Source organism: Bacillus sp. WMMC1349, from assembly GCF_013155385.1.
In the GTDB taxonomy this organism is placed as follows: Bacteria; Bacillota; Bacilli; order Bacillales; family Bacillaceae; genus Bacillus.
Window position 1 is genome coordinate 2,822,501 of the sequence record NZ_JABJUQ010000007.1, and the last position, 115,343, is coordinate 2,937,843.

Consider the following 115,343-nt stretch of genomic DNA (forward strand, 5'->3'; position numbering starts at 1 on the left):
CCTTCCGATACGGCTACCTTGTTACGACTTCACCCCAATCATCTGTCCCACCTTCGGCGGCTGGCTCCAAAAGGTTACCTCACCGACTTCGGGTGTTACAAACTCTCGTGGTGTGACGGGCGGTGTGTACAAGGCCCGGGAACGTATTCACCGCGGCATGCTGATCCGCGATTACTAGCGATTCCAGCTTCACGCAGTCGAGTTGCAGACTGCGATCCGAACTGAGAACAGATTTGTGGGATTGGCTTAGCCTTGCGGCTTCGCAGCCCTTTGTTCTGCCCATTGTAGCACGTGTGTAGCCCAGGTCATAAGGGGCATGATGATTTGACGTCATCCCCACCTTCCTCCGGTTTGTCACCGGCAGTCACCTTAGAGTGCCCAACTGAATGCTGGCAACTAAGATCAAGGGTTGCGCTCGTTGCGGGACTTAACCCAACATCTCACGACACGAGCTGACGACAACCATGCACCACCTGTCACTCTGCCCCCGAAGGGGACGCCCTATCTCTAGGGTTGTCAGAGGATGTCAAGACCTGGTAAGGTTCTTCGCGTTGCTTCGAATTAAACCACATGCTCCACCGCTTGTGCGGGCCCCCGTCAATTCCTTTGAGTTTCAGTCTTGCGACCGTACTCCCCAGGCGGAGTGCTTAATGCGTTTGCTGCAGCACTAAAGGGCGGAAACCCTCTAACACTTAGCACTCATCGTTTACGGCGTGGACTACCAGGGTATCTAATCCTGTTCGCTCCCCACGCTTTCGCGCCTCAGCGTCAGTTACAGACCAGAGAGTCGCCTTCGCCACTGGTGTTCCTCCACATCTCTACGCATTTCACCGCTACACGTGGAATTCCACTCTCCTCTTCTGCACTCAAGTTCCCCAGTTTCCAATGACCCTCCCCGGTTGAGCCGGGGGCTTTCACATCAGACTTAAAGAACCGCCTGCGCGCGCTTTACGCCCAATAATTCCGGACAACGCTTGCCACCTACGTATTACCGCGGCTGCTGGCACGTAGTTAGCCGTGGCTTTCTGGTTAGGTACCGTCAAGGTACCGCCCTATTCGAACGGTACTTGTTCTTCCCTAACAACAGAGTTTTACGATCCGAAAACCTTCATCACTCACGCGGCGTTGCTCCGTCAGACTTTCGTCCATTGCGGAAGATTCCCTACTGCTGCCTCCCGTAGGAGTCTGGGCCGTGTCTCAGTCCCAGTGTGGCCGATCACCCTCTCAGGTCGGCTACGCATCGTTGCCTTGGTGAGCCGTTACCTCACCAACTAGCTAATGCGCCGCGGGTCCATCTGTAAGTGGTAGCCGAAGCCACCTTTTATGATTGAACCATGCGGTTCAATCAAGCATCCGGTATTAGCCCCGGTTTCCCGGAGTTATCCCAGTCTTACAGGCAGGTTACCCACGTGTTACTCACCCGTCCGCCGCTAACCTTTCGGGAGCAAGCTCCCTATGGTCCGCTCGACTTGCATGTATTAGGCACGCCGCCAGCGTTCGTCCTGAGCCAGGATCAAACTCTCCATAAAATGGAGTGCAGATTAAGTTCGTCACTTGTGACGATATCTGCCCTGACTTGCACTAAATGTGCTTTGTATTTCTTATTTCTTGAATTAACAGGTACGTTTTGTCTTGTTTAGTTTTCAAAGATCATTTTCACCTCTCGAAGAGGCGACTTTATTAGTATAACATTCTATTAGATTCAATGTCAATACTTTTTTAATTGTTTTTTGTGAATCTTATTTATAAAGCCGTCTTGTTAAGGACGAATATTAATATACCACCTATTTTTGATTTGTACAATAGTTTTTTAAAAAAAATAATAATCAAAGTAAAAGAAACTTTTTCCTAATAAAAAAAGGCTGTTTTGAACTTGGCTAATGTACATATTGTACAAGTCCTTTACTACAAGAAAGTCTCTCCAAATTTAATCCAAGTCAAATGTTTTTTCTTAGTTCTACGACAAAATGGCTCATTTATTATACCTTTAAAGCATTCTTTAAAATCGCCCTCTCGATTAATAAACTTTGGAATGTTTAGTTGATCTACAATCCATCCACTTATCTATATCAATCCCCAATTACAGATGCGTCGTAGATTCAAACACTTAAATTTTAACTAAATTCGTATTCCCCCCTTAATATCTTCTCATCCTTTCTTCTCTATTAAAAATAAGGAACAATGCAAAGATTAGGTATCTTTTGCTTGATCAAATTGCTCATCAATAAATAGCGAATAATTTGAATAAATGGTATAGGTCAAACAATTTTCCTTTCACATTGAATCCAGATATCAACTATTACAAGATTGCTGAATCCCTGTTACATAAAAATACCTGACGAAATAGAAATCGCGGAGTTTCATTATCAGATGATAGACGAAGTGAATGTAAACTTGCAAATTTTCATATCATCAAAACGTATTCCACAAAGAATTTTATGTTTTTTAAAAAAATAGGAAAATATTACTATTTTTTATTGTGTTCCAAATCCTCTTGAATTTGTCTTATTTCGTTTTACAATTATTATAAATTCAGTTAAAAGCGAGGAGGTTAGGGAAATTTGTTAGGATCCCTCAGTTCTACATAAAAGTTGCTTTTATCATAAGGTTTGAATTGTTGTTCTCCTTTTACTTTTTTCGTTTGTACTGTTTAGAATCAAATCTCCCAGGAGGGTTCTCGTGAAGTCAGCCTCTAGGTTATAAGTTCTGTTGTTCTCACTGCTGGTAGTGGGACTGCTTATATTGGCTTAATTACAGTAAGGGACAAGCACCTGTCCAGCGATACTTGCCAAACATCAAGGCCTCGCGAGGAGATCAAAATGGTGAAAAGCATTTTGCGGTCGAAGTGAGCAAGTCGTGTTCATGGTCAAGCCAAAAAAATTATCAATGGTATAAAAAGGAATTGAGACTCATGAAAGAAAAGCTAGAATGCCATGGTACCACTAACAATGGCAAGAATAAAACCTTCCCGCATTGACATGGTAGGTGGACAGTGACAAATTTGCTTATAGAGTAAAAGAGGAGGAATGAAATAATGAAAAATCTTTCATATAAGAAAAATAGAAAACCCTTAACTCGAAAAGTCAAAGCTACGTTCGCTGTGTTGGGGATGTCTATCGCTTTGATAGGGGCTGCCACGTTGCCCGCATATGCCTGGGTGAATCCGGGTTACCACTACCAGTATCCATCTGAAGGGGGAACTTGGAAGTACGGATTCGTGAACGCTGGGCTCCGTTCCGAGTACAACCATCCAACGAAGATCCACGGCTCAACAGTGCAAAAGCTTATCGACGGCAAAGTGGAAAAAACCAACAGGAGCATAGACACGGCTCCGGGGCGCTACTCTAATGCCTATGTCGGAACCATAAATTCGCCTGGTCTGAAGGGCCGTTACTATTACCGTACCAACTAATTAAGGAGATACCGATTGTTGCCATTGTCTGATAGGGCGAGTTCAGATAGCTCTTGGAGTCCCGCTTTTGTATAAGCATATTATAGTGGGTTGCGTGGGGCGTTTTTTCACTCTACTTACGCTGTTAGCATGCGATCATCACTGACCTATATAAGTGAGACTTTCCGCAGGCCATTTGTCAAGAGAGTTAAATCTATATTCTTTACTTTAATTTAAAGATAAAAACATACAGATCAAATGAGCTTGCTCTTACTGCCCACCTGCCATGTCGGTGCGAGAATATTTTTTCCCAGAAGCATTTACTATCTGGTCGTTTTTATCGGAATCACAGTTTCATGAGTTAATACCCTATTTTGATTTCTCCTTCCTATATATCGCATGGGAAGGAGATACTTTTTGCTACCCTACGAAAGAACATTATTTATAAAAAGGTGACTAAATGTGACCTCAGGAACATTCCTTTTTGAGGAGGAATTCTTTCGCAAGATCTAGTTCGTAGTTTATGTGACTCAATGCATGTACTCTGTGGGCTTCGACTTTGGTTAAAATACCCCCTTCTTTAAGATAAATAACAGGGACGACTAGGATGTAAAAGTCTGAACAAGAGGGAAGAAAAAAACAACACACCGCGTCCAGCTTATAATTGGTACTTTTAATCAATCGGTTCGACAAGGAGCAAAGTTCCCCTTGCGCCCCATTTCCTTATAAGAACAACTGAAAAGGGGTAAGGATATATTGTATTGATAAATAAAGGATTTGATGCTTGTGACAAGGAAGAAATAAGATGTCACGGCACTACCAACAAGGACAAGAAAAAACCGCTTATGTACTAATATGGAAGGTGGCGGTGATAAATTAGCGAAAAGAGTAAAAATAGTCAAATCAATTAAGGAGGAATCAAATAAATGACCCCCGTTTTTTATAGGCAAATGAGGAAAAACTTAAGCCAAACAATAAAGGCGACATTTGCTGTGTTGGCGATGTCCTCAGTAGACATCAAATTTGATTGGAGGTGCAGATGTGATTGAAGCCCAAGGCATTTCAGTAGCAATTGGTGGGCGGTCCGTGCTTGACAATGAGACCGTTCGTTGTACGCCCGGAATCATGACAGCCCTTGTTGGTCCAAGCGGATGTGGGAAGACCACCCTCTTGCACTGCCTCGGGCTGTTGTTGCCTGTGGATCAGGGACGCATTTTGATCAACGGAGACGATGTCACAAGCTACGGCACTGCGGCACGGCGCAGATTCTGGCGTGATCACGCGGCGTTCATACTTCAGGATTACGGCATCATGGATGAGGAGACAGTTGCCTTCAATGTGACCATGCAGGCGAGCGTCCTAGGACGACGTGTCACGGGAAACCAGGAACGGTTGGCACAGGTACTCGAGCAGACAGGTCTCCAGGGTCGAGAAGGTGAGTTGGCCAGTCACCTGAGTGGGGGTGAGAAGCAGCGACTCGCACTGGCTCGTGCCATCTATAAGGACGCTGCATTCCTATTCGTCGATGAGCCCACCGCCTCACTCGACACAGCTAATAGGCGTATGGTCATCGATTTATTTGCGAATTTCGCTGCGCGTGGCCGTACCGTCATTGTATCGACGCACGATTCTGAAATGATCAATGCGTGTGGAGCCGAGCATAAGGTCGGTTCCAACAGTGCGTCACACCATTCATCGACTAGCGATCCTACTAGTTTAGGAGGATCCTCATGAAATCATCCTCTAAAATCATGATCGGTGTCGTTGTTGGCTTACTGCTGATAGTAGGGGCAGCTGCGCTCCTAAACGGTTGGATCCCATTATCAAGAGACACGCATCCATCGTGTGACAAGCTGCCGACTGTAGCAGAGGCCAATGCGGCACTCACCAGACATCAAGACCTTGCCGAGGAGATCAAATCGCTTGGTGATAGCATTGATATCGAAGTAGGCAAGCCGTGTCCTGATGACCAGAATCGAGGGCTGATCATGGTCAGATATGGTTCGAAATCCGAGCGTGACACCATCTCCGACCTACTCAGCCGCCGCAACGGCTTTGGGGTTCCTGTGCATCTGGTGAAGCGCTAGTGCGGATTTCTGCACAGCTAGTTCGTTGCAGCGCTGTCTACCGCTTGTGCGCAAGGCTAGTTCACTTATATCGTCAAGCGAACCTGACGCTGATCACGTTGGCCGGCTGTACATCATGGAGCCTTTGTAATGGTAGATAGCGGTGACATATTAGTTGAAGATTAAAAATGTTGACCGAAAATCGTCGCATGAATGAGGAGGAACAAAATGGGAAAACATGATTCTCTAATGAAGGAAATTACGCTAGGCCCCGGCGATACCCGTCGCGATACCTGGGGTCTAGTATGGCGAGTTTCAAATAGTTCTGGAGGACCTAGTCGTGTATAAACGTATTGTAGCAGCTGTCGCGGGCGCGTTGTTTGCTTTACTCGCGCTACTGGCGGCGATCATCACCGACCTATATGATCGAGACTATCCGCAGGCCATTGGTGTCGAGAACAGGGTTAGCCTCAACTTCAGCGAATCAGGGTTTTCTATCACTGAAGCGTTTGAGAAGCTGGAGAAGCTTGATGCACGCTGGGATCTTGGTCTGGTAAAAGTCGCGCCGGACCTGGCCAACGACGGCGATGGTCAGATATTCGTAGCACTTAACGATGGAAATCTTCCCGCCGAATTTACTTGGTTTGGTGGCGAAGGTGTAGGGAAAATTGTCGGCAAAGAACGACTAACCACCTCCTATCCAGATGGATTCTATCTCGTAACCGGCAAAAGTGCTCACTTGAGTGAATTCGAAGACACGCTAAAAAGGGCAGGCGTAAAGGTTGACCGCGGGGAAGCTTCAATTTTTAACAGCCTTGAATTCGTGGTGCGGGAAAGAGGATTTACTGCCGCCATTCTTGCTGCGTTTGCGCTGATTGCAACGCTGGCGTTGTTCTGGTTGTCACTGAAGGCGAGAGGGCGAGCCCTCCGGGTTCTTGGCGGATGCCCGACCGTGCGTATCCAGATGCAGGATCTGGCTGGGTTCGGGGGTGCGCTGCTGTTTTCAGCGGGTGTCGTAGCATTGGCTGCAGCGGGGTATGTAGGTTTGTTTCATGGCTGGGTGTACGTTGGTACCTTTCTCAAGGTGTTGGTAAGCCTGCAGGTCGCCGTCATCGCTGTATCCCTGCTCGCTGCGCTTATCATGTCAGCCTCTGCTTGGCCGAGCGCTACTATGCTTGCTACCAGACAACCGGCAATAAAGAGCCTGCGTTCGGCGGCGATCGTGATCCAGGCGCTAACGTTCCTTCTGGTGGTGGCTGCGGCTGGGCCTGCTTGGTCCGCATACAAACACTCATCCGCTATGGCTGCTGAGATGGCTCAGTGGAAGAAACTCTCAGATCAGGTCGCCATTGTGTTCGCGACAGACGTTAACGAGATGGACCACATGGAGCCTCGGATTGGCAAACTGGTGAAGGATGCTGAATCGCTTGATAAGGTTGCTCTTTCCTACACATACACTAAAGAAATGCAAATGCCGGTCGATTTTGGAGAGTACTCGGCTATCTCTTTCGTAAATCAGCGTTGGCTTGATCTAGTAACCACAGGTGCACCACAAAAAGCTGTTACATCTGTACCTAACCACAGCATTTCAGATGAGCTTGTCAAAATGATTCGAGAAGAGGCTGAGCTTTTGTCGAGGAAAAAGCTTTCCGATGATCGGTTCGCAAAGTTCAAGTTCTTGCGGCCGACCGGCGGGTTCCAGCTGCCGGTGGCCCAAGGAGGAGGGGGCGAAAGGCTTCACTTTGCGGACGATGTTCTGGTCGTTGTCGTGCCCTCGCTCTACGATACCTATAACGATTCTACCTTGACATCCATGGTCTCGGGTAGCAATATCATGTTCACCGGTGTGACTCCTACACAACAATTGCTAAAGAAACATGGTCTCGACGTGAAGGCGTTGCGCGATCGTGGTATTAAAGGTGAACTAAATGTTGTCTATGTTGCCGAAGATGGGATTCTTCAGGCGCAATTCGCAGCATACATTGTGTGGTTGCTGAATCTTGCGCTAATTGCATTGGTTATTGCTTTCACTGTCGCTGCTGCGATCAGTGCGATGATTACCGCAATGCTACAGGCTAAGCGTGACTTCCCGCTACGGGTGGCAGGCCAATCATGGGTGCAGATTCTCCAAAGCCGCGTTGCCAAGGAATTGCTTGCTGGGGTTGGTCTCGTGGGCGTCGTTGTCTTGCTCCAAAGGCCTGATGAGATTTGGGCTGTAGTTGTGGCGGCGGTGTATGGGTTACTTGTTGTGCCACTGAGCCATCTGTTTGCCACACGTTGGTGTTTCAATAGCGTCAGTAGACGCCGAATTTGATTGGTGGATAGAGATGATGATTCAAGCCTAAGGCGTTTCAATTGGCGAGCGGTCCGTGTTTGACGGTGGGCCGTTCGTTTCATGCCCAGAATTATGATATCCCTTAATAGTCTGAGCGGATGTGGAAAACTACACTCTTGTACTGCCTTGAGCTGTTTCTCCTAGTAGATTAGTGTATTCTGTTCGACGCCGACAAACAAATTGATTGCAGAAAAACTCACAAAACTAAGTTCAACGTTTTGGACAAGCTATAGATATAATTTTTAAGGATATCCTCTCGTTCGTTAAATCAGACCCTGAATAGAGGCAGTAAATTTAATTCTCTTTTCGTGTCGACTTTCTCCCCTGTTCGAATACCGGTAAAACAGCCAGATGGTGTCGAAAATGGAAACAGATTTATCATGACTTTCTCAAGCATAACAACACACTAAAACCAACTTCTAAATTATATGTTTTTGTAAGCTTTTAAAACTTTGCAAAATGACTTGTCGGCTGTATTTTTTTCTAGTATAGTAAAATATAATTAAATATTCTGATGACCACAAGGGGAGCCTTCAGGCTGAGAGTGAACATTGTTCTGACCCTTTGAACCTGTTAGTTAACGCTAGCGTAGGGATGTGGCAAAGTGATATATACCTCTGCATAAAAAGCAGTGCGTGGAAACTTCTGCACCTTCCCCCGCACTGCTTTTTGTTTTCCCTTGTTGTTCATCAAAAGTGAGGGGAACTATGAATCATTCAAAACAACTTGTACAGCTGATTGAAATTGCAATGATGACAGGAATCGCCATTATTTTGGATACGATTTCTGGAATGTTTTTAAAAATGCCCCAAGGCGGCTCGATTGCAATCATGATGATTCCAATTTTTTTGATTTCTTTTAGACGAGGAGTGAAGGCCGGCTTGACAACCGGATTTTTAACTGGGATTATGCAGTTTGTTACTGCAAACCTGCATGTTTACCAACCTATTCAAGTTTTTCTTGATTATTTTATCGCCTGCACTGTCATAGGAATTAGCGGGCTGTTCGCAGGACTCATTCGAAAAGCTTCATTGGAAAAACGGACAAAAAAAGTGATGACTTATGTAGCAATTGGGGTCTTTTGCGGGAGCTTTTTAAAGTTTCTTGCCCACCTGATTAGTGGTGTCGTCTTTTTTGGAGAGTATGCACCTAAAGGGACACCTGTATGGCTTTATTCATTTATTTATAATGGAACATATATGCTTCCATCTTTTGTTGTTTGCGCAGTTGTCTTGGGCTTATTGCTACTGACAGCGCCGAGACTTTTGCAACACCGATAACGCAAAAGGAGCTGTCTAAAAAGTCCTTTTTCAACATAAATCAGGGGGAATTGCGAGACTCCTGCGGAAACAGCGAGCCAGGCGAGACCCAAGAGGAGCAAGGAACGAGCTCCGAGGAGGCTCGCGGATCGCCCGCGGAAAGCGAGCAAATTCCCCAATTTTTATTCATCCACACGACTTTCAGGATAACCCCTTTTTATGATTCTATTAAGTCAGCTACCAATACATAACGTTTTGGTGCTGAACCGATGAAATCAAACGGATAACAGGTTGAAACAGTTAACGTTGCTCTCGGCTTTGGAACAATAACTGTTCGATCATCCGCCTCAACAATCCGAACTTTTTTTACTTTGTACGTGAAAGTTCCGTAAGCCGCCTTCACAATTAACCGATCCCCCTTCCCCACTTGACCAAGCTTTCTGAAAATGGTATCGCGGTGACCTGATAACACGGAATTATCAGCCTCACCAGGTAGAACAGAACCCGCAAAATGCCCGACTCCTTTTTGCAGTTCATTTTCATCAGTTCCATGATAAATGGGAAGCTTTGCCTTCATTTTTGGAATCACAAGCTCACCGATCATTTCACCTTTTTTAAACGTCTGGTCAATTGTTGGCTGCACTTTATGTTTAGTTTGAACGGAGGTCTTTTCATCTTTCATTTGTGAAAAAAGGACATAACCATGTAACAGCTTAAATAAATTGGTAGTGGTAAAATACAGTCCAACCATAATCATTGCAACAGCTACAAACAATATGATGCTTTTTCGAGATGCTCTAATTTCATTTCACTCCTCATCCATACTATGCTGCTTTGCGAAGTCTCCTGATGAGAAAATATCCGCCAATGATCAATAATAAGCCAATGATTGACCATTCTGCATAATGTCCCGCCGTTTTAGGCAGCTTTGCACCTTTTACCGTCTTTTTCACATTTGCATGATGTTTGACAGCAGTCTTCGCTTGTTTTATTTTTTTTCCTGTATCATGAATAAAATCTGACCCAATCATTTGAGGTGTAAGCAGAACATCCGCAAGGAATTTCCCTTGAACGTTATACACCTTAACAAGCAGACTGCTCCCCTTCAAATCGCGTGGATGAACTAAAGTGGTCAAAGACACTTCTTTTTTCTTACCGTTTTTGACTAAATAATATTTTGTTTTCACTTCAAGTGTTTTCTGAAGATCGTTCAAAACAGACAGCATTTCAGCAATATCATGTGCTGACAGTTCTGATACGGATTCAAAATCAGCAACTGCTTCAAGCCGCTCTCCAAGTGCCATGAGGTCATGTTCAAGATTCGGATTTTTATCGCGAACATTGCGAAGATGGTTGACGAGTCTCCCCCATTCTTGGTCATCAACCCCAATTTCTTGAAAAAGATTGTCGATATCAAGATCATCATCTCCGTGTGTTACAGCTAAAAGAGCATGATCTAGTTCACTCTCAAAAATAAACACATCAAGTATCTGTTGTTCCCGTTCCATCATTCCATTTTCAACGAAAAGTTCAATCGCTTCTTTTTCACTTAACCCATATTCTTCTAAATATGAAGCAAGTCGTTTTTTAGTCAGTCTTTCACCCAAAAAACTTCTTAAATCTTCAGTTGATTTAAAACTTTTTATGCTTTCATCATATGTGTCTTGCAGATAGTCATTAAGTTCTTTTTCTGTCATTCCAATTTCTTCAAGATATTGATTAAGATCTGTCTGTTTGGGTGCAGCTAAAGCTTGTCCAGCTGGTACTAACAATAATACACACATCAATATTGATATTAGTTTTTTCATTTTATATCCCCCTAAGTTAACCTTATCTTTTGATTATAATGGAATTATTTCAAAAAACATGTATTGTATTTGAAATTTTTTTCATCTATAATATTTCATTCTCTTTTTGTTAAAAGTCATAATCTTTATCTCTATTGAATGTAATATAGTAAAGCTTTAAAAGAGGAGGTATAAAAGTGAACCCTTACTATATGATGCTCTTATGTTATCTTTTATCTATCTTCCATTTTTTAATAGGGTACAGGGAAGCTTTGAAAATCAGTGAAGCTGACGGAATGGTTAACGGGACAACAATGATCTCCTCTATTCCGCTCGGTGTCATTTTTGCTTTTTTCTCTCATTATTTTTGGAAGATGACAATATAGGAATTGTTAATAGATGTGGCGAATTCAATAATGAAAGGAGTGGTCTTATGAAAAAGAAAGTATTACTAACAGGTTTTGATCCTTTTGGCGGAGAATCGATCAATCCATCATGGGAAACCATTAAACAACTTCACGGAGAGACAATAAATGAGATTTTCATTATTGCTGAACAAGTTCCGACCGTTTTTCACCAATCAGCCATTGTCTTGGAAAAAGCGATCCAAAAGCATTGTCCTGACGTTGTGATTTGTGTGGGACAAGCTGGCGGAAGACCACATATCACACCGGAGCGTATCGCGATTAATATTGATGATGCCCGTATCCCTGATAATGAAGGCCAGAAGCCAGTTGATGAACAAATTTCTGATCATGCGCCAAATGCTTACTGGTCATCCCTTCCCATTAAACGAATTGTAAAACAGATGAGAGAACACGGTATTCCGGCATCGATCTCTCATTCTGCCGGAACTTTTGTATGCAACCATTTATTTTATCAGTTAATGCATTTCATTGATCGATCTCAATCAATGATTAAGGGCGGATTTATCCATATTCCATTCCTACCTGAACAAACGACTGATAAAAAAGAACCAAGCCTCAGTCTCGACATGATGATCAATGGATTGCGAATTGCTGCAGTCACGGCGGCCAGTCATGACATAGACATACGTGAATCAGGCGGCTCACTTTGCTGACTCCCCGCCTTTCCTTCTTTTTTCCCCACCTCAAAATAAATCCATACGTGTTTTTCAGAAAAAAATGTCTACACTAACAAAAAAACACCTAAAGGATGAGCAGGATGCAGAAATCATATGCCGTTTTCGGACTCGGTCAGTTCGGCGGCAGTCTTGTAAAAGCATTTCATGAAAAAGGAACAGAAGTTATTGGAATCGATAAATCAGAAGAGAAAGTAAACGAGTATTCAGCCTATGCTACATATACTGTTTGTGCCAATGCTGTTGATGAAAACACGTTAAAACAAATCGGAATTCGAAACATTGACCATGCGTTTGTTTCGTTAGGAGATGATATTGAGGCGAGCATTTTAACCTCACTGCTACTAATTGAAATGGGGGTCTCACAAGTGTGGACAAAAGCACAAAATGATTATCATCAAAAAGTCCTTCATAAAATTGGTGTCAACAGAATCATCCATCCTGAAAAAGATATGGCGAAACGAATTGCCAGTCATATTACTTCAGAAAAAATGATCGATTATGTTGAGCTTTCACCAAATTACGGTATTGTTGAGATTGTTGCTACAGACAAACTAGATGGGAAAAGCCTCGGCGAAATAGATGTACGTGCCAATTATGGGTGCAATATCGTGGGGATTAAACGACAGGATCACTTTACTGTTGCACCAAGTGCAGAAGACATCATTTATAAAAACGATATTTTAATTGTTATTGGGCGAAATAAGGACATTGAAATGTTTGAAAAAAAGGGAGATTAAAGATGAAGTTTAAATTGATTCAATTAAACCCATCTCAATTACTTGTACTTGTGTTCTTATTTTTCATTTTGTTAGGAACTCTCTTGTTGAAAGTGCCGATTGCAACACCAGAAAGCGTAAGTTGGGTAGATGCATTATTCACGGCAACTTCAGCCATGACCGTAACAGGTTTAACTGTTATTGATACAGCAACAGATTATACTTTATTTGGTCAGATCATCATTCTCTTTCTGATCCAGATCGGCGGCTTAGGAATTATGTCTTTTGCTGTACTTATTTTTATGATGCTCGGGAAAAAAATTGGCTTGAAAGAAAGAATCCTTATCCAACAATCGCTTAATCAGACATCTTTAGGCGGTGTCATTAAATTAATCAAAAATTTATTTATATATTCTTTTACAATTGAAATGATCGCCATGATGATTTTAGCCTTCAAATGGGTTCCTGAATACGGCTTTAGAGCTGGTCTATTTCATAGCATATTCCATTCTATATCAGCTTTTAATAATGCTGGTTTTTCTTTATGGCGCGATAATCTTATGCGCTATCAAAGTGACCCGCTTGTCAATATTGTGATTACTGGATTGTTTATCATCGGTGGACTGGGGTTTACGGTATTATCTGATTTATGGCATAAGCGACGTTTCAAAAGCTTAAGCCTTCATTCAAAATTAATGATCATCGGAACGGTGGTCATTAATATAATAGCGATGATGATCATCTTTTCGCTTGAATACCATAATCAAAAGACGATTGGGTCACTTCCATTAAGCGGTAAGTTGTGGGGGTCTTATTTTCAAGCTGTAACACCAAGAACAGCTGGATTTAACACTTTAGATATTGGAAGCTTACATGATAGTACACTTACACTCATGTTATTATTAATGTTTGTCGGGGCTGGAAGCGGTTCAACTGGTGGAGGAATCAAACTGACAACATTTTTAGTCATTCTTCTCTCCGTTCGCTCGTTCTTAAAAGGGCAAAGTCATATTTCAATCGCCCGTAGAACGATTAAAGATAAATTGATCATCCGCTCTTTGGCGATCTCGACCATTAGTATTTTATTTATTTTATTAACAGTTTTCATTTTAAACATAACCGAACCAGAACGATTTTTAAAAATTTTATTTGAAGTGATTTCTGCATTCGGTACAGTTGGATTATCAATGGGAATGACCGCCGATCTTTCGACAATCGGAAAGATTTTGATTGTTTTTATTATGTTTTTAGGTAAGTTAGGACCTTTAACATTGGCCTTTTCACTAGCAAAACCGCAGCAGGACAAGCTTCGCTATTCAAGCGAAGACATTCTGACCGGATAATGCTATTCCCTTACCCTTCTCTGCTTTATGATAAAATGAAAACAGGAGGGGATATTGATGAGCAGCATTTTTCATGAAGCAAGAAAAGAACTTTGGAGCGAAGTTCAAGGTCTGTCAGATCATGATTTGACTAAAAGACCAGCACTGGAAGAATGGAGTATTCAAGAAGTGCTTGATCACTTGAAAAAAATCGATTTAGTAGCGCTTCAACTGTTTAAAGAGCAAGTTCCTGATGCACCGGTCAAACCAATTGAAGAAAAACCAGTTAAAGACTCGGAAGATAGACGCTCTAAACGAAAAGCACCTTCTTTCGTTGAGCCTGAAAGAAAAACGATTGATGCACAGGCAATCAAAAATGAGTTGGATTATGTCAGAACACAGCTAAACTCAGTGATCTCAACATTCGATAAAAAAGATGTCCAAAAGGTACTGCCTCATCCCATTTTTGAAGAACTAACCGTCAGCCAGTGGATTGATTTTATCGGCCACCATGAAATACGCCATCTTCATCAGATCCGGGAAATTAAAGAAAAGTTATCTTAAAGAAGACATTTGGGAATTGGCTCGCTTTCCGCGGGCGATCCGCGAGTCTCCTCAGAGCACGTTCCTTGCTCCTGCGGGGTCTTGCCATTTCCCCTGATCGTAATAAGGACTTTTTTTAGACAGCCCCGAACTTAGTATCTTTCACAACATTTGGTGTATATGACCAGACCTCTACCTGATCTCCTTGAGAAATAAAACCCGGTCGTTCAACAACACAAACGATTCCCCTTTTACCGAAAGCATGGCGAACAAACCTGGTAGCAAGCTTTGGTTGATCTGGAAACTGGTTTTGAATGACCTCACCAGGCTGGCTGCACGGTTCATTTTCACCTTCAGATAAAAGAGACGCACCACTTGGAAAGACCAATCTGCTTCCTTCCCTCAAGGAAGTCAACTGAGGCAATCCACTTAGAGCAAGATTAGCTCCAAGCCACTCCGGCAAAACAGCAGGAATTTTTAACTTTTCCGCAATTTCTAAACATTCTTCAACTGAGACGATTGAAATCTGGCGTCTGTTAAAAATCTCAGTTCCTTTTTTATACATTGGCTCGCGAGCTCCGGCCGTCTTTGTTAGACCAAAATGTAAGTCACCGGGTATCCCACCGTAATCAATCTCAATTTGTTTCTTTCTTTCAGTTACAAATGATGATGTTTCCGCTATGTAAACGTTCTCAGCCACTGCCTTATGTCTTTGCCACATTCAGCTCAGCTCCTTTTTTGACTTAACATCCATTTTACAATAGTTACCTTTTTTCTTCAAACTAAAACCCGCTGCCTGATTTTACAGCGGGTTTTAGTATTGTTGTTAGCGTACAACAGCATGAATGTAATGAATCGTTTCAAAAGCTGATAAGTAATCGTGACGATTCCAAAAATATAGATCATTCATTTTAGCCGGTGTTAAATGTTCATAAATCAACAAACCGGCTTCTTCCAGCAACTTCTCCATTTCATCATAAGTAAAACATGATTTCATAGGTTCACCGCTTGCCGCAGCCATTTTCACCATATTTTCTACTCTATTAAAAGTACCTTTTTCCGCAAACAGGTTTTCGTCAGCATAGTCGATAATGATCGAGCTTCCCGAAGGAACTTTCGCCATGACACTCTTGATCAGTCTGAGATTTTCCTCTTTAGTTAAATAATAAGAAACACCTAAAAGGCTAAAAAACGTTTTTTTGTTCAGATCAAATCCATTAGCGAGCAAACTCTGATAGGAAAACGTTTTAGTAAAGTCCATTGGTACCAAATGAAGATGGTCTGGAATTTGGTCATGAACTTGTTCAAGCCGCGTCTTTTTATTTTCCTGTGTAGCTGGATCATCAATCTCAAAGATCTCTAAAGTACTGCTTAGTTCTGGATGCCTGAAACAAAAAGTATCTAACCCGGCTCCCAGTATGACATATTGTTTTAAACCTAGCAAAACTTCATGCAGGATAACTTTTTCACAATAAGCAGAACGTGCTATCGTAATTGGAGAAAGTTGAATTTGAGTGATCCACTTTAACATTTCATCTTGATCTTCCTTTAACTTTTGTGCAATGTCTTTGTTGAAGAACTTGATACCTTGAACCAAATTTGCTCTGATCTCAGCAAATTCTTTTTGTGATATTAAATCTTGAGCTACATGATCAGCAAAAATCTTAGGGTGGTCAAATTGGCTGTGATAAGCTCTAGCAAAAGCAGAGATTAATGAAGTTAAACTGGATTCACCTTTTTTCATACTACACTACTCCTTCATTCACGAAAAATAGGATTCCCCTGGCCAGGAGAATCCTATTATATACACACAATGAATAAATGTAAATTATAGCATAAAAAGATTTTTTTGTCAAGTAAAAACATTTTAATAGTGAGTTGACCAGTTCAAAGCTTTATGCGTACACATTCGGCTAGATACTAAAGAATGTTACAATCCCTATGATACTTAAAATCATTCCAACAAAAAACAGCCCCAAAATAGTCCATAAAACAATTTTCCAACTTTTTGTCACCCAAATTTCCTCCAAACATATATATTTTTTAATACATCCTGGATGATGAATATTTGACCTAAAACGAAATAAATCATTCGTTATTGACTGTATGTCTGTTATAATATACCACATAAAAAGCCTCGTTGGATTCAAAAAAATCGTCTGAACTCGATGTTTTTTCCAACTGGTCGCAAGGACTTTCACTTTAACAGACCTTTCTTATTCCTTAACCTAAAACGAATCGGAAATTATCATAGGTGACGAAAATAAATATGAATTAAATTATTTTTTTCTAGGGAAACTAAAAATATGTAAAAAATAGGAGTATGAAACAATGTCAATATTTGAGTTATTGCTAAGAATTATGATTGCTTTTGTAACTTTATTAATTCTCACAAGACTTATGGGCAGAAAAGAACTGACACAAATGACTTTTTTTAATTTTGTTTCTGGTATTGCAATCGGTACGATTGGAGCTTCCCTTGCAATTGATTCAACTCTCAGTATTCGCAATGGTTTAATAGCGTTAGTAGGTTGGAGTATCATTACAATCGCTTTAGGATTTCTAGATATAAAATCTAAAAAAGCTCGTGTACTAATGGAAGGGCAACCAAGAATCCTTATAAAAAAAGGCAAGATTATGGAAGATGAACTACGAAAAGTACGATTAGATATTGACGCCTTAAATACTTTATTAAGAAAGAAAAATGCCTTTTCTATTTCTGAAGTTGATTATGCCATAATGGAAACAGACGGAGAATTATCCGTTTTGAAAAAGGAACCTAAACAACCTCTAACAAAATTCGATATGGGTGTGCTACAGACTACATTCAACGTATCCCCTACTTCCACTCAAGTTATAACTGACGGTACGATAAATAAGTCGAATCTCGAAAAATTAAACCTCAATACACAATGGTTACAACAACAATTACAATCATCTGGAATCCATTCAGTTTCCGATGTCTTTTATGCCGAAGTCCAAAAGGACGGCACCTTGTATATCGATAAAAGGAATGATGTATTACATTAAGGGGGATATTCGATTTATCGGATTAGAAGTTAACATTTTTAAATTAATTTTATAAATTCCTGTCTTTTTACTGGAATTTTATTATTGTCTATACAATGATAATTATGAAAATCATATTTCATTCTGTTCAGTTCATTTATGGTGAGAAAACTGGTTTCAACTGCACAGTTTAGAAAGTTAGTGATATCATCATCTATACCTTCCAATGATTGCGGTAGGTATTTTACTTTTTCCTTTTTATAGGCTTCCCAAGATGTATAAGCAACAGCATCAACTAATACCGACCATAGTCTAGCAATATTCAAGTCTTCTTCTTCCTCAGCGAACTCTGAGATTCCTGTATAATCTACGTTATCAATAAATTCATACAGTTCATCCCCTGTAACATCTTTTGATTCAACCCATAACCAACATTTGTCCAGTGCTTTTCTCCCGTCTAAATATCTCTGGTCATCTTTACTGATTACCAAAAATATTCTTTCAGCAACTGTTAAAATAAAACCTACTTTTACTTCACTTTGTAAATGATTAAATAAATTATTTTCCATGATTTCCCCCGTATATTCAATCGATAATCTTGCAATCTAAAAGAGTTAAACGATTGGTTTTAACACTATTGATCAGTTTCCGATGTTACGACTATTGTAATATATCCACTCTTTTCAGGTGAACAAGGTTTCATCAATTTTCCGCTGCATCTATTACAGATGCTGGATTAGATTGATGAATTCTTAAGTTCTTGTCACTTCACTTGGTTTGGCCTGGCTTTTTTGACTCAGATTCAAACTCGTTTTTTAGAGGAATGGTTACTTAAATCGAATGGTTTGGTATTCTGAATGAGGAGGTTTTTAATAAATGAAAGACATTGTTGAACAATTAGATTTACATCAAATATATGTAAAAACTATTGGTGAAAAGGGAAAGAAGCTAGTGATTGATGAAGTGGATTTACGAAACATTGACTTAACAAAATATCGATTGGATCAAGCGTACATCACAGAATGTAGATTTAGTAATATGAACTTGCAAGAAAAGGATTTTCATTCATCTGTGCTTTGTTCATCAATATTTGAGTGTACAAATATCACAAAGGCTGATTTCTATAAAACAAATTTATCATATGCGAATTTTTCAATGGCTAATATTAGGAATGCAAGGTTTGCTAAAGCTGACTGTTCTGAGGCTATGTTTAATAATGCTGACTTAACAAATACTAATTTAATGGCTTGTTCTTTTTATTATACTAACTTTCAACATGCTAAACTTCAAAATGCAGACGTGAGTTCAGCTTACTTTGAAGACACTTTGCTGAGTGAGGCAAATCTTTCGGGATTAATAGGATTAGATGAAGCTATTATTAAAAGTATAAATATTGGAACGACTGAACAACCTATAATTCTTGAAGGTGAAGAGGCTAGAAAATGGTTGCAAAACAACTTAAATGTGAAAGAATGAAACGATTTTCCGTAAATGAACTAGTTATTAAGAAAATGTCAAAAAACTCCGCATCCGACAAGTCAAAAACACCTGATCCCATTCACAAAGTGGAAAGAAGGAAACAAACAGCTATAGATGTTGGACCTGTTTCTGGCAACCATCCGTATAGTTTCTAAGCCTAAGAAGCAAGAATCTAGAAAAGATATTAACAATGGATCGTAAAAACTACCCTCCATATATTCATAATAAGTATGGAGAGTTGTTTCAATGAAAGGGCGGAAGATAAATATGTCCTGATCATGAGATAGCACAAATTATATTCCCAAATAGCAAAGATTTAGAAACGTTTTAGAGGGAAGTTCCTTATCATCTAAAATGTCTATTTTTGCGCTCCAAATTATTATTTATATAATAAGGACGTTAAACGTGAAAAGATCATACATAATTAATCAGGGGGAGTAATAGAAAAGTAAAACAGCAAGTACGAAGTGAAAATATCCAAAAAGTAAATGACAATAATTTAAAGACAAAACACAAACGTACAATTAGCATTTATCTTTGGGAAATTGAAGAAGGTAAAGAGAGAGAACGACCACATGGCTTAAGTTTGAAAATCGCGAGGTTTAAGAATGACGAAGAGCTCAGTCAATAACTCTGGATTTCTCATGTGAGATGGTCAGTACTGCGATCGAGCAGTATGAAATATCCCCCGAAAATGATTAATTCTGTTAAGGGTTCACTATTTTGGATTTAAGAGTTTAATGAAGGCTACAGCAGAAAAGCTTGAATTGACTAAATTAATATAAGTAACGAATTACAGGTATTTCCCAGGATGATCATTCAATTGATTATACGAAATATTAGGATAAAATATTAATTTTCGAGGTGAGAAACATGTATCTGAATAAGGCAGTTGAAAGAATTAACAATATTAAGTGGGATCAAGCAAGGTTAATTGTATTAGAAGAAAATGCAGAATTAGGGCGTGAGTTTTTGAGAAGGTTAGCTCAATTTTATAAGGTGGAAGAGATAAGACCATTAAAACCAATGTTTACAAATATAGCAAAATTGCTTGGTGATATTGAGCAGGTAAATATTTCAGATTATTGCAGTTCGGTTGCTACAGATTTTTTAATTAAGTTTAATATATATGTATATAAAATATTTGGATACTACATCCAATTAGTAAAATATGCTGATAAACATCCTGAATATATTAAATATCTAAGCATATATGAACTATTAATAAGAATTTTTGAAAGAGGGGGATTGTTTGTCTTTAGAATCAATGAATTAGAAATATTAAATGTCATATCCATCCCTTTAGCTGAGTGGTATGAAAGATTTGTAGACAGGAAGCGTATTGACATTAACAATTAATAACAATAGCATACAATGCCCTCCATGTTGTGGTCTCTTCATTTTCTAATGCAGATGGAGGCGGTTGATGAAGTAGTTTCAAGCAGTACCATCTGAACGCACTTGAAAAATCGGCTCCTATACCGTTTCGAAGACGCGATAATCGATGCGCTACACTGCGATTGTCCTCGCACAAGTCAACAAAACAAAAAAAACGGTATGGAGCATAGCGGGCTCAAACCCTGCCCCCTCTACACTGGCAGTATAGATGATTGTCTTCTGAACAAGTATATTTTATTCTGACTATTCCTTTTATTTCAAGGTCTTTTTATTACATCAAAAAAACTCATCAAAGGTTGGTTTTTTTAAAATGAACAGCTATGCTACTAGCAGAGCACGTCAGTTTGCTTCAAGAATTAGAAACCAACCACAATAGAGTGAAAATAAGCTAGAACTTGACATGACTCAAATACTGGATGTGGAAAGGGTAATATGTTAAGCGATGGAGTTTAATACCCCCAACAGTTCAACGTATTTAAGCCACTGTCTTTTTAATGAAGTAGAAGGAAAAATCCACTACATAAAAATCCACAACATCTTACATGTACTAGACTCAAAGAGACACCAATTTCATTAAATTTGAGGATGTTGTGAACGGGAAATGAAATAGACCCTCCTGGTAAAAGAAGGGCTTACTTTTTCACCTTAACGATCTCCATATGTAAAACTATATTCTGTAACTAAATCATCTCCCCAGCTGCCGCTAAAAGTTATTGCAGCAGGTCCAACACTAATTGCAACACCACTTATTGTGGCATAAGTGTGATGATATTTTGTAATGATATTTGCAGGATCTCCTTTTTTAGATTGTGGAACAAGAATATCTCTATCCATGGTCATAAATTGAGTATCCCCATAACCAGGTGCAAGAATAACTCCATGTCCATAATTTTTGTAAGAGTCAGGATCAGCTGATAGCTTTTTGTCTTCTGTTACATATTTTATCCCGCCATTGCCATCCGCAACAGCTTTTTGTTGTTGCCAATACCCTTCAAACGTTCCTGATAACGGCACTGCAGACGTATCCCAAGCCGTTGCAAATGCATCTTTCTTGTGATTAATAGGCGTTTTAAACCATTCGGCATAAGAGTGATATTGGTATTTATAATTACTTCCTGATGTTCCTTTATAAAAAACTTGTTGAGCAATAAGTAGTTTATCATTAGTTGCCGGTTCTGTTGGTGATAAAGATGATAAAGTGTGAAACTTAGTTGTTTTTTTAGAATTATCTGTATCCCGCAGACCTACTTCTTCGTATGAAATACTTTTTCCGGTAAGCTTTTTATACTTCACCATGTCTTCTAACTTTGTTTTTGCAATAAGTAGTTCATTTTCTGGAGTATATTCGATCCGTTCACCGCTAAGTGAATTATAATATGCAGTAGACTTTTCAACTTTAAGATCTACAGAGTGACCTTGTTTTGCAGCAGGATCTTCAACCACTTTTTCTTTTGCGCTTACTGTCCCTCCATAGAACGTTAATGATGATAAAAGTAATAAAAAAAGTATGAAATTGAATTTTTTCATACTAAAATCACCTCCTTCCCACACATTAACATAAAAGAAAAAACCTGTAAATCTATTATGTATTATTGTTTTTATAATTATTAAAGATTATGAAAATCAAAATTAACCAAAAAGACAATACTTCAAATAAACCACTATTAAATACTTCAGAAAAAGGTAAGATAAAAGTAAAGTAAGTCAAAATTATAGATCCTAATAACATTAGTAACGTCTTTTTCATAAACATACCCCTATCAATTTTTTCTCAAAGATACCATACATTATAGAATCTTTTAAAGTGGATAGGCTACATTTAGTTGGACAGATTTTTCAAGGTCAAAAGGTCAAGCAGACTACAGATACTACATTCGAAGAGAATTTACATGCGAAGAGAATTTACATGACTGGAAGAGAACGTCGAACATTTACTGATGAGTTCAAACAACAAATCGTGCAATTATATCAAAAGGGTAAGCCGAAACAGGAGATTATTCGAGAATATGACCTAACTCCATCTTCTTTGGATAAGTGGGTGAGTCAAAATCATAAATCTGGTTCCTTTAAAGAAAATGATAATTTAACTGAAGAACAAAAAGAACTGATCGAACTTCGAAAGCGAAATAAGCAACTAGAAATGGATAATGATATTTTAAAGCACGCCACGCTGATACTAGGACGAAAGTAAATGTGATCAAGAATAACCAGCACAAATACTCGATATCAGCAATGTGCAAAGTCTTACAATTACCGAGAAGTACCTTTTACTATGAAACGAAGAAACGAGTAAAAGAAGATGACGTAACATCAAATGTAATCGAAATATTTCATACAAGTCGTCAAAATTATGGTACACGTAAAATCAAGGTCGAACTAAAAAAGCGAGATCAAATCGTGTCAAGGCGAAGAATCGGGCGTATTATGCAGGAACATGACCTTTTCTCTGTAAGAGTCGATCAAAAATGGCATGATATATGTGTATTTGTCGATGACCTCTTCAATCGTGAAATTGTTGGCTTAGTACAGGACCAAACAAAGATGCTTTACTCGTTTATCGTGCTTTAGCTTCGATCCAGGTGGATCTCCGAAAAATAAAATGTTCCATACAGACCGTGGAAACGAATTTAAGAATAAGTTAATTGATGATGCCTTACAGACAGCGATCTTTGAGTTTGAAAGGCTGTCCATATGATAATACGGTAGCTGAAGCAACATTTAAAATCATCAAAACAGAGTTTGTGAAAGGGGGTCATTTTGATAGTTCAGAAGAGTTAACATGGAACTTTCATGATTGTGTTCACTGGTTTAATCACATACGAATCATGGTACACTTGGCTATGTAAGTCCAACACCTTAAAAATTGTCTAGTTTAGTGTTGACAATCCATCCAAAAAGGAAGACTCATAGTGTAGTTCCTTTTGGCTGTAAAGCTGTCCTCTCGTCTCTTTTGACTCTTCTTAGGTAGCGGAGAACATCTTGAAGGTCTTTCTCAGAGAAAATCTTTGCATCTTCTCGTTGAAGTTTTAGTTTTAGTAAATGGCTCTTCAATCATGTTTTACTCAATCATCCACTTTTGAGAGTACTCTTAAGAGTTTCACTTTTGAGTTGACCGTTTTTGGTTTGTTTCATCGATCTTCTTGACACCAGAGAAGAAACTGTTTAGTTGTTCTTGGATTAAACTTCTCAATTCTTTCAATCCCTTGTTGAGACAGCCAATCATTCCACAACTTAAACAAATTAATGTAACTCTGGAGTGAATTCTACGTTAAACCTTTCATTCGTTTTTTCTGCTAAATCATCTTTTTATGCCATTTCCATTCACAAACAAAAAACCTCCCTAGAAAACTCGTACAGAGTTCCTCCAAGAAGGTTTTTTCAGCTCATAAATTGAGCCTTTAAGTGGAGGTGATGGGGATTGAACCCACGACCCCTTGCATGCCATGCAAGTGCTCTCCCACTGAGCTACACCCCCAAAGCAAAGCAAACTGACTTACAGAAAACTTGCCAGTGTAGCGCTCTCCCAGCTGAGCTAATGCCCATTTCATTGAGACATGGTTTATTATAGATGGAATTCAGATTAAAATCAAGTGGATTTTTACAGCTAATATTTTTCAATCGGATGGAACCTCCCTCTTTAGAAAGAAAAGTTCCATCCAGACAAACTTTCTCACTGCAACCTTAAAAAATGATTTTGTATTTGGTTTGAGAAGTGTAACTTTTGCCTGCATGAAGAATAATATCTCCAAAATCTTCGAATTCGATCGCTCCTGGAGCCACTTGAGTTTCAAAGGTGATTCCACCGTGTTGACTTAATTTTTCTCCGTGCATAAGTGGCACACCTTCGACAGAATTCGTAGTATACACAACGATTGCTGGCTCTTCTGTGTAGACCTCAACTTTTATTTTTTCATCAGGACTGCTTAATTCCGCTGCCATTTGCTCAAGATTTGAGCACGCCAGAAAGAATGGGTGATCAATCCCTTGCACCTTTTTCACTTCTGTATCATTGGATTCAAAGGTTGATTTTAATTTCTTCGGAGTTCGAAAATCATAAGCCGTTCCAATGACACTTTTCTTTTCGCCAGTTACCATGGTTTCGTTATCTACTGGTGCAAACTCTTTAGAACATATTTGTAAAGAATGATCATCAATTGGCTGGCTTGGATGTCCTGTTAAGTTAAAATAGACGTGATTTGTCGGGTTGAAAATTGTATTTTTATCACTTTTTGCTTGATAGCTCACAGACCAAATATTAAAGTTGTCTAATGTATAAGTCACACTTACTTCTATATTCCCTGGAAAACCATTCTCACCATCGGGTGAATGCGTATAAAAGACGATTGATCCACTTTGTTCCGTTTCCTTCACTTCATAACCCCAAATTTTCTCATCGAAGCCAGGATTCCCACCATGTAAAGTATTCCCTAATTGGTTGACAGATGTTTTGTAAAGTGTTTCATCAAGAGAGAATTCACCATTTTTTATTCTTCCTGCAACTCTTCCTATTGTCGCTCCGAAGTATGTTTCTTGCTGATAATCCTTTATAGAATCAAATCCCAATACGATATTTTTACGACCTGAAGCAGTGGGGACAAAGAGATTGACAATTCTTGCGCCAAAGTTTGACACTTCTAATATGACCCCATGATCATTTTCAATCGTAAACAGCAAGTGATCATCACCAAATGGTCTTTGTGTTATGTTCATTCTTTCCGACTCCCTTCACTTTTCTAATGCTTTATATGTTGCAATAACATTTTCCACTGTGAAACCAAATTTTTCGCACACAATCTGTCCAGGAGCTGAAGCACCGAATTGATCGATGGTGACAGTCGCGCCATTTAGTCCTACGTATTTGCCCCAACCGAAGCTTGAACCCGCTTCAATTGCTACACGTTTTGTAACACATGATGGTAATACCGTTTCTTTATATTCAATAGATTGTTGATCGAATAAATTGAAACTTGGAAGAGAAACAACGGATACATCGATCCCTTGTTCACGTAGTTTTGCTTGCGCATCTATTGCGAGTTTGACTTCTGCACCAGTAGCCATCAAAATCCCTTCAGGTGTTTCAGCTTGTGCTGGAGAAAGAACATATCCACCTTTGACCACGTTTTCTTCAGCACCCCTTGCTGTACCAGGAAGAACCGGTAAGTTTTGGCGACTAAGAACTAAGACCGTTGGCTTGTCAGTAGCTGAAACAGCTAACTTCCAAGCAGCACGTACTTCATTTCCGTCTGCTGGACGAATTACGATTGCATTTGGAATCGAACGAACACTCGCTAATTGTTCGACTGGCTCATGTGTTGGACCATCTTCCCCTACTGCGATAGAGTCATGTGTTAGCACATAAGTGACCGGTAAATGTTGAATAGCTGCCATACGAATCGCTGGAAGTAAGTAGTTAGAGAAAACAAAGAATGTTCCTCCATAAACTCGTGTACCTCCGTGGAGTGCGATTCCATTCATAGCTGCAGCCATTGCGAATTCACGTACACCAAACCAAATGTTACGCCCTCGATAATTTTCAGGAGAAAAATCTGTTTCAGCCGCAACCATTGTATTGTTTGATTTGGAAAGATCAGCTGATCCGCCCCACAGTGCAGGAACTGTTTTTGATAAGGCTTGAATCATTTCCTGAGAAGTAACGCGGCTTGCAGCACTAGCTCCCTCTTCATAAACTGGCATTTCACTATCGTAACCATTGGGAAGAATCCCGGCAAATGCCGATTGATATTGTTCAGCTAAGTCTGGAAATTGTTTAGCGTATTTAGTAAACAAAACATTCCATTCACTTTCTGCACGACATCCACGGGCTTGAATCGTTTCACAGAAACGGTTGTACACTTCTTCTGGAATTTCAAAAGCATCATGTGACCACTCATAAACACTTTTTGCGTGCTTGATGCCTTCATCTCCTAATGGTGCGCCGTGAACACCGCTTGTCCCTTCATTCGGCGCACCATATCCAATTACTGTTTTGACTTCGATTAATGTTGGTTTTATTGTCTCTGTTCGGGCTGCCTCAATGGCCTTTGCAATCTCTTCTAAGTCAGTTCCATCCTTCACTAAAATATGTTGCCAGCCATATGCTTCAAAACGTTTTCCTACATTTTCAGTAAAGGCTTTTGAAGTTGGTCCATCTAGAGAAATATCATTTGAATCATAGAAGGCAATTAATTTCCCTAGTTTTAAATGCCCGGCAAGTGATGCCGCTTCCTGTGAAACCCCCTCCATCAAATCTCCATCACCACATAGAGTGTAAGTAAAGTGGTCCACTATCTTGAACTCGTCTTTATTATAAGTTGCGGCTAAATGAGCCTCTGCCATTGCCATCCCTACTGCATTTGCAAATCCTTGTCCGAGCGGACCTGTTGTCGCTTCCACTCCATCAGTATGATCCACTTCAGGATGTCCTGGTGTAAGCGAATCCCATTGGCGGAAGTTCTTCAACTCATCAATCGACAAGTTGTAGCCTGACAAATGAAGTAAGCTATACAGCATGGCTGAACCGTGTCCAGCTGATAAGACGAAACGATCACGGTTCGTCCAATCACGACCAGTTTTTGGATTCACGTTTAAAAATGTTGACCAAAGAACATAAGCCATTGGTGCCGCACCCATCGGTAAGCCTGGATGTCCTGATTTTGCTTTTTGAATCGTGTCAATACTCAAAGTACGGATTGCGTTAACTGCCAGGTTGTCAATTCTATCAAACACTTAGGCTTCCTCCTTCTTGAAGCTTTCCCAATCTTTCATGAATTGTGCAATCCCGTTATCTGTTAACGGATGGCTCCATAATTTAGGGAATAATGAAGCAGGAATGGTCGCAATATGCGCACCAACTTTAGCAGTCGCTTCAACATGCTCAAGACTACGAATACTTGCGGCAATAATTTCAGCTTTCAATCCGTAGTTATCCAAAACTGTACGTAAGTCTTCAATTAGTTTGATCCCGGGTGTACCAATATCATCTAAACGTCCTAAAAATGGCGAAATAAAAGTTGCGCCAGCTTTTGCTGCCATCAATCCTTGTGCAACAGAGAAAATAAGTGTCACATTTGTCTTAATACCTTCTTGACTTAAAATGTGTGTAGCCTTTAACCCTTCTTCTGTCATCGGAATTTTCACAACAATGTTATCTGCCCATTTTGAAATTTCACGTGCTTCTTTCACCATTCCTTCAGCATCTAAACTGATCACTTCTGCTGAAACTGGACCAGAAACAATTGAGCAAATGTCTTTGATGACTTCCTCAAAGTTGCGACCTTCACGACTGATAATCGTAGGGTTAGTTGTTACACCATCAACTAAACCAAGGCAATGAATACGCTGAATTTCTTCTACATTCGCTGTGTCTAAAAAGAATTTCATTTTGATATCACACTTTCTTTATAAAGTTAGTTGCACATTTTGTTTCGTGTGTGTATTGTCATAGTTAGATTCTTACATAGATATCATACATTTATATACGTTACATGAAAATCTTAAAAACTCCATCTTATGCAATCGACCTGAAAGAATATCAATCTCGAAAAATAAACCAGTTTTAAAAATTGGGGCTGTCCTGAAAGTTGTGTGGATGAATAAAAATTGGGGAATTTGCTTTCCGCGGGCGATCCGCGAGCCTCCTCGGAGCTCGTTCCTTGCTCCTCTTGGGTCTCGCCTGGCTCGCTGTTTCCGCAGGAGTCTCGCAATTCCCCCTGATTTATGTTGAAAAAGGACTTTTTAGACATCTCCTTAAGAAAGGAGTAAATATAATAAATAACCGAACTTTATTACACTCTAGCTGCCTCAGCTGATTTTTTTGCCGAACGAGCTGCCATTTCAGTTTCAATTTGTTCTAAGCTGCGACCTTTCGTTTCTACAACAACGAAACGGATGAAAAGTAACCCTAAAACACAGATGATACCGAAAGCTGAGAAGATAACACCAAAACTGAACTTAGCAGCAAGGACTGGGAATACAAGTCCAACTGCAAGTGAACCTGTCCAGTTGAAGGCTGATGAAATACCAGCACCGATTCCACGTACAGCTAACGGGAAGATTTCCCCAACGATAATCCAAGTAAGTGGTGCCCAAGAAAACGAATAGAAAAGGATGAAAAAGCAAAGTGCAATTAATGTAACCCAGTTAAGCACACCTTCACTCGTTCCTAATGCTTCGAGAATTGCTGGCGTAAAGAATGAAAGAGCCATACCGGCGCCGCCAATAGTCAAGATTGTGCGGCGATTATATTTATCTACAAATTGTAAGAAGATAACAGTTGTCACCACGAAGATCACACCGACAATCACTGTAAATCCAGCAGCTACTTGTGGTGCTAAACCAACTTTCCTTGCAATACTTGTAGCATAATAAACAATTGAGTTTGCACCTTGAATCTGTTGGAAGGTAGCCATCCCAACTCCAATAATGAGAGCCATCCGAAATTTCTTATGGAATAATTGTCCGATACCTGATTCTTCATGTTCAGCAACATCTTGAATCTCTGAAATTTCAACATCCACTTCGGCTTTTGAATTGCGAAGAGATGCTAGTACTTCGCGTGCTTTATCTGCCATACCATTTTTAATTAAGTAGCGAGGTGATTCTGGAAGTTTTAACATACCAATGTATAATATGATGGCAAAAATACCAGCACTACCAAGCATTAATCGCCAACTGTTTGGAATTGGTTCAAAAATGAAAGCGACGATATAACTTAATAAGAGCCCGATGACAATCATTAACTGGTTCAATCCTGATAGTTTTCCCCGAATATTCGCTGGTGCTATTTCGGACATGTATGCAGGAACTAGAGAAGAAGCTGTACCGACTGCTGTTCCTAAGAACACACGAGCAATTGTCAAGAAGATTTCATCCGGTGCAACAGCAGAACCTATTGCACCAACAAAGAAAATAACAGACGCAATTAAGATTAGTTTTCTGCGGCCAAACTTATCCCCTAGTAAACCGCTTAAAATTGATCCAATGATAGCTCCGCCCATTAATGAAGATACAACAATCCCTAACCATAATGGACTCAAATTAAAATCATGATTGATATGTCCTTCCGCACCTGCAATAATCCCTATATCATAACCAAATAAGATTCCAGCAAATGAGCCGAAGAAGAAAATAAACTTACTTGATACATTACTCATGATGTATTTCTCCTTTCCGTTGTCTGAATTTCCCCATAAGTAACCTCTATTTTAAGCGCTTTCATATCATCCTGAAAATTGCGCTCTCTGATGGATGAATATCCAACCGTGAAAATTCACCTCCAAGGATGCACGGCCTCCTTGGAGGATCAAGACATTACTTAATCACTACGTATTCCAAGCCTACAAGTTTTGCATAAGTTACAATTTGATCTATTGTTAAATTCAATGAAACTACTGTATGGTGACCGCCACCGTTCTCAATCCAAGCTTTAACCCCATCTTGGAAGTTTGGTTTAATGTCCCAAAGTACACGAGCCACTGGAAGTTTTGGTGCTGAAACAGTTGGCTCAAATGCAGAAACTTCATTGATTAACAGTTTGAAATGAGTCCCAAAGTCAGCCATTGACACAACCACACCATCGCCTGCTTGACCGTCAAACACTAAGCGAGCTGGATCTTCCCGATCACCAATACCTAGTGGAGATACAACAATTTTCGGCTTGTTACTTGCTAAAGTTGGATCTACTTCAAGCATATGTGATTGAAGGACTGATTCTTGTCCAACAGCTAATTCATAAGTGTAATCTTCCATAAAACCTGTTGATTTGTGATGGCTCATCACTTTAAGCAAGCGATCAAGCGCTGCAGTCTTCCAATCTCCTTCACCAGCAAACCCATATCCTTGTGCCATCAAACGTTGAACCGCAAGACCTGGAAGCTGTTTCATTCCATGCAAATCTTCAAAGTTAGATGTAAAAGCATTGTAACCACCATCATCAAGGAAACGTTTAATCGCAATTTCATAGCTTGCTTGTACTTTTACACTAGCTTCCCAATCTTCTTTACTGTAAGTACCATATTCAAATTCATAAAGTTTTGCATATTCTGCAAAAAGAGCATCAATTTCTTCATCCTTAACAGCATTGACATATTGAACAAGATCTCCAATGCCAAAATAGTCAACTGTCCATCCAAATTGAATTTGTGCTTCAATTTTATCCCCTTCGGTAACTCCAACATTACGCATGTTGTCACCAAAACGAGCAACTTTAATGTTAAAGCTTTCATTGTAAGCAACCGCTACGTCCATCCAATCTGCAATTTGCTGCTGAACCTCAGCGCGTTCCCAGTAACCTACTACAACTTTATTTTGTTTATTCAAACGGGCATTGATAAAACCGTATTCACGGTCACCATGTGCTGATTGGTTTAAGTTCATGAAGTCCATATCAATGGTTTCCCAAGGAATACTTTCATTAAACTGTGTTGCTAAATGAAGTAACGGTTTTTGTAATAATTTTGTTCCACGAATCCACATTTTTGCAGGTGAGAAAGTATGCATCCAAGTGATCACACCAGCAACTTCATCACGATAGTTGACCTCTTTCATCATGCTTGTGATTTTATCTGCACTGACAGCTAAATCTTGCAATACAATTGGATAAGGTAAGACACCGCTTTCATTTAGTGCATCTGTCATTGTTTGTGCATGTGCTTTGACTTCTGCTAATGCTTCCTCACCATAAAGATGTTGTGAACCTACGACAAACCAAAATTGTTTTTTTATTGTCATCATGGATCCTCTTTTCTTCATTTAATAGTTTATATTATTTTTGCCCATAATAGGCATTTTCCCCATGTTTTCGTAAATAGTGTTTATCTAAGATGCGCTGTGGTAACTCTTCAGCAAAATGATTTAATTCTCGGGCAAATAAATTCATTTTCGAAACTTCTTCTAAGACTACGCTATTCATGACTGCTGACTTTGCATCTTTGCCCCAAGTAAATGGACCATGCCCATGAAGTAAAACACCGGGTACTGCTAAAATATCTAATCCTCGCTCTTCAAATGTTTCAATGATGACACGACCAGTTTCTACTTCGTAACCACGATCAATCTCCTCTTGTGTCAAGAAGCGCGCGCATGGTACAGGACCATAGAATGTGTCTGCATGAGTGGTCCCCATCGCTGGAAGATCAAGACCTGCTTGAGCCCAGATTGTTGCCCAAGTTGAATGAGTGTGCACAATGCCGCCGATTTCTGGGTAATGCTGATATAGTACTGCGTGAGTCGCCGTATCTGATGAAGGATTTAACTCTCCTTCAACAACGTTGCCATCTAAATCAACAACGACCATATCACTAGCTTTCATCGTCTCATAATCAACACCGCTAGGTTTGATCACAAATAAACCGCTTTCACGATTGATAGCACTTACATTTCCCCATGTATATTTCACAAGTCCATGTTTAGGTAAATCCAAATTTGCTTGCAATACTTCTTCTTTTAATTGTTCTAACACGTAAATTCCTCCAGTTTTCCACTGAAATGATCTACAGCGGCCTGCTCAATCACTAAACCTTTTTTGTAACGTTCGATAAATGCTTCAAATCCTTTAACATCAAATTGATCAGGGTAAATTTCCTGCCTATCAACCTCTTTAAAAACTTTTTTGTCGAGGAAGTCTTCTAAACTATATTTATCTTTATCAATCATGTAAGAAGCAAGAATGGCCATTCCCCACGCCCCACCTTCTCCGGCTGTTGCCATAACTGAAACTGGAGCATTCATTGCGGCTGCAACAATTTTTTGTCCAACAACAGGGGTTTTAAATAAACCACCATGTGCTAAAATGCTATCAATTGCGACTTTTTCTTGCTTGATCAAAATATCCATACCGATTTTCAAAGCACCAAAAGCAGTAAAGAGATGAGTCCTCATAAAGTTAGCTAAATTGAAATGACTCTCAGGTGAGCGGACAAAAAGTGGTCGGCCTTCTTCTAATCCTGTAATATTTTCACCTGAAAAATAACCGTAGCTAAGCAAACCACCACCATCCGGATCGGCTTCCAACGCTTTATTCAACATCACGCTGAATAGTTTATCCGTTTCAACCTTTTGTCCCATTGCCTCCGAAAATTCTCTGAACAACCTTAACCACGCATTAAGATCACTTGAACAGTTATTGGCATGTACCATTCCAACTGGGCTACCATTTGGTGTTGTGACCAAATCAATTTCTGGATAAACTTTTGAAAGCTCATTCTCTAATACAATCATGGCAAAAACTGAAGTTCCTACTGAAACGTTTCCTGTACATTTCCTCACACTGTTCGTAGCCACCATCCCTGTTCCAGCATCACCTTCTGGTGGACAAAGCGGAATGCCTGGTTGTAAATTTTGTGATTGATCGAGAATTTTTGCTCCAATTTCGGTTAATTCACCTGCTTGCTCACCTGACACATAGACTTTAGGAAGAATATCTTTTAGCTTCCATGGATAACCTTTGAGCGCAATAAGTTCATCAAACTGCTTCACCATTGATTTATTATAATCTTGCAAAGACTCGTCAATTGGAAACATGCCCGAAGCATCACCAATTCCGATTGCTTTCTGACCAGTCAGTAACCAGTGAATATAGCCAGCTAAAGTAGTGATAAAATCAATACGAGGTAAATGTTTTTCTTCATTTAATATAGCTTGGTAAAGGTGAGCAATACTCCACCGTTCAGGAATATTAAATTGGAATTGATCAGTTAATTCGCTTGCAGCAACACTGGTTGTTGCATTACGCCAAGTCCGAAACGGAACAAGTAACTCACCAGTATTGTCAAAAGCCATATACCCATGCATCATTGCAGAAAACCCAATAGAACCAACTGTTCGAATAGTCATTCCATAATGTCGTTCAACTTCTTGCTTCATTTCACGATAAGCTGCTTGCAGACCAGTAATAATATCTACTAAGTTGTATGTCCAAAATCCATCTTCTAAGAGGTTTTCCCACTCATAACTTCCAGATGCAATTGTTTCAAAATGATGATCAATCAACACTGCTTTAATTCGCGTGGAACCGAATTCGATTCCAAGTGAAGTTTCTCCATTAGCAATCACTTGTTTGATGTTTCGATTCGTCTTCACATAATCACCTCTCTGATAGCGGTTACAATTATAATCGAAAGGGGGCGCTTTCCTTTTTGCTTAACGCATTTCATCAACTTGTTTTGACGTTAATCCCCCTTTCTGATAGCGGTTTCAATTATAATTGAAAGGAGGCGCTTTCCTTTTCGTTTAACTTTACTTACAACTTTAGTATATTTTTTGTGCGTACATTTGTCAAATAAAAAATAATATATGCTTACAAATTACCTTTTCGTTCACATTTCCCTATATAAAACCGTAATGATTATGGTAAAATTATGTAAAAATAATATCGTTTGTCAAGTTGTATGCAAAATAGGTCATAACCTTTTCATTCACACAAACCCATGCTAAAATATGTCCATACAAATATTCCGACTAAACATTATTATATGAACTTATGAAAGAAGTGATAAAATGAAACCAAAATATCAGGTCATTATTGATGATATTAAAAGTAAAATTCTCTCAGGGGATTACCGTGTAGGAGAACAAGTTCCTACTGAATCTGCCATGCAAGAAACGTACAAAGTTAGCCGACATACTGTTCGAAAGGCGATTTTAGAGCTATCCAACGAGGGATTCTTAAGAAGTGAAAAAGGGTCCGGTACTTATGTTAGTAACCAATATCAATTAAAAGCTGGCGGAAATCCTAATAATAAAACAATCGGTGTCATCACAACCTACATTTCTGATTATATTTTCCCATCCATTATTCGTGGAATTGAAGGAAGATTGAATGAGGAGAATTATTCGTTATTGTTAGCTAGTACAAATAATGATGTCGAACAAGAAAAAAAAGCTTTGGAGATGATGTTGTCATTTGGTGTGGATGGTTTGATTGTGGAACCTACGAAAAGTAATCTATACAATCCCAATATTGCTTATTACCTATCGTTTAAAGAACAGGATGTTCCATTCATCATGATCAATGCTTATTATGAAGAGTTAGATGTTCCATTCTTTTGTCTTGATGATGTGCAGTCCAGCTACCTCGCAACAAAAAAACTGATTTCGAATGGACACACACAAATTGGACTCATTTCAAAAATGGATGATTTACAAGGTAAGTACCGAATGAAGGGATATATTAAAGCGCTTGGAGAAGCTAAATTACGATTCCAACCAGAGCATGTGCTTTCGTATAACACAGAGACGAAGCTTAACCTATACACAAACTTGAAAGAGTTTTTAACTAAAAAAAGAGACGTGATGACTGCAATTGTCTGCTATAACGATGAGGTCGGGCTTGAAGTACTAAATGTATGCAGACAAATTGATATATCTGTTCCAGAAAAATTGTCAATTATCGGACAGGATAATTCTTACATTGCCAAAAATGCAAATATCAAACTAACAACATTGACACATCCACAAGAACAAATGGGTCGTGATGCAGCTGATTGGGTCATAAAGAAATTGCAAGGAAAAAAGGGTTTGCCGAATGAAACTTATTATCAACCGGAGATCATTGAAGGCGAAACTGTAAAGGAATTAGAAGGATAAATGATTGAAGGATGCTTCATAAAAATTACAGCATACTTGTGAAGCATCTTCTCAATAAAATAAGCGATATTTGAAAAAGTTCTAGGTTGTCGTATGGTCAAATATTGAATGTGCAGAGTTTTAGCTCAACTCAAAGGATCCGACAACGGGATTCATCATGGTCACTCTTCTTTTTAGTATTAACCGGCAACTCCCGGTCACCTTGTTGTCCCATATTTTCGCATGTAATACGAGACTTAAACTTGCTTCAACAAGTAGGAGGTGAACAGTTTTTCGACGGAATCTGTGGTGCCATAGACCTCCTCGCTCTGCCCGGCTACCTTTATCTAAGACCAGTCATGAAAAAAGGTCAGTTCAGAATACTGTATAAGTAAACTTAATTGACCTTTTTGTACGAATAGAGCTTCCCAATGATCTGTTCTGCTTGTATTTGCATAAAATACCCTGAAAATTAGTTCCATCAACATCTATCCCCATTGGCAAGCTGATTTTTAAAAACAAAGTCTGGCCAAGATGGAAAGATATTAACAAGCGACCCGGTCGACCTGCTTCATCTGTTTTAGCTTTCTTTAGCGTATTCCTAATAATCCCCATGAGCAAAATGTAAACCAATACAATAATGAAATGATACAAAGGCTCATTTCTCCAAAATAGATGATTAAAAGTCATATACTGTATTTCTTTACGTAGAAGACATTGCATTCAATGCATTTACGACTGCTTCAAGTAAAATTATTCTTCACAAGTAAATTTTGTAACATTATATATAAAAACAGTGAACCAACTCAACTTCACATTATGTAATTACCTGGTTAGTTGGTTAAATCTTTTTCTCGTTTGATGATCTTCATCAAGCATGGCTTCTCTTGCTGGAATTCCTGTGAGTGTCCCTAATGCATTCTGTGCTTCAATTACTCTTTCTAACCATAGTTGTTTATGGCTATCAAAATTTCGGCAGTCTTTTGGTATAAAAATTGGCTTCCCAAATACTAAACGATTCTCGACTCCTTCAACAGCTTGCTCAATAAAAGCCGGTAAAACAGGAATACCCAGTAATCTAGCTAACCAAAATGCTCCTGCCTCAATATCTTCTGCTCTATCTTTATTGATGTCATAAATTGTTCCTTGAGAGAATATCAGGAAATGCTTTGGTTTTTTACCTTCAGCAAACCACTTCCCTGCAGCTTTCATCGCCGCCATTGATCCACCAAAACTTTTACGGTCAACTGCAAAAATTTTTTCGAACTCTAATATTGGCATTAATTCTTTAGGAATGGAAACACCATTAAAGCAATTTTCTTTAGCGAAAACAAATAACTCTGGATAAGTATCTATAACTTGATGCATAATCTCATAATAATAACTCATGATTAGCGGAGCATCAGAATCAGTTAAATGATTAACCGCTATTATATAAGAAGAATTAGTGAAATCTTCCGGTATATTATAAGCTTTAAAATTATATATTGTTAACAACATTTTCTTTGCTTCAATTAATCTATTTTTTAATTTTTCTGGATTATTTGCAACACTTAATATTTCTTTTATGGCATTCTCATTAAACAATGAACTGGCATTAAATAACTGCATAAAATTCCTCCTAAATTAATTAAAACCCTATCCTGAGTATTGAAGTTATTTGCCAATAGTTTCACATTAAGCCCCTAACCATAATATGTCATGCTCAGAAAATATCTTCTTTATTGTATTATCTTATCATTATGACTTGATAATAATATAATCTCCCAAAAACTGCCTACTTATCTTTAACTTCCTTATTGCTCTACTTGCTGTAAACTGTGATATATTCAGAGAGGCTGACAGCTTTCTTGTTGGAATGTCAGGCTCAGTTTTCCAGAGTGATAAAATAGCTTTCTCCTGCTCTGTGAAATCCATTACCTGCAATAACTTCTTATATACTTCTTCATTGTTCAGTTTATCTGATATAGTTTCATAATACAAATGAGCTTTCCTGTCCGGAATATCATCACCATTCTCAAACATCTTTTCAATGCTCCCCCACCAGTAAATAAGATGCAATATTCTCGTCGGAGTTTCCAAAGCGGTTGACTTCATATCGACCAAAAAGTAATCGGCAGAAAAAAATTTTTTCAGACACACTTGGAATTCAAGCAATGGATATGACAATGTTAAAATCGCGAAAACGTTGAATAGCAGCCTCTTTATTATAACAAACAATCATTAGAGATTTTGTACCGTCAATACAAAGCAACGACTCATAAAAACATAACACCCAATAAGTTAGAAAGGATTAGATCGACAGTTAAAGGAAGTAAACCAAATCAATTATGGGTAACAAGTATCACATATATTCCGATCTATGAGGGTTAGCAAGTGTAATCAATTTATATTATTATAAAATAGTAGGCTGGTCTATATACAACAATAACAAAAGAATTAGTGATATCTGCGCAAAATGACTTACAAGCGTCAAAAGATGAGAAATAGCGTCATTCATCACTCTATCGCGCAGTTCAATATACCTCGTCTGAGCATCAAAAATGAATAAAAAAGTATAATATGACCAGTAGTTTGAGCAAGAAAGGAAAACATCCTTACTAGGGCACTCAAGAATAGTTAGCTTATCCTCTATAGAAAGGCGGTAACAACCCCTTAAGCAGGAATGAGTCAGCCCTTTTTTGCATGTATTCTACTTCTGTGATTTCTCCGCGAATCCGACTTTCTAAAAGCTCTTTCTGTTTTTCTGTAAGCTCTAAACCTTCAAATCCAAGGGTCGCTCGCACATATCTCATGGTTTTTCAAAGTTACTCCTTCTATTAAAAAATTGTCCATTTGTATAATAAAAAAAATTTTATTTTTGTCATTTTAACTGTTATTTTAATATCCATTTTTTTATTCATAGGGTTTTTAGTTTTCACTTATAATCCTGTTTATGGATTATTTTGATGGACACGATTGTATTCAACCATTTCTCTAGTAGCCGCCACTAACCAAGCCCAGAAATCATTATATTCTGTTCTTTGCTCATATCCGATTGATGCAAAATCATGTATAATTTCAACCTTTTCACCTTTCCCTATTTCAAAGCATGCTATGTCATCATGATCATCTCTTCTTGCAAAAGGTATCAAGTTTCTATTAGGATATCTGTTTTTAAGTCCTTTTAATCTTTCTAGCACTCTTTCTTCATCCATGATATACCACAAGTCAAAGTCCAGTAAATTTAGTTCTATAGCTTTTCTAAATGATTTTGGATACTTAAATCCATCAAATCCGATTCTTTCTTCTAAAGTTTTTATATTCATCATTTCAACACCTTCATCATTCAGATTATCGATTAGCATACATCGTAGAAGTAATTAACCACATGAAAAGTCTAGCTTGAACTACCCCCACTTATCGACCTTGCGATTTGATTGAAGTGGGAGTCTTCTGTCGGAAAACGATAAAAACCCATGATATACAGGATATCTGTGTTGACTTTGCATGCGGATTCGTATCGTGACCCGCCTCAAATTTTAAAAAAGAAGAGCATCTGATGCATCGACCGATCAATACAAGCTTAAAGTTGTACGAAGCGATTTTTCCCAACGAAATGTAAGCGTGCCTTCTCTCATACTTTTTTATAGTATAATCATGAGTCTTTTTTAAATACAACAACATTTATGCTATAATTTCATAGTCTCAGAATTGCTTTTTTAAATCATTCAAATGTGTGAGGGTGAAGAGTTTGAAATTAGCTACAGAAGGTTTTAGTGTTGTAAACAATTATTTTGTCGATTTTTGGGGTGCTATTATAGGAGATAGTGCAGTTAGTGCCTATTTACATCTTAAACGTGAGGCCGATAAAAACAAAGAATATTGTTATATTAATACCGAAATGATTCGCCTAAAAATGAAGAAAAGCCAAACTGAACTCAATGAATATTTAAAGACATTAGAAGATTTCGGGTTTATCATCATTTTTCATAGAAAAGAGCAAATAGACTCTGCTCGATTGTTTAAAATCCGGAAACATATTCCTCTTTTGACAGATGACTTATACAACTCCTTACATCCTCAGTTAAAAGAATTGCATGATGATTTTATGTCCTACTACTTGGATGATGAGGCTATGTTTAATACTAACAGAAAAACGACTGAAGATGGCATTGATAACAGAAATCAAATAGTAACTGAAACTAGCACGAAATCAGGAGAAAACAAAGATTACGAGATCGACAGATCATACCCTGTTGCGAAAGAGCTAAATGAAAGCTTTCAACAATTTATGATGACCAATCTATCGCGTCCTTCCTATGAAACATGGATTCAGGGATTAATTATTGGCAAAACAAATGAACTTCATTACGTGATATATGCTACAAATGAGTTTTCAATGGAATGGATAAAAGTGAAATATGAAGGCTTGATCAGACAATATATCACAGAATGTATTCATTGTGACGAAAATTTGATCAAGATCTCATACAGACTAATCGATCATTTGGCAATTGAAAAATAAGTTTTATACAGAGTCATTCAGGCTCTGTTTTTTCTTTATGGACTGTAATAGAAAATTCTTGTTTTTGTATTTTTATGTTTTTATTTACTGATCAACCGAATGATTTTTTAATAGGGTTTATCAAGAAAAGTGTGTAAATTAACTGCTTTATGTTGTCATGAATTAAAAGCTGAATCATCGCCATAGCCCATCGTTGAACATGGCCACCTTTCGCTTTAAATAGTGGGTTTGGGCGCTATCTCATTGCAAAAAAACGTTTTTTGCATAAGGACAGAATTAGGTTTATCTTCTAAGTAATTGCATAAAATAAAAAAAGACCCGACTGCTCTCAACGTCGAGTCCATTGTACAAACTGGTCCTTCAAAGAGCTGGCTCAAACAACGAAACTTGTTGAAATAAACTTCTCTCGAACTTTCGCAGGTCTCAAGGGAAGTTTATTTCTGTTTTATATACGACAACAAGGCAAGGATAAACATGCCAAAAACAATCATTAAATAGATTGCTTGGAAAGTTGTCATTTGCATCTGAGCCTGCTTCCTTTGATTGATCCAATTTTTACCACATCACTCCGAATGCTGTCGGATTTTAGAAGTATAGAAGCGGATTGAAAAGCACCAGAAAATTGTAGAAAATCACCCTGTTCTCCCATACAATATGAAGAGAAGTGTCCACGCTTGAAGAAATACTATTTCAAAGCAACTGCTTTTAACAAATCTTGAAGATTCGTTTTTGTAAAATTTGCATTTTTTAAATAGAACAAATGAACAAAAGTTCTTTTTGCAAATATGCTTGATCAAAGGTTGTTCAGTCTCTGAATCTACTTCATCAACAGATCATTCATTTCAAAGTTTTCAATTGTTTCAATCCATATTTTATGGGCATCTAAATGAAGAATTATCTCCTCTTAGCATCATCATTGCTCCTTCTTTAGTGTTCGGCTTGTCTTGAATGATGTTTGATGTACACGCCCTTTCTGGCAAGCTTGAAACGCAGCTTTAAAAAATTCTCTTCATAACCATCCCCATCGTTATCATATATAAAATCTTCTGTTAGTCGCTTCTCGATAACACAACACTCATTAGCTGAAATCCGCTTTGTGCTCCATGAATTTTTTTCCACAGTCATGGCACTTATATCTCATGTCGTTCATTCCATATATCCCTGTTGTAAGTGTCCAGCCTCTTTTTTTCTTTGTTAGTTTGTCACTGCCGCAGAATGGGCATTTTGCTTTTTTTACTTGTTTAGTCATTTTTGTTTTCTCCTATCATGTTGTCATGTTTCATTTTAGTGATTTCCAAATGATGAACTTAGCAACTTTCTGTTTATAACGATTTGGTTAAGCTTTTTTCGATCCCAGCAAAAGCGCCTCATTATCATTGTACTGAATTAAGAAAGAAATATCCAACTAGTGTTCAAAAATACTCATTCGGTCATTACTACCGTTTAGTGTTTAGTTTTTAGACCTAAAAATCAGTTCATACCTATCAATATGTTCGTTTTCAGGAGGCAACTTTCTATCTGTGTTGTACACAATTTTTCTTTCTTTTTTTATATCGCTATCAAAAAGTTTTTTTGACAAAAAGTTGAATTCATGAGTATAATTCACCCATTCAATAAAATACTTGAATAGTTTGGTGATTTCAATGCTCAATGAAAGAAACTTAAAAGATTTATTGTATCATGAGGTTGCAAGAATCGGTAAAAGTCTTTCTAGTCCAAAACGTTTGGAGATTCTTGATCTTTTATCTCAAGGTCCTAAATCAGTGGAATCATTGTCGAAAGCAACTGCGATGTCTGTGGCGAATGTTTCTCAGCATTTACAAACCCTTGCTCATTCCAGATTAGTAAAGTTTCAGAAGCAAGGTAACTATTGTTTTTACGAATTAGCAGATGAAGCAATTTCTAATTTTTTAAATTCCTTGCATACATTATCAGAGAAACAGTTTGTTCAGGTTCAACAAATCAAACAAGAACTTTAAATACCAATCTTGGTATGGATGGGGTTTCACTTTCAGAACTTCATGAGTAATATTGTTAGATGTTCGACCAAAAGAAGAGTATGAAACAGCTCATATTCCGGGTGCTATTTCTATACCAATTGAGGAATTACGGGATAAACTGTCTTCTTTACCAAGCAACTGTGATGTTGTTGCCTGTTGTAGAGGACCATATTGTTTAATGGCGGCAGAAGCAGTAGAACTTTTAAAAACTAAAGGTATAAATGCCTATCGTTTAAAGAGCAGTGTTCAAGATTGGCATCAATTAAGGTTATCAGGAAAGCTGTTGAATATGAATTGACCATGAGAAATTAGAGTGATTAGCGTGTAGAATGGTTGAAATCAAATATGAAGGAAGATGGTGTTAAAGATAAAATGTTGAATGAATCAAATGAGTTGGCACAAAGTTATATCGACCATCCAGAAAAACACAAAAAATTATATAAACGTACATTAATCATTGTCGTTATTTCTCAAATGTTTGGTGGGGCAGGATTAGCTGCGGGAATAACAGTTGGAGCACTTCTCGCACAAAAAATGCTTGGAACAGATGCGTTTGCAGGACTTCCAGCCGGATTATTTACTTTAGGATCGGCAGGAGCGGCATTATTAGTAGGAAGGCTTTCACAACGTTTTGGGCGGCGTATAGGTCTCACAACTGGCTTTATAGTCGGTGGTCTTGGTGCAATTGGTGTTGTGATTTCTGCTTTAATCAATAATGTTTTTCTTTTATTTGCAGCCCTACTTATTTATGGTGCAGGCACTGCAACCAATTTACAAGCTCGTTATGCAGGTACAGATTTAGCAAATAAAAAGCAGCGGGCCACTGCTATTAGTATAGCAATGGTATCAACAACATTCGGTGCAGTTGCAGGTCCAAATTTAGTGAATGTAATGGGAAATTTCGCTCTTTCAATTGGCATACCATCACTTGCAGGTCCTTTCATTTTATCGGCAGCAGCATTTATCTTAGCAGGTCTAGTACTTTTCATCATGCTTCGTCCAGATCCATTAGTTATGGCTAGAACAATAGAAGCGTCCAATCATGCACACAACCCCGACAGATTTCCGTTACATACAAAACAAGCAGAAAACAAAAGAGGTGTTATTTTTGGTGCAACGATTATGCTTCTTACTCAAATCATAATGGTTGCTATTATGACAATGACACCAGTTCATATGAGACATCATGGACACGCTTTAGGTGAAATCGGTCTTGTTATTGGATTTCATATTGGTTTCATGTATTTCCCTTCCCTAGTGACAGGAATCCTCGTTGATAAGATTGGTCGTACTAAGATGGCAATTGCTTCTGGAGCTACTTTGCTTCTAGCAGGTTTTATAGCAGCGGTTGCTCCAAGTGATTCTATGATTCTCTTATTAATTGCTCTTTCTTTACTTGGTTTAGGTTGGAATTTTGGTTTAATAAGTGGCACTGCACTTATTGTTGATTCAACTAACACTTCAACACGGGCTAAAACTCAAGGTACTGTGGATGTTTTAATTGCGTTGGCAGGAGCTTCAGGTGGTGCTTTATCTGGAATGGTTGTTGCTGGTTCAAGTTATGAAATATTGTCATTGGCTGGAGGGATTTTGTCTTTCATACTCATTCCTGTTGTGATTTGGTCTCGTCAAAGTAAAAAAGACATCCTTCAGAAATGAAAGATCAAAGAAAGATGACGTGCTTTTTATGATTCTTGGCTGGTGTCTTATCATGGTTTATTCAATAGAACCAAGACATGCGCCACAGTTCATTTTAGCTTCATTCTCATTTTCATACAGGGAAAGCGTGTCCTGAAAGTCGTATGGATAAATAAAAATCGGGAATTTGGTTGCTTTCCGACACATTCCTTGAAGCATCTAATTCGATAAAATGACTAGATTTTTGAATTTTGATCTTCATATTTCGGTTGTGACCAATGATAACCCGACACTATTCTTGTCATACTTCATATCAAAGGTGACAGTACCTTTCCCTTGAAACGTTATATTCTTTTCTCCAGTGTATTTTCCATATACCCCTGACTTTGCCGCTTTTGATGGACGAATGAATTGAAAAATCGATTTTGAGTTCATGTTTTTTTTTACGATCTTTACGCCATTTTGCACCTCAATTGTTAGATTTGATGGAACATACAAAGCGTTGGTAATTATGTAGGTTACCTTTTTCAACACTAATTTCCCTCCACCTTTTTTCTCTAGCTTCTCAAGATAAGAATGAACAAGATAGTAATGTTTTTTTAGCATTTTATTTATTGGTTTCGTGTTTGGAAAAATCGTGTAAGTTGGCTTACTTGCTGGTTGAGAGAGGCATACCTTTGATAATGAGCTTTTTACCTTTTTGTTTTTCTTTCACACATAAGCCACCTTCAATAAGTTGATTTACATAATATTATAAGTTAAAATATGAGTGTACTCATAAATGATTCAACTCATTTTTTTATAGGGAGATTAAAAAATGTCAGGATTAAGAAAAAAGAAGAAAGAAGAAACTCGAAATAAAATTCTATTTGCAGCAGAAAAGATTTTTTTAGTGAAAGGTTATACCCATACAAAGACTTCAGAAATTGCCAAAGAAGCCGGTATTGCTGAAGGTACAGTTTTTAATTATTTTTCAAATAAAAGTGAGATCCTTTTTTCACTTATTAGTAAAATGTTTTGTGTAGAAAAATATGAATTCTCTTCCTCGAAATCAGATCCAAATCAAATTAAACCAGAAATCTTCGCATTTTTAGATCACTATTTAAGTCCAGCCAAACATATAAACAAGTCTTTACTACGAGAAGTGTTTTCTGCTGTATTTAAGTACACACCGGAAAGTAAAGTCATATTTGAAGGTTTGTTGGAATTTGATCGGATAATCATTCAAAAATTAAGGTACCATTTACTCGAACTAAAATCACAACAGCTCATCTCTAAAGACGAATCAATTGATCAATTTTTAGATCTTTCTTACGGAATAATCATGTATTTGTTTAGTAAATTTGTTCTAAAGGATGATATGACGTTTGAAACATTTTTTAAAGATCTTTGTGTGAAGTTAGACATTCTTATGCCTATATTACTAGAAAAGAAGGCATAAAAGATGACAAATACACTCCCCTTAGTGAAGTAGAAACGCATCATCAATATGGAAAACATTAAAGATGAAAGAATCCCGGAAGTCGTAATTTATGCAGGAATGAGCTAAATATCAAATGCCGGATTTATACTAATTATCAGGTTAAGAAAATTTGAAGATCAGTTTGAGACCTTTAAAATGTTTAAGTACTATATTATGAAGGAATTCGTTAATTATATACATGTTACTTCTTGTGTCCATTGTAAATTTTTCTTCTATCGGAAGGACATGAACCTAAAGAATTATACAAAAATAAATGAAGCAAATTGTTCGGAGGGATAAGAATGAAAAAAGCAACTTATGATAAAGCCAAACTGATGAAATCATTTGACAAGTATTTTAATTTGGCTGAACAAAGGCTCCAAAATAAATATGGTAAAACCGAGGCTCGCAATATAACAGCCCAAGTTCGAAATGAGTTTGAAACTCTAATTCCGAGAATTCCATATATTGGCGGTAGAAAAAATATGTTTACTCCTGTCATGATTATTAATGGATGGATTATCGCTTTATATCGAGTCATAAAAGCCAAAGGAGGAACCGTTGAAGACGTCATCCAAATTTCTCATGAAGCATCTGATGATTTTTTTAAGTCATTATCTCCTTGGGTTGCCAAAATAATCGGTCAATTGGTATTTACAAAATTATCAATACACTATATGCAAAAACAAGCAAAACGAAGTCAGAAGAAAATATATACGGAAGATTTTGTCTACACATGCAGCATCAATCAAAAAGCTCATGAAACAGAGGTCGAATTGGAATTTACAGAATGTGCTGTACAAAAGTATTACGAAGCTGAAGGGGCTGAAGAATTGAAGCCTTATTGTAATTTTTTTGACCCCATCTACAGCAAACGTTTCGGTATGGGAGTACAGGCTGAACATACATTCGGTTTAGGCTGCGAAACATGTAAGTTAAACTATAACAACCGTCGCGAAACCAAAACACCAGCGAATTTAGTAGATATTATAAAACGTTAGATCTTTATTTGATATAAAAACGCATGAATGTATATTTTCATGCATTTTTAAAACTTTTCTAAAAAATGGTATATGCACATATTTTACATGATTCTATAAAATCAGCTGAAATTTGCTTTGTGCTCCTATCATGTTGTTATCATTATAATTGTGTCCATTTCGAGCAAAGAGGCAGATTGAGATGAAGTCTTAGAATGATTTGACACACATCCTTTACACTCTGCTGTAGCATAGCCCGGTATACTCCAGATGGCAGTCTCCTTGTGCTTAGCACTTTTTTATCTTCTTTAAAATTTTATATTGGGAGAATATATATAGGTTACTCGTGCAAGGTCTTCCTTGAACTGATTATCCATCCATATAAACATAATCTAGTAATCTTTCATATTCATCAGTACGCTCATCTATCGAATTCTAATTTTAATTTACTGCTCTGTTACTAGTTGTTTATTTCTTGCAGAGACATCATTTCCGTAGGGCTGCACACCACACAAGAATGTCTTTTTTTGTTTTGGTGGTGTGTCAACTAGTAAATATCGGACTGTTTTGTTGTTCCCTTTATATTTTACTTTAATTGTATCTCCATCCACTACATGGACAAGCTTGACTGGAACACGCTTAGTGTCTATTCTGTTCGTTTCTTGTCATGTGTTCTCATTAGTCGAAAAATGAATATTTGAGTTACACGTTACCAATGAAAATAGTAAGGTAAATGTCATAATCGCCAAAAGTCATTTTTCCAACTCAAATTTCCCCTTATTTTGTAAGCATATATATCTACCAAAATAATCAAACAATGAAGAGGGAGTATCATCAAGTTGAATTTCTCCAAAAAAAGAGACAAGGGATCAATCCCCTTATCTCAGTTTGATTTTTTGAGTGTATTTTGTAAATTCATTGTATTTGTTGTTGATTCGGATGAAACGTTCAGAAATGTTTGTTGCTTTGTTTGTTAAAAGGGCATTTTTGTTAGCTGAGCTTAGTTTATTGTAGGTGATCCCGTATTTAGATCCTGGGCCACTGTTTTTCCATGGCATAAATTGAATGACTCGTCCTACTTTATTAAATGTATTGTTTCGAATCGTAGGGTTTTTGGCTCCACTTACTAAAATTCCTCGTTTGCCAGAGTTACCTCCTGCAACATGATCAATCACATTTCCTTCAATGGTCGAGTTGGACCAGTTCATGACACGAATAGCATCAGAGCGGATAGAGCTAATTTTATTATTGCGAAGAACCACCCTATCATGATATTTGCCACCGGAATATTTATGGGTCCCAATTGAACGGTCAAGACCTTTAAAACGATTATTCTCAATTGTTACAATTTGGTTTGGCGTTTTATCATACTTGCTCCACTTTTGACTCCAGCCTTTTGTCGTTTTATCAGGCGTATCAAGATTAATCGCTTCCTTATTGACGTTAGCAGAAGCCTTAGATCCAACAAATGAATTATTTCGAATGTCAACATTCCTTGAAGCATCTAATTCGATAAAATGACCAGAATATAGATTTTTAAATTGGATATTTCTGATCTTCACATTTCGGTTGTGACCAATGATAATTCCGACACAGTCTTTGTCATACTTCATATCAAAGATGACAGTACCTTTCCCTTGAAACGTTATATTCTTTTCTCCATTGTATTTTCCATATACACCTGATTTCGCCGCTTTTGATGGACGAATGAATTGAAAAATAGATTTTGAAGCACCAAATTTACGAGTTCCTGTTTTTTTCCCTTTTACGATCTTTACACCATTTTGCATCTCAATTGTTACATTTGATGGAACATACAAAGCGTTGCTAATTGTGTAGGTTCCCTTTTTCAACACCAATTTTCCTCCACCTTTTTTCTCTAGCTTCTCAAGATAAGAACGAACAAGATAGTAATGTTTCGTATAGGTGTTGTATGTTGTAAATTTCAGCATTTTTTTATTTGTTGGTTTCGTGTTTGGAGAAATCGTGTAAGTTGGCTTACTTGCTGCCTTTGCGGAAAGCGGCATCCCTATCCCCAACAGGCTAAATATTAATAGAATGGATGTGAATAGCATCGTTGTCTTTCTCATCTTTGACATGATCTTGAACACTCCTCTTTCTTCTGTTTTATTTTTAGATTCGGAACTCAGCACTTTTATTTTTGTGCTCTGCATCCTATGTAGCAATTTTAAACTACTTTTATTATCGGCAGTTGTTAAGCTGTTTTGTACTGGTTAAAGGTAACATATAATCCCGAGAGTGGATTCAGAAATTCTCATCGATATTTGATACTTACTGCTCTACCACATGCATTAGCGATTGTTAGCTTTTGAAAACAAATATCTTCAAGTTTTAGTTACTCATCCCTTTCAAGGAAAATCACATCATCCATATCAAATATGGAGTCGTCTTCACTTTCATCAAGTTTGTGTAAAATGTATCTATCCAAACTCATTCCTGAAAAGTCTTGTTTCTTCGAAAGGTACTGCATAGCTTCAACTAAATATTCCTGTTCAAAAGTTGGTAAGGCCATTTCATGAATAATTGTTTTTTCGTTTTTGTTTTCCCAATTATATTTCAGAAGGAAGTCGCTTGTTTTTGTATATTGCATATAATCATCTTCAGTTTTAAAATCTTTCCTACTTAGCATTATGTTAAGAACCTCCATATATTACGGTTATAATAAATATTCAATAAACGTTTTTACATTGATATTTTGATTCATCGTAATTCTGAAGCTATTCTACCATTTCATTTTTTTCAAACTGTTAAATTGAAAATTTAACCACTTGCATTTTCATTATTTCTAAACTTAATTACAAAATGGACATGATTTAATCATTTTTGACATGCAGAAAGCTTATTTGAATAAGTCAACAAGCGTTTGTGAAGTTTTAAGTGCTTACTGTTAACCTATTCTTACGTTTATCCGCAGATCATATCATTGCTTAAATTATTTTTGGATTTTTAGAACACCAATTACGATCATAAGGTAAAGATTTTAATTTCTTCATATCTTTTCAACTGTAGACCCAATCATAATCTGTGATCCAAAAGTAATCATCGCGATTTAATTTAAGGTACTCGTAAATAAAGCTAAAGATAAGTTCTTGTACACCGTATATTTCTTCTATGAAACCAACTCGACAAAAATCTACGCCTTGTTCTAATCCAACATCCTCATGAGAGTAAAATTTTATACTCGGATTATCTGTTGCGTCTACATAGTATATAAACGAACATCCATTTTCATTAACTAGTTTATGGCTTATGTTTATTGTAGTGGAGAGGAATTGTCCATCTGCCGAATAATTTTTACTGTTGTGAAAGTTAAGCATAGCATTGGCTTAAAATGCAGCTATAATAGAATCAGACAATAATTTTTCAGTTGTGTATTTTTTACGGTCCATTAATATAAAAGCTGAAGTTCCTATTTTTAAACCTCCTTTAACACGTTCGTGAAGAATCAATACATGGATTGATTAGCATCTGAAGAAATGGATAGAGGCCAACATCATGAACTTAACAAATTATTACAGATCATTAAAATTGAATACATCAACAATTTTTAATAACCTTGTAATTTCCAGTTATTATCTTTAGTAAACCTAGTTACAAATGAATTAAAATGTGTAGCTGCTACTCATGCTTCCCATTACATTCGGCAAAGAACTAGTTAATTTTACAATCCGCCATATTCTTCTATTAGCGCTTGATTAGCACAAAACTCGTAAAACCTTTTTATTAACTGATCAATATCCTGTTTTCTAACTATTTTCTCTAACCACTCTTCTGGAATTCCATCCATTTTATAATACATGCCAGCCAATGTTCCTGTAATGGAAGCTACAGTGTCTGTATCTTCTCCTAAATTGACTGCCTTTAAAACAGCATCTCTAAATGAAGATGTATTTCCTAAACACCATATTGCTGCTTCTAAAGTATCAACGACATATCCACCTGATTGAATGTCTTCTTGTGGTGTTCTTAAAAAATCATAATCAAAGATTCTTTCATAATGTTTTAGCTCTTTTATGAAAATATGATCGTCTTCAAAAGTTTTAACAAAAAGATTGTATACACTTTGTAATGATTCCTCAAGCGAATTATTGTGGTATAACCTTAATAATAATTCAATGTAGATAATTGAGCCTACTACTGCACGCGCATGGGCATGGGTAATTTCAGTATATTGTTTAATGATTTCCGTTTTTTTCATAAAATCAAACTCATTGTATAACCGAAAGATCAAAGGTGAAATTCTCATAATAGCCCCATTGCCATTATCATATTCAGATTGACCACCGCATTTTTCAGCCTGAATACCGTTTTTAAACCTAGTATTAGCTTCATCGGTCGTTCTTCCAATATCAAACATCTCGCCAAATGGAGTCCAATAACCTTCTTCCTCATATTTAAGAAATTTTCGCATCAAATGCTCTGTGTTTCCTTCTTCTATCATATTTTCAACCATACATAAAGTTAAGGAAGTATCATCAGACCAAGTACCAGGAGGTTGATTATATGTGCCATACCCCATTACATCTTGTACTTTGAATGTGCCTCTTTTCTTAAATTCAACTGGCACCCCCATTAAATCCCCTATAATTCCACCATACAATGTAGGAAACAACCTGTCCTTAATACTTTCACAAAGAAACATTTTATTATCATCTTCCCATCTGTCTATCAATCTTTTATAAGTCACTGATTTCACCTACTTTGTTTGAATTAATTCATACCTGTAGAGGAATATCTCTAGTTATAGCCCCAGGAATTGCGTGACCATGCATGTTTCCCGCATACTATCTCATTATGGTGGTAACTGATTCTCCCACCTCTCTCAAATAACTTAATAATTGGGTCATATAAATCATATAAATCCAGAGCAATAGGTAATTGTTTGTCAACTACATATGCCCATTCTAGATAAAAAGTGCAAAGATACTCTGTAACCCAATCAATGTTTACATTAACTAATTCGGTACATTTTTCTTTTATATGATCGGGTATCTCCATATTGATTTCTTTTGCTGCATTAAATACAGCACGTCTATTATTGTCCTTGAATTTAAAATCCAAAAAAATATTTCCTCTTCTTATAAACTCTCTTACTAAAACTGGATGAAAAGGTTTAACCACACCTTTATTTTCCCAGTTAATATTTTTTATTCTTTCACTAGCTAGTTGAAAATTCGTATTCAAATTGGGCTCCTCAATTTTGGTTCAAAGATCGTTTATATAAAATAGAGTGACCCCACACTCTTATCTCGCAACTTACTTTCTGCCGGGCATTCTTCACGCACTGCCCTGCACATCTTTTTCCAACAGGCTTGTCACCATACAGATCATGTACTTTCCCAGCATTTTTCATGACTCGATGATTCACGCTTTCCGATTACTGTCTTAATTGTAGTCCTACTTCGGCTCTACTAATGCATGGACAACCTCTATTATAGGAACACTTTCTGAGAGCTCAACTGACTGTAAGTCATTAATAAAAAACTGGATGAGTAAGAACCTATCGCATTCTTATTTACACAGTTTAGTTTACAATCATATTGTGATTATTTTTGTAAACTTAGACTAGAAATTAGCTCATCTAAAGTAGTAGCAATTTCATTAAATGAGCCTCGTTCAAAGTCCTCCAATTCAACCTTTCCATTTATATTGTCTAAAACAACTATTAAACCGTTCCCTTCTATTCCAATAGGAATTTTATCCATTTTATTATGATGATTATTTTTATATCCTTCTAGGTTCTTTTCGAAAGATATCAATTCTATATTTGGTAATACAGATTCTAACGCAATATAGTGATGACCAATAAAACCATCTAAATCAGCAAACCAATAAGAATTGAAGTAGTAGCTAATGGAAGTGTGCAGTTTAATACTGAATTTTTCTTCAATCGGTGTCAAATCTTTATAATTATTTTTTTCAACAACTTTCCATAAAACCTCTTCTTCTTCATCTACCTCACCTTGATAAATAAATGAGTCAACTTCTTCATTGTAAGATGTTTTAAATAAAAAATCTAAACCTTTATCAAAATATGCTCTTCTTAAATTAAAATATTTGTCCATAGCATCTTTTATTGTCAATGAAATCACCTTCACTCTTCTAATAATTCGGCATATTTTAGACCGTTTCCTCAAATTCAATTCATTAACTTCTAGATTCTAAAACATTTGAAGGCACTGCTATCATTGACTTCCATTACTAAAACGACAGTGTATCAGAGTGTCTTATTTATACAACATACGGTACCAACAATCTACCGCGGATTTTCAGTTAATTTCTGCTTCAGCTCCAAGATGTTCTAATCGGTTCGCATCCCCATGCTAGAATTGCTCTACACAAGCTGCTGCCGATCAGATATTTTCTCATTCTCATTGTTAGCGCGGCAGTCCATACTTCTGAGCTGCTACTCTCCTTATTCAATTTCTCCTTCTTTTTATTTTGATTGCTCATTCCTACACATCGTGCAAGATGACAAGAGACTTTTGAAACTTCCTTTTTTTAGTGTGTAGCTTGTTGAATGTATTGGATAATCTTACTCGGAGGATGTAACCCTGCTTATTTAATAGTAGGGGGGATGGAATTTTTACAGATTTAAAACAACTGCTATCGTGTCAATAAGTAAATCCACTTGTTTTTTTTGCTCTGGATTTTCTTCAATAAATTCTAGGCACGTTTCTTTCAAACAATCATAGAAATCTATACTTTTTATAGTAATCTCATAATATGTAAAAGAGTTCATAAATATTATTATCCATTCTTTACATTCACTCTCCTCAGAATGCACTGGAAGTTCATAACCCATCATATGATCTTGCCACGGCTCTTCATTGGATAAACATTCTAGCACTTCGAGTAAATCATTCTTCAAAAAAGAAAAAAAATCTTGAATGAATGGCTGTTTATTTTCCAACATGAAAAATCCCAAATAAATACATTTAATTTATCCAAAAGTTATTTTCCATCACTTTAATCTATTTGGTGATTAGAAATCAGATTTTCATCGTATATAGTCATTTTATGAATTTGGGCTATAAATTCACTTGTGTATACAGCAAAACTTTGGATTATCCCTGTGAATTATACAATTTAATTCTTCTTACTTCTTTTTAGAAGATCTGAATTCTATCTCGGAGATTGCTTCCTGTGCTGTTTCTTGAATTTCTAGATTAGTATGGTCAAGATAAGATTTCAAAACAGTTAGGTATTTTAGATTTCCTGAAAACCCCAAAAACGATAATACATATGATAGAGCTTCTATTTTAAATGAAGAACAATAGGGTAATAAGAGATCCAGTGATATACCTGCTGCTACATCCTTATAAACTATAGCATTTTGAACAGAGTGAAGCATAGCCTCTTTGATTGAGTCGTTCTTTTCATGAACTATATGTGATAATAATAGATTCACTCCTTCTATCACTTCATTCTTATCGAAATTTTCATATTCAAAAAGGTCTCCTATCCCTTCAATACTATTTTCCTTCTCTATTCGATCGCTTAATAAAAATACATGGTTTATTTCTTCTATTAAATTCATTTTAAATAATTGCACCTCATCATTTTTGGACCCTTTATAGGGGCATGCATCGTTTTGTGAGATCTAATCATAAATGTCAAACTGTTCATTTATATAATAAGTTAATCATCCTTTATAAATAAAGCGTCATCAGGTGCATCTTACTGCTACATCAACCGAAGTTTTCTTTTTCATGCTACCTATATTGTTATTTCCACCAACTAGAAGTGATCTGTTTTAAAGTTAATTCAATATATTCAATCACTTCTTTATTATCATTTGAGGTAAACTCATGAATAGGGTTTTCCCAGTTCGAGTCTTTTATAACTAATACTAGGTAAGTGCCTTTGTGGGAAATATTAGGATTCCAACCTAAGTCTAATGTTATCGATGATTTCTGATGATGTAATTGCAATAAACTATCAGTAAACATAAACCAACAATCATCATTCGAATCAAGAGTTTTCGGGTCAATTTCCCAAAAATTGTTATAATGAACACTCCATCCGTCAGTTATTCTTAAAGGATGGATATTCACTTGAGGAACATCCAGCTTAACAAATTTTCTCATATTGATAGCCTCATTTATCATCAAATTATTTATTTCTTAAATGCTTTAAGTATTTACATAGATAGATTTTTTTAGCTTGATAAAGCGATTCTATGATTCTTGCTTTAACGTTTGGTAGGCTTTTTTGCTGAAGATGTAGATGCCTTTTTAGATGAGAGTTCCGCCCTTGGATATCGACTCCTGGGCGAGACTCATTGATATAGAAGACAAGGAACACAGAACCTACAATTATGGAATAGATACTTGGCAACCACTAGCCTACTCTAAATTACTTTGTGGAAGAAAAGAATAAACATATGTATCATATGCCTTCCCGTTTTGATACATATATTTTTTTAAAATCCCCTCTTTTTGAAATCCCATCTTGATCAATAAGTTGTTTGAAGCTGCATTTTCAACAAACACAACCGCACCTATTCTTGTTAAACCTAAAGTTTTAGAACCGTATGAAAGGATTTTTGATACTGCCTCAGACATATATCCCTTTCTCCAGTAATCTGGATGAATTTCATAACCTATTTCTGCACGTTTGTGTTTAGGAGACCATGCGTTAAATCCGATTGTTCCAACCAACCCTTTTTTGCCTTTTCTTTCAATACCCCAACGCAATCCTTTTTTCTCTTCGAAATTTTTCGCAAAAAAATCCACCATGTCTCTTGCTTGATCAATAGTTTGTAACAAGTTTTGCCCATAGAAACGTGTGACATTATGATTTGAAAAACAAGCAAAAATCCCCTCTGCATCATCATAAGTTATTTCTCTTAAACTTAACCTCTCTGTTTCTAAATTAGGAAACATTTAACATTCCCCCATCAGTAAAGTCAATTTTTCTTCCACATGTTAAAGTAAAAAGGAAACACAATTGATATATCAATTATAATGGAGTGTGTCTGTGTGGCAAAGGGTAAACGATAAGAAGAAGAATTTAAAATTGAAACTGCAAAATATATTCTGGAAAACAATCAGCCGATAGCCCAGAGAAGTTGGCATAAATGAGAATACTTTACCCGCCTCAACAACCAAAAATCAAGACTATCCAATCGTTTTCCTCTGAATGAAGAAGGAAACAAGGGAGGCTCAAGGAGCAAAATGAATGATACCTTTGTATTTGGTGGAAATGGCTGGGGATAAAATGTACACTTCCCACTTATCCACCCTTCATTCCTCCATCACTGTTATCATTCTCAGAAAACTATTCATATCATATCAGTGATGGGCTTAAATTTTTAGAGCTAAGTTATTCAACAGCCAGCCATGGGCAGCTAGTGAATATAAACCCTATATCTGGTAAGTGAGTGTTCACTTTTATTGATCAAAACTTGTTCACTTTAGTTTATCAGTCACAAGAGGTTCTTGACAAAGTAAACTGAACATTTATTTCTGTATTTTGCTCAAAGTAATTAAATAGTTTTTCTGCCGTTTTAATCTGTTCATTATCTACATCTATATCATGATAACTATCTTGGGATTGTTGGAGAAGAAAAACAAAAGGCAATAGCAACAACATATAATACAGTAAAGAATTTTTTTAAGATATGAACCATTTTGGGAATGCATACATGAATTTCCTTCTATGATTTATTTTATAAATACTAAGAGGTAAGGAGAATATTAAAATGTATTTATTTTTATTCACAGTAATTTACTGTGTAATGGCACAGATTTTGAATGTGTCCTATGAGCTTTCTAGTGGAATTTATTTGATAGGTATAGGTCTGATAAAAGGACTTTCCAGTAAAGAAATGAAAGATGTTTTTAATTTCAAAAAGACAAAGGACTTGTACAAAGAAAACAGATTTTTAGACTCTTTGATGGAACTGTTTTCTTTAATATTAATTTTTATTAATTCATACTTAATTAATTATGAACCTTTCTCCCTTTTTGAATTTGTAGTTATATTTTTGCTTATGGCCCTTCTATATCGATTTCTATTTTGGGGGATAATAAGGAAGTCTAAAAATTGGTGGTGGCATAAACATACATAATGGATGTTGCCATCAGTTTGTGGAGATGACTTATAGGATTCACTCTTTTTTTTGTTATTACTGTACATCCGTTCCTCCTGATTGTTTCAGCTTGTCTGTCTGGTTTGTTAACTCTTTGGCTTGCTGGTAATGCCCAGCAATTTTTGCTCTAATCACTTTATACTCTGCTTGTTCCTGTGCAACTTGTACTTCTCTTGCCATTCGTATCACCCTCCTTTAATTTTAGGTTTGACAAAAATCCTCATGAGAGAGTTTTTATCATTAAAGCTTCTTTGAACCATAGGCTAGGTTTTGAATAATTACTCCTCAGAGGAGTGGATATTACTTCACAAAAACGAATGATTTGTTGGGTATTTCTGATACTTTTACCGATTTGCCAATACAGATACCTATTGTTTTTTTATCAATGAGTGAATTTGCAATTTGTACTGAAATAACTTTTAGCTCTATCTCTTTGTTATCAGGTTTCTGAACTAGAATGCAGTCTCCTATCTTTTCTCTAATTTTTGTATGACTCAATGTATCGAGTTCAGGGTTAATACCAATAATTATATTTCCATGTTCTTTGGATTCAAACACATCACCAATTTCCATTAACTTTTTCATTTTAACCTACCTTTCTATCTTTTATCCCGTACATGAAGCTCATCATTTTCTTGTAATTGGATTCCCAAATAACGTCATTCTTTTCATTGACATTCTAAAATACAAATTTGTTTATCAGACAAGTATAAGTTATATTTATTTTTTCTACCAAGTGGATTCATTCAATTTTCGGATACTATTCGCCTAATGAATTTGAGTGAATTTATAGAAATTTTACAGTTTGATTTTTACCTTCGCCAAGTGATTGCACTGTAGAAAAATCGGTGTCTATTTTATTGACATAGTATCACTACCAAGAGGGTCGGTGTAGTGAGTCTATCAACTCCTTAAATTCCTTCCGCTTCTGCTCCAGTCAGATATTTATCGTTGACAGTTTCTTGCTTTGTGAGAAATTGCCCTTCGGTTGTTTCGGCATTCCACGACCATTTGACAAACTCCACGCTTCGCAATTGCTTCAAAAAAACGAAGCAGACTTTACAACCTGCTTCGTTTTATATCGTTCTGAAGATATTCCAAATCCTTTTTATAGCGTTGAATTGTTTCTTCAATCGCATCTCTTACAACTCTAGAAAACCCCTTTTCTTCTTCTTGTTCCTGCTCTTTTTTAAGTAACTCAATATCGTTAATAAATAAAGAAATAGCTTGTTTTTTTTGATCATCATTCATATATTCATAAATTTTTCTCATAAAATTTCACCCCGAATTTTAGTGTATTGCGGTGTTACTATTAACATCTTCTTTACGGATAAATACGGAAATTACTGCGATGTATAGTAACGAAATTAAAGTTGAAAAAGTTCACCTTTAAACTACAAAAAAGCTTACTAAAGAACAACAGAAAAAGAAACTACTTTTCAAACTGCAGGTGCAAAAAGTTATTTCGTAAAACTAGCTTGTAATTTAGTTGTCCAGGGTATTAGAAATGGCGTTTGCTTGACCGGAGGCACTGCATAAATTAACTGCGTTTACCTACATATTTAGTTTGCCTTAAACAGAAGAGCTATAATCAACTTCTACATTTTTTAACCCTTTCATTACTTTATTTATTTTTATACATAAATCTTTTATTTCTTCTAGTGATAATTCATCTTCTGCTTCTTGTGGATTAAACATACTTAACCTCTTTGTTATACCTTCAATATGACCAACAAAAACTTTGTCATGACCAATTGCAATCTCTCCAATCGCAGTATCGACAATAATATCTTCTATCTTACCTAAGTTATTAAATTCATCCGCTAGTTTCGCTATAGCATACCTATGCCCCCTTCTTTCATTTAATAACTCTTCATATGTATCCTGTATTGCAGAAAATAATTCAATATATCCCCATTGATTCATTAATTTTCTTCCTCCAATATAAATATTATGGACCAACTCTATTATCTTACTATTATTATAGATGTCTTCCAATTCAATCTTTATATATTTAGCGGTGTTCATTGCAACTATCACATATACCCTTGTAACTCTTGTATTTTCACCAAGCCTAGACACTTTAGTATAGTATCATATTACTCCGTACTGCTAGTCGTAATCAAGGTAGTCACCGTAGATGGACAGAGGATCGTAGCAATGGTTGAGATAAAAACACTGTCCCTTTAACCACTTTTTAATATCTTTCTTATTGGTTTCTCTTCAGTTCCAATAAAAACATATTTGCAGACACTACATCAATCCCGTTTATTTCTTCAAAACGAGCTCCATAGCCCTTTCAAGTAGAACATTTATTAGTAAGTTTTGCGTTGCTTAGATTTGCTCTTCAAAATGATGAACGCCTCAAGTTAGATCCAGAAATATAGCACAGCTAAAGTCTGTATCATCAAAAGACGCTTTTATAGAATTTTTATCTAATGTAATCCGACTCTGCCCATTTATTCAATGTAATACTTCCTTTCAAGCACTTAAACCTAATTCTTTTACTGCTTCACGTAATTCGTCTTTATATGTTCTGGGAACATTTTTGATGAATCGATGATAACATTCTCACCTTTTGAAAGAGATTCTTCTATATCCTTTTCAAGTGTAAAAATCCTTTAGTGCAGATTTTGAATACCATCCTTTTACGCACCACTTTACACTTGCATCAATAAATTCTACACTTGTTAGGTTTGCGATAGGACCAGGTAAGTCCCTTTGCCTCTAACTCTAAACCTACTAGTCTCTCAATTTTGATTTTTCGTTTTTTAAAAAAAGTTTTTTCTAATTCTTTTCACCAAACTCCCATACTTTTCTGGAAACTAGTAAGGTATTTTTCCTAATCCTTTACTTGGTCTGTCAAATCAGTAATTTGGCGATTTCCCAAATCGCTTTTGCCGTTCCATCAGCACCTTTACCAACATGCCTTTCATCATTGAGGCTTATGTACTTCCTAGCGTTTTTCGCTATCTCGTTTGCCTTTTCAACTTTCTGCACTGGCCCATGCGGTTTGGTTTTAGGTAATTTATTGATACCCTTTGCTTCATCAATAACTGAACCTTCTTTATCATGCTCGTTAATTTGTTAGCTACTTTCTCTGTCATAACTAAATTCGCCATGTATAATATCATCTTATCTTTTTATCTACTTCTTCCAAAATTCAAGTGAAAAATCATTAATGTCTACCTTCTGAAACATGCAAAGCATCATTCATATTATCCCTTAAATGCATCAACTGCTTGGTTAGTTATTAAAAGTAAATGATCTACAATTGATTTTTAAACAATCCAACGATCTTATTTAAAATCTTAATTTCCTACTTGCTAATAATACCTTCTCATCAAACCTAATTATCGTATATTTTTCTTGAACAGATCGGTCAAGATTTTATGCAATCTGATTTTAGAAATACTATTAATTACTTATCTCCATTAGCTATGTACGCATCGATAGCCTCTTCTAAACCCATTGCTTCTTCTAAATTATCATCAACAAGTATAAGCAAAGGACCTTCTATACTATGCCCTTCCAATGTTCTAACTTCAAAAGTAGCAGCCCAATATTTTAAAGAAACCTTAGATACTTCCACACCGATTAGTACTAATTGGTAGTTTCCATTCTTATCTTTGTTTACATATTCAAGCGCCAATTGCTCCGCTCTTTCTCTCGATAACTTCAATATCGAATACCTCCATATCATGTAACATACCAGTTAACCTCTTTTTTGATGGTTGTTTGTTGTTTTTAGAATGTATTTTTCTCTCTGGCAACTGCAAACTTACTACAGAATTAGTATTATACAGTTATTATGAATATAATTTTGCATCTAGTTCCTTATAGGTTTCTATTTCTGCTTCTCATTTATAATAATTTTTATTGCCACTATAATATATTTATTTTCTTACTTTTCAATTTTTTTCATCATTACCGAATATTTCCCCGAATTCTCCATCAGTCATTTCAGGTTCTATATGAATATGCGGATATTGTGATATACCATTATTATCTAACACAAATTCAACTTCTGATTTTTTATCTGATATATCTACTGGATAAATACGGAAAGTGGTGATAGGAATTTATGCGATGCACAATGGATCTCTGCGTAACTTATGATGACGTACCCCCTCCCATATCTCTGGGCATCTAAGTGCCTACATTCCTTCGTTCGGTCTAGTCATAAGGCAGAGGCTAGCGAAGCTCCTATAGGGACTCAAGGTCGAATGGAAAAAATAATGCCAGCTTCTCCGTGTCATCCTGTTGTCTAGGTCTATTTAAGGGAATATAGGTCCTTATGCAATCTCTGCGAGACTTGGAATATCCCTCGTCATTCGCTGTGCGTCAAACGCCCTGGGCTTAGTGCTAATTCCGTGTAATACTTTTAATAGTTTACCGGCATAGAATCACGATGGATTGCTTCTTGCGTAATGGATTTTGGTGTAATACTCATGTAGCTTTCTAAAAGCTTTATTATGGCGAATCATTGGCATCATCACTCGGAACAGAAGGGTACGCAGCTTCCTTCTTCCTTGTTTGGAGATGCGTTTTTGCCCTTTATGCAAGCCGGAGGAATTTTCTCGCAACGTGAATCCCGCTAGTTTAATGAGTTGGCGTGGATCTTCGTAGTGTGAAAAGCTTCTGATTTCAGCTAATAAATCCACAATCGTTGGATCTCCCAGTCCTGGAACCGTTGATAGCCACTCGTATTCTACAGATGTTTTTACTAGCTCAACTAAGTGTCCAGTCATGCTTTCGATATCTTGTTCGAAATGATATAGTATCTGTAAAGTTTAACAGTAGTAACTGTAGTATTTCTTTTAATTCTAATTTATTTAAAAACTACCATAAGCCATAAGATTTTGAACTACTAACAATTATGCTAATTATAAGAAGTCTTTTGTATATGCCATTTTTAATATTTTCATATATTTCTTCGTTTATATGTGTTAACATTTTTGTAATAAGTTTACAATAAAGGTGGGATTATATGTTTAAATCAGTTAAGAGTAAAATGATTCTTTCGGTGATAACTTCTCTACTTTTTATCATTTATACTTTTCTCAATTTCAATTATTCTTATACTAGAAACCTATTAGCAAATATTCTTATTTTCGTTACATTGGCATCTGTATTTAACACCGGAATATTAGTGCAGCAATATATACAATCAAAAAATCATTGTTAAAGCAAACTATAAAAACCACTTAGATATTGAAGTAACCCCAAAAAGTTAGACAGGTTGCAGCTAGTTGGGCATTTGGCAACTTCCTCACTATTTACTAGTAATGATACACCTGTCATTCTGCCCATCATACCGGTTTTTCTTTTTACTTTTATACTCATTTTTTCTCGGCTCCGCGCTTTCCAGCTCCAGCGCCTGTTTTGGCTGCTGCTAGATCATTTTGGGCTTGCTGAATTGATTCTCCGATTTTGGCTTTTACTTATGGCGTTGTTGAAAGTTGGGGCTTTTTAAGAGAGGGTGCCGTCTTTTAAATCAAGTTGGGTAAAATTAATCTATAAAACAAGGAACGCAGGAAAATGACTTTTCCATGCGTTCCTTCAATCTAAACACGCTAAAAAAATGAAACAAATTTGTTTTAATCAAATCCAATTGAAAACAAACAACCCTCCAACGGAAATGAGAGACAAGAACAAATAGGTGTAGATGAAATGCTTATCCCTATGAGTCCTTTTGTTTGTGTATTAATGCAATAATTTAATTTGAGTCATCAGCAACATCAGCACATTAACATCTAAGAATACCAATCAAATATTTAATTATCCCAACATTCGTCAATTTCATTCAAAGTTTTATCACTAATATCCTTTTGTTTTGCTGTACTAATATCCATAGAAATACTTCGTGAACGACCTATCCTCCCACAAACCAATTCTCCATGCTGATATCTTATTCTTCCTCCCCTAACAAATAATTTTATTATTGGGGTATATAACTCTTGAAAATTAAGAGCGACTGGTACATTCTCTCCAATCAAATAAGCCCACTCTAAAAAATTTTTACACGTTGATTTGACCAACCACTCGTTTTTTATTTCATTTAACTCATCGCAAACCTCCAAAATATTTATAGGGATTTTTAAGCTGCACATATCTGCTGCACTAAAAACTACTGGTCTTTTAGAATCTTTATTTATATAATCATAAAATAAAGCACCTCTTCTTAAAAACTCATATAACAATACAGAATGTGAAGGTCTATCTGGCTCTTCATATTCCCAATTAATATTTTTCACAATAAATCTAGCCTCTTCAAACGCCTGATTCAATTAATCATTCCTCCATTTGTAATTTTACAATCTGTATCTATCCTTGAGTCATAAAAGACTTTCATCTGGCTCAAAACCTGGATAGTCTTTTGGTGGACAAGGAGCTAAATCATGTGCACCCTCATATGGTGGTCTTCCATTCAAACCAACTACTGGGTACCATGATTCAATTTTTCGATATGGCATACCTTTGTGCATCATCTTACTTTCTGCTAGCTCGTGGTCTGCTAATTTTCTAAACCATGCTTTTTCTTCAGGTGATAACTCAGCCTTAAGTGCTTTTTCCCATCCATAAGCTATGTGCATATCTGGGTGAAAGTAGCCTTTGTAATAATATTTCCCATTAATAGTATCGGGCAAATTAATATGTTCCTTTAAAAATAGGGGGTTTTTCAAATCTGTAGTTTCCTCTATACTAAGCCCTGTGTTTTTAGAGAATACTTCAAGCTCCTTTTTATCTAATCCAGTTGCCCTTAACCTGTCATAAGTCTTTTGTGCTATTAATTCTTGTTTTATAAACGGCTCGAATTTTATTGGTTGGGTTTTCAACACTAAACTAGACAGTTTTCTTAAGGTGTGCAAGTTTGTATTCCACTGGACTTAAATCATCTAAAGTCCCATGAATGCGTAGGTGGTTGAACCAATGCACGTAGTCTGTAAATTCTCTCTGTAACTCTTCTAAGCTCTCAAAATGACGTTTCTTTACGAACTCGGTTTTAATAATCTTGTATGTGGCTTTCTGCTACAGCGTTATCATACGGACAGCCTTTCATACTTAGTGATCGCTTGATGTTTTTAAACTCTTTTCCTCTGTCAGTATGGAATAGTTGAATACGATGCAAGTTCCCCTTTATGGACGATAGAGCCCGATAAACGAGTAACGCATCTTTATTCTCACCTGTACTAAATCCAATCATTTCTCGATTATAGAGATCAACAAATACACATATGTAATGCCATTTTTTCTGCACCCTTACATACGTTAGATCACTGACCACGACGGTCAACTCATTTGCTTGTGTACTGTCATTTGGTTTTTCTTTATGCGGCTTGAGCTGAGCCACAGTATAAGCTGAAATAAGCCCTTGTTCATTCATTATTCTGCCGATGCGACGACGAGAAACGATTTTCCCACGCTTTTTTAGCTCATGCTTGCACCGTAATTTTGACGGCTTTGATGAAAGATTTCAACGATGTCAGAGTAACATCATCTTCATTCTTTCGTTCTTTTGCTTCGTAATAATACGTACTTCTAGGGAGTTGTAAGCCCCTGCACATTGCTGATATCGAGTATTTGTGCTGGTCACATTTACTTTCGTCCTCGTATCAGCGCAGCTTGCTTTAAATATCATTTTCCATCTCTAATTGCTTAGTACGCTTTCTAAGATCCCGCAACTCTTTCTGTTCGGGGCTGAGATTCTCCTTTTCTTTGAAGGAACAAGATGTTTTGCTTTGATTCACCCACTTATCAAGGGAAGAAGGGATTAAATCATATTCTCGAATGATATCTTTACGAGGCTTTCCATTTTCACGTATGTTTCTACTAAAAAAATAATGAACCAGCCTACTTAATTTCAGCTGATTCATTTCATCTTTTCACTGCATTATTAATATTATGCAGTGTATTTTAGTATAAATTTTATTGTAACTGTTATAAACAGTTACTCGCGTAGTTTTTTATATTATGTTAAACTTAATTTTGCAGTTAGCGTAATATTTCACTCATAACTTTTCAAAATATTCACCATCTTGATTCATTAGTATTATTTTGATATACTTTTTCTTCAATTCACTATATAGTTTATTTACAATTAGTTCACTTTTTTCATGACTACTCAATTCTAGATTTATAACATATCTAATTTTTATGTTATACTTGCATAAGACTTCCTCAATTTCCTCTTGGTAATAATCTTTATCTACCTCGGTGCCAGAATAATTTATCCATACTGATGCTTCCTTATTCTGAATTGTAAAATCTCCAATGTCATTGTTATATCCATAGAAACTTTTAATTATACCTGCTAAATCTTTCTTTTCTATGAATTCCTCTAAAAATATCTGATAACTCCTGCTCATTTATTTACCTCCAACTAATTTTTTAAGTTCATCGAGACTTTGAATCACTTTAACTCCTGTTGCCTCTATCCCTGGTATTTTCGTAGCTGAAATATTCGGTGCATAAAGAATGACTTCTTTGCCTTCTGGATTAATATATTGTGCCCTTTCATCAAAATATTTTGTAAATGTAGAAGGTTCTTTAGACTTTTTTCCATTAAATGCATCTATAATATACTTTTCTGTTTCAACGTCAATTTCCCCTATTCTACCATTGGGAGTGTCAATATTCTTCCTGAACGCTATTACATGCCCCCTTATTGAATTTGCAACTTCTCCTTCTAGTTTTAAATCAGGTTTTTGTGACCTAAGAGCCTTATTAATTTTTTTTGCAATCGTTGGCTCAATAGCTTCTCCTACTCCCTCAGCACCTTCCCCAACACTCTTACCACCATGCGGCTCATTTGCTTTCCCAGCGTTTTTCGCCGCATCGCTTCCTTTTTCAACTTTCCGCACCGATCCATTGGGTTCAGCTTTAGGTGCTCGGTTGATACCCTTCGCATCATCAATAGCTGAACCTTTGCTTCCAAGCGAGGCGCCTCGCTTTCCAGCTCCAGCTGCTACCCCTGCTTTGGCTTGTTCTAGGTCTTTTTGGGCTTGCTGAAGCGATTCTCCAATTTTGGCTTTTGATGTTTTGTAGGCTTCTTCGAATTTGTTCGAGAAGTTTGTGCCTTTTCCGATGACGGTGCCGTCTGCTTGGACTTCCGCTTGTTGCATGACATTGTCAAGGGATTTACCGACTCGTTTTTCGACACCGTATTTGATGTCATTGAATTTATCAATGGCTTTCCAGCGTTTTAAATTCAGATTGTACTTTGCAAGTTAACTGCTTTCTTTTATTATTAGTCGTCTTATCCCTGCAATAAGATACGATCATTTCCTTCCACCGTAACTATCATTACAGTTACTTACATAGTTGCGATTTCTTTGATAAACCGTAAGAAAACAAAGATAACAAAAAACAGGTCAATCATGGTGGTAGCTGACCATGATCAGCCTGTTTGATGTAACAGAATAGTGATATTTAGGTTATAAAATTAAAGCATTTGATGTGCGTACATGCGAAATCGAGAAGTCTTCATACGGGTATTACATGGGTTATATGAGTTATTGGTTGAATGATGGGTTCATTCGGCTACTAGGTAGCCCCATTAATACTAGGTTTAATCAAAATTAACTTAAGAAGCATATGTTGTTGTATCAGGAAAAACTCCATCTCCTTCTTTGAGTATTCTAATTAGTTTTGATGCCGCAGTAAAATAATAGAAATTACTAGTCGTGCTCGGAACTTTTTCAATCTCCTCAGGTTCACCGTTAATTTTGTTTAGCCGTAACCTCCCCAATTTATCTTTATCAGGACCAAACTTATATATAACAAATTCTTCAGTTTCTTCTTCTTTCACTAGCAAAACATACGTAGCCAAACTTCTCTCCTCCTCATTCTTCAAATACGTTATCTGACCAATTATAATACTTTTGGGCTTCTGCATGTCCTTGCTCGTAGGTAGCCCCATGCTTTTTCATGTAATTAGATTCAAACAGTTCGTGATTTAACAATAAAATGTCATTTTTATTGTAGTTCCCTTGCATTAACCGTTCCCAAGCCACAGCTTGTTGATAATTTGGGTCAAATGACTTTACTTGACCATTATCAAATTTATGTTTTTCTATGAACAAATGATTCTTAATCTGCTGAATATCAGCTTCTTTCCAACCAGTATTCTTAGCAATATCACTGATATCATTATTCATAGTTTTAAAACTTGCATATATACTTTTTGCCATATCTTCCTGTTTCATATACTCAGTTATAGAAGTGAATTTCACTTTAGGTACATCTACATTATCAATCCGTTCACCTTTAGCATTATGGATTGGGTTGGGCGTCCCATTTGGATGAAGATTCCCCGCCCCTCATCACCGTTCCCAACACTCTTACCACCTTGCGTTTCATTAACTTTCCCAGCGTTTTTCGCCGCATCGCTTCCTTTATCAACCTTTTGCACCGGTCCATTTGATTCGGCTTTAGGTGCTTTGTTGATGCCCTTTGCATCATCAATAGCTGAACCTTTGCTTCCAAGCGACGCTCCGCGCTTTCCAGCTGCTGCCCCTGCTTTGGCTGCTGCTAGATCGTTTTGGGCTTGCTGAATTGATTCTCCGATTTTGGCTTTTGATGTTTTGTGGGCTTCTTCCAGTTGGTCCGAGAAGTTTGGGCCTTTTCTGATGATGGTGGCGTCCGGTTGAATTTCCGGATTTCGCATGACGTTGTCAAGGGAGACCGACTGGTTTTTTGGTGCATGTGCAATCAATCTTACCTGCTTATTGCCACTGTCATTCAGCTCCTTCATTTATTTTCTGCATGCAAAAAAGCTCATTCCTACTCATCGTTGAAGTGGGAATGAGCTTTTGAGGTTTATCAAGTGTTTGAGTCAGCTAGTGTTTGGTTTGTTGGTTGTATTGTACGATCTTGTTATTGGGGCTGTAAACCCTCACAAGTTAGTTTTTAGGATTCTTATAGCACCAATCTGGGTCATACGGTAACGATTTTAATTTTTGCATATCCTCCCAACTGTAGACCCAATCATAGTCCGCGACCCAAAAGTAATCATCGGGGTTTAATTTCAGGTATTCATATATAAAGCGAAATATCAATTCTTGGACACCATAAATCTCCTCAATTCCACCCACCTGATATAGTGAAAGACTCGAATCCAAGCCAAAAATGACCTCGTCATTATCATAAATGATCTCGTAGTTATCAAGTCCATCAACATAAAATATAAATTGCTGATTATTCTCATTAACCAAAGGCTTATCAGTAACATTTAAGGTTGTATATAAGAACTGTTCATTCTTATATTTTTTATAGTTATCAAAATACAATCTAGCATCTGCATGAAAAGCAGCCACTATCGTGTCGCTTAACAATTTTTCAGGGGTATACTTTTCTTGCTTCATTAAAATAAATGCTGACGTTCCCATACTACTTTATCACCTTTCCTAATTCGTCTAATGAATTAACGATAGTCACACCCAACTCTTTAATCTGTTCTAATTTTTGTATATCTCTTGGAGATAAATTACCAAAGGGCTTATCGATATACAGAATAACTTTCTTTTGTTCCGGATTGAAATAGAACTCGTCAGTCGCATCTGTCATTTTCTCCAGTTGCCCTTCCTTGACAGCTTTAATTGATGCCTTAACTTCAATCAGTTCATCTTTTGTAACCACATCTAAGTCCCCTGCGGCTTGACCATCTTTCTTCAATACCTTCTGTCCAAAACCAGTTACTTCCTTCTGTTGTCTTAAGAAATCCGCTACCTTTGCTTCAGTAGCTTTGCCAACGTCTGAACTTTTTAAAAAGCTATCAATATCACGATTAATATTTTTCGGATGTTGATCAACCCATCTGAGTTCATTACCAGCAGGATTTGTGTATTTCGTTTTACCTCCGTCCTTAACTACGCTACCAACATTCGTAGCTTTTGGTGCCCCCTCAGCACCTTCCCCAACACTCTTACCACCTTGCGTTTCATTAACTTTCCCAGCGTTTTTCGCCGCATCGCTTCCTTTTTCAACCTTTTGCACGGATCCAGGTGTCTCGGTTTTAGGTGCTCGGTTGATACCCTTCGCATCATCAATAGCTGAACCTTTGCTTCCAAGCGAGGCGCCTCGCTTTCCAGCTCCAGCTGCTGCCCCTGCTTTGGCTTGTTCTAGGTCTTTTTGGGCTTGCTGAAGCGATTCTCCAATTTTGGCTTTTGATGTTTTGTAGGCTTCTTCGAATTTGTTCGAGAAGTTTGTGCCTTTTCCGATGACGGTGCCGTCTGCTTGGACTTCCGCTTGTTGCATGACATTGTCAAGGGATTTACCGACTCGTTTTTCGACACCGTATTTGATGTCATTGATTTTATCAATGGCTTCCCATCGTTTTAATTTCAGATTGTACTTTGCAAGTTGTCTGCTTTCTTTCATTATTAGTCGTCTTAACCCAGCAATAAGATACGATCAATTCCTTCCACTGTAACTATCGTTGCTGTTACTTACATAATTGCGATTCTTTCTGATAAACCGTAAGAAAACGAAGATAACAAAAAACAGGTTAATCATGGTGTATCTGACCATAATCACCTGTTCATTGTAACGCTATTACGTTATTTAGGGTATAAAATTCAAAAATGTCAGTACAACAGAAGTGACGAAATCTTTATACGGGTATTACATGGGTTAAGTCGTCTTAAAATCATCCCCACCCATGGATGAGAGTTGAGACAGAATAAACCACAATGGCTTAGCTAACGGATTGTGTGAATAGAGCATCACATACAATTTTCAAAAATCCATCTTTTGGCTTGTTCTTTATCTAAGGTTATAGGATTCTCGGGAGTTCCAATATTTATACTAATAATATTTGCATTCTCAATTCCCTTAACATTTCTAAAACTTGCTCCCTTAACCAAAACATCTTCAAAAAAAGAATCTTCAATATTAGCATTATCTAGTACTGAATCTCTAAAGTCTACACTACTAAAATAACAAATATTTAATTCAGCATTTGATAGATCAGCTCCTAAAAAGACCGTCTCTTCACTTTCACAATCTGTAAATCTAGCATTTTTAAGATTACTATTACTAAAATCAGCATAAGATACATTTCCTTTATAGAAGTTAGCATGCTTTAACCAAGCATTTCTAAACGTTGAAGAACAAAGCCATGTTAAAATAAAATTACCCGCTTCTAAGTTCATGCTATCAAATGAACAGCCGATCAATCTAGCTTCCTTTAAAGAAAACTTCGACAGATCAATATACTCTAAATTAATTTCGTCAAGTATTAACTTCTTTCCGTTATCACCTTCTGACTCTAACCATATTTGATGCGATTCTAACTGTTCGATTATATTTTTTTCATTTTCCATTCTATCCCTCCTTAATTTAAGGATACCAAATTACTCTATCAACTAATCCTTCCTTAACAATAGCCTCTTTTAGTTGCTCGATATGCTCTGGAACTAGTTGTCTGGTATCAATTATTATATTGATGTCTTTATTCAATTTTTTGTACATATTCTTCAGTGTAGTTTTCACGCTAAATGCACCTTTTTTGGGATCGGTGTGACCATTAGGGTAAGACTCATAACTCTTGACATCCCAACGTTGCTTATTAGGTGATAATTCATCATAAAATTCAGCTCCACCTGAATCTCTTTTTATCCTACCTAGATCTCCTCTTTCTTCTACAGCTATACCTACTTCTCTTTCCTTTTTCCCTTGATCATCTAAAACATGTCCTCTATCTGGATCTGTAGCCAAGTCGTCTAACTCTTCTTGGGTTCTTCCTCCAGTATATTTTCCGTTCTCATCATAAATGTCAGATTTATTTATTTCACCCTTCCCCAACACTCTTACCACCATGCGGCTCATTTGCTTTCCCAGCATTTTTCGCCGCATCGCTTCCTTTATCAACCTTTTGCACCGGTCCATTGGGTTCGGCTTTAGGTGCTTTGTTGATACCCTTCGCATCATCAATAGCTGAACCTTTGCTTCCAAGCGAGGCGCCTCGCTTTCCAGCCCCAGCTGCTGCCCCTGCTTTGGCTGCTGCTAGATCGTTTTGGGCTTGCTGAATTGATTCTCCGATTTTGGCTTTTGATGTTTTGTGGGCTTCTACGGCGTTGTCGTAGAAGTTTGGACCTTTTCCGATAATGGTGCCGTCTGGTTGGACTTCCGCTTGTTGCATGACATTGTCAAGGGATTTGCCGACTCGTTTATTGATACCGTGTTTGATGTCATTGAATTTATCAATGGCTTTCCATCGTTTTAAATTTAGATTGTACTTTGCAAGTTGACTGCTTTTTTTCATTATTAGTCGTCTTAACCCAGCAATAAGATACGATCAATTCCTTCCACCGTAACTATCGTTGCTGTTACTTACATAATTGCGATTCTTACTGATCGTAAGAAAACGAAGATAACAAAAAACAGGTCAATCATGGTGTATCTGACCATAATCACCTGTTCATTGTAATGCTATTACGTTATTTAGGGTATAAAATTCAACAATGTGAGTACAACAGAAATGACGAAATCTTTACACGGGTATTACATGGGTTATAGGTGTTATTGGAATGATAAATTCATTCAGCACTGGGTAGCCCCCACGTTACATCGGAAGATTCTCATCAATTTAAAGGATAGCTTTAAAAGGAGGATGACTAGTTCCTTTATTTTGTAATTCGGTTGGTCTTCTAAATCGTGAACTAGATTCCAATTTGAATATTAAACAGTCTTCTCTAACTTCACTAATAGAAACGTTTACCCACAAAGGAAATAGAAGTCGAGGATGAACTAACATATCAATCACTTCGTCTAACCTCAACACTCTGTTATCAATATTTTTTTCGCTCAATATTCCCAATCTCATAAAATCATCATTTGAATTGTGACTTTTCCCCTGTTCATCATTTACACACAAAGTAAACCTTATTTCCTCACACAATCGAATATTTTGTTTTAAAGTTACTTTTTCAATGGTCTTTAATAAATTGTTCCTAAAAAGCTGTTTATTCATTTGAGAAATTTTATTTTCCATGATTACTGTTTCACCTGCCATCTTCTATCTACCCAAACTTTTGTAATAAAACCTTCCTCATTGAATGTGAATTTGTACATTTCCATCCAAGTCTTGGAGGTATCAATACGAACATTTCTAAATAGACTATCGAATTGTGATGCTTCCTCCACAGTAGGTCTATAGTGACCAGAGTCATTGGAAATCCTCCTTAGTTGTCCTTGACCATCTATTTTAATTGTCCCTGCTGCTTTTACATCTTGATTATTTGCTAAAAATTGATGTTTCTTACCTATGATTAATTTTCCATTAGAATCAATAACAAAATCAAATTCAGTCTGTCCATTTTGCAGGAATAAATTTTGCTGCTTCACGTACGATTGTACTGCCAATTTCAATCATTTGCCCTTGGCAACAGTCTCAGATTGTATTTTCAGGAAGGTGGTGAATAGCTTCTACTTCAATACCATCGTGCAATGAATCATTTCTTTTTTTGCGAACTTTTCGAACAACAGTATAAGAAATCTTCTGTTGGCGTTGGCTTTGTTCTCCTGTGTGCTCAGAATTACTAAAAGACGGATCATCCTCAAATAATGATCCTTGTCCATCGGGAACATTATATTTCGATTTTTCCGTTTTAGGTCCATATAAAAGCTTGGTTAATTGACGAAGTTGTTCGTTTAAAGCATGGTTCTGCTTCAATGATTGATCTAACTTCTTCGATAGTTCTTTATTTTGTTGGGTTCATATAATCTAGTTGTTCTTTATTTTGCTGCTTCAAATGTTCTAATTGTGCTTCGAGAAGTTGTATTAATTTCTCGTTATGATTTTCATTTGTAGAGGAAATCTTCGCCACATTTTTCAACACGATTCGTTCAAATAAGTTAACCATAGTATACCATTTGAACGACAAAATGAAGATCATAATTTCAATTTAAAATACACCTTTTGGTGATTGTTGAATGGCCTTTGGTTGCTGAATGGATAGGCCTTCTAGGAGCCTGCGAAGCTCCTGCTGTGATAGATTTCGTACCTCATTTTCATCTTTAGGTCATTGTAATTTACGGTTATCCAAACGTTTATAAAGCATGGCGAAGCCATCACCATCGAAATACAAACACTTATATCGATCTTTACTCCACCCTGAAAATAGGAAAATGGAATCTCCGTATGGATCAAGTTCGAAGGAATCTTGAATCAAAGTTGCCAGCCCATCAATTCCTTTTCCCATATCTGTCTTACCACAAATAATATAAATGTTTTTCACACTTGTATAATCGTGTTTCATTGACTTTTCAACTCCTTCATAATTGTTTGGATGATGTGCTCATCTATACCGTTGAAGAAGGAAATTTCAGCGTTTGACGTTTTAATCGTAAAAGTTGGATTTAAGGAAGGTATTGCTACCTTTGTAACGGAAGTATTTTCTTTTTCGGTGTGTAAAGTTACGGGGACGATCGTTAGTTTTTGTTGGGGCATAGAAAGCACCTCCTTAAATTGATAAGTTTATCATACTAGGAGGTGCTACCTTTTTATATGCATTGTTTGAATACGGATTTACGACAGATTCGATAAGGTCATATAAACTTGATTCAAAATAAATCTAAGGAGGAATCAACCATTTCCAAACGAGTGAGAAGAAGTTTTACTAAAGAATTTAAGGAACAAATCGTTCAATTACACGCGTTTGGAAAGCAACGTGCAGAAATTATCAAAGAGTACGAGCTGACGTTGAAAGGTAGTTAAAGCTGAAGAAGCTAATCATTTAACACTATTTAATAGTATGTTAGATATCTTTATTCTACTTCTATAGTTCGTTCTATATATGGAATTCCAATATCATAAAACAGAGTTTTTTCATCCGCGTTTTCATTTACGATTATGGTATTCTCTTTTCTTTCCATTAAAACATACTCTTGACAATCCTTAATAAGATATCCTTTACTAATCTTTAATTGACAATTTCCCTTAAAGTCTTTCAAAATTTTTTTTATAAGATTCATCATTATTGTCAACCTAACATAATCATTATCAGGATATATAACACCAATTCCTAGATGCATTACTTGACAAACATTACCTTCACTTCTTTTGCTCATTTGTATAAAAACTTTGAAATAATCCGAACTAATTTCAAAACTATAAGGAGTATCTTCATCATCTACCAAAGTAACACTTTGTTCACCAATACATTTTTCTACTATATCTGTTACTTTAAATTTTAAATCTTCTATATGGCAATTAACATTTATATCTAAATAGAATTTTTTGTAAATACCATTTAAGTGTACAATCCCCAAATCTCTAAAATCACCGTCAAAGAAATAGTTATTGATAATTAATGTACCCTTCCTTCTTTCTAGTACTATTGATTCATTTTCTTCTATAAGTATAGCCCCACCCTTTGTTGCACTTAGTAATTTACCTATAAATTCCATAAATTTCACTTTTCCGCCATTATTAATATAAATCCATAAACAAAAATTAACTTTCATATGATATTCTTTAGATATATCCTTAACAAAATGTAAATTAGTACTTACAGAAAAAGACTCGCAACTAAATTCTAATGTATCTCCTTCGCCTTCTTCGCTTTCTTCTCGCCTCCAAATATTAAGTTCATTTTCTCCATCAATAATTTCTTTCATTAAGCCTAATAAAAGTGCATCTATATCCTCTCTGTTTTTTAATTGTGTATAAAAGTAATAAGATAATTCCATTATATTATTCTCCTCTCCCAAACCATCTTGTAATTTGACCATCTTTTATAACCAAAAGTTCTTTTAGCCGTCTTAAATCACCATTTGTTTTTCTTAATATCATATGCTTTAGTTCTCCAATATCACCTTTATAATTATTTACATTCAATGTAATTCTTTCAGCCTGTTTTTTACTCTTTTTGCTTATTTCATTTATAACAGTCTTTGGATTATCAGATTCAGGTGCATAACAGTCAAATGGTTCACCTTCTATTAAATAGTCAGGATTTGACGTATCCGATAGTCCGTATCCATTTCCTTTTCCACCTTCACCTTCTTTTAATGGCTTTATATCATATCCTTCCTTTTTTAATAATTTTGCTGTATCAAGTTCTGCCTGATGACCTTTTGACGTCTCTTTTGATGTAAGCATCACAATCTCATCCTCTGTAAGCTCACCACCTTTAGATAATGATGGTTCTGTTAAATTAGGATTACTAACCCCCTCAGCACCTTCCCCAACCTTCTCAACAGGCTCATGAGGTTTCTCCTCAACCTTCCGAGCATCCTTCACATCCCCGCTATGTACACCTTCCCCAACACTCTTACCACCTTGCGTTTCATTAACTTTCCCAGCGTTTTTCGCCGCATCGCTTCCTTGATCAACCTTTTGCACGGATTCAGGTGTCTCGGCTTTTGATGCTTTATTGATGCCTTTTGCATCATCAATAGCTGAACCTTTGCTTCCAATCGCTGGACCGCGCTTTCCAGCTCCAGCTGCTGCACCAGCACCAGCGCCTGTTTTGGCTGCTGCTAGATCGTTTTGGGCTTGCTGAAGCGATTCTCCAATTTTGGCTTTTGATGTTTTGTAGGCTTCTTCGAATTTGTTCGAGAAGTTTGTGCCTTTTCCGATGACGGTGCCGTCTGCTTGGACTTCCGCTTGTTGCATGACATTGTCAAGGGATTTACCGACTCGTTTTTCGACACCGTATTTGATGTCATTGATTTTATCAATGGCTTCCCATCGTTTTAATTTCAGATTGTACTTTGCAAGTTCACTGTTATCTTTAATTGATTCTACCACATTTCCCACTTTAGTTGATTTTCCGCCTATTTTCCCAGCATTACCTAGTAATTTAATTCCTTTGGCTAAACGGAGCAAAGGGATCATATCAATAACAGCGAATACACCACATTCAATTCGTTCTTGTGTACTTAGCACTCGATTGGTCAACCAGTCTTTTCCTCTAACTGCATTGGAGGCCGTTAGTCCACCATATGCGATTGAGATATAAAAACCTGCTGGTGGGCAAAAGCATGAAAGAACAATAATCCCGCCGCTGATTAGAATATCCCTCCACACTTCCTTTGCCTTTTGCTTGTCACTGATGGATTGGTACTCAAAGCCGCGTGAAGATACGATAGCTTTTGAAAAGTCAGATTGGCTTAACTCGGCATCAGGGTTTTGTTGCTTATATTGTTTATATTCTTCACTCAGCACAGCATCAAACGCTTTTGAATGAGTGAAAATATCGTTTACGTTGATTTCCTCTTTTTCCGTTTCTATTGTATCACTTTGCATACCATAACCGATAGTCGTCTTTTGTGTGACACCGATTCGGTTTTCCGTCTTGTAATTATGTAGGGACAGTCCCTCTAATTTCTCCACGAAAGCATCTAACTCAGTATAAAAAGGGGTATCAATATTGTCTGCCACTAAATCGCCGGCTTTCAAACAAAAATTGGCCAGTGTTTGATAATCATCAAACAATTGATTAATGGTTTCCTCTTTACTGAAGTGGAAAAAAGCGATGGATTTGTCACTATCTAAATCTTCAATTTTCGATGCAATGTCTGCCACGGTCTGATCCAATACTAAAAGACTGGTTTTTGCTCCGCCTAAGCCATAATTATTCGCACCTGTTAACTGATCAAGCTTCTCTTTCACATATTGCCATTCATTCGGATAATAAATTACATTTTTACCCATCGTTTCCCTCAATTCTGCTTTCCTGAACTGATTTGTTCTGCTAGTGTTTTATCTGATTTGATCATTTCTGCCAATGCATAATTAACAATTTGCTGGGCTTGAAGATAGTTATCTTGAACCTCTAGTATTTTTTCGAGAATTTTTTTGTATGATTTCATGATGTCTGCAGCTTGTCCATCTGGGTAATATTTAATTTGACTCATGGTTTTAATGTTCCGTTCTACTTCATGATGGTATGTACCATATATCTCCTGTAATATGCGGGAGATATCAAGCAATTCTTGAAACTCAACCTGGATTTCATTTGCTCCCTTTTTCCCACTCATTTGAGTGCCTCCCTTTTGCCATACACAATCTTCAATGCATCAAAAAGCCGCTTATTTAACATATGAATACTAATCCATTCATACCGTTCACGCAATGGATCAATGGCAATAAAATCTTCTCCTTTTGTGAAATACAGAGCGGATTCGTACAAACCGGTATCTGTATGATCATGTTCGGGAGCCTGTTTAAAAGTCTCTACAGCAAGAACTTCTGCTTTTTCTAAATCCATCTCAAGCACTTCCGCTCGTTCTTCCAAATTCATATTTTTCAACAAAAATGTCTGATCTTTTTCCCTTGGCTCTCTCAATAAAAATGAAACCGTGGAAATGATCGTTAAATATACTTCTCGTTTTTCTAAAAAATCAACTGTATAGGCTGTATCTGCTTCAATTTCAGTAATCACAATGATGTGTTCTTCATCATTCGGAAGAAAAGCGCACATCACATTATTAAACCGGGCATACTCGCTGCTTTTCTGATAGCATTTTAGGGCTTCTGCTAACTGAAATGCGGCATCGGTCATCTTCCCTTCTGAAGTGAGCACACCTTTTTTGATTAAACTATCCTTCGCTTTTTCAGCACAGTCAGGATCAATTAAGGCAAGCTGTTCTCGTTCTGGAAGACCGAATAAATAAGTCACCCCGACTGCTCCTGCCAAAACATAGAGCTCTGAGGCTGTTAGAGTATCTATTGTCACCTGCAAGTCGATCCCTCCCAATTCATAATCGGTTTAATGCAGTAATTTCCGAATTTGATAAAATATCGATCATACTTTGATGTAAATGGTTTAATGCAGATGTATGATCTTTCATCGCCTGTTCTACATCTTCGTGAAGTTGAAGAATGAGTTCCAAATAACATAAAAATGCATCCCGTGTTTTCCCGCTCCATTTGCCACCGTCAATTTTTGTTTTTAAATCTTTTGCCTGTTTTAGAGAGTCTGTGACTCCTTTTTCAAGAATCTTAGCGAATCTAATAGCATCAGATAATTTTGTATCTATAATGATCACCTTGTTGCCGGCTATTACTGGATCATTCGGATTTTGTTTTGAGTTTTTATATTCTTCCTCATACCTCATATACATATTGCCACTCTTAGGAGTGGAATCATCATTACCATACATGATGCAGCTCGCCTCCTTCTAGCCGTCTTTTTTTTCAGCTTTAGCTTGAGTTTTATAATGCTCCCATTTACTCATAGCTTGAGTTTTCGCTTTTTGAAGTTCATCAAGCTTACCATTATAGTAATTAATTAAAATTTGCAGCTCAACATCCTTTTTCCTACGTGTAGCTTCAAACATCCAAGAGGGAATATCCACTTCGGATAATACACCATCACAACTCTCGTAATTTATTTTTTTCGTTTTCAAAACTTCCAACTTATTTTTGAAGCCTTCTTCTTGTTCTTTTAAATCATCATATAATTCCTCGTACTCATCCCGCTTTCGTTCATTATCCGTATAACAAATACCAATATTATTTCCAATTGAATCCAGTGTCTCCCAAAATCCCATGGCAATGGCTCCTTTCAAATCAATGAAAACGATTTCCATTTAGCAAATTTAGTTTAATATTTATGAACATATTTATGTTACAGAAAGGTCCTAAAGGAATAAATAGGCGAAATGGATTGTTTTATACATAAAAAAACAAAGGTCAACAGGTCTATTGATCTACCAAATGAGTATAAAGAATCACGATCTATTAATAAGCCATTTAGTCTCAACATTTTAGACACAAAATGCTCACAGGGAATCATTTACTTGTGTTGAACTTATTAGTTGAATACAATAAATAAAGGAGTGGAAAACATAAAACTCCAAAAAGAATTCGTTTCCAATCTGGTCTGTTTCTGCAAACACATGCAAAGCCATTCAAGCAAGTGAAAGGTGTCGAAACAGTCGGAGTGTAGAATCAATGTCACATACAGTGTTGTCGATCTAGGAACAATGGCAAGGGATCGGTATCAAATACGGGAAAAAGTAAACCATAATGAAGCCGGTCCTGTTAAATGACCCAATTAAAAACGTATGTAATTCAAGCAAGTGCCGTTGTTTATTATGATGAGTTTAAAAAAATGCCGAGACTCCTGCGGGAACGATAATCCAGCAGAACGCCTGCAGAAAGCCAGGCGAATTCCCCAAATTAATTTATTCTAAAGAGAGGAGATGTTTGGCTGTGAACGAACAGAAAGGTTGTATAAAATGTGGAAGTACAGAGGCTGGTCAGAAAGAAATCGCAACGACAGGTACTGGATTGTCAAAAATGTTTGATGTTCAACATAACCGGTTTTTAGTTGTTTATTGTAAAAACTGTGGCTATTCAGAACTGTACAATAAACAATCTTCAAAGGCAGGCAATGTGATTGACTTGTTCTTTGGATGATATGATCGTCAGAAAAGGAGAATCTGTTTATGATGGACAAATACGGTTTGCACATTGCGATCTTTATTTTAGCGCTCTGTGTTCATTCCAATATCATCGTTGAAAGCCCTCTACTTCAAGAAATCATTAAGATCGGTTCTTTAATGATAATGGTTTTAGCAGTAGTTACAGCCATTTTTAAAAAAAGCAAACAATCAGTATAAAAAGCGGGGACCGTTCACTTTAACCCCCGCTTTCTACTATATTTAAAATCCACTCTTTCATATCAATCAATCGGTTATGTTTTGGAGTTGACGTTGTTCCAGTGATGATCATCGGAATCAGTGAATCTTGTTTATGCAATGCTCCATGGCTTGCACCGCCAAGATGTGTTGGTGAACCTTCACCAATAAATTCGTGACCGGGCTTGGCTGAAACAATCAAAAAATCCCCTTCATGTGAAAAACATGAACTGTGAAGCCTTGCGAGTGCATCCGGGTATTCACCATATGTGATGGTGTTCTCATTCACTGTCAAATCGAGCAGGTTGACATCCCCTTCTAGTGTCCATGATTGCTCATATTCATCAACCATGTTTCCCCCCGATTGAAATGTGAGTTCTCCAGCTTGCTTACCTGACATGACAACAATTGAACTATGATCATTTTTCCAAGAGATGATGTCTATTCGCTCATCTTTTTGTAAAGTTTCGGCAATTTTGATAAGCGGTAAAGTTTGAGGATCGAGTGAATAAATAAATGCCATTCTTTCGTTAACAGCAAGAACAATTTGATCATTGGCTGTGACACCATCTTTTAATTTTACAATTTGATATCTATCGAGAAGACCTCTTAAATCAATTAATGCTTCTGATTTATTTTGGCTGATCCATGCCTGTCCATTATCCCCTAAAACGATCCAGATATGGTTTGCTACAGCTTCTTCCCAAGAAGAGAAACGATCCAATATTTTTTGTAGATGCCCATCAACTTTTGCTACTCCTTTTACATCATGTCTTCCATGTTTATGTACATGTTGGTCAAGATCGGGAAAATAGACTAGGGCAAGAGGAGGGATTTTATTCAAATCGATCAGGTGGGCTAATTCTTTGACAGAAAAGCGATCGTTAAAGCCAAATTTCTTCCACAGTGACCGGTTGAGCGGATTGATTTTCGAAAAACCTCCATAAGAAAAAAGCTTAGGAACATTGAGTTTGACCATCTGATTCAGTCCGCTTATCCATGAGAACAGGAGGGGAACATGTAAATAGCCATCTTGATTGCCTCTATGCAAAAGCGCATTAATTGAACATGTTTCAATCCCTTTATCGTCTAACTCTTCATGAATCGTTTTTACTTGTTTACTTAAATGAGTCTGATTCAAATGGTAGAAAATATCTTGTGATGACTGCTTGATGCCTAGTTTTAGCAATTCTCTAATATGGCTTCCATAATTAATGATCCGTTTTTCCTCGGTATTGAACCAAACTAATCCAGGAATTTTGTGACGATCACAATAAACGCCTGTTAATAGTGTGCTATCTACATTCACTGACATCGTCGGAAACGGGCTGACGACCTCTGCTTCATAACGACCATGATCAAGGAGATATTTCATGGCGGGAGCCTGTCCTGTTTTCATCGCTTCTTGTAAGGGCTCATGCATAAGCGAATCAACCAACAGCATGATAACAGATCTCTTTTTAATGTCGGACATTGTTTCCTCTCCTTTCTTATCAATGAGTTTTCCCTCATTTTCCGTCGTTATGAATAATATTTGCTAATACGCTAGCTATGTCGCCTTCAGACTTTTCCTGCACATATTGCTCAACGTGCCTGTGGTAGCCGTTAAATGCTTCCTCAGATTGAAAAAAGTGCAGCAACTGCTCTTCTATCGGTTGCTCTATTCGATTTTTCAGTTCGATGATCAAGTTTTTTTTCTTTAATAATCTTAAATTCATTTCTTCTTGGCCTGGCAGTGCATGATAAATGAAAGCCGGGAGTTTTTTCTCGATTGCTTCGCTGATTGTGACACCACCCGGCTTTGTGATGATGCCTGAGGCTGTTCCGTATAATCGATTCATGTCTGACTTATTTTCAATGTAGGGAACGGCATTGATTAATGGATGATTTAAACGGTCGATATAGTTAAAAAGTTTTTCGTTTTTTCCACACAATATTTGATATTGTATTTGTCCTTTGGGGGCAAGTTCCTGAATCAGCTGAAAAATCCCCCCCACCCCCATGCTTCCTCCAGTGATTAAAATGTTATAAACCTTCCCGCTATTTCTTCCTGTTCTGACATCCATTTTGTAAGAACGATGGACAGGAATTCCCGTGAGAAAGATACTTCGATCAGCAACGCCCTCGGAGATCAACTGTTCCTTTATTTCTAGGCTTGGTGCAAAATGATAATCAATATGTTCTCTTCCCCAAATTCGATTAACAAAAAAGTCAGTGTAAACATTCACCACTTTCAATTTTGGAAATTGGGTTTTTAATTGATTAAGCAAATAAGAAGGCAATGCATGTGTGCAAAAGACAGCATCTGGTTTTTTCTCTTTTAAAATCTGTTTCATCCCATTTAAAAACATGACCTCATACATAAAATGACGTTTTTTCGTGTGATGATGACCACAAGCTAAAAACGAATATAAAGAACTGTAAACTTTAGGTAAGTATTGAATCCATTTTAAATAGGCGGCAGAAGATAATTGTTCAAGCCGTTGATAATGATGAGAAAAAATGTCAATTTTTTCGCAGTGATGTGATTGTTGAATCAACTCTGTTTGCAGTGAATCAGCTACATGATGATGTCCGGTTGAAATACTTAGAAAAGGAAGTATCAGAATCGTCGCCATCTCCATCCCCCACTCTAAAATGAAATTGATTACCAACTATATTTTTTAAATATCCAAGACAAAATATGAGTGTATTTTCGAAAGAAAAGGAAGGTGACATTTTGAACAGATTTTTTCTAACGATTTGGCATTTGATTGATCCATTTTATTATTTTTTTTCAAGACTGACATTTATTGATTGTCGTCGAAAAAGTATCTTCCGTGTCCGGTTAACAAAGTATAAAGGTATCGATGTCATGCTAAGTGATGGAACCACCATTAAAAAGAATGATGTTCTCATCAAAATTCATCTTCACAATGTTAAATTGATCAGAGAGTTTCAAAATATTGAGAGTGCCGTAAGAAGAGGAGTTCTTATTTACCAAAAAGTATTATCTTCAATGCCCACATTGGCAGAGTATGTAAGTAACCACCAGAAAGCGGAACAAATTAAGGGAATAATCGGAATTACGACGCTTCATAAAGGTATAGATAGACTTGGTTTCGAAGCAGTTCAGCCCGCAAATCGCTTCTACAAATGTTTTAAAAAAATGACACAATTACCCATTTTATTTTTAACAACAAGACCATTTTCCTTTCGCAACATTCCTCCCTCCCAATATTTATTTATTTCAAAAGAAAAGCTATTTGATTCTTATTTACACCAAAAAAACTAAAAAAAGAACTGCACCCGGTGCAGTTCTACTATGAAATATGATGGAATGTTACTTCAGGGCGGCTGCCTATACGGATGTTGGCGCCTGTCTGACCTAAACCTTCACTAATATAAAAAGGTTTGTCATGGTGATAATGCAGACCCTTAATCATATTCATTCGCACAAGCTTTCCCATCTTCACAAGGTGATAAGGCTTCGGCCAATGAATTTGTCCGCCATGAAAATGTCCTGACAGAAGGTAATCAAAGTGATAATCTTTCATATGAAGCACGACATTCGGGTCATGTGTCAAGACGAGATTATAGCCATCCTGTAATCCTTGATAAGATTCAGCTACTTGACTTCGTTTCGTACTATAATCATCAATTCCAATAATATTGAGGGTCTCATTTTCCATTTGAATAGAAACATGTTGATTTTGAAGTGTAATACAACCGTTTTCCTCTAAAACATTTTTTAGTTTTTGAAAGTTGGCACCTTTTAGTACATAGTCATGGTTTCCAAATACAGCATACATTCCATATGTTGGCTTCAGCTCCTGCAAAGCCTTCAAATACTTGATAAGCTTTGGAATACTTCTTTTTCGATCCAGAAAATCTCCTGTTAAGGCAATAAGATCAATTTGTTTTTTATTTGCTAGTTCCAGAATTTGTTCTGGTGAAATTGAAATATTCTCTAAATGAAGGTCTGATAGATGAAGGATATTGAGTTTCTTTGGGAATGTTTTGGCATTTGTGCGAGCAACAGAAATTGTGTTTACTTTTACGTCTTTTGTATTGTGATTCGCTTTATATATCATCGGGATTAAACTTACAATCAATAATCCAATTAATATCATAAACATTTTATATCTCCTCCCCTTTTATAGTATAGTAAGCTGATCAATTGTTTAATAGTGGGAAATAATAGAAGATAATATAAAAAACCGATTTCACGTTTTGAAATCGGCTTTTGTTATGTTTAATTGGCTATAAAACCCTAATTTTACAGAAAAAATATCACTAAGATCATCCCTAAAATAATCCGATAAATAGCAAACGGTACAAGTTTGATTCTATTAATCAATTTAAGGAAGAAACGAACGACAAACAGGGCAACAATGAAAGCACTGATAAACCCGGCAATGAAAAATGGTAAAAGATCTGAGCTAAGGAATTCCCAGTTTTTGAGCAGTGAAAGAAAGCTTGCTCCCATCATAATCGGTATTGCCATAATAAAAGTAAAATCAGCAGAAGCTCTATGGTTTAAGCCGAGCATGACACCACCGGAAATCGTCGATCCTGAACGAGAGAAACCAGGCCATAGTGCAAGGCATTGGAACAATCCCATTCCCAGTGCCTGTTTATATGTGATCTTGTCAACTGAGTCTGTTGTTTGTTTTCTTTTATTGATCCAGTCCGCAACAAGCATGAGAATTGCTCCGGCAATCAAACCGATCGCAACTGTATGAACGGAAAATAGGTGTTCATCAATATAGTCTTCGAATAAAAATCCTAAAACCGCTGCCGGTACTAGTCCAACCGCAATTTGAGCAAGCGATAATCTACTTCCTTGTTTTTGAGTTTCAGTGATGTTTTTCTTCATGCCAAGTAAATTAAGAATTCGATCTTTGAAGACAATGGCAACAGCAAGTATCGAGCCAAGCTGAATGACTACTTTAAAAGTATTAGCCGCTTCAGGTGTGAGCAGCTCTTTCGATTTCAATAAAAGATCGTCAACAATGATCATATGCCCTGTAGAAGACACAGGTGCATATTCTGTTAATCCTTCCACAATCCCTAAAATAATTGCAACAATAATATCCATAAGTTCTTCCCTTTCTATCAGCACATGTTTTGTGTGCTTCTCATGACTTGTCCTCTATTAGCATGTATATTGGTTGTAGAGGTTGTTTATGTCAATAACATCATACCTGTTCTTCATCTGTTTTTTGATAAAGGGTTGAGCGTTGTCTAAATGCTTCAAATACATGTGTAACGATAACTTTGATGACAGCGTATCCGGGAATTGCAACAATAACACCGACTACACCGAACAGTTTAGCTGATGTTAGTAAAACAAATATAATCGTAACCGGATGAATATGCAAATTTTTTCCCATAATTTGCGGTGATATAAATTTTCCTTCAATTAGCTGAACAACGGTCCAAACAATAATCAGTTTAATGAGCATAAACGGAGATGTAACCAAAGCAATAATGATTGCTGGCGTAATCGCGATTGTCGGTCCTAAATAAGGAACAATGCTCGTACATGCAGCTACAAGTGCTAAAAGAGAGGCATAATTAAGACCGATAATTAAATAGCCGATGAATAAAAGGCAGCCGATGCAAAAACTGACAATGATTTGTCCCCTAATGTAGGAACTTAAACGGTGATTCATTTCCGCCATTACCTCATAAGTCGGCTCCCGTAAACGTGTCGGAACATACTTTAAAATAAATAACGGCAGCTTTTTGCCATCTTTTAATAAATAAAACAAAATAAAAGGAACTGTTACAATCGAAATAAAAACTTCTGTCACCGCTCCGATAAAAGTTCCCACACCAGTAAATGTACTATTTAAGATCGTACTTGCCTGATCTGATAATTTACTCGCTAAATCTGTTAAATTTATATTTAATGTCTGTTGAACCTGGTTAAAGAACTTGCTACCGATCATTTGTTTAATTTGGTCTTCGACAATATGAACATATATTGGAAAATTATCAACAAGGCTCATAATCTGTTGCCGCAATACTGGAATAACAGAGACGATTGAAATGGTGATCAAACCGATAATGATGATATAAAGTAAAAGAATGGAGTAAATCCTTTTCACTTTTTTTCTTTCTAAAAAATCCACCACAGGATTTAACAAATAATAAACAACACCTGTTAATATAAGCGGTAAGGCAATGGTTTCGATTAGAACAATAATCGGAGTAAAAATAAACGATGCTTGCATCAAAACTAAAATGTTAAGTCCAACAAGCAGCAGGATTAGCAAAAACAACACAAATTTATTGTCTAAAAAAAACTTTTTAAACCTCCCGCCCCACATATGTAAAGAGTTCATCGCGATCCTCCATAAGCTTTTTAATAAATTGTACACTATTCTTTGTGTGCTGAAAAATATTTCACTTTTTATCATATTTTGATTCGATATAATCGATATAAAAGGAGTGATAAGATGATACGATTCGGCGTAATTGGAACCAATTGGATCACAGATCGATTTTTAGAAGCTGCCAATATGAACGAGGATTTTCAGTTAACTGCTATTTATTCAAGAACAAAAGAACGTGGACAAGCGTTTGCACAAAAATATCATGTGACATCTGTTTTTACTAGTCTGGAAGACATGGCAAAAAGCTCTGTCATTGACGCTGTCTATATTGCAAGCCCTAACGCTTTCCACAAAGAGCATGCGATCATGATGATGGAAAACGGAAAACATGTGTTGTGTGAAAAACCCCTGGCATCAAATGTGAAAGAAGTAAAACAGATGGTGAAAACGGCTCAACTTCATCAAGTGACATTGATGGAAGCAATGAAAACGACATTTCTTCCAAATTTCCGAAATATACTGGATCATTTACCGAAGATCGGAAAGATTCGCAAGTTCACTGCTAGTTATTGTCAATATTCTTCCCGCTATGATGCCTATAAAAATGGAACTGTTTTAAATGCTTTTAACCCTGCTTTTTCAAATGGCTCTCTCATGGATATTGGTGTTTATTGCATTTATCCGGCGGTTGTCTTGTTCGGTAAACCGCTTGAAGTGAAAGGAAATGGTCTCATTCTTGATTCTGGTGCAGATGGAGCAGGGACGGTACTTTTACAATATCAAGATCATGAAGTTGTCTTGATGCACTCAAAAATTTCAAATTCCTACATACCAGCTGAAATTCAAGGAGAAGACGGTTCTATCGTCATTGACAAAATTCATCGTCCTGAAAAGGTTGTCATTCATGGTCATGATGGGAGTGTTGAAGATATAACGATTTCTGACAAAAAGCCGGCTATGTTTTATGAAATAACAGAATTCATCAACTTAATCAAACAGAACCGGATTGAATCTCAATTGAATACTTTTGAATGTTCTCTAACAGTCTTGGCAATTATGGATGAAGTTCGAAAACAAATCGGTCTTGTTTTCCCTGCCGATCTGAAATAGTCTGACTTTAAAATACGATTTTCCTGCTTTTTCATTTTATCCTCTTCATATCCAACAAAGAAAGGGGCATCCATTAGTCAAAAAATGACTGATTGGACACCCCTTTAAAAAATGGGTCAAACTGATACCTGTTTAGTCTATCTTAAATTTTTTCGTTAAGTCTCGCAGTTCTTCTGCCATTTGTTCAAGTGTTGAAGCAGATGAACTGATTTCTTCCATTGAAGCCAGCTGTTCTTCTGCTGAAGCGGCAATGTCCTGGATGCTGGCAGAACTCTCTTTAGAGATGTCAGAGATCTCTTCGATCGCTCCTGATACTTCTTGGGAGCCGCCTGATAACTGTTCAACAGTGACATTCATCGTTTGCAGTTTGCCAGCAATCTCATTTGTCATTTCATGAATGTGTTTAAAGCTTGCTTCAGTTTCTCCGGTAATCTTCAGCCCTGATTGGACCTCATGGTTAACTGATTGGAACATATTGAGAGAATGTTCAATTTCTTTTACAATATCTTGAATCAAGGTTTCGATTTCTTTAGCTGAATCTGCTGATTGTGCAGCTAGTTTCCGCACCTCTTCAGCGACAACTGAGAAACCTCTTCCAGATTCTCCGGCACGTGCTGCTTCGATCGCGGCATTTAATGCTAGCAAATTCGTTTGATCGGCGATTCCGTTAATGACGCGCAAAATGGCTGTAATATCTTTAGATTTAGCTTCAAGCCCTTTTACAACACCTTCAGCTTGTTTCACTGACTGATCAATTGAATTCATCTGACCAACCGTTTTTTGGACAAGCTCTCCACCTGTTTCGGCAACTTTTGTGGATTGAACAGACGATTCTGTGATCGATTCTGAAACAGTACTCATTTCCCGTAACATCCCATTCATTTGACCGAGTTGCTGCGAACTTGTTTCAACTTTTTCGCCCTGACCTTCAACACCATTTGAAAATTGTTCAATTGCTAATGTGATATGTTCTGTAGCCTTACTTGTCTGATCAGCGCTTGCTGTCAGTTCTTCAGAAGATGACGCCACATTCGCCACTGACTCCTGGATTGTACCGATCAATGTCCGAAGTGATTCAGCCATGTCGTTAAAGCTTGTAGCGAGCTGACCGATTTCATCTTTAGAACGGACTTCGATTTTTTGGGTGAGATCACCATTACTGATTTGTTTTGCTGAAATGACAAGCTGATTTAAAGGTTTGCTGATTCCTCGGATGATAAAGTAGATCAGAATACTGCCCAGTAACATCGCTCCAATGAATACGTAGACGGCCATATGGAGAGCTGGTTTGGCAGCATCGGCAATTTCGTCGGTAAACATAGTTCCAGCAATTTTCCAACCGGTCAATTTGTTTGTCGCAAACTCCATTTGCTTGTTCTTGCCTTCGAAATTGTACTTAATCTCACCGTTTTGTTTGCTGTACATCTCATCGACAAATTCACCCTCTACATCAGTACCGCCTTTCTTTGACTGATGGGCGATGTATTTCTTACCAGAGCTTGCAATTAACGTAAATCCATTTTCTCCAATTTTGACTTTATTTGATGCTTCAATCAGTTCTTTAATATTAACATCGAGTGCCACAACACCAGATCCATCTTGGTTTGCTTTGGCAACTGTGATCACCATAGAATCTGTTCCCTCAGACTCATAAGGTTCTGTCACAATGACTTGACCTTTTTTCGCAACGGCTTCTTTATACCAATCTCTTTCAACAGGATCATAATCATCAGGCATTTCTACATAAGGGTATTGGACAAACACGCTGTCTTTTGACCCGGAATAAATGGCTTCAACATCTTTATTTTGTTTTGCATATTGTTCAAATTTCTTGACCAAAGCCTGCTGTGCCTTACCTTTAAAGGCTTTTTCGTTAACGTCTTCACTAAAATAATTTACTGTTTCCGATTTTTTTTCAATGCTTTGATCGATCATTTCATTCAATTGATTGACACTGTTTTTTGCGCTCCTCATAATTTCTTCTTCAAGCGATTGGCTCGCTGTATAATATGAGCTTAATGCAAGCACTAAAATAGGAACAATTAAAATAAGAAAAAATGATATTAGTAATTTTTTCGAAATAGAGGAGCGTCTAAACCAAACCAACAATTTGTTCATTTTTTTATAACCTCTTTTCTCTTAGCCTCACTGCTAATATCGGAAACTTCATTTATTTCTAAACAAAAAAAAGGAAAAAATCATTTCCAATTCATTTGCAAGTTGTTGTTTTCCCCACCCAAGCTTTAGGCATATCTTAGCTAAAAAGGAGGATTGTTATGATTGATATTTCCGGATATTGGCTTCGTCCTGAGGACACCGAGAAACTAAACATCAGTCAGATACAGAAAAACATGGTGAAACTCATGCTTTCAATGCCTACCAAATATGACTACAGCACGGTTTCTGAACTGTTATTTGAACTTAACTATAGGGAAAATACCGTCAAATCAGCTCAAGAGCTGATTCATAGTAGAGCAAAGTTTGCCCCTTTTTCAAAAACATATGGGAATCAAGAATATTGGCGGGTATCTCCTGAGGGAGCGTTAGAATTGAAGTACAGAGCTCCCGCCTCCAAAGCGATTCTTGATATTTTTGGAAGCGGCTCTCTTTATGCATTTGAATGCGCAACAGCGATTGTCATTATTTTTTATAAAGCTTTGATTGAAACGATTGGAGAGCAAAGGTTCGACAAACTCTACCAAACCATTATTTTATATGATTGGCATTATGAAAAGCTCCCAATCTATACGGAACACGGAAATGATTTTTTACCTGGGGACTGTCTATATTTTAAAAATCCAGAGTTTGATCCAGAAAAACCGCAATGGCGCGGGGAAAATGTCATTAACTTAGGTCACAATTTATATGCTGGGCACGGTCTAGGTATCCTAAGCGCAGAAGAGATTATTGAAGATTTGAATAGATACAGAAAAGCGAATGCCCAAGTGTCTGCCTATCTACTGTCACAAATCACCCGAATCGATTTTCCGACTTTATACGAATTTGTTAAATAACTGTTCAGGGATCAATTGTTCAAACAGTTGTTTTACTGTTGTTTCACGGACCGCTGCTCTTACTCCTTGTCCACACCACAGAGACAGGTTGTCTGGTTTTTTTTCAAGCTGGGCCTTTTTTCTCATCGATTTTGTTAATGTGTTCTGATATGGATATGGCAGTGTGTCTTGTTCGTCGTTTTGCCTATCTTTCATCCACTGGTTGACAATGCCTCTGGCTGGTTTTCCAGAAAACAGTTTGGTCAGCCTTGTATCCGTTTCAGTTGCTTCCAGCAGTTTTTGCTTATATAGAGGAGATGCACCGCTTTCCTTACAAGTCAAAAAAGCCGTGCCTAATTGAACACCTTCTGCTCCAAGCGCAAAAGCTGCTTTTACACCTCTTTTGTCAAAAATCCCCCCGGCAGCAATAACAGGAATGGTTACATGATCGGTCACTTGCGGAATCAATGCCATTAATCCGACAGATCCCTCTCCCTTTGTCGGTAAAAAAGCCCCCCGATGGCCGCCGGCTTCACTTCCTTGGACAACGATAAAATCCATTCCTCTTTCTTCTAATAATATCGCTTCTTCAACCGACACTGCTGTTCCAATTAAATAGCAATTCCGTTCTTTCAGCTTCTTAACTGCATCAAGAGGAGGGAGACCAAATGTAAATGAACAAACATTAAGATTGGCTGTGAGGATGATATCAATTTTTTCATAAAAATCGGACCAATCCTCTTTTTCAGTCGACATAGGTGCAAGCGGCTCTGAGAGCGGAAGTTTTTTCTGCCAAGCAGCAAGTTGTTCGTCACTAACTGTTTCTCGCTTTTCTGGAATAAACAGATTGACTTGGAATGGCGCTTCTGTCCGTTTTTTCGTCTCCTCAATCTGTTTTTTCAGCTCCTCTGGTGTTAAGTATCCTGAAGCAAGTCCGCCGAGACCGCCCTGATTGGAAACAGCGGCAGCAAGCTGAGGTGTAGCCATTCCGCCTGCCATTGGCGCCTGTACGACAGGTTTTGATAGTGAGAGGCGTTCCATTAGCATGTTCATGCTCCATTTCTCCTTTCTTCAGGCAATGATTTTAAAGTAACAAGTCCGCTGTCTTGGACCATCGAATTCACAAAAATAAACCCCTTGCCACGTTCCTAAGACAAGCTTGCCATCTTCAATGATAATATGTTGTGACACTCCTACTGTACTCGCTTTCAAATGGGCTGCTGTATTTCCTTCCAGATGGCGATCAAGCGAATGCTCCCATGGATACACTTCATCAAACCTTCTCAACATATCTCGTTTGACATCAGGATCAGCGTTTTCATTGATTGTAATCCCAGCCGTTGTATGCGGACAATAAATGATGACCGCACCGTTTAAAACTTTTTGCCTGCTGACAAATTGTTGGACTTCATCTGTGATCTCCACCATTTCATCATGATGGTTCGTCTGAATATTTATTTTTTTCAACATGTACTCCTGCTCCTTTCTCCATGCTTAATTCGTCAAAAAACGCTGATTTCCTATCTACCGTTCGATTTAAAAACACCGCCCAAGGAGCGGTGTTCAAGCATATTTAGCGGACTGTTACATCCCATTTTGATATATTGATTTGTCCGGTACCACCGAAAATTTCAGTACCAAATTCAACACTGCTTACATACTTCGTTTTATCGATCCAGTTCTTTGAATCAGCAAGATAATTTGTGAAGTTACGTAGGTCTAAACTTGCCTTTTGAGTATTGGACGTTCTGACGAAAGAAAAAACATTCCAGCCTTTTCCATTCCCTGCATCAACATAGCCTTTGTGAACATTCCAAGTGTGCTCGTTAATTGACACTGTTTCGACATATGCGCCTAATGGACCGGCATTTGTATTGTTAAGCCAAAGCATAATTTCATCTGTCGGTGTTGAATCCCAGCTCGCTTTATCTGTGTTGTGGAGCCAAATATCATATGCTGCATTGTATGTTCCGCTCGCACTGATTGAATAACTTACATTGGTCTTGATCGCTTTACCATCTAATAAACGGGTCGGGAAGCCACTTCCCGCTGTATAGCCTTCAGTCCAATGCCATCCGCTCACAATCGATGGATAAGCCTTTACAGAGCTTGTATTGCTCGGCCAATTCCATACCCAACCTAAGTTAGAATTGTTGTTATGATAGATCGTCTGCCACCCACCTCTAACTTGGTCCTTTCCCCACACATTGTTGAATATGTAATATTTATTATTTTTAAAATACATTTTAGCTGACGGTGTTGATAAGGTTGCACCAAATGCAGCCAGAGGTCCCGCTAATAAAATAATGATTGCGAAGCCTAAAAGTAGAAAAGATTTGCTAGTTGAATGTTTGTTCACGTTTTCGAACCTCCCCTTTTAGATACAAAATATTATATAAGAGATTTCGACAAAGGTATATACATAAATCGTAATAAATAATGATGAATACATATTCTTATTTATCAAACATAACCAATGGCTATAGGACTAGAAGAAGGGGGCGTCCTGACATAGTATGCATTAATAAAAATCGGGGAACTTGCACACTTTCCGCGGGCGATTCACGAGCTGTTCCCCGTGGAAGTCTCACAATTCCCCTAGTCAAAGATAACCCTTACGTTTTTTTAACTTCAACAAAACGGATATGGTGATCTTCGAAATCAAGAATTTTAAATTCACATCCTTCTGTTTGAAAAACATCACCTTTTTTCAATTCCATCCTTTGAGTCAGTATCCACCCGGCAATGGTGTCAACCTCATCATTTTCGATTTCGATTTGGAGCAGGTCATTCACCTCATCGATTAAAGCTTTGCCATCAATAATATAATGGTTTTCGCCTTTTTTGATCATGTGAGGCATTTCATCCTGATCAAATTCGTCCCTAATTTCCCCGACAATTTCTTCCAAAATATCTTCTACTGTGACAAGACCAGCTGTTCCGCCATATTCATCAACTAGGATTGCCATATGGATGCGCTCTTTTTGCATTCGAATCAACAGTTGCTGTATGGGAATGCTTTCAATCACTCTAATGACGGGTCTCATTAATTGACTTAAATCAGTCGACTGTTCAAGAAAATATGCTCTAAATAGATCCTTGCTATTAATAATTCCAATAATATGATCTTTATCATCCTTAATAATCGGGTATCTCGTATAACGTTCATTCATCACGGTTTCGATTGCTTCTTTGATCGGCTGATCCGAAAAAATCGTTGCAATCTCTGTTCTCGGCACCATTATTTCCCGGGCAAGACGGTTGTCAAATTCAAATATTTTGTTGACATACTTGTACTCCGTCAGGTTAATTTCACCTTTTTTATAGCTTTCTGAAAGCATGATCCGCAGTTCTTCCTCACTAATTGCTACTTCATGTTCTTTGACTGAATGAAAACCAAACAGCCGAGTTAATAGTCGAGCTGAGCCATTTAATAATTTAATGAATGGATACATCACTTTGTAAAAAATAATCAGCGGTTTGGCAACTCGTAAACTGACAGCTTCCGCTTTTTGAATCGCAATCGTTTTTGGCGCCAATTCACCGACAACAACATGAAGAAATGTAATAATAACAAAAGCTGTCCCAATTGAAGCAATTCTCATCACTGATTCGGGTAGACCAATGTATTCAAAAACAGGGTGAATAATTTTCTCAAAAGTTGACTCTCCAAGCCAACCGAGCCCCAAAGCAGTAATTGTAATACCCAGTTGACAAGCTGATAAATATTCATCAAGATCAGTGATCACCCTTTTGGCTGCAACTGCCCGCACATCACCCGTTTCCACCAACTGATCAATCTTTGAACCGCGAATTTTAACAATGGCGAACTCAGCAACAACAAAAAAAGCTGTGGCTGCAATTAAAAGCAGGACGAATATGACATTTAAGATATTCAAAAAAAACCCTTACCAAATATGGTAAGGGGCCACCTCCTCTACTAAAGGTTAATCATCACGACCGGACAAGAAAATAGCAACAAAGCGGAGCAATTCAAACAATGAGACAAGAGCTGCAGCTACATATGTTAATGCTGCTGCATCAAGAACTTTTCTGACGCCTCTTTCTTCATTATTGCGAATCATCCCTTCTGAGAGAATGATTCTTTTTGCCCGGGAACTTGCGTTAAATTCGACAGGTAGTGTCACAAGCTGAAAAAATACAGCCGCCGAAAATAAAATGATACCTAATCCGATTAGATTCAAGCTTCCTAAAAGCAGGCCACCGAGAAATAAAAACGGTGCCACACCTGAAGAAAAATTGACGATCGGGAACATTTTATGCCTCAAAACAAGTGCGCCATATGACTCCTGATGTTGCAAGGCATGTCCGACTTCATGGGAAGCAACAGAAATTGAGGCAATTGATCGGCCGTAATATACAGGTTCAGATAAGCGTACAACACGTGTTGTCGGGTCATAATGGTCTGTTAAGGTTCCTCTTACCGGTTCAACCGGCACATTGTAAAGACCGTTTTGGTCCAGAATATGTCTAGCCACTTCAGCACCAGTTCTTTGACCTGATGCCTCTACTTTTGAATATTTGTCAAAGTTGTTCTTTACTTTAAATTGTGCCCAAATCGATAAACCTAATGCAGCAAATGTCAATAGATAAAAAATTATACTCATGTCATCATCTTCCTTCTTAGGTTTCATAATCATATTTTATTTTGAAGAAAAGCCTTTTGTACAGAAAAATGCTATCTTTTTTTAAGTGGATAACAAACCCCAATAAATAAAAACACCATTCCTAAAATCATGACATAGAAAGGTGGTCTAGTCGTCAGCTCTTTAAAAAATTCGATCCAAAAAACTTTTTCTGTTGGAATGACATTTAAATTAAATAAAAGTTGTGTAGACGCCCCTGCCAACAGTTGGCTACCAAAAAAAATTATGATGAGTCTTAATAAACAGGACATACACCTTCATCCCTCATCCATTTTATAAAAGTGTATGGATGAACAAGAGCCAATATGCTTTTATTTATTTTCGGTTTTATTCAGAATGTTATCCACTGAAAAATTTTTACAAAAATAGGGCATACTGATTAAAAAAACTAGGTGGTGATACTGTGAAAGTAACAGATCACGAAAAACAGCAATTAAGTATGGCAATTGACAAAATGAATGAGGGGCTTGATGCATTTATTTTACTTTATAACGAATCTGAAAAAGATGAACCGTTGATCGAATATGAAGATGAGACAGCTTCAATTATTAACCATGCGATTGAACAATATGGAAAAGAAAGCATCAATCAAAAGTTAAATGCGATTATCAAGGAAATTTTATCGTTTTCTCTTTTGAAAGATGGTGATCAATCATGAAATCAAACCGGGTTTTTATTTCATGGTTAAGATGGCCTATCTATTTCCGTATCGCCATTATTATTCTTTTGTTAATCTTCATTTTTGGTGAACTTATCACATTAATTGAGCCGGAACAATTTACAAATATTTTTGAAGGGATTTGGTGGGCATTAATTACCGTTTCAACTGTGGGATATGGTGATTTTGTCCCTAAAACTGCTCTCGGGAAAACGGTCGGAATGCTTCTTATTTTATTAGGGGCGGCATTTGTCACAGCCTATTTTGCCACAATGGCAACAGCTGTGTTTAGTAAGCAGCAAAGCTATGCAGAAGGGAAAGTCAATTATAAAGGGAGCGGCCATATGATCCTCGTCGGCTGGAACGAGAAAACAAATAAACTGATGCAAATTTTACAGTCTTCAAACTCAACTCAAACAATTGTTTTAATTGATGAAACTTTAAAAGAAGGACCTTTGCTGGAAGACATCCATTTTATCCGCGGTCATCCAGCAGATGATCACACTTTAACTAAGGCGAATATAGAAGAGGCTGAGGCTGTATTTATCACTGCTGATCAAAATAAAAATGAAACAGATGCTGATATGCAATCTATTTTAACTTTGCTCGCCATTAAAGGACTGAATCCTTCTGTTTATTGTATGGTGGAAATTTTAACAGAAGCACAAATAAAAAATGCTGAACGGGCGGGCGCCAATCAAATCATTAGTACAGCAGAACTTTTAAAAACCGCTATGTTCCAGAGTTTTCTTCACAAAAAGCAACTCCCTGATTTTATCTGTCAGGAAGCAAGGGTTGACATGACCATTCAAACCATATCGGTTCCGCAGAAATTACAAGGAAAATCCTTCAAAGATGTCATTCGACATTTCATGGATGATCATATGATCATCATTGGTGTTCAACAAAAAGAAGGGATCATCCTATCACCTTCTTTCTCATATAAAATTCAGAAGTCCGATAAATTACTATCCCTTTAAGGCTTTTTCAAGTTCTTTAACAGAAGAATGCCCTAGTTCAACGTAGTGATTTGGAATAGCTGCATCTTTGTCCTCCGGCTCAGCAAATTGGTCAAAAGCCGCCCGAACGTTCCCCTGAACGACATGGTCATCAAGTCCTTCTTGATAAACATGGCGAAGCAAAAATGGCTGTCCCAGCTTGACTATCGCATTTTCTGAGTCAAGCTGCCCCTCTTCTACTGTAAAAGGTAAACGCAAATAAAGATAGCCAGCTGCATCATCGATCTTATAATCAAAAAAACCGTGGTCATACTCCCATCCACCATTCAAATAATAGCCAAGTGGCTCTAATCTTTGTTCAAGATCATCGAAAGTGAATAGATGGTTTTCCATTCCAAAAGGAATTATTTTCATAAAAAGACCCCCTTTTTTTTATTTCAGCCGTTCATCAGGTATGTTCACATGCCCTTCGCTGATTTCTTGAAATAAGTTGTTTTGTAATTTGTCTTGAGTCCCTAATTGCCCTTGCAAAAATTTTTTATATTCCCCAAGTGTAAAAGGCTTTGCATCATCAATTAATTCATAACCAATTTGACCGTTTGATTCAAGAGTGGCATGTTTCACATCGGACATTTTTGATATACCTTGCGTTCTGAGTCTCATTTCTACTTCATCAACGGTTAGCCTATGTTTCTTTAAGTTTTGAACTTGCAATTCACCATTTTCAATTAATAAAATCGCCTTTCCTGAAATCAAGCTTTCAAAAAAATCGAACTTTAATTTTAAAAATTCGATGGAGAGTAAGACGATAATAAAAATTGCCGCAGCGGTAATTGTTTTTAATACGCTCGTTTCAATAATAGGCTGTACGATGATTGTTCCGATGGAAATCATCACAACTGTTGTTGCTATTGTCATTTGTGAAATCGATTTTCTCCCTGATATTCTCAACAAAATAATGGCTGTAAGAATTAATAGTAATGTTTTCAAGATAAACGTAAAATCCATTGTCCGCCACTCCACATCTTTTTATGTTTATTATGAATCAGAAAGAATGACGATATGTGTATGAAACAATTTTTATATGTGGGATTAATTTCATAAAGATGTAATGATTTCAGGAAGACAGGTTGAGGTGAATTTGCATTTCGCTCGGTCGGGGTTTTTTGGATCAAGGTGAACTGACACTGTTTACTCATATAAGCATTGGTGAGTTATCATAAGAACTGAAAATATCATTCCTTCATATAAAATATGGCTGACTGAACCATAAAATGTGGTCAGCCAGCCATACGAAATTTAAATCAAAAACGCTGTAAGCCTTACTCTCCCAAGCGTTTTTCAAGCTCTGCTTTTTTCTCTTCAAAGCCCGGTTTGCCGAGGAGGGCAAACATGTTAACTTTATAAGCTTCAACACCTGGTTGGTCGAACGGGTTGACGCCAAGAAGGTAGCCGCTCATTGCACAAGCTTTTTCAAAGAAGTATACAAGATAGCCAAATGTGTAAGCATTCATTTCTGGCACATTGACAATTAAGTTTGGTACATTTCCGTCTGTATGAGCAAGCATTGTACCTTGGGATGCTTTTTTATTGACGAAGTCGACCGTTTTGCCGGCTAAATAATTCAAACCGTCAAGATCATTGTCCGCTTCTTCAATTTTCAGTTCATGTCTTGGTTTTTCAACATTTAAGACGGTTTCAAACAAATCTCTTCTGCCTTCTTGTACATATTGTCCAAGAGAGTGAAGATCTGTTGAGAAATTGGCAGAAGACGGGTATATCCCTTTTTCATCTTTTCCTTCGCTTTCACCAAACAGCTGTTTCCACCATTCTGCGAAATACTGAAGACCAGGCTCATAGTTAATCAGCATTTCAATTGTTTTACCTTTATTATAAAGAACATTTCTAACGACGGCATATTGGTAAGCTGGATTTTCTTCAAGCTCTGAAGTTGAGAAATCTTCGCAAGCGTCTGCTGCGCCCTTCATCATTTCATCAATATTGGCCCCGCTAACTGCAATCGGGAGAAGTCCTACAGCTGTCAAAACAGAGAAGCGTCCACCGACATCGTCAGGGATGATGAATGATTCATAGCCTTCTTCAGTTGCAAGTGTTTTTAATGCACCGCGTGCTTTATCTGTTGTTGCATAGATGCGTTGTTTCGCTTCCTCTTTCCCATACTTTTCTTCAAGTAGTTTGCGGAAAATCCGGAAAGCGATTGCAGGTTCAGTTGTTGTCCCAGATTTTGAAATGACATTTATTGAAAAATCAACATTTTCAAGAAGATCCATTACATCTCTCATGTAAGATGAGCTAATATTATTGCCGATAAAAATCACCTGTGGTGTTTTCCGTTTAGCTTTCGGCAAAATATTATAAAATGAATGGTTCAGCATTTCAATTGCTGCTCTTGCCCCTAAATATGAACCACCGATTCCTACAACGAGTAGAACATCGGAATCATTTTGAATTTTTTCAGCCGATTTTTTAATACGGTTAAACTCTTCCTTATCATAGTTTTTCGGAAGATCCACCCATCCTAAATAATCGCTTCCAGCACCCGTTTTTTCATGGATCGTGTGGTGAGTGACTTTGACAAAGTCACGTAAATATGTAAGTTCATGTTCTTTAAAGAAAGGCAAAGCTCTTGAGTAGTCAAAACGGACATGCGTCATGTTAATAAACCTCCAGTATTTCTGTTTTCAGAATTTCTACTTAGCGCTTGTTTGTTTATGTCGAATATAGGCGAAACCTTTTCCTTATTCACTTTATATGAACTAGACCACTAAATCAAGTGATCATAAACACAAGAGATGTTCACTCAAGGGAACGACCTTGCTAAAAATCCAGTTTTATCAGGCAAATTTCGATTTTTGTCAAATTCATAACAAAACAATATTTACAATGAAGCCTTTAATATCGCTAGTACATCTGCCTTATTTAATGTTTTAAAGCGACCAAATTCACCGTTAGCCATTGCTTTATCAGCTATGAGATCAAGTTTTTCATCGTTAATATTGTAATCGCTTAGACGGTTTGGTGCACCAAGACTGCTCCAAAATTCAGATAGTTTATCAATACCGGCTAATGCAATCTCCTCATCTGTTTTACCTGATTTATCAATATCAAAAACCCGGACGGCAAACTGTTTAAAGCGAGCGGCATTTTCAGATAAAGTATGCCTCATCCAATTCGGGAACAAAATAGCTAGCCCTCCAGCATGGGGAATATCATAAACCGCTGAGACCGCGTGTTCAATATTGTGGGTTGCCCAGTCGCCACGCGCTCCCATTGCAAGCATCCCATTTAGTGCAATTGTGCCTGTATAGAGAATGGTTTCCCGCAGTTGATAATTTTCAAGGTCATCAATGAGACTAGGTGCTGTTTCAATGACTGTTTTTAAAAGGGACTCACACATTCGATCTTGGTATGGTGTATTTTCTGTATGATGAAAATATTGTTCAAAGACATGTGACATCATATCAACGATTCCATAAATCGTATGATCTTTTGGCACTGTGAACGTGTTTACCGGATCAAGAATGGAGAACTTCGGAAAAACATGCGGGCTTCCCCAACCATATTTCTCATGGGTTTCCCAATTTGTAATGACCGATCCTGAATTCATTTCTGATCCTGTCGCTGCTAAAGTCAAAACGGTTCCAAATGGGAGTGCCTCAGACGGAATATGTTTTTTTGTTACGATATCCCAAGCATCACCATTATATTTTGCACCTGCAGCGATTGCCTTTGTACAGTCAATGACACTTCCTCCCCCAACTGCCAGAAGAAAATCAATATTTTGTTCTTTGCAAATAGCTACACCTTTGTTGACAGTTTCTACACGAGGGTTTGGTTCAACACCTGACAGTTCATGAACTTTTACTTGCGCTTTTTGAAGAACAGACATCACTCGGTCATATAAACCATTTCGTTTAATACTGCCGCCTCCATAAACGAGTAAAATATTCCGACCATATCCCGGCACTTCTTCTGACAGCTTTTCAACCTCATCACGGCCAAAAATCAGTTTTGTCGGGTTCCAATATACAAAATTGTCCATGCAGCCCGCCTCCTTTTTCCTTATTATACCTGAAGGACCACACGGCATGTAAAGCAATCTGCATTTATTATCTCTACGTATAAGCTTTCCAAATTGGTCACAATCTATAAATGTTGAAGTTATGAAAAAGGAGGAAAATATCATGAGTGCGATTCAACGTTTTGCACTGCTTTTAACCATCATTGGTGCCGTTAATTGGGGACTCATCGGTTTTTTTCAGTTTGATTTAGTGGCCTCTATTTTCGGAGGCCCTAACACAGCTATGTCCCGCATCATTTATGGGCTTGTTGGAATAGCAGGTCTGATCAACCTTGGACTATTGTTTAAACCAGCGGAAGAGACCGCTCGCAATGAAGAAAAACAACCACAAATGCGGTAAACTTCAAAAAAAATAACTCCGGTATTTTCACCGGAGTTATTTTTTACTTTCTAATTAAATCTTTTCTGTTTGATTGTTCGATCCACTCTTCAAGTTTATCTTTTAAAGTATTGAATCCTTGAGGAGTTGCTTCTGCTTGAACAGGCTTTTGTTGTTTTTTAGGCTTGCTTTCTTTTCGTTCAGGAGCAGCCTGTGTAGCACGAATAGAAAGGCTAATCTTCCCTTTTCCCTCGTCAACAGATAGAACTTTTACCTGCACTTCATCACCAATTGCCAAGTGCTCTTTAATATCTTTAACGAAACCATGCGTTACTTCAGAAATATGCACGAGTCCTTGTGTTTCTTCATCTAAAGCAACGAACGCTCCATACGCCTGTAGTCCAGTTACTTTTCCAGTGTAAACATTGCCCACTTCAATTTTTGCTGACATATCTAACAACTCCCTAAATCTTATGAATTTATTCTCCTTTTTACGCAATAAAAAATTATATCACATAAAACGTTATTAATCAAAAAAATCAATTTCATGTTTAAAATCAAGTGAAAAGGGGAATACTAGAAACAATAAAGGCTTTCTAGTATTCCCCCCCTTTATGGATGCGAACTTGTATAAAGTTCGCTTTTTTTTATGAACTTTCGATAAAGCGTTTCATTCTAACTAGCGCTTCTTGGAGCTGCTCAATGGATGATGCATAAGAACATCTAATATAGCCTTCACCACTAGGACCAAATACACTGCCAGGGACAACGGCAATTTTTTCATTTAACAGAAGCGATTCTGCAAACGCTTCAGAACTCATTCCTGTTTTTTTAATGGATGGGAATGCATAAAAAGCGCCTCCTGGGCGATGACAATCTAGCCCCATATCATTTAATGCATCAATAAAAAGATTTCGTCTCCGTCGATAGCTTTTTTTCATTTTATCTACATCGTCCAGTCCGTTTTTGAGAGCCTCTTCTGCACCAAATTGAGCCATGCTTGGCGCACACATCATGGAATATTGGTGAATTTTCAACATCGGGTCTCTTAAAAAAGCCGGAGCAGCGACATAGCCAAGACGCCAACCTGTCATTGCAAATCCCTTTGAAAAGCCAGAAATCAAAATTGTCCGTTGTTTCATTCCGTTAATACTCGCAAAGCTTGCATATGGTTCATCATATGTAAGCTCAGCATAGATCTCATCCGCTATGACAAGTAAATCGTGCTGTTCAGCAAAAGCTGCGATCTCTTCAAGCTCTGTTTTCGAATAAACAGAGCCGGTAGGGTTTGATGGTGTTGATAAAAGGATCGCTTTTGTCCGATTTGTTAAAGCTGATTCAAAATCTTTTGGGCTTGCTTTAAATCCTTGTTCAGCACTCGTTTGAATGTGAACAGGCTTACCTCCAGCCAGTGCAACAAGCGCTTCATAAGCGACAAAACAAGGCTCTGGGATGAGGACTTCTTCTCCCGGATTAAGAATGGCTCTGACTGCGATATCAAGGGCCTGGCTCGCTCCTACTGTTACAATCAATTCTTCATCAGGACAATAGTCAAGGTGAAAGCGTTTTTTTAAATAATGGCTTATTTCTTTTCTTAATGAAAGCAGCCCGGCATTCGCGGTATACGATGTATAGCCTTGTTCAAGTGAAAGAATACTCGCTTCTCTGACATTCCATGCCGTCACAAAATCTGGTTCCCCAACACCTAGGGAAATGACGCCTTCCATTGTTGATGCCAGATCAAAAAACTTGCGAATGCCTGATGGTTTGATTTGCTGTGCTGCTTTTGAAACATACGTTGAATTCATTTACGGAGACACCACGATTCTTTTGTCATCATCACCAGATTCAAAAACTTTACCATCATGCTTGTATTTTTTTAAGATAAAGTGAGTGGTTGTTGACATAACAGATTCAAGCGTTGACAGCTTCTCAGATACAAAATGAGAAATATCAGACATTGTTCTGCCGCGGATCACAACAGATAAGTCATAAACGCCTGACATGAGGTAAACAGATTCAACCTCCTGAAATCTGTAAATGCGCTCAGCCACTTCATCAAAACCGACTCCGCGCTTTGGTGTCACTTTGACATCAATCATTGCAGTAACACCTTCATGACCATCTACTTTATGCCAATCAATCATCGTTGAATAATCAATAATGACCTTTTCTTTTTCAAGTTTTTCGATCATCATTTTTGTTTCTTCCAAAGAAAGATCAGCCATTTTTGCAATCGTTTCTACTTTAAGACGGCTGTTTTCTTCCAAAATTTCCAATATCTCTGTTTCTTTTGCTGTTAATTTCATTTATTTATCACACCTTCGCTTGTTCAAGGAATCTTCTGAATATTATAGCATGTTTTCCAACGAATCACAGCGTTTTAAAATTTTTTTCGGATATGATAATAATATTCGCGAAATGTCTTGACCACATACATGAAAGAAAACCATTCGGAGTGATGTTAAAATGTCAACAAAACCGTTTATAAAATCGATTCAAGGGGTTGAAATATATTATGAGTATTACAAAAATCCTGGCAAAACAACACTGATTTTGATACATGGATTTCTTTCCTCTTCATTTTGTTATCGAAAAATCATCCCTCTTTTAAAGGATGAATTTAACTTAGTCGCCATTGACCTTCCGCCGTTTGGACAATCGGAAAAATCACGGACTTTTGTCTATAGCTATCAAAACATGGCTAAGATCATTATCAAGTTAGCGGAATTATTGAACATTGATGAGGCCATTTTAGTTGGTCATTCAATGGGCGGACAAATATCACTTTATGCTGTTAAAGAAAAGCCTGAATTATTTAAGAAAGTTGTTTTGCTATGCAGTTCTGCATACTTAAAAAAATCGCCGCCTTCGCTTATTTTCGGGAGCCATATCCCTTACTTTTATTTATATATTAAACGCTGGCTCGCAAAACAAGGCGTCCTAGAAAATTTGCGTAATGTTGTTTATAACGCATCTTTAATTGATCAAGAAATGATGAATGGCTATTTAAAACCGTTTCTTGATGATCGAATTTTCAAGGCTCTCACACGCCTAATCCGCCATCGAGAAGGCGATTTATCTTCTGATGTTTTAAAAGAAATAGAAGTTCCATCCTTATTGATCTGGGGAGAAGAAGACCGAATTGTTCCCTTGCAAATCGGGGAAAGGCTTCATCACGATTTGCCGAATTCTACATTTTATGTGTTAAAACAAACTGGACATCTTGTCCCTGAAGAAAATCCTGATTTTGTTTCTGACAAAATTGCAAATTTCAGTTTGATGTGAAAAGGGGTGTCTAAAAAGTCTTTTATCAACATGAGTCAAGGGGAATAGCGGGACTCCTGCCGGAATAGCTCGCGGAAAGCGAGCAAATTCCCCAATCCATACTACTTTCAGGACACCCCCATTCTTTAACAGGAACTTGCATTTTTGATGATTAAAAGCTGTTCCGCTAATTGGATACACTCTTTTAATGCTAAAGATTGGTCAAATGAGAAATCAAAAATGGTCTGAATCGCTTGTCCAAGTTGTTCAGTATTGTCTTCTGTATATACAAACTGAACAATTTCTGCTGCCTCTGTCTCATAACCATCAGGCCCAATTTCAAAAGGGTCCCATTTCTTTATCAACTGGATCATTTCTTCCATATGAATCACCACTTCGTCTAATTTTTTAAAATAAAATTGCAACCAAAAAGAATTCCACAATTGTATCATAAATCATTGCAATCTAATGGAATCACCGTTAATGTAAACAATAGATCAAGACATGAGGTGATATCATGGATTTTAATACAACACATAAGAGACTTGGTACTCAATCTGTAAAGTGGGATTTGACGAATGAATTATTCGGTGTAAAAGATGCGCTACCAATGTGGGTAGCAGATATGGATTTTCGTGCGCCTCAAGAAGTGATTGACGCTCTTCTCGAACGCTTGGAACACGGTGTTTTTGGTTATACTTCAACAAGTATGAGAACAAAAGAAGCTGTTGTCAAATGGCTTAGTAAACGTCATGGCTGGGAGATCGAACCATCATTTATTACATTTAGCCCCGGTGTTGTGACAGCTCTCGCGGTTGCCATTCAAGCATTTACAGATCCAGGGGATCAAGTGATCGTCCAACCGCCTGTTTATCCTCCATTTTTTGAGATGGTTAAAAAGAACGGACGATCTTTGTTACATAACCCATTAATTGAAACTGACGGTCGCTATGAGATGGATTTTGCCGATCTTGAGAAGAAACTTAACGATCATGATGTCAAGCTTTTCATTCTTTGCAACCCTCATAATCCGTCTGGACGGTCTTGGACAAAAGAGGAACTATTAAAACTTGGTGAACTCTGCCTTCAGCATCAGGTAACTGTTATTTCTGATGAAATTCACTCTGATCTTATGTTAGACGGGTTAAAACATACACCGTTCGCTTCTCTATCTCAGGAATTAAGTGAACTGTCAATCACATGTATAGCGCCAAGCAAAACGTTTAATTTGGCAGGTTTGCAAGCTTCAGCAATCATGATTCCCGATCAGGCAAAAAGAACGGCTTTTACAAAAGTGCTTGAGCGCCTCGGCCTTACATCTTTAAACGCGTTTGCAGTCACGGCAATTGAAGCTGCCTATACGAAAGGAGAATCATGGTTAGACCAGTTAATTCCTTATATTAAAAACAATATGAATGAAGTCCGCCGCTTTTTAGAAAGTGAACTGCCTGAAATAAAAATCTTCAATCCTGATGCTTCTTATTTGTTATGGCTTGACTGTCGAGCACTCGATCTATCAGATCAGGAGATGAAGCGCAAGCTGCTTCATCAAGGAAAACTTATCCTCGAACCCGGACCGAAATACGGTCCAGGAGGGGCCGGATTTGTTAGAATGAATGTTGCCTGTCCTTTGTCTGTCGTAAAAGATGGTCTGAATCGATTAAAAATCGCCCTTTCATAAACAGATTTCTGTTAGCTATCTTTCTGATTTTCATTTACTTTTTGTATGAGTTTTTCGGCTTCTTCTGCTTCTTTTCTAGAACGTTTTACGATCAGCCTGAAAACCATAAACGCAACAATGAAGAAAATAACGAGTGTAATAAAAGAAGGTATGTACTCCCTTTTATCTTCAGGAAAATATAACATAAACTGAACCAGCATGATTCTTCCTCCCTGAAATAGATTAGTAATATCATATCAAATGAAGAGCAAATAACCCAATCAACAATTGCTGATTGGGTTATTTATGTGGCCTGGGGAAATACTTTAGAAAGGTCGATCCGATCACCGATTGTTGTTGGTTTAGGTTTCCCTAAATATTGTTTGTCACGTTCAACCAGTTGAAATAATTTATATGTTGTCATCGCATCATCAAGTGCTTTATGTTGTTTACCCGTGCCGGAATCACCATATTCTTCAGCTGCTTTCCACAAGTTCGTTAATGTTTTATCGCCAAAGAAATTTTTATATTCCATGGATAAATCCCTCATTTTTCCTTTAAATGGAAAGGATATATGGTTAAATATGCAGTTTTGTTTTAAAACTTTCATGTCCGTATTACCCCAAGTGATAATGACGCTATCTTGTTTGGAATCAAGCGCCTTGAGCTTTTCTATTAAAGTAGCAAATGTGATTCCTTGATCAACCTGTTTCTGTGTAATATTTAAAAATGTTTTACAGCGTCTTGTTAATTTAGGAAATTTTTTCGGCTTTACATAGCTCGAAAATGTCTCAATTACCTGATGATTAGCCGCTTTAACAACCCCTGCTTCAATGATTTCCGGAAAAAAATTTTGCGGACGATATTTTCCTTCAGGCATCGTAAATTCAAAATCAATCACTAGTATGGTGCTTGACTTCACTTTTTTCTCACCTGCCTTTCTTAAATCATTGTTTATTTCATTTTTCCTTTATTATATCATTATATTTCTCTACCCTAATTTTATTTTCTAAAAATAGTGAATATTTCATCAATCATTAACTATTTATTGTAGCTAACCTATTTGTTTTATAATGAAACAGAATGTAAATGTTTAAGAAGGTGATTCACATCTCTGTTTATAAAAAAAATCTATTCATCATGTGGTTTGCAAATTTTTTGGTTTCCGCCAGTGCTACCATGGTTTTGCCGTTTCTTTCATTGTATATTAATACTTTTGGCCATCATTCGAACGGATTTACTGAGAAATGGAGTGGCTATGTTTTTGGGATTACATTTTTGATGGCTTTTTTGGTCTCCCCTTTTTGGGGAAGATTTGGTGATCAATACGGATATAAGAAAATACTGCTGATTACAGGGTCCGGAATTGGGACGTGTATTCTCCTCATGTCCGTTGTTTCTTCTGTATATGATCTGTTTTTTCTGAGAATGGTAATGGGTCTTGTTACCGGCTTTATTCCAACATCGCTGGCCATGATTTCAGCCCAGACACCTAAAAAACTAGCTGGGAAAGTGCTTGGCACTCTCCAAACGGGCACAGTCTCAGGAGGTTTATTCGGTCCATTGATTGGCGGGTTACTTGCTGATCATGTCGGCTTTACATATACCTTTTTTATTACAGCCTTCATGATTTACGGGTCTGTTTTTCTTGTGTTTCTCGGAGTTCATGAACGACCTTTGAAATCGAAGCGAACCCAGTCTGATACTTATTCAAGAAAACAAGTATTACAAGCGATTTTTAATAGAAAATCGTTGCTCACAATGATGATCTTAACCGCAGTCATTCAAATTGGAAATTTTAGTATTCAGCCTTTACTCGCCTTGTATGTTGCTGAATTGCACGGCACCCAACATCTTGCTTTCTTTTCGGGATTAGCTTTTTCAGCAACCGGTCTTGGCAGCCTTCTTTCTGCGAGAAAGTGGGGACATTGGGGTGACAGGTTTGGTCATGGAAAAATTTTAATCATTCTTTCGCTTTTAGCAACCGTTTTTTTTATTCCACAAGGTTTGGCATCATCATATCAGGTTCTCATCATATTTCGCTTTTTATTTGGTATCGCTCTCGGCGGAATGATCCCCTGCATAACAGCTTCCATTCGAATTCAGGCTCCCGTGGCCATTCAAGGAGAAGTGCTCGGCTATAATGTCAGTTTCAGATTTTTTGGCAATGTCATCGGTCCTGTGCTAGGCGGGGTACTTTCCAGTCATTTTGGTATTTCCACTACCTTTTATACAACAGCTTTTCTATTTTTCTTCGGAGCTTGCCTGTTGTTTATTCAAAGGTTTCAGGAAAAAAAAGCGAAATTTGAAAACTAAAAACTTCAAAATCTCATATTTTAGTCTTCTCGATATCTAAAAATAATGATACGATATGGCTAGAATTTACTGAAAAGAGAGTGACAAATTTGCGTGCTATTATCGGTTGGATTTTAATTATTATATTAATTCCTATATGTTTTTTAACTGTTAAGTCTTCACAACAAGAAGTAACGAAACTAAAACCTTTGGACCAAGTTTTAGATGAGAAGATTGACATAAAGGATATTGGCCTTGTACAAAATAGTTACATGTATGATGCCGATGGTGCTCTCATTTCTGAAATCGTCTCAGACCATCAAAACCGGGTGTTTGTTTCTTATCAGAATGTTCCTGAACATGTTAAGCAACTGTTTCTAACATCAGAAGACCGCCACTTTTTTCAACATAAAGGTTTTGACTTTATCGGGATTGCCCGTGCTGCCGTTTCCAATGCCAAAAAAGGCGGTATTAATCAAGGAGCCAGTACGATTACACAGCAGCTTGCGCGCAACTTGTACTTAAGCCATGAACGTACGTTGAATCGCAAGCTAGCAGAGCTTCTCTACTCTTATCAGCTAGAAAAAAAGCTGACAAAAGAAGAGATTTTCGAGAAATATTTAAATACGATTTACTTTAATAACGGGGTATATGGTATTGGCTCAGCTGCTTTATTTTATTATAGTAAACCACTGAAGTCTCTTACCTTAGCGGAAATGGCTTTTATTTGTGCGATTCCTAATAACCCTACATTATATGATCCTTTAAAACATTTTGACTACACAAAAACCCGTCAGGAGCGGCTCCTGAAAGGGCTAAAAGATGCGAAAGTTATCTCTGAGAAAGAATATAAAAAAGCGATCAAAGAAAAAATTAAGCTTCACGTTCAAGAAAAGAAGGATGCATATCCCGACTACACAACTTATGTGAACGATGAGTTTACTGAACTGGTTTCCGCTTCAGAAGGCTTTGACAAACGCTTAAAAGAAGCAAAATCAAAGGAAGAAAAGAAAAAAATTGAAAAAGAGTTGTCTAACCGAATAAGCGCTCTTCTAACGAAAGGAGTCAAAATTCATACAGCACTTGATACGACAATGCAAAACAGACTTAGCCAACAAGTCTCAGGCCAACTACCATATCAAGGAGTAGAAGGCGGAGCAGTCGTTATCAACCATCAGACACATCAAATCGTCGCAATGTCAGGCGGGAAACATTATAAAAAATATGATTTTAATATAGCATACCAAGCTTATAGGCAGCCTGGCTCATCAATTAAACCGCTGCTTGATTACGGACCTTACCTTGAAGAAACAGGTGCAACTGCCAGCAGTATGATTGATGCAAGTAAATTTTGCAGCAAAAATTACTGTCCGAACAACTACAATGAAAAAACATACGGAACTGTTTCAATTAAGACAGCCTTTAAGCACTCATATAACACACCTGCTGTCAGGATGTTGGACCAGATCGGAGTTGAAAAAGGATTCGGGTATTTAGAACCATTCGGATTCAAAAAAATTGTTCCGGAAGACCATCGGCTCCCTGCTGCTCTCGGCGGATTTACTGACGGTTTTTCACCATTAGAGATGGCAGATGCCTATACGACTTTTGCCAATGATGGAAGTTACATTTCCAATCATGCCATTACAAAAGTCACAAATCTTAAAGGTAAGACTCTATTTGAATGGAAAAACAATCCAAAACAAATTTATAGCGTGCGAACGAACAATGAATTGCGTAAACTTTTAAAAGCAGTTGTTAAAGAAGGAACTGGACGAAAAGCGAATTTCAAAAGTGCCTATATTGGAGGCAAAACAGGGACATCAAACGGATTTAGGGATCTGTGGTTTGTCGGATTAACTGAAAACTATACAATGAGTGTATGGGTTGGAAAAGAATCAAGTGGAAATGTCGAATTTCTTCATAATGTTGGACCACAACTTTTAATTTGGAAAGGAACGATGCAAAACGGATATTAAGCATGACAAAGAGCCTGAACGTATCATCCTTTTTGATGGTGTCTGCAATTTGTGTGATAGGTCTGTCCAATTTGTTATTAAGCATGATCCCGAAGGTTTGTTTTCATTCGCTTCTTTGCAATCTGACATCGGACAAAAACTGCTAAAGAAATATCATTTGCCAGTGGAACACTTTGATAGTTTAATTCTGATTAAAGCTGGTCAAACTTACAGGAAGTCAACTGCAGTCTTGCATATTGTCAAGAGCCTCCCAGGACTTTGGCGGTACTTAAGTTTATTTCTTGTGATTCCAAGACCGCTCAGAGATAGTGTATACAGCCTGATAGCAAAATACCGTCACAAATGGTTTGGGAAAAAAGACAAATGCTTAATTCCAGATCGTGATATTAAAAAAAGATTCTTATCATAAAAAAATACTTTCACTAAACCTAGACATCAAACACCTCGAAAAAGGCTCATTTCGAGGTGTTTTTTGCACGTTAAAAATGGCGTTTCTCCTGATCAAATCTGTCAAATTCGTGTAAAAAGCAGAATCAAAAGCGGGTGCCTGAAAGTAGTGTGAATGAATAAAGATTGGGGAATTTGCCCGCTGATTTTTGTTAGAAAAGGACTTTTTAGACAGCTCCTTGCTCTGCGGCTGAAAGGGTTTCCCTTCTGCACCACATTCACTCATTATAAAGAATTTTTTACTTCTTCCAATTTTTCTCTCGTAAAAGGGTCATATTTCTCGAACAATGTTAACTGATCAGCTATTTTTCTCTTCCTGCTGTATCGACGTAGAAACCCTCAACACCGGAATTTCAGATTCTCATATTGATATTTCAAGTTGGCATGTCGAGCAAATATCATAAGACTTGACCGATGAATTGAGATACACTTCATTTTGGCGGGATACTTTCTAACATATGGATGTGATCTAGACAAGCGTTTTCCGTTCACATAAATCTCTTATTTGTTGGGGCAAAAACTACGTGATACTTCTGAGGACATAATTCTTCTAAAGTGAGATGAAGTGAGGGTTTTAATTCTCTCCGAACCCCCGGCATAGCCAAGGGTTTTCCAAGTCATTCAAAAAAACAGGCTACCACATCCCTTAGGTACGGTAGCCTGTTTTTTACACCTTTATATTTGTTTGAACACTGATATAAAGCTTCATAGCCAAATATATAGTTCCAATAATAAGGAGAAACCAAAATAGCAGTTCAAACAAAATGAAGCCGATTAATGAAGGAAATGACATTGAACTCTGTAAAACGTAAACAACAAAAATAAAGTAAGCAAGTGTTGCCAACATGAATAGACCAGCAATTCCCACCGGAAATTGAACAAATATAAAGGACAAAAGGCCTGCTCCCAAATAAATGCTTGAGCAAATCCTGATTCTTTTCAGATTCACACCCTCAGGATCTTTCGAAAAGAATAGCAAACAAAGTTCTGTTATTGTAGCAGCGATTAATTTCAGTGCTGAAAACACGATAAAGAAAACAATCGCAAAGGCAGCAAACAAAGCCAATCTAATACCGTTTGTTGAGAAATAATCGAGCATTCCTTCGTATATGCCAAAAGATGATAACAGCTTTATCGCATAGGGAATAGCAGACATCGCTAGTGATGAACTAAAAAGTAAAATTGCAATAAACGGAAAATAACCTGTCACATAAGTATTTTTCATAATAAGATCCTTTCTGATATGTTCCATTATTTATTATGTACGACTTTGGTACCTGTTGACAAGAATATTTTCCATCTGAAAACATGATTTATTTTTTCAACATACAATATCTCACAGTTTATTTATTTTCTTTAAAACTAGTAATTAGACTCGTTTCTTATGATATGATGGATGAATCAGGAATTGCATAGGAATATTCTTGCAGATGCGAGTAAAATCGTATAGAATTTTATTGCTAAAATTCTTTTCTATTATGGGTTTTATTTAAAGGATGCGAAATGAATTGAAAAAAACAATACCGTCATTAATCACAATTGGAAATTTAACTTCTGGCTTAGCCTCTATTCTTTTGGCATGTAAAGGATTCTTATCATTGGCCATCATCCTTGTACTGATTGGTGCGATTTTCGACAGTCTTGATGGCATGTTTGCACGAAAGCTAAACGTTGTAAGCGCGTTCGGAAAAGAACTAGATTCATTAGCTGATATTGTCACTTTCGGGGTCGCTCCAACCATTATTACATATTCAACAATTTTTCAGGACGCTCCGCTATTAGGTATTCCTTCCACTATGTTGTTCCCAATTTGCGGTGCTCTACGGCTTGCCCGTTTTAACATTCAATCGGAACAGGAATACTTTACGGGACTTCCGATAACTGCTGCAGGCGTCATTTTAGTCATCTTGAATTTTTTAAGTGATGTGATCAGCAAAAAGATGTTCATTCTTATTACTGTATTCTTATCCTATCTCATGATCAGCAAACTGAAAGTGATCAGTCTAAAAGGCAAAAAAATATTGAAGAAAGTGAGCTAGGTTTTATGGATTTTGCAAAAGAATTAATTTCTCTATATGGGTACTTCGCGATTTTCGGACTTCTTGTACTGGGCATTATAGGCCTTCCTATCCCCGATGAAGTCATGATGACATTTGTCGGGTATATGTCCTCTATCCATATTCTAAACTACCAGTTATCAATACTGATCAGTTTTCTTGGTGCCTTTTCTGGAATGCTGGTCAGCTATTTTCTTGGACATAAGATTGGCAAACCACTCTTAGATAAATACGGGAAATGGATTGGACTGACAGCGAAAAGACTTGAAACCGTTCATCGCTGGTTTAACAAATACGGTCCATGGACAATTGTTTTTGGTTATTTTATTCCCGGTGTCCGTCATGTGACATGCTATCTTTCTGGAATGAACGAAATGAAGATGAAAAAGTTTCTAATATTTGCTGGTGCGGGTGCATTCATTTGGTGTCTCGTTTTTATCACGATTGGCTATACAATCGGTGTCATCTAACAGAAGGAGTGAACAGCCTTGAAAAAGCAACTTTATCGATTTTTAATCGAACTCACAAATAGAAGAATCATTTCTTTAGCGTTAAAAAAGTTTGCTCAATCAAAGTTAAGCAAACCCCTTATCCGCTCCTATATTAAAACCTTTCATATCAATACAGAAGAAATGCTTGAGGACGTTCACTCGTTTAATAGTTTGCATGAGCTATTCATCAGAAAATTAAAGAATGAAGCACGCCCTTTATCTTCTCGTTTAGACAGCTTGATAAGCCCTGTTGACGGAATGATTGAGGAAATCGGGAAAATCTCTGCTGAAAAACAGTTTATCGTTAAAAATAAACCATACTCCTTAAAGGAAATGATTGGAAATGACGAACTTGTTAACCGTTATATTGACGGAACATATATTATTATTTATTTAAGCCCAAAAGACTATCATAGAATTCATAGCCCAGCCAATGGCAAGCTTGAAAAACAATACATACTTGGAAGCACTTCATATCCGGTGAATAAAGTGGGCTTAACCTATGGAAAATCACCACTAACAAAAAACTATCGGATGATTTCTGAATTGAAGCATCAATATGGTTCAGCACTGTTGGTTAAAGTCGGAGCCATGTACATTAATTCAATTGTTACTTTAACGGATCAAACCGAATGGCGGCAAGGTGAAGAAATTGCTTATTTTTCATTTGGTTCAACTGTTATATTGCTGTTTGAAAAAGATACGTTCGTTGTAAATGAGCGTATCTATCCTTCATTGAAAGTCAAAATGGGAGAAGTTTTAGGGTGTTTGATCAAAGGAAAACAATAATTAGAAAAAGGAATCTGTTTTTGTAGACGGATTCCTTTTTGATTTTTAGCGTTGCTCAACTTTAATATATTCTCTTGGTTTAAAGGATTCACGTTTGTTTCTGCGGTTTTTTAGCTGAACATAACCCGCTGGGTATTGACGCACCTCACTATTTCCAGTCTGAGATATGTTTTCGCGATTCATTTCCCTATTCATCATGAATGCTCCAGTGAAAAGTGAACAAAATAAACTTAGGCTGACAAAAGCTTTTTTTCTCATCTTTTATCACCTCAGGCTTAGCTTGCTCTAAAAAACTTTCCATTATACAAATGCTTTATTTTTTGTTAAAATTATTTTCAAGTTCAAACGACCACATAAACATAGTTTTATGCTAGAACATGCAGCTGATTAAAATTTGAGTTATAATTTGTCTAGGTCGCCAGTTCTAAAAAAAGTACATAAACGTTTTTCATTTGATACAAGATACTTAAAGGAGGTTTATAATGACGGCTCTACATATTGCTATTTTATCGCCGCTTGCGTTCGCCTTTTTAATACCGCTACTGGCGAAATATGTCCGAAGGATCCATACTGGATGGTTCGTCCTGATTCTCCCTGCTTTATTATTTATTTATTTTTTGCGTATGATCGGGATGAGTGCAAACGGCAAAACATTAATAGCCGAACTGGCTTGGATTCCATCCTTTGGTATTAATTTTACAGCCTATGTTGATGGATTAGGATTACTTTTTGCCCTACTGATTACCGGAATAGGGTCTTTAGTCGTTCTCTACAGCATTTATTATCTGTCTAAAGAAAGAGAACAGCTCGGATCGTTTTATGTTTATTTACTAATGTTTATGGGAGCAATGCTTGGTGTTGTTCTTGTTGATAACGTTATTGTACTTTATGTATTTTGGGAATTGACCAGTATCTCTTCTTTTCTATTGATCGGCTATTGGTATAAGCGGGAAAAATCACGTTATGGCGCGACTAAATCTATGCTGATCACAATTTTCGGCGGCCTTGCATTGCTTGGGGGATTCATTCTTCTTTATATCATGACAGGATCGTTCAGCATTAGGTCCATGGTTAGCCAGACGGACATCATTTTATCGCATGACTTATTCATACCGGCTCTTGTGCTTATTTTAATTGGAGCGTTTACAAAATCAGCACAATTCCCATTCTATATTTGGCTTCCAGATGCAATGGAGGCGCCAACACCAGTCAGTGCTTATTTGCATTCAGCGACAATGGTTAAAGCTGGAATATATCTAGTTGCAAGATTTACGCCTATCTTTGCTTTTTCTGAAGTATGGTTTTGGGTCGTTTCGATTACAGGGCTTATCACCCTTTTTTGGGGATCATTCAATGCTGTCAAACAAACCGATTTGAAATCGATACTAGCATTTTCGACAGTTAGTCAGCTTGGGATGATCATGTCAATGCTTGGCATTGGTTCGGCAGCTTTACATTACAATCATTTTGAATATTATCTAGTTTCAATTATTGCTGCTATTTTTCACTTAATTAACCATGCAACATTTAAAGGCAGTCTGTTTATGGCAGTCGGGATTATCGATCATGAAACTGGAACGAGAGATATTCGTAAACTTGGCGGTCTGATGACGATCATGCCGATTACCTTTACGATTACACTAATCGGTGCTTTTTCAATGGCCGGCTTGCCGCCGTTTAATGGCTTTCTTAGTAAAGAGATGTTTTTTACAAGCGTACTCAGAATTTCAGAATTCAATTTGTTTCATGTGAGCACATGGGGACCTCTATTCCCGATATTGGGTTGGACTGGAAGTGTGTTTACGTTTATTTATAGTATGGTGTTATTATTTAAAACATTTACAGGGAAATATCAGCCGGAAAAACTGGAAAAACCAGCACATGAAGCACCACTTGGCATGCTGATTTCACCGGTTATCCTCGGCTCGCTCGTCGTGATTTTTTTCTTTTTCCCGAATATTTTGTCATATCGGATTATTGCGCCTGCGGCCGAATCGATCATGCCTCATTTGTTAGCGGGAAATGAAACATTCAAAGTCAAACTTGAAGGGTGGCACGGATTTTCTTCGCCAGAGCTACATATGACAATCGGTGTTGTTGTACTCGGAATCCTTGCCTACCTAACACTAACCAAATGGAAAAAGATCTATCGTTTATTCCCTGAAAAATTGACACTCAATACATTATATGATCGCACTTTGTACGGTCTTGAAAAAAGCTCTAATAAAGTGACACGAACATATATGACTGGTTTTCTTCGCGATTATTTAGTCTATGTTTTTCTGTTTTTTATTATGATGATTGGTGGTTCACTCGTGTTAACGGGCGGGTTTTCATTTGATATGAAAGGGAATGCAGAAATCGGTGCTTATGAGCTCGTCCTATCTGCAGTGATCATTGCTGCTACACTGACAACGATTGTGGCAAAATCAAGGTTGACAGCGATTATTGGACTGGGTGTGATCGGCTATACGATTGCATTATTTTTCGTCATTTTCAGAGCCCCTGATCTGGCACTGACTCAGCTCATTATCGAAACAATTTCTGTGTCACTATTTTTACTATGCTTTTATCATTTACCAAAACTTTCATTTAAACCAAGAACGGTCAAGTTCAAGGTCACTAATGTGGTCGTTTCCATTGGGGTTGGAGCAGTTGTGACACTTGTAGCATTAGCTGCAAACAGCCAACATACTTTAAATAGTATTTCATCTTATTTCATTGAAAACAGCTATAAACTTGGCGGCGGTCATAATATCGTCAATGTCATCTTAGTTGATTTCAGAGGATTTGATACATTATTTGAAATTACTGTGCTTGTGATTGCCGCGCTTGGAATATACGGAATGATCAGACTGAGATTAGAGAAGAGGGGAGAAGAGCAATGAAAAAACATCAGACAAACGACGTGATCTTGCAAACCGTCACAAAGATCGCTTGCTTTATTATTTTGCT

General features: G+C 37.2%; 118 protein-coding genes, 1 tRNA gene, 1 rRNA gene, 8 pseudogenes and 1 riboswitch (2 of these 129 running past the window's edge). Of the genes and pseudogenes, 41 read left to right on the forward strand and 87 right to left on the reverse strand.

Translation table 11 applies throughout. The features are described from left to right. Positions 1-1,529, reverse strand: a 16S ribosomal RNA gene (locus HOO54_RS16885); it reaches 21 nt to the left of the window's first position. 1,505 nt (positions 1,530-3,034) lie between these two features. Between HOO54_RS16885 and HOO54_RS16890 the strand changes: the two genes are divergently transcribed. The 5 genes from HOO54_RS16890 (at position 3,035) to thiT (ending at position 9,072) form a co-directional block, all read left to right on the forward strand. Continuing rightward, complete coding sequence (locus HOO54_RS16890; protein ID WP_172297268.1) at positions 3,035-3,412, forward strand: lactococcin 972 family bacteriocin; 378 nt, start codon at positions 3,035-3,037, stop codon at positions 3,410-3,412. A 1,020-nt stretch (positions 3,413-4,432) separates the two neighbouring features. Next, positions 4,433-5,125, forward strand: coding sequence for an ABC transporter ATP-binding protein (locus tag HOO54_RS16895; RefSeq protein ID WP_172297270.1), 693 nt, complete (start codon positions 4,433-4,435; stop codon positions 5,123-5,125). Further along, positions 5,122-5,478 (forward strand): hypothetical protein, encoded by a 357-nt coding sequence (locus HOO54_RS16900; RefSeq protein ID WP_172297272.1) that lies wholly within the window; start codon positions 5,122-5,124, stop codon positions 5,476-5,478. The genes HOO54_RS16895 and HOO54_RS16900 overlap by 4 nt, the downstream gene beginning before the upstream one ends. A gap of 319 nt (positions 5,479-5,797) precedes the next feature. Continuing rightward, positions 5,798-7,771, forward strand: coding sequence for a hypothetical protein (locus HOO54_RS16905; protein WP_172297274.1), 1,974 nt, complete (start codon positions 5,798-5,800; stop codon positions 7,769-7,771). 534 nt (positions 7,772-8,305) lie between these two features. Next, a riboswitch (TPP riboswitch) is annotated at positions 8,306-8,404 on the forward strand. 95 nt (positions 8,405-8,499) lie between these two features. Further along, positions 8,500-9,072, forward strand: a complete 573-nt coding sequence (thiT, locus tag HOO54_RS16910; RefSeq protein ID WP_172297276.1) for an energy-coupled thiamine transporter ThiT — start codon at positions 8,500-8,502, stop codon at positions 9,070-9,072. A gap of 196 nt (positions 9,073-9,268) precedes the next feature. Here thiT and HOO54_RS16915 read toward each other — a convergent pair whose 3' ends face one another. Then, positions 9,269-9,808, reverse strand: coding sequence for a class D sortase (locus tag HOO54_RS16915; RefSeq protein ID WP_172299653.1), 540 nt, complete (start codon positions 9,806-9,808; stop codon positions 9,269-9,271). Positions 9,809-9,875: 67 nt separating this feature from the next. Continuing rightward, entirely contained in the window at positions 9,876-10,859 is a 984-nt protein-coding gene (locus HOO54_RS16920) for a processed acidic surface protein (RefSeq protein ID WP_172297278.1), read from the reverse strand. Between the two features lie 176 nt (positions 10,860-11,035). Between HOO54_RS16920 and HOO54_RS16925 the strand changes: the two genes are divergently transcribed. The 5 genes from HOO54_RS16925 to HOO54_RS16945 all read left to right on the forward strand — a co-directional run bounded on the left by HOO54_RS16925 (position 11,036) and on the right by HOO54_RS16945 (position 14,545). Continuing rightward, positions 11,036-11,224, forward strand: a complete 189-nt coding sequence (locus HOO54_RS16925) for a hypothetical protein (protein WP_172297280.1) — start codon at positions 11,036-11,038, stop codon at positions 11,222-11,224. A 47-nt stretch (positions 11,225-11,271) separates the two neighbouring features. Further along, positions 11,272-11,919 carry a pyroglutamyl-peptidase I gene (gene pcp / locus HOO54_RS16930; RefSeq protein WP_172297282.1) on the forward strand — a complete coding sequence of 216 codons (648 nt, stop codon included), beginning with the start codon at positions 11,272-11,274 and terminating at the stop codon, positions 11,917-11,919. Between the two features lie 104 nt (positions 11,920-12,023). Further along, positions 12,024-12,680, forward strand: a complete 657-nt coding sequence (locus HOO54_RS16935) for a potassium channel family protein (RefSeq protein ID WP_172297284.1) — start codon at positions 12,024-12,026, stop codon at positions 12,678-12,680. 2 nt (positions 12,681-12,682) lie between these two features. Continuing rightward, complete coding sequence (locus HOO54_RS16940; RefSeq protein ID WP_172297286.1) at positions 12,683-14,002, forward strand: TrkH family potassium uptake protein; 1,320 nt, start codon at positions 12,683-12,685, stop codon at positions 14,000-14,002. A gap of 57 nt (positions 14,003-14,059) precedes the next feature. Continuing rightward, positions 14,060-14,545 carry a DinB family protein gene (locus tag HOO54_RS16945; RefSeq protein ID WP_172297288.1) on the forward strand — a complete coding sequence of 162 codons (486 nt, stop codon included), beginning with the start codon at positions 14,060-14,062 and terminating at the stop codon, positions 14,543-14,545. 115 nt (positions 14,546-14,660) lie between these two features. Here the strand turns inward: HOO54_RS16945 and HOO54_RS16950 are convergent, their stop codons facing one another. Next, positions 14,661-15,245, reverse strand: coding sequence for an MOSC domain-containing protein (locus HOO54_RS16950; RefSeq protein ID WP_172297290.1), 585 nt, complete (start codon positions 15,243-15,245; stop codon positions 14,661-14,663). 105 nt (positions 15,246-15,350) lie between these two features. Beyond that, entirely contained in the window at positions 15,351-16,268 is a 918-nt protein-coding gene (locus HOO54_RS16955; protein ID WP_172297292.1) for a class I SAM-dependent methyltransferase, read from the reverse strand. 587 nt (positions 16,269-16,855) lie between these two features. Between HOO54_RS16955 and HOO54_RS16960 the strand changes: the two genes are divergently transcribed. Beyond that, on the forward strand, positions 16,856-17,554 hold the full coding sequence (locus tag HOO54_RS16960) for a DUF421 domain-containing protein (RefSeq protein ID WP_172297294.1): 699 nt from the start codon (positions 16,856-16,858) through the stop codon (positions 17,552-17,554). A gap of 38 nt (positions 17,555-17,592) precedes the next feature. Here HOO54_RS16960 and HOO54_RS16965 read toward each other — a convergent pair whose 3' ends face one another. After that, on the reverse strand, positions 17,593-18,102 hold the full coding sequence (locus HOO54_RS16965) for an Imm6 family immunity protein (RefSeq protein WP_172297296.1): 510 nt from the start codon (positions 18,100-18,102) through the stop codon (positions 17,593-17,595). A 307-nt stretch (positions 18,103-18,409) separates the two neighbouring features. Here HOO54_RS16965 and HOO54_RS16970 point away from each other — a divergent pair, with 307 nt between their 5' ends. Together HOO54_RS16970 and HOO54_RS16975 are read left to right on the forward strand one after the other, a co-directional pair. Beyond that, complete coding sequence (locus HOO54_RS16970; protein WP_172297298.1) at positions 18,410-19,009, forward strand: pentapeptide repeat-containing protein; 600 nt, start codon at positions 18,410-18,412, stop codon at positions 19,007-19,009. A gap of 876 nt (positions 19,010-19,885) precedes the next feature. Then, positions 19,886-20,371: a hypothetical protein gene (locus HOO54_RS16975; protein ID WP_172297300.1), complete on the forward strand. Its 486-nt coding sequence runs from the start codon at positions 19,886-19,888 to the stop codon at positions 20,369-20,371. Between the two features lie 684 nt (positions 20,372-21,055). Here HOO54_RS16975 and HOO54_RS16980 read toward each other — a convergent pair. Then, positions 21,056-21,937 (reverse strand): hypothetical protein, encoded by an 882-nt coding sequence (locus tag HOO54_RS16980; protein ID WP_172297302.1) that lies wholly within the window; start codon positions 21,935-21,937, stop codon positions 21,056-21,058. A 379-nt stretch (positions 21,938-22,316) separates the two neighbouring features. Here HOO54_RS16980 and HOO54_RS16985 point away from each other — a divergent pair. Beyond that, positions 22,317-23,270, forward strand: a pseudogene (locus HOO54_RS16985) (IS3 family transposase). Between the two features lie 543 nt (positions 23,271-23,813). On the opposite strand, the gene HOO54_RS16990 reads toward HOO54_RS16985, so the two are convergent. The 8 genes from HOO54_RS16990 to HOO54_RS17025 all read right to left on the reverse strand — a co-directional run bounded on the left by HOO54_RS16990 (position 23,814) and on the right by HOO54_RS17025 (position 33,487). Beyond that, positions 23,814-23,885, reverse strand: a tRNA-Ala gene (locus tag HOO54_RS16990). A 206-nt stretch (positions 23,886-24,091) separates the two neighbouring features. After that, positions 24,092-25,120, reverse strand: a complete 1,029-nt coding sequence (locus HOO54_RS16995; RefSeq protein WP_172297304.1) for an aldose epimerase family protein — start codon at positions 25,118-25,120, stop codon at positions 24,092-24,094. A 15-nt stretch (positions 25,121-25,135) separates the two neighbouring features. Further along, complete coding sequence (tkt, locus tag HOO54_RS17000) at positions 25,136-27,136, reverse strand: transketolase (RefSeq protein ID WP_172297306.1); 2,001 nt, start codon at positions 27,134-27,136, stop codon at positions 25,136-25,138. Continuing rightward, on the reverse strand, positions 27,137-27,790 hold the full coding sequence (gene fsa, locus HOO54_RS17005; protein ID WP_172297308.1) for a fructose-6-phosphate aldolase: 654 nt from the start codon (positions 27,788-27,790) through the stop codon (positions 27,137-27,139). Between the two features lie 404 nt (positions 27,791-28,194). Beyond that, the gene (locus tag HOO54_RS17010) at positions 28,195-29,562 is read right to left on the reverse strand and encodes a sugar porter family MFS transporter (RefSeq protein WP_172297310.1); all 1,368 of its coding nucleotides are present in this window, start codon (positions 29,560-29,562) and stop codon (positions 28,195-28,197) included. 157 nt (positions 29,563-29,719) lie between these two features. After that, positions 29,720-31,138, reverse strand: coding sequence for an L-arabinose isomerase (gene araA, locus HOO54_RS17015; protein WP_375335812.1), 1,419 nt, complete (start codon positions 31,136-31,138; stop codon positions 29,720-29,722). 34 nt (positions 31,139-31,172) lie between these two features. Then, positions 31,173-31,868: an L-ribulose-5-phosphate 4-epimerase gene (locus tag HOO54_RS17020; RefSeq protein WP_172297314.1), complete on the reverse strand. Its 696-nt coding sequence runs from the start codon at positions 31,866-31,868 to the stop codon at positions 31,173-31,175. Further along, on the reverse strand, positions 31,862-33,487 hold the full coding sequence (locus HOO54_RS17025) for a xylulokinase (RefSeq protein ID WP_172297316.1): 1,626 nt from the start codon (positions 33,485-33,487) through the stop codon (positions 31,862-31,864). Before HOO54_RS17025 ends, HOO54_RS17020 begins: the two co-directional genes overlap by 7 nt. Before the next feature lie 417 nt (positions 33,488-33,904). Between HOO54_RS17025 and HOO54_RS17030 the strand changes: the two genes are divergently transcribed. Then, positions 33,905-34,993 carry a GntR family transcriptional regulator gene (locus HOO54_RS17030; RefSeq protein ID WP_172297318.1) on the forward strand — a complete coding sequence of 363 codons (1,089 nt, stop codon included), beginning with the start codon at positions 33,905-33,907 and terminating at the stop codon, positions 34,991-34,993. Between the two features lie 804 nt (positions 34,994-35,797). On the opposite strand, the gene HOO54_RS17035 is transcribed toward HOO54_RS17030, so the two are convergent. The 3 genes from HOO54_RS17035 to HOO54_RS17045 form a co-directional block, all read right to left on the reverse strand. Next, positions 35,798-36,583 (reverse strand): 1-acyl-sn-glycerol-3-phosphate acyltransferase, encoded by a 786-nt coding sequence (locus HOO54_RS17035; protein ID WP_172297320.1) that lies wholly within the window; start codon positions 36,581-36,583, stop codon positions 35,798-35,800. Positions 36,584-36,712: 129 nt separating this feature from the next. Then, positions 36,713-36,997, reverse strand: coding sequence for a hypothetical protein (locus HOO54_RS17040; RefSeq protein ID WP_172297322.1), 285 nt, complete (start codon positions 36,995-36,997; stop codon positions 36,713-36,715). Between the two features lie 908 nt (positions 36,998-37,905). Beyond that, positions 37,906-38,280, reverse strand: coding sequence for a hypothetical protein (locus tag HOO54_RS17045; protein WP_172297324.1), 375 nt, complete (start codon positions 38,278-38,280; stop codon positions 37,906-37,908). Positions 38,281-38,705: 425 nt separating this feature from the next. Between HOO54_RS17045 and HOO54_RS17050 the strand changes: the two genes are divergently transcribed. Then, positions 38,706-39,479 carry a DnaA N-terminal domain-containing protein gene (locus HOO54_RS17050; RefSeq protein ID WP_172297326.1) on the forward strand — a complete coding sequence of 258 codons (774 nt, stop codon included), beginning with the start codon at positions 38,706-38,708 and terminating at the stop codon, positions 39,477-39,479. 434 nt (positions 39,480-39,913) lie between these two features. On the opposite strand, the gene HOO54_RS25220 is transcribed toward HOO54_RS17050, so the two are convergent. Both HOO54_RS25220 and HOO54_RS17055 read right to left on the reverse strand, forming a co-directional pair. Beyond that, positions 39,914-40,003: a putative holin-like toxin gene (locus HOO54_RS25220; protein WP_375335813.1), complete on the reverse strand. Its 90-nt coding sequence runs from the start codon at positions 40,001-40,003 to the stop codon at positions 39,914-39,916. A gap of 554 nt (positions 40,004-40,557) precedes the next feature. Next, the gene (locus HOO54_RS17055) at positions 40,558-40,728 is read right to left on the reverse strand and encodes a hypothetical protein (protein WP_172297328.1); all 171 of its coding nucleotides are present in this window, start codon (positions 40,726-40,728) and stop codon (positions 40,558-40,560) included. Positions 40,729-41,122: 394 nt separating this feature from the next. Between HOO54_RS17055 and HOO54_RS17060 the strand changes: the two are divergent. Both HOO54_RS17060 and HOO54_RS17065 read left to right on the forward strand, forming a co-directional pair. Next, a pseudogene (locus HOO54_RS17060) lies at positions 41,123-41,777 on the forward strand (ArsR/SmtB family transcription factor). 47 nt (positions 41,778-41,824) lie between these two features. Next, entirely contained in the window at positions 41,825-43,138 is a 1,314-nt protein-coding gene (locus tag HOO54_RS17065; RefSeq protein WP_172297330.1) for an MFS transporter, read from the forward strand. 237 nt (positions 43,139-43,375) lie between these two features. Here the strand turns inward: HOO54_RS17065 and HOO54_RS17070 are convergent, their stop codons facing one another. Beyond that, complete coding sequence (locus HOO54_RS17070; protein ID WP_172297332.1) at positions 43,376-43,651, reverse strand: hypothetical protein; 276 nt, start codon at positions 43,649-43,651, stop codon at positions 43,376-43,378. A 283-nt stretch (positions 43,652-43,934) separates the two neighbouring features. Here HOO54_RS17070 and HOO54_RS17075 point away from each other — a divergent pair, with 283 nt between their 5' ends. Next, on the forward strand, positions 43,935-44,558 hold the full coding sequence (locus HOO54_RS17075; RefSeq protein WP_172297334.1) for a TetR/AcrR family transcriptional regulator: 624 nt from the start codon (positions 43,935-43,937) through the stop codon (positions 44,556-44,558). 323 nt (positions 44,559-44,881) lie between these two features. Beyond that, positions 44,882-45,580 (forward strand): L-2-amino-thiazoline-4-carboxylic acid hydrolase, encoded by a 699-nt coding sequence (locus HOO54_RS17080; RefSeq protein ID WP_172297336.1) that lies wholly within the window; start codon positions 44,882-44,884, stop codon positions 45,578-45,580. A gap of 857 nt (positions 45,581-46,437) precedes the next feature. Here the strand turns inward: HOO54_RS17080 and HOO54_RS17085 are convergent. From HOO54_RS17085 to HOO54_RS17125, 9 genes are all read right to left on the reverse strand, one after another. Then, the gene (locus HOO54_RS17085; protein ID WP_172297338.1) at positions 46,438-47,658 is read right to left on the reverse strand and encodes a right-handed parallel beta-helix repeat-containing protein; all 1,221 of its coding nucleotides are present in this window, start codon (positions 47,656-47,658) and stop codon (positions 46,438-46,440) included. 257 nt (positions 47,659-47,915) lie between these two features. Continuing rightward, entirely contained in the window at positions 47,916-48,209 is a 294-nt protein-coding gene (locus tag HOO54_RS17090; RefSeq protein ID WP_172297340.1) for a hypothetical protein, read from the reverse strand. Positions 48,210-49,241: 1,032 nt separating this feature from the next. Continuing rightward, positions 49,242-50,267 carry an ADP-ribosylglycohydrolase family protein gene (locus HOO54_RS17095; protein ID WP_172297342.1) on the reverse strand — a complete coding sequence of 342 codons (1,026 nt, stop codon included), beginning with the start codon at positions 50,265-50,267 and terminating at the stop codon, positions 49,242-49,244. A gap of 50 nt (positions 50,268-50,317) precedes the next feature. After that, positions 50,318-50,764 carry a hypothetical protein gene (locus HOO54_RS17100; protein ID WP_172297344.1) on the reverse strand — a complete coding sequence of 149 codons (447 nt, stop codon included), beginning with the start codon at positions 50,762-50,764 and terminating at the stop codon, positions 50,318-50,320. Positions 50,765-51,126: 362 nt separating this feature from the next. Next, positions 51,127-51,645: a SecY-interacting protein Syd gene (locus HOO54_RS17105; protein WP_172299655.1), complete on the reverse strand. Its 519-nt coding sequence runs from the start codon at positions 51,643-51,645 to the stop codon at positions 51,127-51,129. Positions 51,646-52,166: 521 nt separating this feature from the next. Beyond that, on the reverse strand, positions 52,167-52,496 hold the full coding sequence (locus HOO54_RS17110) for a hypothetical protein (protein ID WP_172297346.1): 330 nt from the start codon (positions 52,494-52,496) through the stop codon (positions 52,167-52,169). Positions 52,497-52,679: 183 nt separating this feature from the next. Continuing rightward, positions 52,680-53,120, reverse strand: coding sequence for a hypothetical protein (locus HOO54_RS17115; RefSeq protein WP_172297348.1), 441 nt, complete (start codon positions 53,118-53,120; stop codon positions 52,680-52,682). Between the two features lie 187 nt (positions 53,121-53,307). After that, positions 53,308-53,670 (reverse strand): hypothetical protein, encoded by a 363-nt coding sequence (locus HOO54_RS17120; protein WP_172297350.1) that lies wholly within the window; start codon positions 53,668-53,670, stop codon positions 53,308-53,310. A 258-nt stretch (positions 53,671-53,928) separates the two neighbouring features. Beyond that, complete coding sequence (locus HOO54_RS17125) at positions 53,929-54,468, reverse strand: GNAT family N-acetyltransferase (RefSeq protein WP_172297352.1); 540 nt, start codon at positions 54,466-54,468, stop codon at positions 53,929-53,931. An 818-nt stretch (positions 54,469-55,286) separates the two neighbouring features. Here HOO54_RS17125 and HOO54_RS17130 point away from each other — a divergent pair. Next, the gene (locus HOO54_RS17130; protein WP_172297354.1) at positions 55,287-55,655 is read left to right on the forward strand and encodes a hypothetical protein; all 369 of its coding nucleotides are present in this window, start codon (positions 55,287-55,289) and stop codon (positions 55,653-55,655) included. Between the two features lie 57 nt (positions 55,656-55,712). Here HOO54_RS17130 and HOO54_RS17135 read toward each other — a convergent pair whose 3' ends face one another. The 25 genes and pseudogenes from HOO54_RS17135 to HOO54_RS17265 form a co-directional block, all read right to left on the reverse strand. After that, positions 55,713-55,856, reverse strand: coding sequence for a hypothetical protein (locus HOO54_RS17135; RefSeq protein ID WP_172297356.1), 144 nt, complete (start codon positions 55,854-55,856; stop codon positions 55,713-55,715). A 120-nt stretch (positions 55,857-55,976) separates the two neighbouring features. Then, positions 55,977-56,261 carry a hypothetical protein gene (locus HOO54_RS17140; protein ID WP_172297358.1) on the reverse strand — a complete coding sequence of 95 codons (285 nt, stop codon included), beginning with the start codon at positions 56,259-56,261 and terminating at the stop codon, positions 55,977-55,979. A 474-nt stretch (positions 56,262-56,735) separates the two neighbouring features. After that, the gene (locus tag HOO54_RS17145) at positions 56,736-56,948 is read right to left on the reverse strand and encodes a hypothetical protein (RefSeq protein ID WP_172297360.1); all 213 of its coding nucleotides are present in this window, start codon (positions 56,946-56,948) and stop codon (positions 56,736-56,738) included. Positions 56,949-57,248: 300 nt separating this feature from the next. Next, positions 57,249-57,602 carry an Imm3 family immunity protein gene (locus HOO54_RS17150; RefSeq protein ID WP_172297362.1) on the reverse strand — a complete coding sequence of 118 codons (354 nt, stop codon included), beginning with the start codon at positions 57,600-57,602 and terminating at the stop codon, positions 57,249-57,251. 936 nt (positions 57,603-58,538) lie between these two features. Then, positions 58,539-58,676: a hypothetical protein gene (locus HOO54_RS17155; RefSeq protein ID WP_172297364.1), complete on the reverse strand. Its 138-nt coding sequence runs from the start codon at positions 58,674-58,676 to the stop codon at positions 58,539-58,541. 421 nt (positions 58,677-59,097) lie between these two features. After that, positions 59,098-59,358: a hypothetical protein gene (locus HOO54_RS17160; RefSeq protein WP_172297366.1), complete on the reverse strand. Its 261-nt coding sequence runs from the start codon at positions 59,356-59,358 to the stop codon at positions 59,098-59,100. A 613-nt stretch (positions 59,359-59,971) separates the two neighbouring features. Then, a pseudogene (locus HOO54_RS17165) lies at positions 59,972-60,445 on the reverse strand (transposase); the annotation flags it as partial. Positions 60,446-61,453: 1,008 nt separating this feature from the next. After that, positions 61,454-61,966, reverse strand: a complete 513-nt coding sequence (locus HOO54_RS17170) for a hypothetical protein (RefSeq protein ID WP_172297368.1) — start codon at positions 61,964-61,966, stop codon at positions 61,454-61,456. A 48-nt stretch (positions 61,967-62,014) separates the two neighbouring features. Then, positions 62,015-62,548, reverse strand: coding sequence for a hypothetical protein (locus tag HOO54_RS17175; RefSeq protein ID WP_172297370.1), 534 nt, complete (start codon positions 62,546-62,548; stop codon positions 62,015-62,017). Continuing rightward, positions 62,523-63,553 (reverse strand): annotated as a pseudogene (locus HOO54_RS24430) (IS3 family transposase). Before HOO54_RS24430 ends, HOO54_RS17175 begins: the two are co-directional and overlap by 26 nt. 135 nt (positions 63,554-63,688) lie before the next feature. Continuing rightward, positions 63,689-64,045, reverse strand: a complete 357-nt coding sequence (locus HOO54_RS17195) for a hypothetical protein (protein WP_172297376.1) — start codon at positions 64,043-64,045, stop codon at positions 63,689-63,691. Beyond that, positions 64,046-64,891, reverse strand: coding sequence for a hypothetical protein (locus HOO54_RS17200; RefSeq protein WP_301539307.1), 846 nt, complete (start codon positions 64,889-64,891; stop codon positions 64,046-64,048). Positions 64,892-65,262: 371 nt separating this feature from the next. Beyond that, entirely contained in the window at positions 65,263-65,508 is a 246-nt protein-coding gene (locus tag HOO54_RS17205) for a hypothetical protein (RefSeq protein WP_172297380.1), read from the reverse strand. A 13-nt stretch (positions 65,509-65,521) separates the two neighbouring features. Then, positions 65,522-65,869, reverse strand: a complete 348-nt coding sequence (locus HOO54_RS17210) for a hypothetical protein (RefSeq protein WP_172297382.1) — start codon at positions 65,867-65,869, stop codon at positions 65,522-65,524. Positions 65,870-65,922: 53 nt separating this feature from the next. Next, the gene (locus HOO54_RS17215) at positions 65,923-66,432 is read right to left on the reverse strand and encodes a hypothetical protein (protein ID WP_172297384.1); all 510 of its coding nucleotides are present in this window, start codon (positions 66,430-66,432) and stop codon (positions 65,923-65,925) included. A gap of 148 nt (positions 66,433-66,580) precedes the next feature. Then, positions 66,581-67,066 (reverse strand): hypothetical protein, encoded by a 486-nt coding sequence (locus HOO54_RS17220; protein WP_172297386.1) that lies wholly within the window; start codon positions 67,064-67,066, stop codon positions 66,581-66,583. A 1-nt stretch (position 67,067) separates the two neighbouring features. Further along, a complete protein-coding gene (locus tag HOO54_RS17225) occupies positions 67,068-68,057 on the reverse strand; it encodes a hypothetical protein (protein ID WP_172297388.1) in 990 nt (329 codons plus the stop codon). Positions 68,058-68,401: 344 nt separating this feature from the next. Continuing rightward, the gene (locus HOO54_RS17230) at positions 68,402-69,001 is read right to left on the reverse strand and encodes a pentapeptide repeat-containing protein (RefSeq protein ID WP_172297390.1); all 600 of its coding nucleotides are present in this window, start codon (positions 68,999-69,001) and stop codon (positions 68,402-68,404) included. Positions 69,002-69,017: 16 nt separating this feature from the next. Beyond that, positions 69,018-69,482 carry a hypothetical protein gene (locus tag HOO54_RS17235; RefSeq protein ID WP_216664799.1) on the reverse strand — a complete coding sequence of 155 codons (465 nt, stop codon included), beginning with the start codon at positions 69,480-69,482 and terminating at the stop codon, positions 69,018-69,020. Then, the gene (locus HOO54_RS17240; RefSeq protein ID WP_172297392.1) at positions 69,469-69,942 is read right to left on the reverse strand and encodes a hypothetical protein; all 474 of its coding nucleotides are present in this window, start codon (positions 69,940-69,942) and stop codon (positions 69,469-69,471) included. The genes HOO54_RS17235 and HOO54_RS17240 overlap by 14 nt, the downstream gene beginning before the upstream one ends. 324 nt (positions 69,943-70,266) lie before the next feature. Further along, positions 70,267-70,692 carry a hypothetical protein gene (locus tag HOO54_RS17245; protein WP_172292307.1) on the reverse strand — a complete coding sequence of 142 codons (426 nt, stop codon included), beginning with the start codon at positions 70,690-70,692 and terminating at the stop codon, positions 70,267-70,269. Next, positions 70,674-71,024 (reverse strand): hypothetical protein, encoded by a 351-nt coding sequence (locus HOO54_RS17250; RefSeq protein ID WP_172297394.1) that lies wholly within the window; start codon positions 71,022-71,024, stop codon positions 70,674-70,676. Before HOO54_RS17250 ends, HOO54_RS17245 begins: the two co-directional genes overlap by 19 nt. Then, a pseudogene (locus HOO54_RS25400) lies at positions 70,996-71,506 on the reverse strand (IS66 family transposase); the annotation flags it as partial. The pseudogene HOO54_RS25400 and the gene HOO54_RS17250, both read right to left, overlap by 29 nt. A gap of 195 nt (positions 71,507-71,701) precedes the next feature. After that, a complete protein-coding gene (gene tnpB, locus HOO54_RS17260; protein WP_172297396.1) occupies positions 71,702-71,938 on the reverse strand; it encodes an IS66 family insertion sequence element accessory protein TnpB in 237 nt (78 codons plus the stop codon). Continuing rightward, positions 71,935-72,129 (reverse strand): hypothetical protein, encoded by a 195-nt coding sequence (locus HOO54_RS17265; protein ID WP_172297398.1) that lies wholly within the window; start codon positions 72,127-72,129, stop codon positions 71,935-71,937. The genes tnpB and HOO54_RS17265 overlap by 4 nt, the downstream gene beginning before the upstream one ends. Before the next feature lie 141 nt (positions 72,130-72,270). Here HOO54_RS17265 and HOO54_RS24955 point away from each other — a divergent pair. Next, positions 72,271-72,381: pseudogene (locus HOO54_RS24955) on the forward strand (IS3-like element IS655 family transposase); the annotation flags it as partial. A gap of 65 nt (positions 72,382-72,446) precedes the next feature. Here the strand turns inward: HOO54_RS24955 and HOO54_RS17270 are convergent. From HOO54_RS17270 to HOO54_RS17295, 6 genes are read right to left on the reverse strand one after another with little or no spacing between them, the layout of a single operon-like run. Further along, positions 72,447-73,370 carry a hypothetical protein gene (locus tag HOO54_RS17270; RefSeq protein ID WP_172297400.1) on the reverse strand — a complete coding sequence of 308 codons (924 nt, stop codon included), beginning with the start codon at positions 73,368-73,370 and terminating at the stop codon, positions 72,447-72,449. 4 nt (positions 73,371-73,374) lie between these two features. After that, positions 73,375-75,339 (reverse strand): CdiA C-terminal domain-containing protein, encoded by a 1,965-nt coding sequence (locus tag HOO54_RS17275; RefSeq protein WP_172297402.1) that lies wholly within the window; start codon positions 75,337-75,339, stop codon positions 73,375-73,377. A gap of 8 nt (positions 75,340-75,347) precedes the next feature. Then, complete coding sequence (locus HOO54_RS17280) at positions 75,348-75,665, reverse strand: hypothetical protein (RefSeq protein ID WP_172297404.1); 318 nt, start codon at positions 75,663-75,665, stop codon at positions 75,348-75,350. Beyond that, positions 75,662-76,363, reverse strand: coding sequence for a DUF5081 family protein (locus HOO54_RS17285; RefSeq protein ID WP_309244912.1), 702 nt, complete (start codon positions 76,361-76,363; stop codon positions 75,662-75,664). Before HOO54_RS17285 ends, HOO54_RS17280 begins: the two co-directional genes overlap by 4 nt. Before the next feature lie 22 nt (positions 76,364-76,385). Next, entirely contained in the window at positions 76,386-76,790 is a 405-nt protein-coding gene (locus HOO54_RS17290) for a WXG100 family type VII secretion target (RefSeq protein WP_253907703.1), read from the reverse strand. A gap of 18 nt (positions 76,791-76,808) precedes the next feature. Beyond that, positions 76,809-77,180 (reverse strand): hypothetical protein, encoded by a 372-nt coding sequence (locus HOO54_RS17295; RefSeq protein ID WP_172297408.1) that lies wholly within the window; start codon positions 77,178-77,180, stop codon positions 76,809-76,811. A 375-nt stretch (positions 77,181-77,555) separates the two neighbouring features. On the opposite strand from HOO54_RS17295, the gene HOO54_RS24795 reads away from it, so the two are divergent. The 3 genes from HOO54_RS24795 (at position 77,556) to HOO54_RS17305 (ending at position 78,254) form a co-directional block, all read left to right on the forward strand. Beyond that, positions 77,556-77,681: a hypothetical protein gene (locus HOO54_RS24795; RefSeq protein WP_301539291.1), complete on the forward strand. Its 126-nt coding sequence runs from the start codon at positions 77,556-77,558 to the stop codon at positions 77,679-77,681. A 163-nt stretch (positions 77,682-77,844) separates the two neighbouring features. Continuing rightward, on the forward strand, positions 77,845-78,051 hold the full coding sequence (locus tag HOO54_RS17300) for a zinc ribbon domain-containing protein (protein ID WP_172297410.1): 207 nt from the start codon (positions 77,845-77,847) through the stop codon (positions 78,049-78,051). Positions 78,052-78,080: 29 nt separating this feature from the next. Further along, the gene (locus HOO54_RS17305) at positions 78,081-78,254 is read left to right on the forward strand and encodes a hypothetical protein (protein ID WP_172297412.1); all 174 of its coding nucleotides are present in this window, start codon (positions 78,081-78,083) and stop codon (positions 78,252-78,254) included. 19 nt (positions 78,255-78,273) lie between these two features. Here HOO54_RS17305 and HOO54_RS17310 read toward each other — a convergent pair whose 3' ends face one another. Together HOO54_RS17310 and HOO54_RS17315 are read right to left on the reverse strand one after the other, a co-directional pair. Beyond that, positions 78,274-79,746, reverse strand: a complete 1,473-nt coding sequence (locus HOO54_RS17310) for an alkaline phosphatase family protein (RefSeq protein WP_172297414.1) — start codon at positions 79,744-79,746, stop codon at positions 78,274-78,276. Between the two features lie 34 nt (positions 79,747-79,780). Beyond that, positions 79,781-80,890 (reverse strand): MGDG synthase family glycosyltransferase, encoded by a 1,110-nt coding sequence (locus tag HOO54_RS17315; RefSeq protein ID WP_172297416.1) that lies wholly within the window; start codon positions 80,888-80,890, stop codon positions 79,781-79,783. Positions 80,891-80,991: 101 nt separating this feature from the next. Between HOO54_RS17315 and HOO54_RS17320 the strand changes: the two genes are divergently transcribed. Then, entirely contained in the window at positions 80,992-81,546 is a 555-nt protein-coding gene (locus tag HOO54_RS17320) for a YkoP family protein (RefSeq protein WP_172297418.1), read from the forward strand. Between the two features lie 28 nt (positions 81,547-81,574). Here the strand turns inward: HOO54_RS17320 and HOO54_RS17325 are convergent, their stop codons facing one another. From HOO54_RS17325 to HOO54_RS17335, 3 genes are all read right to left on the reverse strand, one after another. Further along, on the reverse strand, positions 81,575-82,390 hold the full coding sequence (locus HOO54_RS17325) for a metallophosphoesterase (protein ID WP_172297420.1): 816 nt from the start codon (positions 82,388-82,390) through the stop codon (positions 81,575-81,577). Between the two features lie 140 nt (positions 82,391-82,530). Then, positions 82,531-83,352, reverse strand: coding sequence for an undecaprenyl-diphosphate phosphatase (locus HOO54_RS17330; RefSeq protein WP_172297422.1), 822 nt, complete (start codon positions 83,350-83,352; stop codon positions 82,531-82,533). A gap of 100 nt (positions 83,353-83,452) precedes the next feature. Further along, positions 83,453-84,604: an AI-2E family transporter gene (locus tag HOO54_RS17335; protein WP_172297424.1), complete on the reverse strand. Its 1,152-nt coding sequence runs from the start codon at positions 84,602-84,604 to the stop codon at positions 83,453-83,455. Positions 84,605-84,718: 114 nt separating this feature from the next. Between HOO54_RS17335 and HOO54_RS17340 the strand changes: the two genes are divergently transcribed. Further along, positions 84,719-85,705, forward strand: a complete 987-nt coding sequence (locus tag HOO54_RS17340; RefSeq protein ID WP_172297426.1) for a Gfo/Idh/MocA family protein — start codon at positions 84,719-84,721, stop codon at positions 85,703-85,705. Positions 85,706-85,837: 132 nt separating this feature from the next. Here the strand turns inward: HOO54_RS17340 and HOO54_RS25225 are convergent, their stop codons facing one another. Further along, a complete protein-coding gene (locus HOO54_RS25225) occupies positions 85,838-86,788 on the reverse strand; it encodes a methyl-accepting chemotaxis protein (RefSeq protein WP_375335843.1) in 951 nt (316 codons plus the stop codon). Continuing rightward, positions 86,783-87,823, reverse strand: a pseudogene (locus HOO54_RS25230) (cache domain-containing protein); the annotation flags it as partial. The gene HOO54_RS25225 and the pseudogene HOO54_RS25230, both read right to left, overlap by 6 nt. 158 nt (positions 87,824-87,981) lie before the next feature. Between HOO54_RS25230 and HOO54_RS17350 the strand changes: the two are divergent. After that, complete coding sequence (locus HOO54_RS17350) at positions 87,982-88,719, forward strand: protein-glutamine gamma-glutamyltransferase (RefSeq protein WP_172297430.1); 738 nt, start codon at positions 87,982-87,984, stop codon at positions 88,717-88,719. Here the strand turns inward: HOO54_RS17350 and HOO54_RS17355 are convergent. The 6 genes from HOO54_RS17355 to HOO54_RS17380 form a co-directional block, all read right to left on the reverse strand. Continuing rightward, on the reverse strand, positions 88,699-89,751 hold the full coding sequence (locus HOO54_RS17355) for a nitronate monooxygenase (protein ID WP_172297432.1): 1,053 nt from the start codon (positions 89,749-89,751) through the stop codon (positions 88,699-88,701). The genes HOO54_RS17350 and HOO54_RS17355 overlap by 21 nt on opposite strands. 18 nt (positions 89,752-89,769) lie before the next feature. Next, the gene (locus HOO54_RS17360) at positions 89,770-90,168 is read right to left on the reverse strand and encodes a secondary thiamine-phosphate synthase enzyme YjbQ (RefSeq protein ID WP_172297434.1); all 399 of its coding nucleotides are present in this window, start codon (positions 90,166-90,168) and stop codon (positions 89,770-89,772) included. Positions 90,169-90,271: 103 nt separating this feature from the next. Then, positions 90,272-91,057: a GH12 family glycosyl hydrolase domain-containing protein gene (locus tag HOO54_RS17365; RefSeq protein WP_172297436.1), complete on the reverse strand. Its 786-nt coding sequence runs from the start codon at positions 91,055-91,057 to the stop codon at positions 90,272-90,274. A gap of 256 nt (positions 91,058-91,313) precedes the next feature. Beyond that, entirely contained in the window at positions 91,314-92,597 is a 1,284-nt protein-coding gene (locus HOO54_RS17370; protein ID WP_172297438.1) for a hemolysin family protein, read from the reverse strand. Positions 92,598-92,645: 48 nt separating this feature from the next. Continuing rightward, positions 92,646-93,320 carry a zinc metallopeptidase gene (locus HOO54_RS17375; RefSeq protein ID WP_172299661.1) on the reverse strand — a complete coding sequence of 225 codons (675 nt, stop codon included), beginning with the start codon at positions 93,318-93,320 and terminating at the stop codon, positions 92,646-92,648. Between the two features lie 77 nt (positions 93,321-93,397). Further along, entirely contained in the window at positions 93,398-93,616 is a 219-nt protein-coding gene (locus HOO54_RS17380) for a YuzI family membrane protein (RefSeq protein WP_172297440.1), read from the reverse strand. A gap of 152 nt (positions 93,617-93,768) precedes the next feature. Here HOO54_RS17380 and HOO54_RS17385 point away from each other — a divergent pair, with 152 nt between their 5' ends. Next, positions 93,769-94,023 carry a protein mistic gene (locus tag HOO54_RS17385; protein ID WP_172297442.1) on the forward strand — a complete coding sequence of 85 codons (255 nt, stop codon included), beginning with the start codon at positions 93,769-93,771 and terminating at the stop codon, positions 94,021-94,023. After that, positions 94,020-95,003: a potassium channel family protein gene (locus HOO54_RS17390; protein WP_172297444.1), complete on the forward strand. Its 984-nt coding sequence runs from the start codon at positions 94,020-94,022 to the stop codon at positions 95,001-95,003. The genes HOO54_RS17385 and HOO54_RS17390 overlap by 4 nt, the downstream gene beginning before the upstream one ends. On the opposite strand, the gene HOO54_RS17395 is transcribed toward HOO54_RS17390, so the two are convergent. From HOO54_RS17395 to HOO54_RS17410, 4 genes are all read right to left on the reverse strand, one after another. Further along, positions 94,992-95,396: a YugN-like family protein gene (locus HOO54_RS17395; RefSeq protein ID WP_172297446.1), complete on the reverse strand. Its 405-nt coding sequence runs from the start codon at positions 95,394-95,396 to the stop codon at positions 94,992-94,994. The two genes, HOO54_RS17390 and HOO54_RS17395, sit on opposite strands and share 12 nt — an antisense overlap. 18 nt (positions 95,397-95,414) lie before the next feature. Then, positions 95,415-95,990 (reverse strand): DUF421 domain-containing protein, encoded by a 576-nt coding sequence (locus tag HOO54_RS17400; RefSeq protein WP_172297448.1) that lies wholly within the window; start codon positions 95,988-95,990, stop codon positions 95,415-95,417. A gap of 314 nt (positions 95,991-96,304) precedes the next feature. Continuing rightward, positions 96,305-97,657, reverse strand: a complete 1,353-nt coding sequence (locus tag HOO54_RS17405) for a glucose-6-phosphate isomerase (RefSeq protein ID WP_172297450.1) — start codon at positions 97,655-97,657, stop codon at positions 96,305-96,307. A 224-nt stretch (positions 97,658-97,881) separates the two neighbouring features. Next, complete coding sequence (locus HOO54_RS17410) at positions 97,882-99,045, reverse strand: iron-containing alcohol dehydrogenase (protein WP_172297452.1); 1,164 nt, start codon at positions 99,043-99,045, stop codon at positions 97,882-97,884. A 142-nt stretch (positions 99,046-99,187) separates the two neighbouring features. On the opposite strand from HOO54_RS17410, the gene HOO54_RS17415 reads away from it, so the two are divergent. Further along, entirely contained in the window at positions 99,188-99,424 is a 237-nt protein-coding gene (locus HOO54_RS17415; RefSeq protein ID WP_172297454.1) for a DUF378 domain-containing protein, read from the forward strand. A 43-nt stretch (positions 99,425-99,467) separates the two neighbouring features. On the opposite strand, the gene yugI is transcribed toward HOO54_RS17415, so the two are convergent. From yugI to HOO54_RS17430, 3 genes are all read right to left on the reverse strand, one after another. Next, entirely contained in the window at positions 99,468-99,854 is a 387-nt protein-coding gene (gene yugI, locus HOO54_RS17420) for a S1 domain-containing post-transcriptional regulator GSP13 (RefSeq protein ID WP_172297456.1), read from the reverse strand. Positions 99,855-100,050: 196 nt separating this feature from the next. After that, positions 100,051-101,211 (reverse strand): aminotransferase, encoded by a 1,161-nt coding sequence (locus HOO54_RS17425; protein WP_172297458.1) that lies wholly within the window; start codon positions 101,209-101,211, stop codon positions 100,051-100,053. Continuing rightward, positions 101,212-101,712, reverse strand: coding sequence for an Lrp/AsnC family transcriptional regulator (locus HOO54_RS17430; RefSeq protein WP_172297460.1), 501 nt, complete (start codon positions 101,710-101,712; stop codon positions 101,212-101,214). 160 nt (positions 101,713-101,872) lie between these two features. Here HOO54_RS17430 and HOO54_RS17435 point away from each other — a divergent pair, with 160 nt between their 5' ends. After that, the gene (locus tag HOO54_RS17435) at positions 101,873-102,691 is read left to right on the forward strand and encodes an alpha/beta fold hydrolase (protein WP_172297462.1); all 819 of its coding nucleotides are present in this window, start codon (positions 101,873-101,875) and stop codon (positions 102,689-102,691) included. A 125-nt stretch (positions 102,692-102,816) separates the two neighbouring features. On the opposite strand, the gene HOO54_RS17440 is transcribed toward HOO54_RS17435, so the two are convergent. Then, a complete protein-coding gene (locus HOO54_RS17440; protein WP_172297464.1) occupies positions 102,817-103,053 on the reverse strand; it encodes a DUF1871 family protein in 237 nt (78 codons plus the stop codon). Between the two features lie 134 nt (positions 103,054-103,187). Here HOO54_RS17440 and HOO54_RS17445 point away from each other — a divergent pair, with 134 nt between their 5' ends. Next, positions 103,188-104,351 carry a MalY/PatB family protein gene (locus HOO54_RS17445; RefSeq protein ID WP_172297466.1) on the forward strand — a complete coding sequence of 388 codons (1,164 nt, stop codon included), beginning with the start codon at positions 103,188-103,190 and terminating at the stop codon, positions 104,349-104,351. Positions 104,352-104,362: 11 nt separating this feature from the next. Here the strand turns inward: HOO54_RS17445 and HOO54_RS17450 are convergent, their stop codons facing one another. Next, positions 104,363-104,551 carry a hypothetical protein gene (locus HOO54_RS17450; protein WP_172297468.1) on the reverse strand — a complete coding sequence of 63 codons (189 nt, stop codon included), beginning with the start codon at positions 104,549-104,551 and terminating at the stop codon, positions 104,363-104,365. Positions 104,552-104,634: 83 nt separating this feature from the next. Continuing rightward, a complete protein-coding gene (gene kapD / locus HOO54_RS17455; protein ID WP_172297469.1) occupies positions 104,635-105,252 on the reverse strand; it encodes a 3'-5' exonuclease KapD in 618 nt (205 codons plus the stop codon). Positions 105,253-105,419: 167 nt separating this feature from the next. Between kapD and HOO54_RS17460 the strand changes: the two genes are divergently transcribed. The 3 genes from HOO54_RS17460 (at position 105,420) to HOO54_RS17470 (ending at position 109,013) form a co-directional block, all read left to right on the forward strand. Continuing rightward, the gene (locus tag HOO54_RS17460) at positions 105,420-106,646 is read left to right on the forward strand and encodes an MFS transporter (RefSeq protein ID WP_253907704.1); all 1,227 of its coding nucleotides are present in this window, start codon (positions 105,420-105,422) and stop codon (positions 106,644-106,646) included. A gap of 80 nt (positions 106,647-106,726) precedes the next feature. Then, entirely contained in the window at positions 106,727-108,604 is a 1,878-nt protein-coding gene (locus tag HOO54_RS17465; RefSeq protein ID WP_172297471.1) for a transglycosylase domain-containing protein, read from the forward strand. Further along, positions 108,600-109,013: a thiol-disulfide oxidoreductase DCC family protein gene (locus HOO54_RS17470; RefSeq protein ID WP_172299665.1), complete on the forward strand. Its 414-nt coding sequence runs from the start codon at positions 108,600-108,602 to the stop codon at positions 109,011-109,013. Before HOO54_RS17465 ends, HOO54_RS17470 begins: the two co-directional genes overlap by 5 nt. Before the next feature lie 263 nt (positions 109,014-109,276). Here the strand turns inward: HOO54_RS17470 and HOO54_RS24445 are convergent. Both HOO54_RS24445 and HOO54_RS17475 read right to left on the reverse strand, forming a co-directional pair. After that, positions 109,277-109,530, reverse strand: a pseudogene (locus HOO54_RS24445) (transposase); the annotation flags it as partial. A gap of 188 nt (positions 109,531-109,718) precedes the next feature. Next, positions 109,719-110,276: a DUF5366 family protein gene (locus HOO54_RS17475; protein WP_172297473.1), complete on the reverse strand. Its 558-nt coding sequence runs from the start codon at positions 110,274-110,276 to the stop codon at positions 109,719-109,721. A gap of 283 nt (positions 110,277-110,559) precedes the next feature. On the opposite strand from HOO54_RS17475, the gene pssA reads away from it, so the two are divergent. Genes pssA through HOO54_RS17490 form a run of 3 tightly spaced genes read left to right on the forward strand, consistent with a single transcriptional unit; the run spans position 110,560 to position 112,388 of the window. After that, entirely contained in the window at positions 110,560-111,090 is a 531-nt protein-coding gene (pssA, locus tag HOO54_RS17480) for a CDP-diacylglycerol--serine O-phosphatidyltransferase (RefSeq protein ID WP_253907705.1), read from the forward strand. Between the two features lie 5 nt (positions 111,091-111,095). After that, the gene (locus tag HOO54_RS17485) at positions 111,096-111,578 is read left to right on the forward strand and encodes a DedA family protein (protein ID WP_172297477.1); all 483 of its coding nucleotides are present in this window, start codon (positions 111,096-111,098) and stop codon (positions 111,576-111,578) included. An 18-nt stretch (positions 111,579-111,596) separates the two neighbouring features. After that, entirely contained in the window at positions 111,597-112,388 is a 792-nt protein-coding gene (locus HOO54_RS17490) for a phosphatidylserine decarboxylase (RefSeq protein ID WP_172297479.1), read from the forward strand. Positions 112,389-112,433: 45 nt separating this feature from the next. Here the strand turns inward: HOO54_RS17490 and HOO54_RS17495 are convergent, their stop codons facing one another. Continuing rightward, complete coding sequence (locus HOO54_RS17495; protein WP_172297481.1) at positions 112,434-112,646, reverse strand: hypothetical protein; 213 nt, start codon at positions 112,644-112,646, stop codon at positions 112,434-112,436. Positions 112,647-112,870: 224 nt separating this feature from the next. On the opposite strand from HOO54_RS17495, the gene HOO54_RS17500 reads away from it, so the two are divergent. Further along, positions 112,871-115,276: a Na+/H+ antiporter subunit A gene (locus tag HOO54_RS17500; RefSeq protein WP_172297483.1), complete on the forward strand. Its 2,406-nt coding sequence runs from the start codon at positions 112,871-112,873 to the stop codon at positions 115,274-115,276. Then, positions 115,273-115,343, forward strand: partial view of a Na(+)/H(+) antiporter subunit B gene (locus tag HOO54_RS17505; RefSeq protein WP_172297485.1) — the start only. Its footprint extends 361 nt past the window's final position; 71 of the gene's 432 nt are visible here — the first part of the coding sequence; the start codon lies at positions 115,273-115,275; its stop codon lies beyond the right edge, outside the window. The genes HOO54_RS17500 and HOO54_RS17505 overlap by 4 nt, the downstream gene beginning before the upstream one ends.

What these genes read in the sequence shown, in the direction of transcription:
- HOO54_RS17245 (WP_172292307.1), bottom strand. Translation starts at nt 70,692, where the DNA reads ATGGCAGGTGAAACAGTAATCATGGAAAATAAAATTTCTCAAATGAAT.
- HOO54_RS17305 (WP_172297412.1), top strand. Translation starts at nt 78,081, where the DNA reads ATGATGGACAAATACGGTTTGCACATTGCGATCTTTATTTTAGCGCTC.
- thiT (WP_172297276.1), top strand. Translation starts at nt 8,500, where the DNA reads ATGAATCATTCAAAACAACTTGTACAGCTGATTGAAATTGCAATGATG.
- HOO54_RS17040 (WP_172297322.1), bottom strand. Translation starts at nt 36,997, where the DNA reads ATGTTTGAGAATGGTGATGATATTCCGGACAGGAAAGCTCATTTGTAT.
- HOO54_RS16970 (WP_172297298.1), top strand. Translation starts at nt 18,410, where the DNA reads ATGAAAGACATTGTTGAACAATTAGATTTACATCAAATATATGTAAAA.
- HOO54_RS17440 (WP_172297464.1), bottom strand. Translation starts at nt 103,053, where the DNA reads ATGGAAGAAATGATCCAGTTGATAAAGAAATGGGACCCTTTTGAAATT.
- fsa (WP_172297308.1), bottom strand. Translation starts at nt 27,790, where the DNA reads ATGAAATTCTTTTTAGACACAGCGAATGTAGAAGAAATTCAGCGTATT.
- HOO54_RS17210 (WP_172297382.1), bottom strand. Translation starts at nt 65,869, where the DNA reads ATGGCAAAAAGTATATATGCAAGTTTTAAAACTATGAATAATGATATC.
- HOO54_RS17290 (WP_253907703.1), bottom strand. Translation starts at nt 76,790, where the DNA reads ATGTATGGTAATGATGATTCCACTCCTAAGAGTGGCAATATGTATATG.
- HOO54_RS17270 (WP_172297400.1), bottom strand. Translation starts at nt 73,370, where the DNA reads ATGGAATTATCTTATTACTTTTATACACAATTAAAAAACAGAGAGGAT.
- tnpB (WP_172297396.1), bottom strand. Translation starts at nt 71,938, where the DNA reads ATGAAACACGATTATACAAGTGTGAAAAACATTTATATTATTTGTGGT.
- HOO54_RS17400 (WP_172297448.1), bottom strand. Translation starts at nt 95,990, where the DNA reads ATGGATTTTACGTTTATCTTGAAAACATTACTATTAATTCTTACAGCC.
- HOO54_RS17135 (WP_172297356.1), bottom strand. Translation starts at nt 55,856, where the DNA reads ATGGCAAGAGAAGTACAAGTTGCACAGGAACAAGCAGAGTATAAAGTG.
- HOO54_RS17105 (WP_172299655.1), bottom strand. Translation starts at nt 51,645, where the DNA reads ATGGACAAATATTTTAATTTAAGAAGAGCATATTTTGATAAAGGTTTA.
- HOO54_RS17350 (WP_172297430.1), top strand. Translation starts at nt 87,982, where the DNA reads ATGATTGATATTTCCGGATATTGGCTTCGTCCTGAGGACACCGAGAAA.
- HOO54_RS17380 (WP_172297440.1), bottom strand. Translation starts at nt 93,616, where the DNA reads ATGTCCTGTTTATTAAGACTCATCATAATTTTTTTTGGTAGCCAACTG.
- HOO54_RS17145 (WP_172297360.1), bottom strand. Translation starts at nt 56,948, where the DNA reads ATGAGAAAAATTTATGAATATATGAATGATGATCAAAAAAAACAAGCT.
- HOO54_RS17390 (WP_172297444.1), top strand. Translation starts at nt 94,020, where the DNA reads ATGAAATCAAACCGGGTTTTTATTTCATGGTTAAGATGGCCTATCTAT.
- HOO54_RS17065 (WP_172297330.1), top strand. Translation starts at nt 41,825, where the DNA reads ATGAAGGAAGATGGTGTTAAAGATAAAATGTTGAATGAATCAAATGAG.
- HOO54_RS16965 (WP_172297296.1), bottom strand. Translation starts at nt 18,102, where the DNA reads ATGGAAAATAATTTATTTAATCATTTACAAAGTGAAGTAAAAGTAGGT.
- HOO54_RS16915 (WP_172299653.1), bottom strand. Translation starts at nt 9,808, where the DNA reads ATGATTATGGTTGGACTGTATTTTACCACTACCAATTTATTTAAGCTG.
- HOO54_RS17500 (WP_172297483.1), top strand. Translation starts at nt 112,871, where the DNA reads ATGACGGCTCTACATATTGCTATTTTATCGCCGCTTGCGTTCGCCTTT.
- HOO54_RS17415 (WP_172297454.1), top strand. Translation starts at nt 99,188, where the DNA reads ATGAGTGCGATTCAACGTTTTGCACTGCTTTTAACCATCATTGGTGCC.
- HOO54_RS17485 (WP_172297477.1), top strand. Translation starts at nt 111,096, where the DNA reads ATGGATTTTGCAAAAGAATTAATTTCTCTATATGGGTACTTCGCGATT.
- HOO54_RS17325 (WP_172297420.1), bottom strand. Translation starts at nt 82,390, where the DNA reads ATGTTTATGATATTAATTGGATTATTGATTGTAAGTTTAATCCCGATG.
- HOO54_RS17080 (WP_172297336.1), top strand. Translation starts at nt 44,882, where the DNA reads ATGAAAAAAGCAACTTATGATAAAGCCAAACTGATGAAATCATTTGAC.
- HOO54_RS16995 (WP_172297304.1), bottom strand. Translation starts at nt 25,120, where the DNA reads ATGAACATAACACAAAGACCATTTGGTGATGATCACTTGCTGTTTACG.
- HOO54_RS17045 (WP_172297324.1), bottom strand. Translation starts at nt 38,280, where the DNA reads ATGAATATAAAAACTTTAGAAGAAAGAATCGGATTTGATGGATTTAAG.
- HOO54_RS17030 (WP_172297318.1), top strand. Translation starts at nt 33,905, where the DNA reads ATGAAACCAAAATATCAGGTCATTATTGATGATATTAAAAGTAAAATT.
- HOO54_RS17130 (WP_172297354.1), top strand. Translation starts at nt 55,287, where the DNA reads ATGTATTTATTTTTATTCACAGTAATTTACTGTGTAATGGCACAGATT.
- HOO54_RS17225 (WP_172297388.1), bottom strand. Translation starts at nt 68,057, where the DNA reads ATGAAAGAAAGCAGACAACTTGCAAAGTACAATCTGAAATTAAAACGA.
- HOO54_RS16945 (WP_172297288.1), top strand. Translation starts at nt 14,060, where the DNA reads ATGAGCAGCATTTTTCATGAAGCAAGAAAAGAACTTTGGAGCGAAGTT.
- HOO54_RS17315 (WP_172297416.1), bottom strand. Translation starts at nt 80,890, where the DNA reads ATGGCGACGATTCTGATACTTCCTTTTCTAAGTATTTCAACCGGACAT.
- HOO54_RS17220 (WP_172297386.1), bottom strand. Translation starts at nt 67,066, where the DNA reads ATGGGAACGTCAGCATTTATTTTAATGAAGCAAGAAAAGTATACCCCT.
- HOO54_RS17430 (WP_172297460.1), bottom strand. Translation starts at nt 101,712, where the DNA reads ATGAAATTAACAGCAAAAGAAACAGAGATATTGGAAATTTTGGAAGAA.
- HOO54_RS25225 (WP_375335843.1), bottom strand. Translation starts at nt 86,788, where the DNA reads ATGGCTGAATCACTTCGGACATTGATCGGTACAATCCAGGAGTCAGTG.
- HOO54_RS17110 (WP_172297346.1), bottom strand. Translation starts at nt 52,496, where the DNA reads ATGTTGGAAAATAAACAGCCATTCATTCAAGATTTTTTTTCTTTTTTG.
- HOO54_RS17275 (WP_172297402.1), bottom strand. Translation starts at nt 75,339, where the DNA reads ATGGGTAAAAATGTAATTTATTATCCGAATGAATGGCAATATGTGAAA.
- HOO54_RS17010 (WP_172297310.1), bottom strand. Translation starts at nt 29,562, where the DNA reads ATGAGTAATGTATCAAGTAAGTTTATTTTCTTCTTCGGCTCATTTGCT.
- HOO54_RS16920 (WP_172297278.1), bottom strand. Translation starts at nt 10,859, where the DNA reads ATGAAAAAACTAATATCAATATTGATGTGTGTATTATTGTTAGTACCA.
- HOO54_RS17355 (WP_172297432.1), bottom strand. Translation starts at nt 89,751, where the DNA reads ATGAACATGCTAATGGAACGCCTCTCACTATCAAAACCTGTCGTACAG.
- yugI (WP_172297456.1), bottom strand. Translation starts at nt 99,854, where the DNA reads ATGTCAGCAAAAATTGAAGTGGGCAATGTTTACACTGGAAAAGTAACT.
- HOO54_RS17195 (WP_172297376.1), bottom strand. Translation starts at nt 64,045, where the DNA reads ATGAGCAGGAGTTATCAGATATTTTTAGAGGAATTCATAGAAAAGAAA.
- HOO54_RS17460 (WP_253907704.1), top strand. Translation starts at nt 105,420, where the DNA reads ATGTTTAAGAAGGTGATTCACATCTCTGTTTATAAAAAAAATCTATTC.
- HOO54_RS17395 (WP_172297446.1), bottom strand. Translation starts at nt 95,396, where the DNA reads ATGAAAATAATTCCTTTTGGAATGGAAAACCATCTATTCACTTTCGAT.
- HOO54_RS17445 (WP_172297466.1), top strand. Translation starts at nt 103,188, where the DNA reads ATGGATTTTAATACAACACATAAGAGACTTGGTACTCAATCTGTAAAG.
- HOO54_RS17475 (WP_172297473.1), bottom strand. Translation starts at nt 110,276, where the DNA reads ATGAAAAATACTTATGTGACAGGTTATTTTCCGTTTATTGCAATTTTA.
- HOO54_RS17340 (WP_172297426.1), top strand. Translation starts at nt 84,719, where the DNA reads ATGATACGATTCGGCGTAATTGGAACCAATTGGATCACAGATCGATTT.
- HOO54_RS17090 (WP_172297340.1), bottom strand. Translation starts at nt 48,209, where the DNA reads ATGCTAAGTAGGAAAGATTTTAAAACTGAAGATGATTATATGCAATAT.
- HOO54_RS17230 (WP_172297390.1), bottom strand. Translation starts at nt 69,001, where the DNA reads ATGGAAAATGAAAAAAATATAATCGAACAGTTAGAATCGCATCAAATA.
- HOO54_RS17085 (WP_172297338.1), bottom strand. Translation starts at nt 47,658, where the DNA reads ATGTCAAAGATGAGAAAGACAACGATGCTATTCACATCCATTCTATTA.
- pcp (WP_172297282.1), top strand. Translation starts at nt 11,272, where the DNA reads ATGAAAAAGAAAGTATTACTAACAGGTTTTGATCCTTTTGGCGGAGAA.
- HOO54_RS17280 (WP_172297404.1), bottom strand. Translation starts at nt 75,665, where the DNA reads ATGAGTGGGAAAAAGGGAGCAAATGAAATCCAGGTTGAGTTTCAAGAA.
- HOO54_RS17240 (WP_172297392.1), bottom strand. Translation starts at nt 69,942, where the DNA reads ATGAAAAAAAGCAGTCAACTTGCAAAGTACAATCTAAATTTAAAACGA.
- HOO54_RS16955 (WP_172297292.1), bottom strand. Translation starts at nt 16,268, where the DNA reads ATGAAAAAAGGTGAATCCAGTTTAACTTCATTAATCTCTGCTTTTGCT.
- HOO54_RS17075 (WP_172297334.1), top strand. Translation starts at nt 43,935, where the DNA reads ATGTCAGGATTAAGAAAAAAGAAGAAAGAAGAAACTCGAAATAAAATT.
- HOO54_RS17335 (WP_172297424.1), bottom strand. Translation starts at nt 84,604, where the DNA reads ATGAACTCTTTACATATGTGGGGCGGGAGGTTTAAAAAGTTTTTTTTA.
- HOO54_RS16980 (WP_172297302.1), bottom strand. Translation starts at nt 21,937, where the DNA reads ATGAAAAAATTCAATTTCATACTTTTTTTATTACTTTTATCATCATTA.
- HOO54_RS17435 (WP_172297462.1), top strand. Translation starts at nt 101,873, where the DNA reads ATGTCAACAAAACCGTTTATAAAATCGATTCAAGGGGTTGAAATATAT.
- HOO54_RS16975 (WP_172297300.1), top strand. Translation starts at nt 19,886, where the DNA reads ATGTATCTGAATAAGGCAGTTGAAAGAATTAACAATATTAAGTGGGAT.
- HOO54_RS17495 (WP_172297481.1), bottom strand. Translation starts at nt 112,646, where the DNA reads ATGAGAAAAAAAGCTTTTGTCAGCCTAAGTTTATTTTGTTCACTTTTC.
- HOO54_RS17140 (WP_172297358.1), bottom strand. Translation starts at nt 56,261, where the DNA reads ATGAAAAAGTTAATGGAAATTGGTGATGTGTTTGAATCCAAAGAACAT.
- HOO54_RS17125 (WP_172297352.1), bottom strand. Translation starts at nt 54,468, where the DNA reads ATGTTTCCTAATTTAGAAACAGAGAGGTTAAGTTTAAGAGAAATAACT.
- HOO54_RS17115 (WP_172297348.1), bottom strand. Translation starts at nt 53,120, where the DNA reads ATGAATTTAATAGAAGAAATAAACCATGTATTTTTATTAAGCGATCGA.
- HOO54_RS16940 (WP_172297286.1), top strand. Translation starts at nt 12,683, where the DNA reads ATGAAGTTTAAATTGATTCAATTAAACCCATCTCAATTACTTGTACTT.
- HOO54_RS17120 (WP_172297350.1), bottom strand. Translation starts at nt 53,670, where the DNA reads ATGAGAAAATTTGTTAAGCTGGATGTTCCTCAAGTGAATATCCATCCT.
- HOO54_RS17310 (WP_172297414.1), bottom strand. Translation starts at nt 79,746, where the DNA reads ATGTCCGACATTAAAAAGAGATCTGTTATCATGCTGTTGGTTGATTCG.
- HOO54_RS25220 (WP_375335813.1), bottom strand. Translation starts at nt 40,003, where the DNA reads ATGCAAATGACAACTTTCCAAGCAATCTATTTAATGATTGTTTTTGGC.
- HOO54_RS17150 (WP_172297362.1), bottom strand. Translation starts at nt 57,602, where the DNA reads ATGAATCAATGGGGATATATTGAATTATTTTCTGCAATACAGGATACA.
- HOO54_RS17295 (WP_172297408.1), bottom strand. Translation starts at nt 77,180, where the DNA reads ATGGGATTTTGGGAGACACTGGATTCAATTGGAAATAATATTGGTATT.
- HOO54_RS17055 (WP_172297328.1), bottom strand. Translation starts at nt 40,728, where the DNA reads ATGACTAAACAAGTAAAAAAAGCAAAATGCCCATTCTGCGGCAGTGAC.
- HOO54_RS17425 (WP_172297458.1), bottom strand. Translation starts at nt 101,211, where the DNA reads ATGAATTCAACGTATGTTTCAAAAGCAGCACAGCAAATCAAACCATCA.
- HOO54_RS17265 (WP_172297398.1), bottom strand. Translation starts at nt 72,129, where the DNA reads ATGCCCCAACAAAAACTAACGATCGTCCCCGTAACTTTACACACCGAA.
- HOO54_RS17410 (WP_172297452.1), bottom strand. Translation starts at nt 99,045, where the DNA reads ATGGACAATTTTGTATATTGGAACCCGACAAAACTGATTTTTGGCCGT.
- HOO54_RS17215 (WP_172297384.1), bottom strand. Translation starts at nt 66,432, where the DNA reads ATGAAGGAGCTGAATGACAGTGGCAATAAGCAGGTAAGATTGATTGCA.
- HOO54_RS17405 (WP_172297450.1), bottom strand. Translation starts at nt 97,657, where the DNA reads ATGACGCATGTCCGTTTTGACTACTCAAGAGCTTTGCCTTTCTTTAAA.
- HOO54_RS16950 (WP_172297290.1), bottom strand. Translation starts at nt 15,245, where the DNA reads ATGTGGCAAAGACATAAGGCAGTGGCTGAGAACGTTTACATAGCGGAA.
- HOO54_RS16960 (WP_172297294.1), top strand. Translation starts at nt 16,856, where the DNA reads ATGTCAATATTTGAGTTATTGCTAAGAATTATGATTGCTTTTGTAACT.
- HOO54_RS16935 (WP_172297284.1), top strand. Translation starts at nt 12,024, where the DNA reads ATGCAGAAATCATATGCCGTTTTCGGACTCGGTCAGTTCGGCGGCAGT.
- HOO54_RS17035 (WP_172297320.1), bottom strand. Translation starts at nt 36,583, where the DNA reads ATGCAGTTATTTAATGCCAGTTCATTGTTTAATGAGAATGCCATAAAA.
- HOO54_RS16900 (WP_172297272.1), top strand. Translation starts at nt 5,122, where the DNA reads ATGAAATCATCCTCTAAAATCATGATCGGTGTCGTTGTTGGCTTACTG.
- HOO54_RS16890 (WP_172297268.1), top strand. Translation starts at nt 3,035, where the DNA reads ATGAAAAATCTTTCATATAAGAAAAATAGAAAACCCTTAACTCGAAAA.
- HOO54_RS17360 (WP_172297434.1), bottom strand. Translation starts at nt 90,168, where the DNA reads ATGTTGAAAAAAATAAATATTCAGACGAACCATCATGATGAAATGGTG.
- araA (WP_375335812.1), bottom strand. Translation starts at nt 31,138, where the DNA reads ATGACAATAAAAAAACAATTTTGGTTTGTCGTAGGTTCACAACATCTT.
- HOO54_RS17330 (WP_172297422.1), bottom strand. Translation starts at nt 83,352, where the DNA reads ATGGATATTATTGTTGCAATTATTTTAGGGATTGTGGAAGGATTAACA.
- HOO54_RS17450 (WP_172297468.1), bottom strand. Translation starts at nt 104,551, where the DNA reads ATGCTGGTTCAGTTTATGTTATATTTTCCTGAAGATAAAAGGGAGTAC.